The 113,841-nt window shown below is 59.0% G+C and carries 104 protein-coding genes and 1 tRNA gene (2 of these 105 cut by a window edge); 46 read left to right on the top strand and 59 right to left on the bottom strand.

Translation table 11 applies throughout. The annotated features are described in order from the left end of the window. Positions 1-566, bottom strand: the 5' portion of a protein-coding gene (gltB, locus tag MRBLMR1_RS02245; RefSeq protein ID WP_500064029.1) for a glutamate synthase large subunit. Its footprint begins 4,117 nt before the window's first position; the window shows 566 of its 4,683 coding nt (coding positions 1-566); its start codon is at positions 564-566; its stop codon lies off the left edge, out of view. Positions 567-1,075: 509 nt separating this feature from the next. Here gltB and MRBLMR1_RS02240 point away from each other — a divergent pair. Beyond that, positions 1,076-2,128 carry a threonine aldolase family protein gene (locus MRBLMR1_RS02240; RefSeq protein WP_148143456.1) on the top strand — a complete coding sequence of 351 codons (1,053 nt, stop codon included), beginning with the start codon at positions 1,076-1,078 and terminating at the stop codon, positions 2,126-2,128. Positions 2,129-2,143: 15 nt separating this feature from the next. On the opposite strand, the gene MRBLMR1_RS02235 is transcribed toward MRBLMR1_RS02240, so the two are convergent. Continuing rightward, entirely contained in the window at positions 2,144-2,998 is an 855-nt protein-coding gene (locus tag MRBLMR1_RS02235; RefSeq protein ID WP_148143454.1) for a LysR family transcriptional regulator, read from the bottom strand. 103 nt (positions 2,999-3,101) lie between these two features. On the opposite strand from MRBLMR1_RS02235, the gene MRBLMR1_RS02230 reads away from it, so the two are divergent. Further along, on the top strand, positions 3,102-4,100 hold the full coding sequence (locus MRBLMR1_RS02230; RefSeq protein ID WP_148143452.1) for a bile acid:sodium symporter family protein: 999 nt from the start codon (positions 3,102-3,104) through the stop codon (positions 4,098-4,100). 88 nt (positions 4,101-4,188) lie between these two features. Here the strand turns inward: MRBLMR1_RS02230 and MRBLMR1_RS02225 are convergent, their stop codons facing one another. Both MRBLMR1_RS02225 and aztD read right to left on the bottom strand, forming a co-directional pair. Next, entirely contained in the window at positions 4,189-4,671 is a 483-nt protein-coding gene (locus MRBLMR1_RS02225) for an Hsp20 family protein (protein WP_148143449.1), read from the bottom strand. A 399-nt stretch (positions 4,672-5,070) separates the two neighbouring features. Then, a complete protein-coding gene (gene aztD, locus MRBLMR1_RS02220; protein ID WP_148143447.1) occupies positions 5,071-6,306 on the bottom strand; it encodes a zinc metallochaperone AztD in 1,236 nt (411 codons plus the stop codon). A 137-nt stretch (positions 6,307-6,443) separates the two neighbouring features. Between aztD and MRBLMR1_RS02215 the strand changes: the two genes are divergently transcribed. After that, the gene (locus tag MRBLMR1_RS02215; protein WP_148143445.1) at positions 6,444-7,430 is read left to right on the top strand and encodes an alpha/beta fold hydrolase; all 987 of its coding nucleotides are present in this window, start codon (positions 6,444-6,446) and stop codon (positions 7,428-7,430) included. A 9-nt stretch (positions 7,431-7,439) separates the two neighbouring features. Here MRBLMR1_RS02215 and hisN read toward each other — a convergent pair whose 3' ends face one another. Beyond that, positions 7,440-8,216: a histidinol-phosphatase gene (hisN, locus tag MRBLMR1_RS02210; RefSeq protein WP_148143443.1), complete on the bottom strand. Its 777-nt coding sequence runs from the start codon at positions 8,214-8,216 to the stop codon at positions 7,440-7,442. Positions 8,217-8,555: 339 nt separating this feature from the next. Beyond that, positions 8,556-9,443: an N-formylglutamate amidohydrolase gene (locus tag MRBLMR1_RS02205; protein WP_148143441.1), complete on the bottom strand. Its 888-nt coding sequence runs from the start codon at positions 9,441-9,443 to the stop codon at positions 8,556-8,558. Positions 9,444-9,623: 180 nt separating this feature from the next. On the opposite strand from MRBLMR1_RS02205, the gene cpdR1 reads away from it, so the two are divergent. After that, positions 9,624-9,989: a response regulator CpdR1 gene (gene cpdR1 / locus MRBLMR1_RS02200; protein ID WP_112457710.1), complete on the top strand. Its 366-nt coding sequence runs from the start codon at positions 9,624-9,626 to the stop codon at positions 9,987-9,989. 214 nt (positions 9,990-10,203) lie between these two features. Further along, positions 10,204-10,278 (top strand) — tRNA-Val (locus tag MRBLMR1_RS02195). 129 nt (positions 10,279-10,407) lie between these two features. Here the strand turns inward: MRBLMR1_RS02195 and MRBLMR1_RS02190 are convergent. After that, entirely contained in the window at positions 10,408-10,608 is a 201-nt protein-coding gene (locus MRBLMR1_RS02190; protein WP_148143439.1) for a hypothetical protein, read from the bottom strand. 386 nt (positions 10,609-10,994) lie between these two features. Here MRBLMR1_RS02190 and MRBLMR1_RS02185 point away from each other — a divergent pair, with 386 nt between their 5' ends. Next, a complete protein-coding gene (locus MRBLMR1_RS02185) occupies positions 10,995-11,231 on the top strand; it encodes a hypothetical protein (RefSeq protein WP_183685251.1) in 237 nt (78 codons plus the stop codon). 75 nt (positions 11,232-11,306) lie between these two features. On the opposite strand, the gene MRBLMR1_RS02180 is transcribed toward MRBLMR1_RS02185, so the two are convergent. From MRBLMR1_RS02180 to MRBLMR1_RS02165, 4 genes are all read right to left on the bottom strand, one after another. Continuing rightward, positions 11,307-11,480 (bottom strand): DUF1328 domain-containing protein, encoded by a 174-nt coding sequence (locus tag MRBLMR1_RS02180; RefSeq protein ID WP_148143435.1) that lies wholly within the window; start codon positions 11,478-11,480, stop codon positions 11,307-11,309. 73 nt (positions 11,481-11,553) lie between these two features. Continuing rightward, positions 11,554-12,603 carry an ABC transporter ATP-binding protein gene (locus tag MRBLMR1_RS02175; RefSeq protein WP_500063560.1) on the bottom strand — a complete coding sequence of 350 codons (1,050 nt, stop codon included), beginning with the start codon at positions 12,601-12,603 and terminating at the stop codon, positions 11,554-11,556. Beyond that, the gene (locus tag MRBLMR1_RS02170; protein ID WP_148143431.1) at positions 12,600-14,168 is read right to left on the bottom strand and encodes an ABC transporter permease; all 1,569 of its coding nucleotides are present in this window, start codon (positions 14,166-14,168) and stop codon (positions 12,600-12,602) included. The genes MRBLMR1_RS02175 and MRBLMR1_RS02170 overlap by 4 nt, the downstream gene beginning before the upstream one ends. 88 nt (positions 14,169-14,256) lie before the next feature. After that, positions 14,257-15,228, bottom strand: a complete 972-nt coding sequence (locus MRBLMR1_RS02165; RefSeq protein ID WP_500064028.1) for an iron ABC transporter substrate-binding protein — start codon at positions 15,226-15,228, stop codon at positions 14,257-14,259. A 448-nt stretch (positions 15,229-15,676) separates the two neighbouring features. Here MRBLMR1_RS02165 and MRBLMR1_RS02160 point away from each other — a divergent pair, with 448 nt between their 5' ends. After that, entirely contained in the window at positions 15,677-17,746 is a 2,070-nt protein-coding gene (locus MRBLMR1_RS02160; RefSeq protein WP_183685252.1) for an ATP-dependent helicase, read from the top strand. Here MRBLMR1_RS02160 and MRBLMR1_RS02155 read toward each other — a convergent pair. After that, a complete protein-coding gene (locus MRBLMR1_RS02155; RefSeq protein ID WP_148143425.1) occupies positions 17,743-18,300 on the bottom strand; it encodes a DUF308 domain-containing protein in 558 nt (185 codons plus the stop codon). The two genes, MRBLMR1_RS02160 and MRBLMR1_RS02155, sit on opposite strands and share 4 nt — an antisense overlap. A gap of 138 nt (positions 18,301-18,438) precedes the next feature. On the opposite strand from MRBLMR1_RS02155, the gene MRBLMR1_RS02150 reads away from it, so the two are divergent. Together MRBLMR1_RS02150 and MRBLMR1_RS02145 are read left to right on the top strand one after the other, a co-directional pair. Beyond that, the gene (locus tag MRBLMR1_RS02150; RefSeq protein ID WP_148143423.1) at positions 18,439-19,011 is read left to right on the top strand and encodes a TetR/AcrR family transcriptional regulator; all 573 of its coding nucleotides are present in this window, start codon (positions 18,439-18,441) and stop codon (positions 19,009-19,011) included. A 114-nt stretch (positions 19,012-19,125) separates the two neighbouring features. Further along, positions 19,126-20,007 (top strand): DMT family transporter, encoded by an 882-nt coding sequence (locus tag MRBLMR1_RS02145; RefSeq protein ID WP_500063557.1) that lies wholly within the window; start codon positions 19,126-19,128, stop codon positions 20,005-20,007. Between the two features lie 4 nt (positions 20,008-20,011). Here the strand turns inward: MRBLMR1_RS02145 and MRBLMR1_RS02140 are convergent, their stop codons facing one another. Both MRBLMR1_RS02140 and MRBLMR1_RS02135 read right to left on the bottom strand, forming a co-directional pair. Further along, positions 20,012-20,746, bottom strand: coding sequence for a DUF1003 domain-containing protein (locus MRBLMR1_RS02140; protein WP_148143422.1), 735 nt, complete (start codon positions 20,744-20,746; stop codon positions 20,012-20,014). After that, positions 20,743-22,548, bottom strand: coding sequence for an ABC transporter ATP-binding protein/permease (locus MRBLMR1_RS02135; protein WP_183685253.1), 1,806 nt, complete (start codon positions 22,546-22,548; stop codon positions 20,743-20,745). Before MRBLMR1_RS02135 ends, MRBLMR1_RS02140 begins: the two co-directional genes overlap by 4 nt. A 350-nt stretch (positions 22,549-22,898) precedes the next feature. On the opposite strand from MRBLMR1_RS02135, the gene MRBLMR1_RS02130 reads away from it, so the two are divergent. The 11 genes from MRBLMR1_RS02130 to MRBLMR1_RS02080 all read left to right on the top strand — a co-directional run bounded on the left by MRBLMR1_RS02130 (position 22,899) and on the right by MRBLMR1_RS02080 (position 42,874). Then, positions 22,899-26,252 carry a transglutaminase family protein gene (locus MRBLMR1_RS02130; protein WP_148143418.1) on the top strand — a complete coding sequence of 1,118 codons (3,354 nt, stop codon included), beginning with the start codon at positions 22,899-22,901 and terminating at the stop codon, positions 26,250-26,252. Between the two features lie 36 nt (positions 26,253-26,288). Further along, positions 26,289-28,679, top strand: coding sequence for a circularly permuted type 2 ATP-grasp protein (locus MRBLMR1_RS02125; RefSeq protein WP_148143661.1), 2,391 nt, complete (start codon positions 26,289-26,291; stop codon positions 28,677-28,679). Positions 28,680-28,700: 21 nt separating this feature from the next. Next, on the top strand, positions 28,701-29,579 hold the full coding sequence (locus MRBLMR1_RS02120) for a transglutaminase-like domain-containing protein (RefSeq protein WP_148143416.1): 879 nt from the start codon (positions 28,701-28,703) through the stop codon (positions 29,577-29,579). A 133-nt stretch (positions 29,580-29,712) separates the two neighbouring features. Further along, the gene (locus MRBLMR1_RS02115) at positions 29,713-30,882 is read left to right on the top strand and encodes a pilus assembly protein (protein ID WP_148143414.1); all 1,170 of its coding nucleotides are present in this window, start codon (positions 29,713-29,715) and stop codon (positions 30,880-30,882) included. A gap of 241 nt (positions 30,883-31,123) precedes the next feature. Further along, entirely contained in the window at positions 31,124-33,586 is a 2,463-nt protein-coding gene (locus MRBLMR1_RS02110; protein ID WP_148143413.1) for a glycogen/starch/alpha-glucan phosphorylase, read from the top strand. After that, positions 33,586-35,802: a 1,4-alpha-glucan branching protein GlgB gene (gene glgB, locus MRBLMR1_RS02105; protein ID WP_148143411.1), complete on the top strand. Its 2,217-nt coding sequence runs from the start codon at positions 33,586-33,588 to the stop codon at positions 35,800-35,802. The genes MRBLMR1_RS02110 and glgB overlap by 1 nt, the downstream gene beginning before the upstream one ends. Positions 35,803-35,814: 12 nt before the next feature. After that, the gene (glgC, locus tag MRBLMR1_RS02100; protein ID WP_148143409.1) at positions 35,815-37,080 is read left to right on the top strand and encodes a glucose-1-phosphate adenylyltransferase; all 1,266 of its coding nucleotides are present in this window, start codon (positions 35,815-35,817) and stop codon (positions 37,078-37,080) included. After that, complete coding sequence (glgA, locus tag MRBLMR1_RS02095; RefSeq protein WP_500063553.1) at positions 37,080-38,537, top strand: glycogen synthase GlgA; 1,458 nt, start codon at positions 37,080-37,082, stop codon at positions 38,535-38,537. The genes glgC and glgA overlap by 1 nt, the downstream gene beginning before the upstream one ends. 2 nt (positions 38,538-38,539) lie before the next feature. Continuing rightward, the gene (locus MRBLMR1_RS02090) at positions 38,540-40,168 is read left to right on the top strand and encodes an alpha-D-glucose phosphate-specific phosphoglucomutase (RefSeq protein WP_148143405.1); all 1,629 of its coding nucleotides are present in this window, start codon (positions 38,540-38,542) and stop codon (positions 40,166-40,168) included. A 219-nt stretch (positions 40,169-40,387) separates the two neighbouring features. Beyond that, on the top strand, positions 40,388-42,337 hold the full coding sequence (gene glgX, locus MRBLMR1_RS02085; protein ID WP_183685254.1) for a glycogen debranching protein GlgX: 1,950 nt from the start codon (positions 40,388-40,390) through the stop codon (positions 42,335-42,337). A 51-nt stretch (positions 42,338-42,388) separates the two neighbouring features. After that, a complete protein-coding gene (locus MRBLMR1_RS02080) occupies positions 42,389-42,874 on the top strand; it encodes a MaoC family dehydratase (RefSeq protein ID WP_148143403.1) in 486 nt (161 codons plus the stop codon). Between the two features lie 98 nt (positions 42,875-42,972). On the opposite strand, the gene MRBLMR1_RS02075 is transcribed toward MRBLMR1_RS02080, so the two are convergent. The 7 genes from MRBLMR1_RS02075 to MRBLMR1_RS02045 form a co-directional block, all read right to left on the bottom strand. After that, positions 42,973-44,100, bottom strand: a complete 1,128-nt coding sequence (locus MRBLMR1_RS02075) for a zinc-dependent alcohol dehydrogenase family protein (protein WP_148143401.1) — start codon at positions 44,098-44,100, stop codon at positions 42,973-42,975. A gap of 71 nt (positions 44,101-44,171) precedes the next feature. Then, positions 44,172-44,477: a hypothetical protein gene (locus tag MRBLMR1_RS02070; RefSeq protein WP_183685255.1), complete on the bottom strand. Its 306-nt coding sequence runs from the start codon at positions 44,475-44,477 to the stop codon at positions 44,172-44,174. 83 nt (positions 44,478-44,560) lie between these two features. Next, a complete protein-coding gene (locus MRBLMR1_RS02065) occupies positions 44,561-45,133 on the bottom strand; it encodes a sarcosine oxidase subunit gamma (protein ID WP_148143397.1) in 573 nt (190 codons plus the stop codon). Next, the gene (locus MRBLMR1_RS02060) at positions 45,126-48,101 is read right to left on the bottom strand and encodes a sarcosine oxidase subunit alpha (protein ID WP_148143395.1); all 2,976 of its coding nucleotides are present in this window, start codon (positions 48,099-48,101) and stop codon (positions 45,126-45,128) included. The genes MRBLMR1_RS02065 and MRBLMR1_RS02060 overlap by 8 nt, the downstream gene beginning before the upstream one ends. After that, positions 48,098-48,454: a sarcosine oxidase subunit delta gene (locus MRBLMR1_RS02055; RefSeq protein WP_148143393.1), complete on the bottom strand. Its 357-nt coding sequence runs from the start codon at positions 48,452-48,454 to the stop codon at positions 48,098-48,100. Before MRBLMR1_RS02055 ends, MRBLMR1_RS02060 begins: the two co-directional genes overlap by 4 nt. 16 nt (positions 48,455-48,470) lie before the next feature. Further along, positions 48,471-49,724 carry a sarcosine oxidase subunit beta family protein gene (locus tag MRBLMR1_RS02050; RefSeq protein ID WP_148143392.1) on the bottom strand — a complete coding sequence of 418 codons (1,254 nt, stop codon included), beginning with the start codon at positions 49,722-49,724 and terminating at the stop codon, positions 48,471-48,473. A 169-nt stretch (positions 49,725-49,893) separates the two neighbouring features. Beyond that, entirely contained in the window at positions 49,894-50,610 is a 717-nt protein-coding gene (locus MRBLMR1_RS02045; RefSeq protein WP_148143390.1) for a hypothetical protein, read from the bottom strand. 378 nt (positions 50,611-50,988) lie between these two features. On the opposite strand from MRBLMR1_RS02045, the gene rpsU reads away from it, so the two are divergent. After that, positions 50,989-51,219: a 30S ribosomal protein S21 gene (gene rpsU / locus MRBLMR1_RS02040; protein ID WP_112457677.1), complete on the top strand. Its 231-nt coding sequence runs from the start codon at positions 50,989-50,991 to the stop codon at positions 51,217-51,219. 178 nt (positions 51,220-51,397) lie between these two features. After that, complete coding sequence (locus tag MRBLMR1_RS02035) at positions 51,398-52,234, top strand: tetratricopeptide repeat protein (RefSeq protein WP_404945119.1); 837 nt, start codon at positions 51,398-51,400, stop codon at positions 52,232-52,234. 93 nt (positions 52,235-52,327) lie between these two features. Here the strand turns inward: MRBLMR1_RS02035 and MRBLMR1_RS02030 are convergent, their stop codons facing one another. The 4 genes from MRBLMR1_RS02030 to MRBLMR1_RS02015 all read right to left on the bottom strand — a co-directional run bounded on the left by MRBLMR1_RS02030 (position 52,328) and on the right by MRBLMR1_RS02015 (position 57,188). Next, the gene (locus tag MRBLMR1_RS02030; RefSeq protein ID WP_148143386.1) at positions 52,328-53,350 is read right to left on the bottom strand and encodes an LLM class flavin-dependent oxidoreductase; all 1,023 of its coding nucleotides are present in this window, start codon (positions 53,348-53,350) and stop codon (positions 52,328-52,330) included. 201 nt (positions 53,351-53,551) lie between these two features. Then, positions 53,552-53,776 carry an aa3-type cytochrome c oxidase subunit IV gene (locus MRBLMR1_RS02025; protein WP_148143385.1) on the bottom strand — a complete coding sequence of 75 codons (225 nt, stop codon included), beginning with the start codon at positions 53,774-53,776 and terminating at the stop codon, positions 53,552-53,554. A gap of 159 nt (positions 53,777-53,935) precedes the next feature. Next, complete coding sequence (locus MRBLMR1_RS02020; RefSeq protein ID WP_148143383.1) at positions 53,936-54,694, bottom strand: N-acyl amino acid synthase FeeM domain-containing protein; 759 nt, start codon at positions 54,692-54,694, stop codon at positions 53,936-53,938. A gap of 172 nt (positions 54,695-54,866) precedes the next feature. Further along, positions 54,867-57,188 (bottom strand): putative bifunctional diguanylate cyclase/phosphodiesterase, encoded by a 2,322-nt coding sequence (locus MRBLMR1_RS02015; protein ID WP_148143381.1) that lies wholly within the window; start codon positions 57,186-57,188, stop codon positions 54,867-54,869. Between the two features lie 331 nt (positions 57,189-57,519). Here MRBLMR1_RS02015 and MRBLMR1_RS02010 point away from each other — a divergent pair, with 331 nt between their 5' ends. Next, complete coding sequence (locus tag MRBLMR1_RS02010; RefSeq protein WP_148143379.1) at positions 57,520-58,059, top strand: TRAP transporter small permease subunit; 540 nt, start codon at positions 57,520-57,522, stop codon at positions 58,057-58,059. A gap of 19 nt (positions 58,060-58,078) precedes the next feature. Beyond that, positions 58,079-59,563 (top strand): TRAP transporter large permease, encoded by a 1,485-nt coding sequence (locus MRBLMR1_RS02005; RefSeq protein WP_148143377.1) that lies wholly within the window; start codon positions 58,079-58,081, stop codon positions 59,561-59,563. A gap of 103 nt (positions 59,564-59,666) precedes the next feature. Here MRBLMR1_RS02005 and MRBLMR1_RS02000 read toward each other — a convergent pair whose 3' ends face one another. Next, positions 59,667-60,773, bottom strand: coding sequence for a TRAP transporter substrate-binding protein (locus MRBLMR1_RS02000; RefSeq protein WP_148143376.1), 1,107 nt, complete (start codon positions 60,771-60,773; stop codon positions 59,667-59,669). Positions 60,774-61,021: 248 nt separating this feature from the next. Further along, on the bottom strand, positions 61,022-61,162 hold the full coding sequence (locus tag MRBLMR1_RS01995) for a hypothetical protein (protein ID WP_183685256.1): 141 nt from the start codon (positions 61,160-61,162) through the stop codon (positions 61,022-61,024). Positions 61,163-61,393: 231 nt separating this feature from the next. On the opposite strand from MRBLMR1_RS01995, the gene MRBLMR1_RS01990 reads away from it, so the two are divergent. Next, entirely contained in the window at positions 61,394-62,170 is a 777-nt protein-coding gene (locus MRBLMR1_RS01990) for a gamma-glutamyl-gamma-aminobutyrate hydrolase family protein (protein ID WP_148143659.1), read from the top strand. Between the two features lie 5 nt (positions 62,171-62,175). On the opposite strand, the gene MRBLMR1_RS01985 is transcribed toward MRBLMR1_RS01990, so the two are convergent. Then, entirely contained in the window at positions 62,176-63,213 is a 1,038-nt protein-coding gene (locus MRBLMR1_RS01985) for a LacI family DNA-binding transcriptional regulator (protein ID WP_148143374.1), read from the bottom strand. Between the two features lie 119 nt (positions 63,214-63,332). Further along, on the bottom strand, positions 63,333-63,827 hold the full coding sequence (locus tag MRBLMR1_RS01980; RefSeq protein WP_148143372.1) for a MarR family winged helix-turn-helix transcriptional regulator: 495 nt from the start codon (positions 63,825-63,827) through the stop codon (positions 63,333-63,335). An 82-nt stretch (positions 63,828-63,909) separates the two neighbouring features. Between MRBLMR1_RS01980 and MRBLMR1_RS01975 the strand changes: the two genes are divergently transcribed. From MRBLMR1_RS01975 to MRBLMR1_RS01955, 5 genes are all read left to right on the top strand, one after another. Beyond that, the gene (locus MRBLMR1_RS01975) at positions 63,910-64,701 is read left to right on the top strand and encodes a creatininase family protein (protein ID WP_148143370.1); all 792 of its coding nucleotides are present in this window, start codon (positions 63,910-63,912) and stop codon (positions 64,699-64,701) included. 49 nt (positions 64,702-64,750) lie between these two features. After that, the gene (locus MRBLMR1_RS01970) at positions 64,751-64,996 is read left to right on the top strand and encodes a type II toxin-antitoxin system VapB family antitoxin (protein WP_183685257.1); all 246 of its coding nucleotides are present in this window, start codon (positions 64,751-64,753) and stop codon (positions 64,994-64,996) included. A gap of 6 nt (positions 64,997-65,002) precedes the next feature. Further along, positions 65,003-65,407, top strand: a complete 405-nt coding sequence (locus MRBLMR1_RS01965; protein ID WP_148143369.1) for a type II toxin-antitoxin system VapC family toxin — start codon at positions 65,003-65,005, stop codon at positions 65,405-65,407. Positions 65,408-65,530: 123 nt separating this feature from the next. Next, the gene (locus MRBLMR1_RS01960) at positions 65,531-66,667 is read left to right on the top strand and encodes a CobW family GTP-binding protein (protein WP_500063544.1); all 1,137 of its coding nucleotides are present in this window, start codon (positions 65,531-65,533) and stop codon (positions 66,665-66,667) included. A gap of 97 nt (positions 66,668-66,764) precedes the next feature. Continuing rightward, entirely contained in the window at positions 66,765-67,751 is a 987-nt protein-coding gene (locus MRBLMR1_RS01955) for a WD40 repeat domain-containing protein (protein WP_148143366.1), read from the top strand. 274 nt (positions 67,752-68,025) lie between these two features. Here the strand turns inward: MRBLMR1_RS01955 and MRBLMR1_RS01950 are convergent, their stop codons facing one another. Next, positions 68,026-69,042, bottom strand: a complete 1,017-nt coding sequence (locus MRBLMR1_RS01950; RefSeq protein WP_148143364.1) for a serine hydrolase domain-containing protein — start codon at positions 69,040-69,042, stop codon at positions 68,026-68,028. 99 nt (positions 69,043-69,141) lie between these two features. Next, positions 69,142-70,035 (bottom strand): LysR substrate-binding domain-containing protein, encoded by an 894-nt coding sequence (locus MRBLMR1_RS01945; protein ID WP_148143362.1) that lies wholly within the window; start codon positions 70,033-70,035, stop codon positions 69,142-69,144. Between the two features lie 97 nt (positions 70,036-70,132). Here MRBLMR1_RS01945 and MRBLMR1_RS01940 point away from each other — a divergent pair, with 97 nt between their 5' ends. Then, complete coding sequence (locus tag MRBLMR1_RS01940; protein WP_148143361.1) at positions 70,133-70,873, top strand: SDR family oxidoreductase; 741 nt, start codon at positions 70,133-70,135, stop codon at positions 70,871-70,873. Positions 70,874-70,898: 25 nt separating this feature from the next. Then, on the top strand, positions 70,899-71,117 hold the full coding sequence (locus MRBLMR1_RS01935; protein ID WP_148143359.1) for a tautomerase family protein: 219 nt from the start codon (positions 70,899-70,901) through the stop codon (positions 71,115-71,117). A 74-nt stretch (positions 71,118-71,191) separates the two neighbouring features. Here MRBLMR1_RS01935 and MRBLMR1_RS01930 read toward each other — a convergent pair whose 3' ends face one another. The 3 genes from MRBLMR1_RS01930 to odc2 form a co-directional block, all read right to left on the bottom strand. Further along, complete coding sequence (locus MRBLMR1_RS01930; protein ID WP_148143657.1) at positions 71,192-71,851, bottom strand: OmpW/AlkL family protein; 660 nt, start codon at positions 71,849-71,851, stop codon at positions 71,192-71,194. Positions 71,852-72,147: 296 nt separating this feature from the next. Then, entirely contained in the window at positions 72,148-72,717 is a 570-nt protein-coding gene (locus MRBLMR1_RS01925) for a GNAT family N-acetyltransferase (protein ID WP_148143357.1), read from the bottom strand. Between the two features lie 113 nt (positions 72,718-72,830). After that, the gene (gene odc2, locus MRBLMR1_RS01920; protein ID WP_148143355.1) at positions 72,831-73,964 is read right to left on the bottom strand and encodes an ornithine/lysine decarboxylase; all 1,134 of its coding nucleotides are present in this window, start codon (positions 73,962-73,964) and stop codon (positions 72,831-72,833) included. 546 nt (positions 73,965-74,510) lie between these two features. On the opposite strand from odc2, the gene MRBLMR1_RS01915 reads away from it, so the two are divergent. The 3 genes from MRBLMR1_RS01915 (at position 74,511) to MRBLMR1_RS01905 (ending at position 77,221) form a co-directional block, all read left to right on the top strand. After that, complete coding sequence (locus tag MRBLMR1_RS01915) at positions 74,511-75,404, top strand: LysR family transcriptional regulator (RefSeq protein WP_148143353.1); 894 nt, start codon at positions 74,511-74,513, stop codon at positions 75,402-75,404. 111 nt (positions 75,405-75,515) lie between these two features. Next, complete coding sequence (locus tag MRBLMR1_RS01910) at positions 75,516-76,160, top strand: DUF1007 family protein (protein ID WP_148143351.1); 645 nt, start codon at positions 75,516-75,518, stop codon at positions 76,158-76,160. Continuing rightward, entirely contained in the window at positions 76,154-77,221 is a 1,068-nt protein-coding gene (locus MRBLMR1_RS01905) for a nickel/cobalt transporter (protein ID WP_148143349.1), read from the top strand. Before MRBLMR1_RS01910 ends, MRBLMR1_RS01905 begins: the two co-directional genes overlap by 7 nt. Positions 77,222-77,223: 2 nt before the next feature. Here MRBLMR1_RS01905 and MRBLMR1_RS01900 read toward each other — a convergent pair whose 3' ends face one another. Next, a complete protein-coding gene (locus MRBLMR1_RS01900) occupies positions 77,224-77,424 on the bottom strand; it encodes a hypothetical protein (RefSeq protein WP_148143347.1) in 201 nt (66 codons plus the stop codon). A gap of 10 nt (positions 77,425-77,434) precedes the next feature. Further along, positions 77,435-78,118, bottom strand: a complete 684-nt coding sequence (locus MRBLMR1_RS01895; RefSeq protein ID WP_148143345.1) for a GNAT family N-acetyltransferase — start codon at positions 78,116-78,118, stop codon at positions 77,435-77,437. A gap of 195 nt (positions 78,119-78,313) precedes the next feature. On the opposite strand from MRBLMR1_RS01895, the gene MRBLMR1_RS01890 reads away from it, so the two are divergent. Next, the gene (locus tag MRBLMR1_RS01890) at positions 78,314-78,625 is read left to right on the top strand and encodes a hypothetical protein (protein WP_148143343.1); all 312 of its coding nucleotides are present in this window, start codon (positions 78,314-78,316) and stop codon (positions 78,623-78,625) included. Between the two features lie 48 nt (positions 78,626-78,673). Here MRBLMR1_RS01890 and MRBLMR1_RS01885 read toward each other — a convergent pair whose 3' ends face one another. The 3 genes from MRBLMR1_RS01885 to MRBLMR1_RS01875 all read right to left on the bottom strand — a co-directional run bounded on the left by MRBLMR1_RS01885 (position 78,674) and on the right by MRBLMR1_RS01875 (position 80,520). Further along, on the bottom strand, positions 78,674-78,937 hold the full coding sequence (locus MRBLMR1_RS01885; RefSeq protein WP_500063538.1) for a hypothetical protein: 264 nt from the start codon (positions 78,935-78,937) through the stop codon (positions 78,674-78,676). 88 nt (positions 78,938-79,025) lie between these two features. After that, positions 79,026-79,763 carry a tellurite resistance TerB family protein gene (locus MRBLMR1_RS01880; RefSeq protein ID WP_148143340.1) on the bottom strand — a complete coding sequence of 246 codons (738 nt, stop codon included), beginning with the start codon at positions 79,761-79,763 and terminating at the stop codon, positions 79,026-79,028. Between the two features lie 118 nt (positions 79,764-79,881). Then, the gene (locus MRBLMR1_RS01875) at positions 79,882-80,520 is read right to left on the bottom strand and encodes a 2-dehydro-3-deoxy-phosphogluconate aldolase (protein ID WP_148143337.1); all 639 of its coding nucleotides are present in this window, start codon (positions 80,518-80,520) and stop codon (positions 79,882-79,884) included. A 155-nt stretch (positions 80,521-80,675) separates the two neighbouring features. Between MRBLMR1_RS01875 and MRBLMR1_RS01870 the strand changes: the two genes are divergently transcribed. Genes MRBLMR1_RS01870 through MRBLMR1_RS01855 form a run of 4 tightly spaced genes read left to right on the top strand, consistent with a single transcriptional unit; the run spans position 80,676 to position 83,440 of the window. Next, positions 80,676-81,173, top strand: a complete 498-nt coding sequence (locus MRBLMR1_RS01870; RefSeq protein WP_148143335.1) for a CYTH domain-containing protein — start codon at positions 80,676-80,678, stop codon at positions 81,171-81,173. After that, on the top strand, positions 81,148-82,134 hold the full coding sequence (locus MRBLMR1_RS01865) for a CHAD domain-containing protein (RefSeq protein WP_148143331.1): 987 nt from the start codon (positions 81,148-81,150) through the stop codon (positions 82,132-82,134). The genes MRBLMR1_RS01870 and MRBLMR1_RS01865 overlap by 26 nt, the downstream gene beginning before the upstream one ends. Positions 82,135-82,151: 17 nt before the next feature. Continuing rightward, positions 82,152-83,108, top strand: a complete 957-nt coding sequence (gene trhO / locus MRBLMR1_RS01860) for an oxygen-dependent tRNA uridine(34) hydroxylase TrhO (protein ID WP_148143329.1) — start codon at positions 82,152-82,154, stop codon at positions 83,106-83,108. Positions 83,109-83,119: 11 nt separating this feature from the next. Further along, the gene (locus tag MRBLMR1_RS01855; RefSeq protein ID WP_148143326.1) at positions 83,120-83,440 is read left to right on the top strand and encodes a low molecular weight protein tyrosine phosphatase family protein; all 321 of its coding nucleotides are present in this window, start codon (positions 83,120-83,122) and stop codon (positions 83,438-83,440) included. Between the two features lie 16 nt (positions 83,441-83,456). Here MRBLMR1_RS01855 and MRBLMR1_RS01850 read toward each other — a convergent pair whose 3' ends face one another. The 6 genes from MRBLMR1_RS01850 to MRBLMR1_RS01825 form a co-directional block, all read right to left on the bottom strand. Then, positions 83,457-85,655 (bottom strand): bifunctional diguanylate cyclase/phosphodiesterase, encoded by a 2,199-nt coding sequence (locus MRBLMR1_RS01850; protein ID WP_148143323.1) that lies wholly within the window; start codon positions 85,653-85,655, stop codon positions 83,457-83,459. Between the two features lie 149 nt (positions 85,656-85,804). Beyond that, positions 85,805-86,581, bottom strand: coding sequence for a MetQ/NlpA family ABC transporter substrate-binding protein (locus MRBLMR1_RS01845; protein WP_148143321.1), 777 nt, complete (start codon positions 86,579-86,581; stop codon positions 85,805-85,807). A gap of 86 nt (positions 86,582-86,667) precedes the next feature. Beyond that, positions 86,668-87,447 (bottom strand): MetQ/NlpA family ABC transporter substrate-binding protein, encoded by a 780-nt coding sequence (locus MRBLMR1_RS01840; protein WP_148143318.1) that lies wholly within the window; start codon positions 87,445-87,447, stop codon positions 86,668-86,670. Between the two features lie 20 nt (positions 87,448-87,467). Further along, a complete protein-coding gene (locus tag MRBLMR1_RS01835) occupies positions 87,468-88,136 on the bottom strand; it encodes a methionine ABC transporter permease (RefSeq protein WP_148143316.1) in 669 nt (222 codons plus the stop codon). Further along, the gene (locus tag MRBLMR1_RS01830; protein ID WP_148143653.1) at positions 88,126-89,160 is read right to left on the bottom strand and encodes a methionine ABC transporter ATP-binding protein; all 1,035 of its coding nucleotides are present in this window, start codon (positions 89,158-89,160) and stop codon (positions 88,126-88,128) included. Before MRBLMR1_RS01830 ends, MRBLMR1_RS01835 begins: the two co-directional genes overlap by 11 nt. 334 nt (positions 89,161-89,494) lie before the next feature. Further along, complete coding sequence (locus tag MRBLMR1_RS01825) at positions 89,495-90,868, bottom strand: GH1 family beta-glucosidase (RefSeq protein ID WP_148143313.1); 1,374 nt, start codon at positions 90,866-90,868, stop codon at positions 89,495-89,497. Between the two features lie 452 nt (positions 90,869-91,320). Between MRBLMR1_RS01825 and MRBLMR1_RS01820 the strand changes: the two genes are divergently transcribed. From MRBLMR1_RS01820 to MRBLMR1_RS01800, 5 genes are all read left to right on the top strand, one after another. Further along, positions 91,321-92,022 carry a gluconate 2-dehydrogenase subunit 3 family protein gene (locus MRBLMR1_RS01820; RefSeq protein WP_148143311.1) on the top strand — a complete coding sequence of 234 codons (702 nt, stop codon included), beginning with the start codon at positions 91,321-91,323 and terminating at the stop codon, positions 92,020-92,022. A gap of 5 nt (positions 92,023-92,027) precedes the next feature. Further along, positions 92,028-93,797, top strand: coding sequence for a GMC family oxidoreductase (locus tag MRBLMR1_RS01815; protein ID WP_148143308.1), 1,770 nt, complete (start codon positions 92,028-92,030; stop codon positions 93,795-93,797). An 11-nt stretch (positions 93,798-93,808) separates the two neighbouring features. Then, positions 93,809-95,128: a cytochrome c gene (locus MRBLMR1_RS01810; protein WP_148143306.1), complete on the top strand. Its 1,320-nt coding sequence runs from the start codon at positions 93,809-93,811 to the stop codon at positions 95,126-95,128. Between the two features lie 246 nt (positions 95,129-95,374). Beyond that, the gene (locus MRBLMR1_RS01805; RefSeq protein ID WP_183685261.1) at positions 95,375-96,298 is read left to right on the top strand and encodes an HD domain-containing phosphohydrolase; all 924 of its coding nucleotides are present in this window, start codon (positions 95,375-95,377) and stop codon (positions 96,296-96,298) included. A gap of 97 nt (positions 96,299-96,395) precedes the next feature. Next, a complete protein-coding gene (locus MRBLMR1_RS01800; protein WP_148143302.1) occupies positions 96,396-96,785 on the top strand; it encodes a DoxX family protein in 390 nt (129 codons plus the stop codon). A 27-nt stretch (positions 96,786-96,812) separates the two neighbouring features. Here MRBLMR1_RS01800 and MRBLMR1_RS01795 read toward each other — a convergent pair whose 3' ends face one another. From MRBLMR1_RS01795 to MRBLMR1_RS01760, 8 genes are all read right to left on the bottom strand, one after another. Beyond that, the gene (locus tag MRBLMR1_RS01795) at positions 96,813-98,408 is read right to left on the bottom strand and encodes an ABC-F family ATP-binding cassette domain-containing protein (protein WP_148143301.1); all 1,596 of its coding nucleotides are present in this window, start codon (positions 98,406-98,408) and stop codon (positions 96,813-96,815) included. A 169-nt stretch (positions 98,409-98,577) separates the two neighbouring features. After that, the gene (locus MRBLMR1_RS01790) at positions 98,578-99,750 is read right to left on the bottom strand and encodes a Gfo/Idh/MocA family protein (RefSeq protein WP_148143299.1); all 1,173 of its coding nucleotides are present in this window, start codon (positions 99,748-99,750) and stop codon (positions 98,578-98,580) included. Between the two features lie 201 nt (positions 99,751-99,951). After that, entirely contained in the window at positions 99,952-101,004 is a 1,053-nt protein-coding gene (locus MRBLMR1_RS01785; protein ID WP_183685262.1) for a sugar phosphate isomerase/epimerase family protein, read from the bottom strand. 213 nt (positions 101,005-101,217) lie between these two features. Beyond that, positions 101,218-102,183 carry a substrate-binding domain-containing protein gene (locus MRBLMR1_RS01780; RefSeq protein ID WP_148143295.1) on the bottom strand — a complete coding sequence of 322 codons (966 nt, stop codon included), beginning with the start codon at positions 102,181-102,183 and terminating at the stop codon, positions 101,218-101,220. A gap of 82 nt (positions 102,184-102,265) precedes the next feature. Beyond that, positions 102,266-103,267, bottom strand: coding sequence for an ABC transporter permease (locus MRBLMR1_RS01775; protein WP_148143270.1), 1,002 nt, complete (start codon positions 103,265-103,267; stop codon positions 102,266-102,268). Further along, positions 103,264-104,799 (bottom strand): sugar ABC transporter ATP-binding protein, encoded by a 1,536-nt coding sequence (locus MRBLMR1_RS01770; protein ID WP_148143268.1) that lies wholly within the window; start codon positions 104,797-104,799, stop codon positions 103,264-103,266. The genes MRBLMR1_RS01775 and MRBLMR1_RS01770 overlap by 4 nt, the downstream gene beginning before the upstream one ends. 163 nt (positions 104,800-104,962) lie before the next feature. Continuing rightward, positions 104,963-105,304 (bottom strand): DUF6665 family protein, encoded by a 342-nt coding sequence (locus MRBLMR1_RS01765; protein ID WP_148143265.1) that lies wholly within the window; start codon positions 105,302-105,304, stop codon positions 104,963-104,965. Positions 105,305-105,444: 140 nt separating this feature from the next. After that, positions 105,445-106,341, bottom strand: a complete 897-nt coding sequence (locus MRBLMR1_RS01760; RefSeq protein WP_148143264.1) for a LysR family transcriptional regulator — start codon at positions 106,339-106,341, stop codon at positions 105,445-105,447. A gap of 135 nt (positions 106,342-106,476) precedes the next feature. Between MRBLMR1_RS01760 and MRBLMR1_RS01755 the strand changes: the two genes are divergently transcribed. Then, positions 106,477-107,370 (top strand): aldo/keto reductase family oxidoreductase, encoded by an 894-nt coding sequence (locus MRBLMR1_RS01755; protein ID WP_148143262.1) that lies wholly within the window; start codon positions 106,477-106,479, stop codon positions 107,368-107,370. 79 nt (positions 107,371-107,449) lie between these two features. On the opposite strand, the gene MRBLMR1_RS01750 is transcribed toward MRBLMR1_RS01755, so the two are convergent. From MRBLMR1_RS01750 to MRBLMR1_RS01725, 6 genes are all read right to left on the bottom strand, one after another. Further along, a complete protein-coding gene (locus tag MRBLMR1_RS01750; RefSeq protein ID WP_500063528.1) occupies positions 107,450-107,707 on the bottom strand; it encodes a hypothetical protein in 258 nt (85 codons plus the stop codon). A 205-nt stretch (positions 107,708-107,912) separates the two neighbouring features. Continuing rightward, positions 107,913-109,223 carry a xylose isomerase gene (xylA, locus tag MRBLMR1_RS01745; RefSeq protein ID WP_148143258.1) on the bottom strand — a complete coding sequence of 437 codons (1,311 nt, stop codon included), beginning with the start codon at positions 109,221-109,223 and terminating at the stop codon, positions 107,913-107,915. A gap of 121 nt (positions 109,224-109,344) precedes the next feature. After that, positions 109,345-110,799, bottom strand: coding sequence for a xylulokinase (gene xylB, locus MRBLMR1_RS01740; protein WP_500064027.1), 1,455 nt, complete (start codon positions 110,797-110,799; stop codon positions 109,345-109,347). Positions 110,800-110,821: 22 nt separating this feature from the next. Then, the gene (locus MRBLMR1_RS01735; protein ID WP_148143256.1) at positions 110,822-111,847 is read right to left on the bottom strand and encodes a LacI family DNA-binding transcriptional regulator; all 1,026 of its coding nucleotides are present in this window, start codon (positions 111,845-111,847) and stop codon (positions 110,822-110,824) included. Positions 111,848-111,995: 148 nt separating this feature from the next. Further along, a complete protein-coding gene (locus MRBLMR1_RS01730; RefSeq protein WP_148143254.1) occupies positions 111,996-113,597 on the bottom strand; it encodes a DHA2 family efflux MFS transporter permease subunit in 1,602 nt (533 codons plus the stop codon). 58 nt (positions 113,598-113,655) lie between these two features. Beyond that, a protein-coding gene (locus MRBLMR1_RS01725) for an HlyD family secretion protein (RefSeq protein ID WP_148143253.1) crosses the window boundary here: on the bottom strand, positions 113,656-113,841 show its 3' portion. Its footprint extends 1,020 nt past the window's final position; 186 of the gene's 1,206 nt are visible here — the last part of the coding sequence; its start codon lies beyond the right edge, outside the window; the stop codon is at positions 113,656-113,658.

Here is a 113,841-nt window from a genome sequence, read left to right as displayed (position 1 = left end):
ACCTTGCGGACGAGGAAAAGCTGGCGCTCGAATTCGGCATTGGTCGCGGTATCGCGCCCCGCACCGATAAAGACCTGCAGATGATAGGGCTCGGTGGCGGCAATATCCGGCGCCTTGGAGAGCGAGGAATTATCGACCGGCACATCGCGGAAGCCGAGGAACTGCTGCCCCTCTTCGGCGATCACATCGATGATGACCTTCTTGAAATGCTCGATCTGCTCGGCGTCGCGCGGCAGGAAGAAATGACCAACGGCATATTCACCGGCCTTCGGCAGCGTTATGCCCTGCTTTGCCATTTCTTCACGGAAGAAACGATCAGGGATCTGCACAAGAATACCCGCGCCGTCACCCATCAGAGGGTCGGCACCGACAGCACCGCGATGCGTCAGGTTTTCCAGGATGAACAGGCCGTCCTTGACGATCTGGTGAGACTTCTGGCCCTTCATATTGGCAATGAAGCCGACGCCGCAGGCATCATGCTCGTTGCGCGGATCATAAAGGCCTTGGGCGGCAGGAATGCCTGACGCGACGAAAGGCACGCCCTGCCCGGCTTTCGCCGAGGCCATGTCGGTGGGACAGTGCTGATCTAGAACCTTCTTCGTCATCGTCATTCCTCCTGTTGGCCGCTATCTTCAGCGAGCAAGGTGGCACCCCATCAAATCCTGGAGATGACAGAGCCATCACCAGTCACGCAACGGCGCCGCTCCAGCATCGGGCCAAGAACCTATAAAGGCTCGAAGCTCAAACCAGATCGGCGTCAAATTCGGCGGCTCGACACGAGTTCAAAGCTGATTGCCGGATAAATTAGGACAGAAAAGCTGACCTAATTCTCAATCTGATATCGCATGATTTTAACTTTCTCACAAGGGCGTGTCTGCAAAAATCTGCACGCGACGCGACAGTCCATTACGCAAAACAAAGGGGTTTGAGTAATTTAATTGCGCAAAGCCGATCCGATAAACCCTTTCATTGCCATGCGAATAGGTCCACCCGTCGGAGACAGGCTTTACCGTTGCACGAATGCGAAAAAGTCTTAATCTCCCGGCACCTCCCAACCACCCCAAGGTGTCATTTTATGTTCTTCGCCTCCGACAATTGGGCAGGAGCCCATCCTGCCATCAACGAACGCTTGTCGAAGGAATCGACTCGTTTCGCCGCAGCCTATGGAACGAGCGATCTGGATCGCTCCATTGAGCAGCGCTTCAACGAGATCTTTGAAAAAGAGGTCGCGGTCTTTTTTGTCGCCACCGGCACGGCCGCCAATTCGCTCTCGCTTGCCAGCATCGCCCGCCCCGGCGGCCTGACCTTCTGCCACACCGAAGCGCATGTGATCGAAGACGAATGCGGCGCCCCGGACTTCTTCTCCGGCATGCGCATGGTTGGTGTCGAGGGCCCGGCCGGCAAGATGCTTCCGGAAAACCTTCTGGAGCGGATTGCGCGTTACCCTCAGGACGCCGTCCACCATGGCCGCGCTGCCGCCGTCACCATGACCCAGGCAACGGAAGTCGGCACCATCTATACGCTCGACGAAATCGACACGATCTCGAAGATCGCCAAGCAAAATGGCCTGCCGCTTCACATGGACGGCGCGCGCTTTGCCAATGCTCTGGTTTCACTCGGCTGCACGCCGGCGGAAATGACCTGGAAGCGCGGCGTAGACGTTCTCTCCTTCGGCGGCACGAAGAATGGCTGCTGGTGCGCCGAAGCCATCGTTTTCTTCGACCCGCAGCTTGCAAAGGACTTCGCCTTCCTGCGCAAGCGCACCGCCCAGCTTTTCTCTAAGTCACGCTTCATCGCCGCACAGTTCGAAGCGTATCTCCAGGATGATCTGTGGCTAGGCCTTGCCAAGCATGCCAATACGATGGCTGATCGCCTGCGCACAGGCTTTGGCTCGCTCAACAGCGCACGCCTAGCATGGCCGACCGAAGCAAATGAAGTCTTCGCCGTCCTGCCCAAAGCCTCAGCCAAGGCTGCAGCCGAACAGGGCGCGAAATTCTACGACTGGCTGGAACCGCGCGACATGCCGGAAAAAGTCGGCAAGGATGAAGCTCTCATCCGCATGGTCACCTCTTTTGCTACGACCGAAGAGGATGTCGACCAGTTCTTGTCTATCTGCGCTTCTGCGTAAGATCGGATTCGACGCTTAAATCGATTGCGGCACGATGCGTGCCGCAATCAGGCTCGACAGGGCCTCAACCATCACCGCATCGGCGCCACGCCGCGGGATCAGCACGAACTCCACGTCTTCAAGCCGCGGCAGGCGGTCACCGGCAATCTCACGCAGGCCCTCAGGCACCATGCTGCGCGGCTGCACCATCACGCCCATGCCGGCGCGCGCCGCAGCGGTCAGCCCGCTCAGGCTGCCGCAGGTACAGACGACGCGCCACGCAAGCTTCTCCCGATCCAGCGCCTCCTGCACCACCCGCCGGGTAATCGACGGCGGCGGAAATGCGATCAGCGGCAGAACCGCATCCCTGGCCGGAGCGAAGTGCGGATCACGCGCAAGCCAGACCAACGGCTCGCGGTACAGAAGCTTGCCATGCGTTTCGCCGACATGCCGCTTGGCGAGCACCAGATCCAGATCGCCGGCATCCTGCATCTGGTTGAGCACCGCCGACAGCGCAACAGTCAGCTCCAGATCGACCAGCGGATGGAGGCGAATGAAATCCTCCAATATCCCCGTCAACCGGTTGGCGACCACATCCTCGGACACACCGAGCCTCAGCCGCCCGCGCAGCCGGCTTTCACCGAAAAGCGACAGGACCTGACCATTGAGATCCAGCATCCCCCGCGCATAACCGACAAGCGCCTCGCCATCCGCCGTCAGCCTCACCTGATGTGTGTCGCGAAACACCAACTGGCGTCCCAGCGATTTTTCCAGCCGCTGAATATGCTGCGTTACGGTCGACTGCCCGACACCGAGCCTAGCCGCAGCCTCGGTAAAACTGCCCGTCTGCTGCAGCATGAGAAAACTGTCGAGATGATGAAGGTTCAGCATTGCTATCGCGCTTCATGATAACTGTTAGTGTTTGCATTCTACTTTACGATAATAGAAACCGCAATCTACCCACCCTTGAGGGCCAAGGCCCGCGGAGCATGTGATGAAGCGCTTTCTGCCCGATCTATATACGATGATGCTGCTGGGAACCGTGATCCTTGCGTCATTCTTTCCCATTTACGGCACTTGGGCAGACTGGTTCGCCATTGCGACGGATATCGCCATCGGCCTTCTCTTCTTCCTGCATGGCGCACGCCTTGCCCGCGACACGGTTGTCGCCGGCGTACTGCACTGGCGCCTGCACCTGACGATCGTGCTCACCACATTCGCGATCTTCCCGCTTCTCGGGCTTGCCCTAGGTTTCATTCCCGAAAGCATACTGCCGGCACCGCTTTATCTCGGCATGCTGTTCCTTTGCGTTTTGCCGTCTACCGTGCAGTCATCGATCGCCTTCACCTCAATGGCCGGAGGCAACGTTCCGGCCGCCATCGTCGCAGCATCTGGCTCCAACATTCTCGGCATGTTCCTGACCCCTGCCCTCATCGCATTGCTTCTGTCGACGACGGGCGGCGGCGGGGTTTCGCTTGATGCTCTGGAAAAGATCGCGCTGCAGCTACTCGCCCCCTTCGTCCTCGGCCAGCTCCTGCAGCCCTGGATCGGCAACTGGATCCGCTCGAAGAAGAAGTTGCTGATGCCGTTTGATCGCGGCTCGATCCTGATGGTGGTCTATCTCGCCTTCTCGACGGCCGTTATGGAAGGCATCTGGAAAACCTTCTCGCTCACCGATATCGCCGTCGTCATTGGCCTCGATATCGTCCTGCTGGCCGCCGTACTCTGCATCACCATGTTCGGCAGCAGACTGCTCGGCTTCAGCAAGGAAGACGAGATCACCATCACCTTCTGCGGTTCGAAGAAGTCGCTGGCATCAGGCGTGCCGATGGCAAATGCAATCTTTTCCGGCAATTCCGCATCGATCGGCGCGATCGTTCTGCCGATCATGCTCTTCCACCAGATCCAGCTGATGACCTGTGCAGTGCTGGCGCAGAAATATGCGGACCGCCTGAAAGCAAAGGAACTGAAGGCGGAACCGGCAGCGGCTTAACCAGGCCCGGATACAAAAACGCCCCCTCCTCGCGAAAGGAAGGGGCGGCGGCTTGCGGTCCTTGATGGGAGGATCAGAGACGAAAGCGTTAGTTCACCTGCTGCGGAGCGACCTGGGCTTCGATCGTTTTGGTCGTGTCGCCGGCTTCAGCTGCAATCGAGATACGGCGGGGCTTCATCGCTTCCGGAATATTCCGGACGAGGTCGATATGAAGCAATCCGTTCTTCAGTGAAGCGGTTTCGACTTCGACGTGATCGGCAAGCTGGAAGCGTCGCTCGAAGGCGCGCTTGGCGATACCGCGATAGAGAAACTCGTTCTGATCGGCGCCATCTTCTTCAGCCTTTTCACCCTTCACGGTGAGTGCATGAGCCTGGAATTCGATCGAAAGTTCCTTTTCGTCGAAACCGGCGACAGCCATGGTGATGCGATAGGTATTTTCACCGGTCCGCTCGATATTATAGGGCGGATAGCTCTGCCCCTGATCGCCAAAGTTGCGATTGTCGAGAAGATTGAAAAGCCGGTCGAAACCGACGGTGGAACGGTAAAGCGGGGAAAAATCGACGTGACGCATAATGTCCTCCATTGAAGCGACGTTGCGGTTTTCACTTGGGCGTCAACATCCCGTAATGGCGATGAGGACCCCGTTGAGCAGACCCTTTCGGCGCCTGCAGAGTGAAGATGGGAATTGCAGCCACGCCCTTCAAGACCCCGATACGTCACAGCCGTTTTGCCAATGAACACCGCATGAACAGCAGGTTTTGCTGAGGTTCAGCCCCATATTGCTAGAAGCAAGGTTCTGGAAGGCGGCATGCCTCCTTGGACCGAAGCATATTCGTCCCGTCGCTTCGGTCAGCCTTGCCGGAACCGCGCTGTCATCCCCGTGTCGCCGGTTCCGGCCCTCTTTTTCTCACGTCATGGACAGATGAGCGCCAGCCGAACCAGCGCCCACCCTGACTGGACATGGCGTGGCTCAGTGCACCGCGCCAGATCCGCCTGCCGCCACGATGGCGAAGGGCTGACCTTCCACGGCGATGGTCCGCACCTCCTTCAGGTTGTCTCCATCGACAACGCGAACGAGGCTCTTGCGCGGATCGGTGACGGCGATTTGGCCATCAGCAACAGCCAGCCGCGGACGCGGATCACGCCAATGCCCGTCCTTGCTATAAGGCTCGGTTACCGTCTCGCTCTTGACGATCTCCCCCTTCACCACATCGATGAGATGCAGCTTGCCGTCTTCGGTCAGCACATAGGCGCTATGCGGATCGGCAGGATCGAGCGCGAAGTCGACACGTCGCGTCGGCAGCTCGATCAGGCGATAAGCCTCCTCAGCGCTGTCCGGATCGACAAGCACGATCTTGTCCTCACCGTAATTGCCGAGAAAGAACTGCATCGATTTTCCGCCCAGTAGCGTCGACACCTTTCCCTTCGGCAGGTCCTTGCCATAGCCGAGCATCTCAAGCTTCGGCCCATCCATGCCGCCCGGCCGCGCAACGAGAACGCCTTCTTCGCAACCGAAGGCGACAAGCCGCGCAGAGCTTGCCTCGCCATGCAGGCCGGTGCAGGTCGCGACCTCGCCCACCTGCTTGCCATCGGCATCGACGACACGCAGGCCGAGACGCGGCGGCAATTCGCCCTCTTTCACCGCCACCTCGGTATTCGGCACCGAAACGAGGAAATGATTGCCGACAGGAACGGCGACACCATGATGGGCTGCGATCGTGTCGAACGGTTTCAACACCGCGCCACCATCCGCAAGCGCCTCCTCGCTGACGAGATCGAACTTCGCTTCCCGATCGTAGAAGACGGCGACCTGATCACCATGGGTGACGACATGGCCGGGCTTCTGCCCCTTGATCGCCGTCGGGATCAGGTTCGGTTCGTTGATTTCGATATCGCGATGCTCGCCATGATCCGACAGCGCAATTCCGGTTGAGATGGCATGAACGATATTCTCGGCACCCTGAACGGCGAAAACCGTCCGCCCGCTGTCACTCACTGAAAGCGCTGCATATCCTTCCAGATCGAACTTGCCGATCTCCTTGCCGGACGAAAGATCGATGGCGCGCACCACTGGCAGAGTGTGATCGGCAACGAACAACCGCCACGTCTCCGCATCCTTTTCCTCTGCAAATGCAACGGATCCAAACACCGCGCTTGAGGCGAGAAGAGTCGCCGTAAATCCGGCAACACGCAACAAATGGGACATAACCTCTCCTATATGTAATAACATTACATACGATGCGTTATACAGTTACGCCACCCATGTCCACCCACGCTCCACGCATAATTCTGGAAGACGCGATTTTGCTTGACCTGCAGCCGCACTCGCCTAACGCTGAATTCATGAGCGAGAACCAGATCAGCCACGACATCCTTCGCCCCACGCCGGAAAACCCTGCGCCGGACAATTACTCCGCGGGCTATTTTGCCGGCCATCGCGGCGTGAAAATCCGCTACGGCCTGTTCCGATCGGATATCGTGCCGGCACGCGGCACCATCGTTTTGCTGCAGGGTCGCAACGAGTTCATCGAGAAATATTTCGAGACCATCCGCCATCTGAACGCGATGGGCCTGTGGGTCGCAACATATGACCTGCGCGGGCAAGGCGGATCCGACCGGCTGAAGAAAGATGCCAGGAAAGGGCATGTCCGGCGCTTTTCCGATTACGAGAAGGATCTCGAGATCTTTCTGGAACAGGTCGTTCTGCCGGATGCCCGCCTGCCCTTCTTCCTTGTAGCCCATTCCACCGGCGCGCTGATTGCCCTCTCAGTCGCACCGCGCCTGTCGAACCGTATCAGCAGGATGGCGCTCGCATCCCCCTATGTCGGCTTCCATGGTCAGCCCGCATCGGAAAAATTCGCCCGCCCTCTGGCGCGACTGATGTCCTGGACCGGTTTCGGTGGCGTACAGCTCGGCGGCGACCGACGACTGATCCCCTTCGAGGGCAATGGCCTGACGGGAGACCGGAAGCGTTTCGAACGTAATCTCGAACTTTATCGCAGTTTCGAAGACCTGACTGTCGGCGCTCCCACGGCGCGCTGGGTGCACGAAACGCTGAAAGCAGCCTCCCGCGTATCACTGCAGTCGCACCTGATGGAAATCACCATCCCGACATTGATCCTCGCACCCGTGCTCGACGGCGTCGTGCCCTACCGCCTGCAGGAAAATCTGTCGCGGAATTTTCGTGCCGGACAGCTCATCCCCGTCACCGGTGGCCGGCACGAACTGTTTCAGGAGAAGGATATCTATCGCGCCCAGGCCATGGATGCGATCGAGACCTTCATGCCCGGCCTCGATGGCGGGCTGGAAATGGCAGAAACCGCCGCCTGACGATCTTGATCACCGCCCGTCGAGCAACGCCATAGCCTGCTCGTAAACGGCCTTCGAGCCGGCTGCGATGATATTGCCGCCATTCTCCGGTCGGCCACCGTCCCAGGTCGTGATGATACCGCCGGCCTGTTCGATGATCGGGATCAGCGCCCCGACATCATACGGCTGCAGGCTATTTTCGACGACGAGATCGACATGCCCCGCCGCAAGCAGCGCATAGGCATAACAATCGCAGCCATACCGAAACAGCCGCACCTTCTCCTCGACGGCCCGATAGCGCTTCAGATCATCCCCCTGAAAGATATGCGGCGAGGTCGTGAACAGGATGGCATCGGAAAGCGATCCGCAGTCACGCACCGAAATCTGCCGCTCGCCGTCCGGCCCCGAATACCACGAACGATTGCCATCGGCGAAATAACGCTCGCCGATGAACGGCTGGTCCATCATCCCCATCGTCGCGCGTCCATTGGAGCGGAAACCGATCAGCGTGCCCCAGACAGGCAGGCCGGAAATGAACGCCCGCGTTCCGTCGATCGGATCGATCACCCAGACATGCTCGCGATCGAGCCCGATGCTTTCATGCTCCTCGCCAAGTATGCCATGTTCGGGAAAACGCTCTTCAATCAGCGCACGGATAGCCGTTTCAGCTGCGCGGTCACCTTCTGTTACCGGATCGAAACCGCCGGCCAGTTTGTTGACGACGGAAATTCCGGTGCGAAACCGCGGCAGCGTCTCACCCTTGGCGGCATCGGCAAGCGCATCGAAGAAATCGCGGTCAGGCAACATCGGCAAATCCTTGGGTTTGTGGCGTGAAAACGTTGAGCGTAGGCAGGTCAAATCCTTCTTAAGGCGTCCTTCTGCCAAAGAAAACCGCTTTCGATGCCGACCCCTTAATCAGAAAGCCCAAAAATGACGCAAATTTAGTCATTCGAAAAACATGCTTGACAATTGTGCATAACTGGCCGTATTTTCCTAATCACAGTCTTTGACTGTAAATACCCTCCTTGGGTGTTTCCTCCCTAGACTTAGCCGCGCGATGAGCGCGGTTTTTTTTGCCCGCACGTCAGCCGACGCGCGCAAGGCCCGGCAAATTCAGGAATACAAGCTGGAATCTTGAGAACGCGGCTATTCCGCCGCGAGAGCGCCTGCATCATCGGCGAAATCACCGACGAGCTCCGCCATCTGCCGCATGAAGGTGGAAAGCGCTGCAGCAACAAGCGGGAACTCCGCCTTCTTCTCCAGCGTCACCTCATCGACATAAAGGCCACGATTGATCTCGATCTGCAGCGCATGCAGCCCGCGAACCGGCCGACCGTAATGCTCGGTAATGAACCCGCCCGCATATGGCTTGTTGCGCACGGCGGAAAAACCCATGTCATCGAAGAACTGCAGCGCTGCGCGCGAAAGCTCGGCCGACGCACTCGTTCCGTAACGATCACCAATAATGAAATCCGGCCGCACATCCGAACCGGAGAGACGGACATTGCCCGGCATCGAATGGCAGTCGATCAGGATGCCGATGCCGAACCGAGCATGGGTGCGCGCGATCAGTTTTCGCAGGCAGGCGTGGTAAGGTTTATAAATCGTCTCGATACGGGACAATCCCTCATCGACGGAAAGCCGCTTGCGGTAGATTTCCATGTTCTCCGCCACAATCCGCGGAATCGTCCCGAGACCACCTGCAACCCTCATCGACCCTATATTCACATAGGGCGGCAGCGGCCCGTCGAACATGCGCGGGTCCAATTCGTACGGTTCGCGGTTGACATCGAGATATGCACGCGGAAAGTGTGCAACGAGAAGCGGGGCTCCCAGTTCAGGGGCATCGGCAAAAAGCTCATCGACGTAATGATCGGCAGAACGCCGGATCGAAAGCGAGTCCAGATGGCTGCTCGCGAGGAAATCCACAGGAAAATGGTTGCCGCTATGCGGTGAATTGAAGACGAATGGAATGGTCTGCGACGCGGGTTCTCTGACTTCGAATTCCTGAAAATCTCCCGTCGACTGATCCATCCTGCCTTTACCATGTCACGAACAAGTCTGATGTGGCATGTTGCCAGTTGCCCGACGCCAAGTCCATACTATGTATAGCCCACCAAACGCCGTTCCGCGTCGGTTAAACGGAAATTTACCGTAAGCCGGCATTATGGAAGGCTCATACAACCTCAGGCATGCACGGATACGGTCCCGACGATGATACAGAAAATCCTTCTCGCCGAAGACGACAACGATATGCGCCGTTTTCTGGTGAAGGCACTGGAAAAGGCGGGATATAAGGTCGCCTCTTTCGACAATGGCGCAAGCGCCTATGACCGGCTTCGCGAAGAGCCCTTCTCTCTTCTCCTGACCGACATCGTTATGCCGGAGATGGATGGCATCGAGCTTGCCCGCCGCGCCACCGAACTCGATCCGGACCTCAAGGTGATGTTCATCACCGGCTTTGCCGCCGTTGCCCTGAATTCCGATTCGAAGGCCCCAAAGGACGCCAAGGTCCTGTCGAAGCCTTTCCACCTTCGTGACCTCGTCGACGAAGTGAACAAGATGCTCGCTGCAGCCTGAATCATTTTTTTCGGAATCAGACGAACGATCGAGGCGCCCAATCGGGCGCCTTTTGTGTTTTGGGATCGGCACATACCGCCCCCCCAATCCCGCCTTCAATCATCCACAGGCACAAAAATCCCGGAAATCCGGGCCTGTCAAAAAAGCTTCGCATTTCTTCCAAAAAACCAGTTGACGCCCCGATCACGGTATGGTCTATGCGCCGACATCGGATGGGCGTGTAGCTCAGCGGGAGAGCACTACGTTGACATCGTAGGGGTCACAGGTTCAATCCCTGTCACGCCCACCATCCGAACTTTCGGCAAGGCCTTGTAATGACAAGGCCTTTTGCATTTCTGGAAGACGCACGAATAGCGCCGCTGGGTTCGGCTGAACCAACTCGGAAAGTCCGCTCCGGCCAGTTTTTCCTATCTTCCGATTAGCCCTCCAGCTTTGCAAGAACCCATCGTAGCAACTGGATAAAATCTCTCGCCATCTGCGCCAGGTCATCGATGATCAAAGATATTCGATGATGGGTGTAAATTATCGCGAGCGTGAGAACCAGCATAGCCAGCCATGGCCATATCGGCTTTCGCTTCGGCGGCGGCTTATCGCCTTCGACGGGATTGCTGACGTTCATCGACTATCTCCTGCAGACGTCAGTACACGTTCCGCGCCTGTCGACAAATCGCCTTCTTAATGGGTCTGGACAGATGAAAGCCTCGGCGCAGAGCGCAATCATGTTGCTTCAGGACAGATCAGGTCGTCATAGCCTGCGCCTCGTTCCTGCTCTCCCTGGCAGAACCAGAAGGCCCGCCCCATTCCGCTGAAGGATAACAAATCAGGTCGCGTATATTCACCCTGGATTACAATGTCGAATGCTCATGCAATCCTGCGGCGAAGAAATCTTTGTCGAAACCTGCCAAAAGGCAAAAAATCTGCAATGCCTCAGACCTAAATTACTGTTTGGTCACTTGTTTTGGGCAGTCTTGCGCCGACCAAAGGCATCGATCCGAGAGAAGCAGGATGGCACAGTACAAATATTCTGACCGCCTCGTTCAGGCCAATTCGTGGGCCTTCGACCAGGACTATAAGCCTGGACAGCCCGTCACCAATGCCGGCATCTACCGCTGTCGGGCCTGTGGTGACGAGATTGTCGTCGACAAGGGGGCAACGATCCCGAAAAGCCATCACGAGCATTCGCTTCTGGGGCCGGTCGTCTGGCAATTGCTCGTCTTCGCCCAGAAACACCCGGGACGATGACGTCCATATAGCTTCGCCGGAACACGTCAAAGCCGCCCGCAAGGGCGGCTTCATCGTTTTAAGGCTTTCAAGCGATCACATGATCGCACTGCCCGCCATAAGCGCAAGCACGAGGAAGACCAGGAAGATAACCAGGAACAGGAAGAACAGGATCTTGGCGATGCCTGCCGTCGCGGCGGAAACTCCCGAGAAGCCGAGGAAACCCGAAATCAGGGAAATGACGAGGAAAATGAGCGCCCATTTCAGCATGGATTTGTGTCCTTGATTGCGATGGCCGGATAACGTTTGGTCAATGTTCCCGGTTCCCGTCTCTGGAACAAAATCAGCTGAATACGTGCGCGGCTCCCGAGACACGCAGAGCAATTTCCTGACCTGCGATCACGTCGACTGAACTCGGCACTTCGATGTTGAGGACGATATTCTCGTTTTCGCGTAGAACGATGCGCAGATCGCTGGTCGAGCCGCGGAAACCGGCCTCGACCACGCGTCCGCGAATTTCCCGTTCACAGGCCCTTTCACCCGGCTCGGTGACGCTGATCTGCTCTGGCCGCAGCATGATCGTCACCTGCCGCGCGGGAGCCACGGAGGCAGCAAGCGGCAGCCGCCCCAGCACGCAATGAGCATATCCATCCGCGATCTCGGCCGGCAGGACGATCGCTTCGCCGAGAAACGCGGCCGTCGCCGCGTCGATCGGGCGCGAATAGACATCACGCGGCCGGCCGGATTGCACGAGAATGCCTCCCCGCATCACCGCTAGCTGATCGGCAAAGAGCAGCGCTTCGGCTTGATCGTGAGTGACGAGCAGCGTCGCGATCCCCTCCTCTTTCAACACGTTGCCGATCGCCTTGCGCGTCTGAGCCCGAAGGCCCGTATCGAGCGCGGAGAAGGGCTCATCGAGCAGCATCAGTCGCGGCTTGCGGGCAAGCGCGCGCGCTAGCGCCACGCGCTGCTGCTGCCCGCCGGAAAGCTCGTCCGGGCGCCTCACCAGCATTGAACGCTCCAGCCCGACCATTTCCATCAATTCCGCGGCCGTTCGCTGCCTCGCCGACGGCTCTTCCGTCATGCCGAAGACGATGTTACCGGCAACGGTCAGATGCGGAAACAGGCACCCGTCCTGCGCGACGATGCCGATATTGCGCTTATGTGCCGGCATTGCACTCACACCATCGGCCAGAGTATCGCCACCGATAACGATACGGCCCGCATCCGCCACCTCGAAACCGGCAATCAGGCGCAACAGCGTGGTCTTGCCGCAACCGGAAGGCCCGACGACGACAGTGTGGCTGCCGCGCTCGACGGTAAGATCGATCCCGTCGAGAGCCACTACAGGCCCAAAATTCTTGCGTAGTCCCTGGATCTCTACAAAACTCATCGGCCGGCGATCTTTTTCGATTGATGGTGGAGAAGTGCCGTCATCGGCAGCGAGAACAGAATCATCAGCAGCGCATAGGGTGCAGCCCCCGCATAATCGATCTCGCTGGTCAGCGCCCAGAAGGCCATGGCAAGCGTGCGGGTACCGTTCGGCGCCAGCATCTGCGTTGCGGTCAGTTCGTTCATGATGCCGAGTGATGAGAGCGCCACTGCTGCTGCGGCCCCTGGCGCCGCCAGCCTGACGGTGGTCGACCACAGCGCGTTGGCCGGCGAACGCCCGAGGCTCGCAGCCGCCTGTTCAAGCTCCGCCGGCACCTGCGCGATGCTGGCGCGAAGACTGACAAGTGCGCGTGGCAGGAACATGATGACATAGGCAAGCACGATCGTTGCAACCGTCTGGTAAAGCGGCAGCGCCACCCTGACCGTGATCGTCACCAGCGCCAGCGCCACGACCACGCCTGGCATCGAACTGGCGAGATAATAACACCCCTCGATGATCCGGCTTCCGCGACTGGGGCGGCGAACCGAAAGCCAAGCGATGGGAAGCGCTGCAAGCGTCGTTGCAAGCCCGCCGACCACACAGATCACGAGCGTCTGGGCAAGCGCCAGGCCGATTTCGTTCATCCGCCAGATTTCCACGCCGCCGGCGATCAGCCAATGCGAGAGGGTAACGGCCGGGATCCCCAGCGCAAAAGCGACCGCTGCAATTGGCAACAGCACGCAGACATAATGCCAGCGGCCGAGAGAGACTTTCCTCGCCTTCCTCGCCACGCCGGAGCCGATGCGAGCATAACGCCGACGGCCTCTCAAGCCCGCATCGAAACCGAGCAGGACGAGGCAGCATAAAACCAGCACCAGAGCCAGCATGTTCGCCGCCACGCCGTTATAGGTCGACTGGAACTGGTCGACGATCGCGGTTGTAAACGTGTCGAAGCGGATCATCGCATAGAGGCCGTATTCGGCCAGAAGATGTAAGCCGACCAGCAATCCGCCACCGAGAATGGACAGCCTCAGTTGCGGCAGCACCACACGGCGAAAAACGGCCGCATCGGAAAGGCCGAGCGAAGCGGCCTGGTCTTCGAGCGCCGGATCGAGAAGCCGAAGCGCTGCCGAGATCGGCAGATAGAGAAACGGAAAATAGGCCGTGACGGAAATCGCGATACCGGCAGGCAATCCGTGGAAACCCGGCCACATGCCGATCCAGGCATAGGAATGCACGAAGGCGGGAATGGCGAGCGGCGCGACGCAGAGCGCCGACCACGTCCTTGCAAACGGCAGGTCGCTGCGCTCCGTCAGCCACGCAAGCGCAGTGGCGAGCAGGGTTGCAAGCGGCACCGTAAACAGCACCAGCAGCAGCGTATTGGTCATCAACTCGCCGACACGCGGCCTAAAGATCATCTGCGATGCGGTTTCCCAGCCCGTTACGGCGGTTGCCCAGAAAACGAAACCGAGCGGCAGCAGCGCCAGAAACGCCATGATGACGGCCAAAACAAACGTTCCGCGCGTTCCCGACCGGAGACGGGGAAGTGGCATGGAAAGCGGCTTGCTGTCGGCGAAAGACGTCATGGATTACCTGAATATGACGAGAGGTCGCAGATGCATCTGCGACCTCTCCCTTTAACTGGAATTATAGGCTCAGGAAAGGCATCAGCTCTTAGAGAATGCCGGCGGCCGTCAGCATGTCGGTGACCTTGGCATTGTTGAGCTCGGTCGGCTCGACCTTGGGCGCCTGCAGGTCGGCGAGCGGCACAAGCGCCTTGTTGGAGGCTTCGTCCTTGCCGACGGCATATTCGAACGAGGTGCCGTCACGCAGGATCTTCTGGCCGCCCTTGCCGGCAACCCATTTGAGGAAAGCCTGCGCCTGCTGCTTGTGCTTGGAGGATGCGAGAATGCCACCGCCCGAAATCGAGACGAAAGCGCCCGGATCCTGGTTCTTGAAATAGTGCAGCGAGACGTTCTTGCTGTTCTCGCCGGTCTTCGCCTGATCACCGAAATAATAGTAGTGATAAATCACTGCGCCTTCGATCTGGCCGGCATTGACCGCCTTCATCGCCGTCGAGTTGCCGCGGATGGAGGTGAAGTTTTCCTTCATGCCCTTCAGCCATGCCGCAGTCTGCTCTTCGCCCTTCAACTGGAGCAGGGCGCCGACGATCGCCTGGAAATCGGCACCTGACGGCGATGCGGCCCAACGCCCCTTCCATTCGGGCTTGGCCAGATCCAGCAGGGATTTCGGCAGCTTGTCTTCCGTCAGCTTCGTCTTGTCATAGGCAAAGACAGTGGAGCGAGCGGCAATGCCCGTCCAATGGCCGTTCGCCGGCCGGAACTGTTCCGGCACCTGATCGAGCGTGGCCTTGTCGATCGGCTCGAACAGACCCTTGCCATCCACCAACGCCATCGCCGGCGAGTTCTCGGTGAGGAATACGTCTGCCGGAGAGTTTGCCCCCTCCTGTACGATCTGGTTGGCGATTTCCATGTCGCCACCATTGCGAACGGTTACGACGATACCAGTCTCCTCGGTAAAGGCGTCCACCCATTCCTTGGTCAGCCCTTCGTGCTGGGCGTTGTAAATGGTGAGGCTGTCAGCCACCTGGGCTGATGCCGGCGACGAAAGAGACAGGACGGAAATAGCAAAAACGGAAAAGGCGGGCGCTACGCCTGCCAGGAAAGAAGAAGTTTTCAAGATCGCCTCCGTGGAAAACTCACGGTGTCCTCATATCCAAACAGGACAAGGCTGGTCAAGTTTAATCCAGAGAAATCGACACAAGAAATTATAATTAAATCAATAAAAACAAAAAGATATCTATCCGATCGAAATATCTCGATCAGCTAAAAAGATCTATCGCAGTGAAGGTTGATTGGTGAGAAAAAACTAACTGGCTTGTGGCAATTCGTCCCTGGTCTGATCGATACCGGACCCGATTGCGCCGTGACCCTGACAGACACCTGAACGCCGCCTCTCCCCAATCTCGCCTTCACCCCTCCCTCCTCCCTCCTCCCTCCACAGCGCCATATGCCTGTTCCGGAGCGAATCAGTTACAGCTAACGAACACATCGGGAACAACGTGCGGAATTTGATGTCGGTCGCCTATCTGGAAAAACTCAATGACGCCCAGCGCCGTGCTGTCGAGCATGGTTCGGACGTCCCAAATGGCGGCCCCGCCGGTCCGCTTCTGGTGATCGCCGGCGCTGGCTCGGGCAAGACCAACACGCTCGCACATCGCGTTGCCCACCTGATCGTCTCTGGCGCCGATCCGCGCCGCATTCTGCTGATGACCTTTTCCCGCCGCGCGGCCACCGAAATGGGCCGCCGTGTCGAACGCATCTGCAAGCAGGTCATGGGCGCGAATGGCGGCATCATGTCCGATGCGCTCGCCTGGGCCGGCACGTTTCACGGCATCGGCTCGCGCTTGTTGCGCATCTACGCCTACCAGATTGGCCTCGACCCGGATTTCACCATTCACGACCGGGAAGATTCCGCCGACCTGATGAACCTCGTGCGCCATGAGCTGGGTTTCTCCAAGATGGAAAGCCGGTTCCCGACCAAGGGCACCTGCCTCGCCATCTACTCCCGTGCGGTCAATTCCGAAACGCCGCTCGACGAAGTGCTGAAAACCTCGTTCCCATGGTGCCAGGCCTGGGAAAAACAGCTGCGCGAACTCTTCGCATCCTATGTGGAAGCCAAGCAAACCCAGAACGTCCTCGATTACGACGACCTGCTGCTCTACTGGGCGCAGATGATGAGCGAACCGTCTATCGCCGAAGATGTCGGCGCCCGTTTCGACCACGTCATGGTCGACGAATATCAGGACACGAACCGGCTGCAATCCTCGATCCTGATGGGGCTGAAACCCGGCGGGCATGGCCTGACTGTCGTCGGCGACGACGCGCAATCGATCTATTCGTTCCGCGCCGCGACGATCCGAAACATTCTCGATTTCCCCAATACGTTCGATCCACCGGCCAATATCGTCACGCTGGACCGCAATTATCGTTCGACTAACACGATCCTTGCCGCTGCAAACGGCGTGATCGAGCTTGCACGCGAACGCTTTACCAAGAACCTCTGGACCGACCGCCAGTCGGAAGAGCGCCCGCGCCTCGTTGCCGTGAAAGACGAGACGGAACAGGCCAATTACATCGTCGAGAAGGTGCTGGAAAATCGCGAGACCGGCATGAGCTTGAAACAGCAGGCCGTGCTGTTTCGCGCCTCGCACCATTCCGGCCCGCTGGAAGTGGAACTCACCCGCCGCAACATTCCCTTCGTCAAATTCGGCGGCCTGAAGTTTTTGGACAGCGCCCATGTGAAGGACATGCTGGCGGCGCTGCGTTTCGCCCAGAACCCGCGCGACCGCGTTGCCGGCTTCCGGCTGATGCAACTGATCCCCGGCATCGGTCCGCAGACTGCCGGCAAGATCCTCGATGCAATCGCGACCGATCCGGAGCCGCTCGCGGCCCTGCAGGAAATCCCCGCCCCGCCCCGTTCCGGAGCAGACTGGCCTGCCTTCATCGAAATGCTGACTGCCATCCGCAAAAACGAAGGCTGGCCGGCGGAAATCGGCACGGCGCGCGAATGGTACCAGCCGCATCTCGAACGCGTCCACGAGGACGCAGAAACCCGCAAGGCTGACCTTCTGCAACTCGAACAGATCGCCTCGGGTTACGCCTCGCGCGAACGGTTCCTCACCGAACTGACGCTTGATCCGCCGGATGCGACCAGCGATCAGGCTGGTGTGCCGCTGCTCGATGAGGATTACATGATCCTCTCGACCATTCACTCGGCCAAGGGCCAGGAATGGCGCTCGGTCTTCCTGCTGAACTGCGTCGATGGCTGCATCCCATCCGATCTCGGCGTCGGATCGACAGCCGAGATCGAGGAGGAACGCCGCCTGCTTTACGTGGCGATGACCCGCGCCAAGGATCATCTCCACGTCATCACACCGCAGCGCTTCTTCGTTCATGGACAGCATTCGCAGGGCGACCGGCATATCTATGCCGCCCGCACCCGCTTCATTCCGGCAACACTGCTGCAGTTCTTCGAAACCTCGGCCTGGCCGGTGGTTGCCCCCATGTCGGATGCCGAACGGCAACATCGTCAACAGGTGCGGATAGACGTCACTGCCCGCATGCGCGGCATGTGGCGTTAGGCCTTTGCCTGCCTGTAGGCTGCTACGGTCAGCCACAGTCCGGACAGCAGGAAATAGAAGGCGCCGAAGCCGACATAAGGGACGATATCGAGAATGGTCGGCACGGCATCGGCAACTGAACGGCTGATCATGAACCCGCCTGCGAGCGTGGATTGTGCGCCGCTGAGGATCATCACCCATTGGGCCCCGGCAATCCGCCAGCGCCGCACACCTGTATAAAGCTGCAGCAGCCCGGACAGGATTGCCCAGAGGCCGAAGACTGCAAGTACGGCATAACTGCTCTTCATCACTGCGAAGATGACCACAACTGTCATGACACTGCTGGCAACGACATTCAGCATTTGCGAGCGGTTGGCCGCAAGCCCGCCATTGGCGCGGGCATCGGCAAGATTGGCCATCGCATCCCAGGCCGGGTAAATCACCAGTAGCAGCGATGCCGCCGCGATCTGGCCTTGAGCCAGAACTGCAGCGCCAATCCAGGCGATCGAAAAGAGCGCGCGTACGAAATAATAGGATCGCAGCCAGCTCGACTGCGTGGGGGATTGAACAGACATGATAAGATCCTCATTTATTGCCTACCTACTAATAGGTAGATAGACTGAAAAGAGTCAATCCGAACCGGCCCTCACAACTTTGCGAGCATGGCAGCCCGCAATTCTTGACGGCCTTCCGACTGGGAGGTAGGCAGCTTTATGGAACAGACGACTTCGGAAAAAATTCTCGACACAGCGCAGGCGCTGATCGTGGCCGGCGGCTATAACGGCTTCAGCTATGCCGATATTTCAACCGCGGTCGGTATTCGCAAGGCGAGCATTCATCACCATTTTCCTACCAAGGCGCATCTCGCGTCCGTCCTGCTGCAACGATATGCAAAACAGGCAGAAGATGGCCTGAATGCTGTCTCCGCCAATCTCCCAAACCCGGCCGACCAGTTACAGGCTTATTTCCAACACTGGCGATCCTGCATCGTCGAAGCTTCGGAGCCTTTCTGCGTTTGCGCGATGCTGGCAAGCGAAATGGAGCTTCTGCCGGAAGAGGTCGCCTTGCATGTCAGACGGCATTTCGAAAATCTGGGCCATTGGCTGACCTCCGTCCTGAAGGCCGGCACTGAGCAGGGACAGTTCAGATTGAGAGGAACGCCAGAGGAAGAAGCGCAGATACTCATGGCATGCGTCCATGGCGCGATGCTTTCAGCACGGGCACTCGGCAAACCTGAGATATTTGCTGCCATCATCGGTTCGCAGCTGCGACGGCTTTCGGCGTAGGAGTTTCCTCCGCCCTCGAACGATGCCTTCCTCTGTGGCGAAAAGGCCATTTCCATTAGCCACTGAAACCCTATAGGGCATTGCCGAACGAGCATGCCGCAGGAGGAAATACGGGTGGAGAATACACAATCGATCGCAAAGGCAGCCGGATGGATGATGGCATCAATTGCCCTCTTCCTGCTCATGGCGGTTTCCGGGCGAGAGGTCACGCGTGAGATCGACGTTTTCCAGGCGATGGAAATGCGTTCGGTCATCGCCTTCGTCATGCTTCTCCCGTTCGTGTATCGTGAGGGCGGCTTCAAGGCCATGCGCACACGCATCCTGCCGGCTCATATCGCCCGTAACATCGCCCACTATGTCGGCCAGTTCACCTGGTTGATGGGGATCACCATGATCCCGCTGGCTCAGGTGATCGCCATCGAATTCACCGCACCGATCTGGGCAGCCCTGATGGCAGCGGCGTTCCTTGGCGAACGCCTGACCTGGCGCAAATGCGTGGCCATCGGCTTCGGCCTGGTCGGCGTGCTGCTGATCATCAAGCCAGGTGCAGTACCGCTTGATCCCGGCCATCTGGTCGTGCTTGGTGCGGCCTTCTTCTTTGCCGTCTCGTTCATCGCAACGAAGTTCCTGACGCGAACGGACAGTGCCACGAAGATCATCTTCTGGATGCTGATCATCCAGTCGATCATCGGCCTCATTCCCGCACTGCGCGTCTGGACCTGGCCGTCAGCCGGTGTCTGGCCGTGGATCTTCATCATCGCATTTACCGGAACTTTCGCACATTTCTGCCTGGCCAAGGCGCTTTCCCACGCTGATGCGACGGTGGCGATGCCGATGGACTATCTGCGCGTGCCGCTCTCGGCCGTAATTGGCTATTTCATGTATTCCGAAGGGGTAGACGCCCTGATGGCGGTCGGCGCGGCGCTTATCCTGACCGGCAACCTCTTCAACCTGCGCCGGCCGAACGCCGGTCGCATCCCACAGACACCGAATTAGAGGTTCATCCATGTCTCGGGTCGTCGCGCTTTTCCAGAAGTTCGATCTGGATCTGCTGCAACTCCGCTAGCCGTTCCCATTGCTTGGCCATCTGGTGGTCGATCTTCTCGTGCAATTGCCGGATTTCAAGTTCGGCGCGCAGATTGATCATGTAGTCGTTTTCGGCACGAAGCCTGTCTTTCTCCTCCTGCCGCTTCTGGCTCATCATGATGACCGGCGCTTGCAGAGCTGCAAGGCAGGAGAGAACGAGATTGAGAAGAATGAACGGATAGGGGTCGAAAGGCTTGGCAAAAACGCCGACGACATTCATCGCCATCCAGATCACCAGAACGGCGATAAAGGACAGGATGAAAGTCCACGAACCGCCGAAGGACGCCACCTTGTCGGCAACACGCTCCCCGAAGCTGGACTTCCTGTCCGCTGCCGCGGCAGAGTCCGTTTGCACCGTCAGCGTGCCCTTCTCGAAACTGTCCAGAACATGTCGGTCGAGATCGGAAAGCTCGCCACGCTCCTCTTCCAGAAGCTGCTCGACATAGCGGCGCCGAAAGCGCGCAAGATCCTCGTCGCAGATCAGACTGGTGGGAGCGCAGTCTTTAACCTCCTCGGCAATCATCTCGTAGAGATGCGGCCTGAGACTGCCGGGCTTGTGCAGCTTGGACAGCGGAAAGGTCCGGCCGCAGACGATACATTGTCCAGTCCTGGCCGGTCCGTTTTTGGCGAGCGAGGAGTGATTATTCATGCAGTTTCACCGTCGTTTGGGGCGCTGTCTAGCACATTTCCATTCCCCCCGTTCGGATGAAGCGGCGCAACATGGTAGATCTTCGGCTTGAACCGATTGGCGAAGTCTTCCGAGCGACCGACATAGATGAGGGTCGTGCCTTCAAGGCCTTCGAGAACACCGATCAGTTGCACGCGCACCTCCGGCTCCAACCCTTCCAGGACGTCGTCCATGACGAGCCAGTCCGGTTTGCGCAGAACGGCATTCGCCACCTGCAACGCCGCCTCCTCCTCCTTGTCGAGGACCCGATCCCAGCGCTCTACCTTGTCCAGTTGTCCAACATAACGGTCGAGACCCACTTGCAGCAGAGCAGCCTTCAACGCCTCGTCGGTGACATCGGGAATACCTGATGGGTAGGTAATGACCTCACGCAGCTTCGCAGTCGGCAGATAGCCTTCCTGGGGCATCAGGATCATCCTTTCTGCCTGAGGCAGCCGGATTTCGCCTTTACCCCAGGGCCATATCCCGGCCAGCGCCTGGAAGAATAGATGGCGATCCGTACCCGGATCTCCATTGACCATCACCCGCTCTCCGGGTTCGACCGTGAACCCATTTTCTTTCAGTTTGATGCCGTGCCCGTCGGCTGCCTTGTCCGGCTCGCCATAAACCTCGACACCCGTCACAGAAACCCCATCGCCTTCTACGCCATGCTGGTAGTTGATGACTTGGCCCTCCTTTGCAGGTGTATCGGCCATCAGCAACGCATTGCGGAAGAAGGAAACGCGGGCGAGTGTGGCTCGCCAGTCGGCGATGACGCTGAAATTCTGCACATACCAGCGCAACGCCGTATTCACCTGGTTAAATGCCCCAACCGCCATCATCAAACCGCCGAATGTCAGTTCGCCGGAAAAATACATCGGCGAGGCAATGATGATCGGCGCCACAAGCGCCAGCCAGCCGAAACCGGACGAGACCCATGTGAGATTGGTCAGCGCCCAGGCAAGCTTGCGCAGCATGCCGAGCACGCCGCCGATCGCATCCTGCACCCGGGCAAGCTCGCTCGGCTCGCCGCGGGCAAGCGTGATCGGCTTCAGGTTCTCATTGGCACGGACCAGCGCGGAACGAAGATCCGCCTCGCGGGCATAACGATCGGCATTGAGCCTTGCCAGCATGCTGCCGACGACATTGCTGAGTACTGAACCGGTCAGCGCATAAAGGATGGTTGCCCAGAGCATGTAACCGGGAATGACGACGTGATGACCAGCGATATTGAAGCCGAAATCCGTCGAGATTGCCCAGAGCACGCCGATGAAGCTACCGAGCAGGATGGTTGAATTGACCAGACCGATAGCCAACGCAGTAGTGTTCTCCGCCAGGATGCGGGTATCCTCGTGCAATCGCTGGTCAGGATTGTTGGCGATCGATCCCGCACCCGCAAGCTTCAGCGCCCGCCCAGGCGTCAGCCAGACATTGGCAAGATCACGCGCCAACCCCTCGCGCATTTTCAGCGCAGTGGTTTGGTTGAGCCATGTCTGGATGACATTGAGCAATGTGAGTGAAATCGCAATAATGGCGAATACGCCGAGCTGCTGAAGGAACCCGGCCATATCACGCCGTTCCAACGAGTCGTAGAAAGGCCCGTTCCACTCGTTCAGACGATAGGTCGCATAGGTTGTGGCAATAATGATGATCAGCAACGCGGCCGCCAGCAGAAGAAGATGACGACGCACCGGTGATGCCCAGAATGCCCCGATCATCATGCGAAGTTGGCCGGAAAGCGGAAGTTCGTAAGGTTCGGATGCTGCTGCGGCCGCTTTAGACATCTGCGACTGTCTCCTCTCGCAATGTCATGACTCTATGCTTCCTGCAGACTTACCACGCGGTAAAGGGTTGTACAGGCGAAGAGGCTTCACCTTCGGTTTCCGATTGTCATCACCTTATATCGGGAATTGTCGTAACGATTCGGAAGAACGCCCTGCAATAAATCGAGCTCGCCGTATTCCGTCCGAGAGATAACCGCGCAATCGTCCTTGCTTTCTTCTTCTGCATTGCACAAACTTAGTTGCAATAGTGATGCACCGGCCCGCTGAACGAGGCCGAAAAACAGCATCCGCGGGAACGCCCCGAAAGGGGAAAACGGGAGCGCCCGGATAAGGGCATTCGAAGGGACAGCATGTCGATCAAGGCAAGCATCTATCATCTCACCCATTACAAATACGACAAGCCCGTCCGCCTCGGACCCCAGATCATCCGCCTGAAACCCGCCGCCCATTCGCGCACGAAAGTGCTGTCGCATTCGCTGAAGGTCACGCCGGAAAACCATTTTGTAAACCTGCAGCAGGATCCCTACGGTAACTATCTCGCGCGGTTCGTCTTCCCGGACCCGGTAACGGAATTCAAGATCGAGGTCGATCTTGTCGCCGACATGACGGTCTACAACCCCTTCGATTTTTTCGTCGAGGAAGAGGCCACCAGATGGCCGTTCAAATATCCTGAAGACCTGATCGAGGACCTCTCGATCTACATGATCCCCGAGCCGCCCGGCCCTGCCCTGGTCGAATATCTGAAGCATTTCGACATGTCGCCGGACCAGCCAACGGTCGACATGATCGTCGGCATCAATGCGCGCCTGCAGCAGGCCATCAGTTACGTCATCCGCATGGAACCCGGCGTCCAGACGCCGGAGGAAACGCTGACGGCAGCACTCGGCTCCTGCCGCGACACGAGCTGGCTGCTCGTCCAGATCCTGCGCAATCTCGGCTTCGCCACACGTTTCGTCTCCGGCTATCTCATTCAGCTCACCCCGGACCTGAAAGCCCTCGACGGCCCGTCCGGCACCGAGGTGGATTTCACCGATCTTCACGCCTGGTGCGAAGTCTATCTGCCCGGCGCGGGCTGGGTCGGCCTCGATCCGACCTCCGGCCTTCTGACCGGCGAAAGCCATATTCCGCTGGCCGCAACGCCGCATTACCGTAACGCCGCGCCGATTTCCGGCGGCTACTTCGGTGAAGCGAACACCTCGTTCGACTTCGCCATGAACGTCACCCGCGTCGCCGAGCACCCGCGCATCACCAAGCCGTTTTCCGATGAAAGCTGGGAAGCACTGAACGATCTCGGAGAACAGGTGGACCGCGTCCTGTCATCACAGGACGTCCGCCTCACCATGGGCGGCGAGCCGACCTTCGTTTCCATCGACGATTTCGAGTCGGAGGAATGGAACACGGATGCCGTTGGCCCGACCAAGCGCGAAAAGGCCGATATCCTGATCCGCCGCCTGCGTGAAAAATTCGCCCCGGGCGGCTTTCTCCATTATGGCCAGGGCAAGTGGTATCCCGGCGAAAGCCTTCCCCGCTGGACCTTCTCGCTCTACTGGCGCAAGGACGGCAAGCCGATCTGGAATGACCCGAACCTCGTGGCACAGGAAGGCGGCGACCATGGCGCCAGCGAGGATGATTCAGAAAAATTTCTGACGGCATTGGCCGGCGAACTCGGCATCGCAGCCGAAATGGTGGTGCCGGCCTATGAAGACCCGGCGGAGTGGATCATCAAGGAAGGCTCGCTTCCGGATAATGTCGACCCGTCCAATTCGAAGCTCAAGGATCCGGAAGAGCGCAATCGCATTGCCCGTGTCTTCGAACGCGGCCTGACAAGACCCACCGGCCACGTTCTGCCCGTTCAGGCATGGAATGCACAGGCTAGTGGCGCGCCTGTCAGCCGCCGCTGGATCAGCGAAAAATGGCGCACCCGCCGAGGCCGCATCTTCCTTGTTCCCGGCGACAGCCCGGTCGGCTATCGCCTGCCGCTCGGCACCCTGCCCTATATTCCGCCATCCCAGTTTCCCTATATTCATGAGGCCGACCCGTCGATCCCACGCGGCGCACTGCCGGATACGTTCGTACCCGCCGGGCATCCATCGCAAGGTCGGGCCATGCCGGAATCCTCCTTCAAGGCGGGCGACCCGACCAATCTTGGCCGTATCGAGCAGACACTGGGTGAGATTGGCGGCGCGGTCCGCACGGCAATTTCCGTCGAGCCGCGCGATGGACGGCTTTGTGTCTTCATGCCGCCTGTCGAGAAGATCGAGGACTATCTCGAACTGATTGCAGCCGCCGAAAATGCCGCCGCCAGGCTGACCCTGCCGGTCCATATCGAGGGGTACGCACCGCCGCATGACGAGCGCATCAACGTCATCCGCGTCGCCCCCGATCCCGGCGTCATCGAGGTGAACATCCATCCGGCCTCAAGCTGGAAGGAAACCGTAGACATCACCACCGCGATCTATGAGGAGGCTCGCCAGAGCCGCCTCGGCGCAGACAAGTTCATGATCGACGGCCGCCACACCGGCACCGGCGGGGGCAACCATGTCGTGGTCGGCGGCGCCAATCCGAATGACAGCCCGTTCCTGCGCCGCCCCGACCTTTTGAAGAGCCTGGTCCTGCACTGGCAGCGCCACCCGTCGCTGTCCTATCTCTTCTCCGGCCTCTTCATCGGCCCGACTTCGCAGGCACCGCGGATCGACGAAGCCCGACACGATAGTCTTTACGAGCTGGAGATTGCGCTGGCGCAGGTTCCCGCTCCCGGTCAAGGCGTACCGCCGCTGCCATGGCTGGTCGACCGTCTGTTCCGCAACCTGCTGACCGACGTCACCGGCAACACCCATCGTTCGGAAATCTGCATCGACAAGCTGTTTTCACCCGATGGCCCGACCGGCCGTCTCGGCCTTGTCGAGTTCCGCGGTTTCGAGATGCCACCGAACGCCCGCATGTCGCTTGCCCAGCAGCTTCTCGTCCGAGCGCTGATCGCTCGTTTCTGGAAGAACCCTTTGCAGGGCAAGTTCACCCGCTGGGGCACGGCGCTCGCGGACCGCTTCATGCTCGGCCACTACATCTGGGCCGATTTCATGGATGTGCTGCAGGACCTGCGCGAAAACGGTTTTGACCTCAGGCCCGAATGGTTCGAGGCGCAGCTTGAATTCCGCTTCCCCTTCTTCGGCGAGGTGGAATACGAAGGTGCCAAGCTGGAACTTAGGCAGGCGCTTGAACCCTGGCATGTCATGGGCGAACAGGGCGCTATCGGCGGCACAGTCCGTTACGTCGACTCATCGGTCGAGCGCCTGCAGGTCAGGCTCGAAACCTCCAATCCATCTCGCTACACCGTCAGCTGCAACGGCCGCGCGGTACCTTTGAGAGAAACCGGCCAGTCCGGCGTCTCGGTCGCCGGCGTGCGTTTCAAGGCATGGCAGCCGAGGTCCGGCCTGCACCCCGTATTGCCGGTTAATACACCGCTCACATTCGACATTTATGATACATGGTCTGGCCGCGCGATTGGCGGCTGCAGATATCATGTTGCGCATCCGGGCGGCCGCAATTATGAGACCTTCCCGGTGAACGGCAACGAGGCGGAAGCGCGGCGTCTGGCGCGGTTCGAGCCCTGGGGTCACACGGCAGGATTTTATCCCCTTTTGCCGGAGACGCCTTCGCCCGAATTCCCCCTGACGCTCGATCTCCGCCGGCCGCAAGGAGCATGACGCGATTTGACGACTGGCACGGCGAGCGAACGACGCATGGATGAGGAGATCGAACACGATCCGATCCTCGGTTATGCCGCGCTCCCCGGCGTGGCCGACGAGATGCTCGATGCCAAGGGCGAGATCAAACCCGTCTGGCAGAATCTCATCGCCCATCTGAGCCGCCTTTCGGAAGGCGATCTTTACGAGCGTTTTGCCCGCGCCGACCGTTATCTGCGCGATGCCGGCGTCTTCTACCGCACCTATGGCGGCACCGGACCCGCCGGCACCGGCGAGCGCAACTGGCCACTCTCGCATATCCCGGTCCTGATTCAGGAAGACGAGTGGCAGAACATCTCTCGCGGCCTGCAGCAGCGTGCCGACCTGCTCGAGGCGATGATTGCCGATATCTATGGTGAAAACCGGCTGGTGCAGGAAGGTTTTCTGCCACCGCAACTGATTGCCGCCAATCCCGAATTCCTGCGTCCGCTGGTCGGCGTAAAGCCGGTCGGCGGCCACTACCTGCATTTCTGCTCCTTCGAGATTGGCCGTGGCCCGGATGGCAACTGGTGGGTTTTGGCAGACCGCACCCAGGCACCTTCAGGCGCAGGTTTCGCGCTGGAAAACCGCGTCGCCACCACCCGCGCATTCTCCGACATCTATGGTGAAACTCACGTCCATCGCCTCGCCTCCTTCTTCGGCGCCTTCCGCGATGCGCTTCAATCGCGCAAGCAATATCCGGATGACCGGATCGCCGTGCTCTCGCCCGGCCCCGCCAACGAAACCTATTTCGAACACGCCTATATCGCTCGTTATCTCGGCTTCATGTTGCTCGAAGGCGAGGATCTGACCGTCGTCAACAACCGCGTCATGGTTCGCACCGTCGCCGGCCTCAAACCGGTCGGCGTGCTCTGGCGCCGCCTCGATGCCTCCTATGCCGATCCGCTAGAGCTCGACCAGAATTCGCATATCGGTACGCCGGGCATGGTGCAGGCACTGCGCTCCGGCTCGCTGACACTGGTCAACGCCCTCGGCTCCGGCATTCTGGAAACCCGTGCGCTTCTCGCCTTTGCGCCGACCATCTGCCGTCGCCTGCTCGGCGAAGACCCGATCCTGCCGTCGATCGCCACATGGTGGTGCGGCCAGCAATCCGAGCGTGAGCATGTGGCGAAGAATATCGAGCGCATGGTGATCGGCCCTGCCTATTCCCGCTTGCCCTTCTTCGACGACAACAGTCAGTCCGTACTCGGCTCGTCGCTGCGCGAAACCGCGAAGGACGCGGTTGGCGACTGGCTGGCCAGCGAAGGCGGGAAACTCGTCGGCCAGGAAGTCGTGACCCTGTCGACGACGCCGACCTGGGTCGACGGCAAGCTGACGCCGCGGCCGATGTCGCTGCGCGTCTTCGCAGCTCGCACCGAAAACGGCTGGGAAATCATGCCCGGCGGCTTTGCCCGTATCGGCACCGGCGATGATGTCGCCGCGATCGCCATGCAGTCGGGCGGTGCAGCCGCCGACGTCTGGATCGTCTCCGACAAGCCGGTATCGAAATCGACGCTGCTGCCACCGGAAGAGAGTTTTACCCGCAACATGCCGGGCTCGCTGCCGAGCCGCGCCGCCGACAACCTCTATTGGCTCGGCCGCTATATCGAACGGGCCGAAGGCGCATTGCGCATATTGCGCTCCTGGCATCTGCGTTACGCGGAATCGGCGGATCCGAACGCGCCTCTGCTCGCCGATGTAACCCGCTATCTGAAGTCGGTCGATATGGACATGGTCAAGGCCGTGCCCGAACCGCTGCTTGCCAACATCAACAGCGCCATCTATTCCGCCAGCAATATCCGCGACCGTTTCTCGCCGGATGGCTGGCTGGCGCTGACCGATCTGGCCAAGACCGCCAAGCGCTTCCATGAAGCGGCTCAACCGGGTGATGACGCAGCTCACGCCGCAACCATTCTTCTGCGCAAGCTCGCCGGTTTTGCCGGTCTCGTGCATGAAAACATGTATCGCTTCACCGGATGGCGCTTCCTGTCCATCGGCCGCCACCTGGAGCGCGGCCTGCACATGACGCGCATGTTGGCCCACCTTTCCGGCCCGGATGCGCCCGACGGTTCGCTTGACATGCTGCTGGAGATTGGCGACAGCGTCATGACCCACCGCCGCCGCTACAACGTCAACACGGCGCGTCTCACGGTCAACGATCTGCTCGCGCTCGATCCGCTCAACCCGCGCTCGATCCTGTTCCAGCTGAACGAGATCCGCACTGAAGTGGAAAAACTGCCCAACGCCTTCGAAAACGGCCAGATGTCGCCCTTCTATCGCGAGGCCATGCGCCTTCATTCCGGGCTGGCGGTGATGACACCGGAGACGATGAACGAGGATGTCTATCGCAGGCTGGAAAAGGATCTGGAGAACCTCTCCGATCTTCTCGGCCGGACCTATTGCAGTTGAGTTGAAGGGGAGGAACGACGAATGCTCTACGACCTCTCTCTCCACATGGGTTATGCCTATGATGTGCCGGCCTCCGGTGCTCGCCATGTCATCCGGCTTCTGCCGCTGTCGCTGCCAGATCGCCAGCGCCTGATCGCAGGCTCGGTCACCGTCTCGCCGGCAACCGACGAAAGGGTCACCTTCATCGATTTCTTCGGCCAGCAGGCGACATCGGTTCTAGTCCGTGCCCCACATGACCGACTGGACATCCGCATGCAGGCCCGTGTCATGGTCGAGGCGCCGACCATGCAGGCGGATCTTTCCCCTACGCTCGACGTATTGCGCACGGAACTGGCCGAAGTCTGGTCCGTCGACCCGTCCTCGCCGCATCATTTCACGGGCTCCAGCCCCAGACTGCCGGAGGAACCGGCGATTGCGGCTTACGCGCGCGAAGCGGTGAAGCCGGGCCAGACAGTGCGCGAGATCGCCGCCGCACTCTGCACCCGCATCCATAAGGATTTCAAATACGATGCCGAGGCAACGACGGTCGACACCACGCCGAAGCAAGCCTTCAAGCTGAAACGCGGCGTCTGCCAGGATTTCTCCCATGTGATGATCGTTGCGTTGCGCAGCCTCGGCATACCGGCCGGGTACGTCTCCGGCTTCCTGCGTACCATCCCGCCGCCAGGCAAGGAACGGCTTGAAGGGGCCGACGCCATGCATGCCTGGGTACGCGTCTGGTGCGGCGATGCACTGGGCTATGTCGAACTCGACCCGACCAACAATATTCCAGCCGGCAGCGATCACATCGTCGTCGGTTACGGACGTGATTATTCCGATGTCGCACCGGTCATCGGAGTGCTTAAAGGTTACGGAAATCAGAAGGCCGATCAGGCCGTTGACGTAATTCCGGTCAAATAGACCCGTTTTGGTGCTGATTCTGGCTGATCACTAAAATGCGAGAGTTTTCCTTACGCAATTCTATGCGACTTCCTCAGTAATTAAGGGCCGCTAGTGTTTGTATGGCGCAAACATAGATCGGGGCGACCAAACCATGTCCATGCTTAAGCGACTGTCAGCTGATCGGAGCGGCAACTTCGGCATCATAACCGCAATCGTGCTGCCGGTACTGGTGGGCGCAGCAGGGCTAGCGGTAGACGTTTCAAACATGCTGCTTTCAAAGCGTGATCTGCAGGAAGCAAGCGATGCGGCATCACTCGCAGTAGCCACCTATCTTGCTCAGAATGAATCGGCCACGGAAGAAGGAGCCAAAAAACTGGCTTTGGATTTCATCAAAGGTCAGATGGCCAACTCTGTAACATCCGAAGTCGCAAACGACATCGCAAAGTCGGTGACAACGACGATCACGACGACAGCAACGTCCGATGGGAAACGCTACGATATCAATATCGCAGCAGGTTATACGCTTAAATTGACGCCTTTCATGTCGGTCTTCGGCCGGTATTCGACGCCGATCGGTGCCACCAGTTCGACGACAAGCGGTATCAGCGAGACAAAAAGCGCATTGTCCATGACGCTTGTGCTGGACGAATCCGGCTCGATGCTGGCAAACACGAATGAAAAGGTGCAGCCAGCGAAGAACTGCAGCGAGTACAACACGAACGGCAAACTCGTTTCAAACAATGCTACCTGCTACGTGAAAAAGATCGAAGCCCTCAAAACCGCTTCGAACTTGCTCTTGGATCAGCTCGACAAGGCGGACCCCAAGTCAAAATACGTCCGCACGAATGCAATTGCCTGGAGTGGCTCCATTCAGGACTCGAGTGTCTTCGCTTGGGGAACGACCAAGACCAGAAACGACGTCATCAATACGATGTCTGCCGGCGGCAACACCGAGTCATATGCTCCCATGAAAAAGGCGTATGAGGACCTCACAACAACCGGCAGTGGATCTGAAACCAAAATTCAGACCACAGCTGGGAACTCGAAGCTGACAAAATACATAGTCTTCATGACCGACGGCTCAAACAACAACTCTTCTTCCGACACCTACACCCTGCAGATTTGCACAGCAGCCAAGGCTGCTGGAATCAAGATCTATTCGATCGCGTTCATGGCGCCGACGGGAGGCCAAAACCTTCTCAATAAATGCTCAAGCGGTGCGGGCTACTATTATGCTGCAGAAAGCATGTCCGACCTGCTGAACGCCTTCAAGGCGATTGGTGAAGAAGCGAGCGCCAGCAAGACACTGCTCACGCAATGATTAGTCGCGCTCCGCGAGCCGATTGAAAATTTGGACACAATCAGAATTCAGTCAAAGCCCCGCCCCTTGCGGGGCTTTTTGCGTTCTACCGCAAGGGGCTCCAGTCACCCTCCGGCAACCATCTTCAATTCCGCCGTTGCATGCCGTTCACAACGATGCATAACTGTGCCGGTAACATTCTGCCATATCGACTGAATCGGACATTCCTCCACCCGCTCAACCGAGAACAATTGGCGACTATATGAACAACACAACTCCCCCCATCGAAATTCCCTATCCCGCCCCGCGCTCGTCCCGCCCTGAAATCATGGCGGAAGAAATCATTGAGCGCCTGACCTACCGCATCGGCAAGGACGCCAAGGTGGCCAGGCCGCATGACTGGCTGACGGCAACCATATTGGTTGTCCGGGACAGAATTATCGACAGATGGATGGAGAGTACGCGCCAGGCCTACCGGACAGGCCAGAAGCGCGTCTACTACCTATCGCTGGAATTCCTGATCGGCCGCCTGATGCGCGATGCCGTCAGCAATCTCGGCCTGATGCAGGAAATTCGCGACGCGCTGTCCTCTCTCGGTGTCGACGTGTCGGTGATTGCCGGTCTGGAACCGGACGCCGCACTCGGCAATGGTGGCCTTGGCCGCCTTGCTGCCTGTTTCATGGAGAGTATGGCAACGGTCGATATCCCGGCCTATGGCTACGGCATCCGTTATATCCATGGCCTGTTTCGTCAGCAGATGGCCGACGGCTGGCAGGTCGAGTTGCCCGAAACCTGGCTTGCCCACGGCAACCCCTGGGAGTTTGAACGCCGCGAGAGCTCCTACGAAATCGGCTTCGGTGGATCGGTGGAAACCATCGGCGGCTACGAGGATTTGCCTCGTTACGTGTGGAAGCCGGCCGAACGGGTCATCGCCATGGCCTATGATACGCCAATCGTCGGCTGGCGCGGTAATCGCGTCAATACCTTGCGCCTCTGGTCGGCCCAGCCAATCGACCCGATCCTGCTCGATGCCTTTAATGCCGGCGACCATATCGGCGCGCTGCGCGAGAGCAACAAGGCGGAATCGCTCACCCGCGTCCTCTATCCCGCCGACGCAAACCCGGCCGGGCAGGAACTGCGCCTACGCCAGGAATTCTTCTTCTCGTCGGCATCGCTGCAGGACATTCTGCGCCGCCACCTGCAGCAATATCCGGATTTCACTAACCTGCACGAGAAGGTTTCGATCCAGCTGAACGACACGCATCCGGCCGTCTCGATCGGTGAGCTGATGCGACTTCTCGTCGACATCCACGGCATGGATTTCGATGTCTCCTGGGAAATCGTCAGGCAGACCTTCTCCTACACCAACCACACCCTTCTGCCCGAAGCTCTGGAAACCTGGCCGGTGCCGCTCTTCGAGCGCCTTCTGCCGCGCCACATGCAGATCGTCTACGCGATCAACGCCAAGATCCTGCTCGAAGCCCGCAAGGAAAAGCGGTTCTCCGACACGCAGGTCCGCGCCATTTCGCTGATCGACGAAGGCGGCGAACGGCGGGTGCGCATGGGCAACCTCGCCTTTGTCGGCTCCCATTCGATCAACGGCGTCTCGGCGCTGCATACCGACCTGATGAAGGTCACCGTCTTTGCCGACCTGCACACACTTTACCCGACCCGCATCAACAACAAGACCAACGGCATCACCCCTCGCCGCTGGCTGATGCAGTGCAATCCCGGCCTCACCTCGCTGATCCGCGATGCGATCGGCGACAAGTTCCTCGACGATACCGAAGCGCTGGTCGAACTCGACAAGTTCGCCGACGATGCCAGCTTCCAGGAGAAGTTTGCTGCGGTCAAACGGGCCAACAAGGCGACGCTCACCAACCTCGTCGGCAGCCGCATGGGCATCAGGCTCGATCCGTCGGCACTGTTCGACATCCAGATCAAGCGCATCCACGAATACAAGCGCCAGCTTCTGAACATCATCGAAGCCGTCGCGCTTTATGACCAGATCCGCTCCCATCCGGAACTGGACTGGGTGCCGCGGGTCAAACTCTTCGCCGGCAAAGCGGCGCCGAGCTATCACAACGCCAAGCTTATCATCAAGCTGGCCAACGACGTTGCCCGTGTGATCAATAACGACCCTTCGGTGCGCGGCCTGCTCAAGGTCGTCTTCGTGCCGAATTACAATGTCTCGCTGGCGGAAACGATCGTGCCCGCCGCCGACCTTTCAGAGCAGATTTCGACCGCCGGGATGGAAGCGTCCGGCACCGGCAACATGAAATTTGCCCTGAACGGCGCGCTGACGATCGGCACACTCGACGGCGCGAATGTCGAAATGCGCGAACATGTCGGCGACGACAATATCGTCATCTTCGGCCTGACCGCCGACGAAGTGGCGAAGGTGCGCTCGGAAGGGCACAATCCTCGTGCCGTGATCGAGCAATCGCCCGAACTGGTGCAGGCCTTGAACGCCATCGCTTCCGGCGTCTTCTCCCCGGACGACCGTTCGCGCTTCCAGGAACTCATCGACGGCATCTATAACCATGACTGGTTCATGGTCGCCGCCGACTTCGATGCCTATGCTGCGGCACAGCGCACGGTTGACCAAATCTGGTCAGACCCTAAATCCTGGTATTCAAAGACAATTCGCAATACCGCCCGGATGGGATGGTTCTCCTCGGACCGCACAATCCGCCAGTACGCGTCGGAAATCTGGAGAGCCTGATGACAAAATCGCCGAGTGCGCTCGATGACGGGAGAGCTCCTGGAGAAATCCCGTTGTCCGAGATCGAGGCGATATTGGCAGGTAGGCATGCAAATCCTTTCGCCGTGCTTGGGCTTCACAAGCTCGGCGAAAAATATCGTGCCCGTTGCTTTATTCCCGGTGCCGAAGAGGTGACCGTGCTTTCGCTCAGCGGCGCGGAACTCGGCGAACTGACCTGCCGTCATGAGGCGGGTTATTTCGAAGGTCTCGTCGACGCGGGCCAACTCCAGCCTATCCGTTACCGCGCCCAGCGCGGTGACGTGGAATGGGCCGTGACCGATCCCTACTCCTTCGGGCCGGTTCTCGGTCCGATGGATGACTATCTGTTACGCGAAGGCTCACATTTGAGGCTCTTCGACAAGATGGGCGCCCATCCGCTCAAGCATGAGGGTGTCGAGGGCTTTCATTTCGCTGTCTGGGCACCAAATGCCCGGCGTGTCTCTGTCGTTGGCGAATTCAACAACTGGGATGGCCGCCGGCATGTGATGCGCCTGCGCCAGGATACCGGCATCTGGGAAATCTTCGCACCCGATGTTCGCGCCGGTGCCGCCTACAAATTCGAGATCATCGGCAAGGATGGCAAGCTGCAGCCCTTGAAGGCAGACCCGTTTGCACGGCGAGCCGAGATGCGACCGAAGACTGCCTCGGTAACATCACCGGAACTGGCCCAGGTATGGGAAGATCAGGCTCACCGGGAATTCTGGGAAAAGGCCGATCATCGCCGACAGCCGATCACCATCTACGAAGTGCATGCGGGATCATGGCAGCGCCGCGACGACGGATCGTTCCTCTCCTGGGATGAACTCGCCTCGCGCCTCATCCCTTACTGTGTCGACATGGGCTTCACCCATATCGAGTTTCTGCCGATCACCGAACATCCGTATGACCCGTCCTGGGGCTATCAGACAACGGGACTTTATGCACCCTCCGCCCGTTTCGGCGAGCCGGAAGGCTTTGCCCGTTTCGTCAACGGCTGCCACAAGGTCGGCATCGGCGTTATCCTCGACTGGGTGCCTGCGCATTTTCCGACCGACGCCCACGGTCTGCGCGATTTCGACGGCACGGCACTTTATGAACATGCCGATCCGCGTCAGGGCTATCACCCCGACTGGAACACTGCGATCTACAATTTTGGTCGCGTCGAGGTTCTGTCCTACCTGATCAACAACGCACTCTACTGGGCGGAAAAATACCATCTCGACGGCCTGCGCGTCGATGCCGTCGCCTCGATGCTCTATCTCGATTATTCGCGCCGCGAAGGCGAATGGATTCCGAATGAATATGGTGGGCGAGAGAACCTCGAATCCGTCCGTTTCCTGCAGAAGATGAATTCACTCTCCTACGGCACGCATCCGGGTGTGATGACAATCGCCGAGGAAAGCACCTCCTGGCCGAAGGTCTCGGCGCCGGTGCATGAAGGCGGGCTTGGTTTCGGCTTCAAGTGGAACATGGGCTTCATGCACGACACGCTGAGCTATCTCGCGCGCGAGCCGATCCACCGCAAGCACCATCACAACGCCATCACCTTCGGCCTCGTTTACGCCTTCGCCGAAAACTTCGTGCTGCCGCTCAGCCATGATGAGGTGGTCCACGGCAAAGGCTCGCTGATTGCCAAGATGGCCGGTGACGACTGGCAGAAATTCGCCAACCTCAGAGCCTATTACGGCTTCATGTGGGGTTATCCGGGCAAGAAGCTGCTCTTCATGGGACAGGAATTCGCCCAATGGGCGGAGTGGAGCGAAAGCAAGTCTCTCGACTGGAACCTTCTCGCCTATCACCCGCACCAAGGCATGCGCCGCCTCGTGCGTGATCTCAATTTCTGTTACCGCTCCAAACCCGCGCTGCACGCCCGCGATTGCGAGGGTGAAGGTTTCCGCTGGCTGGTCGTCGACGATGCGGACAACTCCGTCTTCGCATGGCTGCGCATGGCGCCGGGTGAAAAGCCGGTCGCGGTCATCACCAATTTCACGCCCGTCTATCGCGCAAACTACAGGCTTCCCCTGCCGCATGCCGGTAAATGGCGGGAAGTCTTGAATACCGACGCCGAGATCTACGGCGGCAGCGGCAAGGGCAATGGTGGCAAGGTTCAGGCTGTGGATGCGGGAGGAAGCATCTGGGCGGACGTGACTTTGCCACCGTTGGCGACAATCATGCTGGAACTCGAAAACAACGCATAGGGGAGGAGAACAATGAACGACAAGCAACGTGTCCAGCCTCTGTCTCGCGACGCCATGGCCTATGTTCTGGCCGGCGGACGTGGCAGCCGCCTCAAGGAACTGACAGATCGGCGCGCCAAGCCCGCCGTCTATTTCGGCGGCAAGGCCCGCATCATCGATTTCGCTCTCTCCAACGCGCTGAATTCAGGCATCCGCCGCATCGGTGTCGCCACCCAGTACAAGGCCCACTCGCTGATCCGCCACATGCAGCGCGGCTGGAACTTCTTCCGCCCCGAGCGCAACGAGAGCTTCGACATCCTGCCTGCCTCCCAGCGCGTCTCGGAAACGCAATGGTATGAAGGCACGGCCGACGCCGTATACCAGAACATCGATATCATCGAGGGTTATGCGACCGAATACATGGTCATCCTCGCCGGCGACCATGTCTACAAGATGGACTACGAACTGATGCTGCAGCAGCACGTCAATTCCGGTGCCGACGTCACGGTCGGCTGCCTGGAAGTGCCGCGCATGGAAGCAACCGGCTTCGGTGTCATGCATGTCAACGAGAAGGACGAGATCATCGATTTCGTCGAGAAGCCGGCCGATCCGCCAGGCATTCCCGGCAAGCCGGATTTTGCGCTCGCCTCGATGGGCATCTACGTCTTCCACACCAAGTTCCTGATCGACGCCCTGAAGCGTGATGCGGAGGTTGCCGGCTCCAGCCGTGACTTCGGCAAGGACATCATTCCCTATATCGTCGAACACGGTAAGGCCGTCGCCCATCGTTTCGCCGACAGCTGCGTCCGCTCCGACTACGAGCGCGAACCCTATTGGCGTGATGCCGGCACGATCGATGCCTATTGGCAGGCCAATATCGACCTGACCGAAATCGTTCCCGGCCTTGACCTTTACGACAAATCCTGGCCGATCTGGACCTATGCGGAACTCACCGCACCGGCGAAATTCGTCCATGACGACGAAAATCGCCGCGGTTCGGCAACGTCCTCGGTCATTTCCGGCGACTGCATCATCTCCGGCTCATCGCTCAACAAGAGCCTGCTCTTCACCGGCGTTCGCGCCAATTCCTATTCGAAGCTAGAAGGCGCGGTCGTGCTGCCGAATGTCAGGATCGGTCGCCGCGCCCAGCTTCGTGATGTTGTCATCGACCATGGTGTAACCATCCCCGAGGGACTGGTTGTCGGCGAGGATCCGGAACTCGATGCGAAGCGCTTCCGTCGCACCGAAAGCGGTATCTGCCTGATAACCCAGAAGATGATCGACAAGTTGGATTTGTGATGCAGGTACTCTCGGTCGCTTCTGAAGTCTTTCCTCTGGTGAAGACGGGTGGGCTGGCCGATGTGGCTGGCGCGCTTCCGATCGCGCTCGGCAAGCGGGGTATTTCCGTCAAGACGCTGATACCCGGCTACCCCGCCGTGATGCGGATTGTCGATAATGCCGTCCTGCGCCGCACCTTTCCCGATCTGCTCGGCGCAGAAGCCCGCATCCTCGAAATCGAACACAAGGGTCTCGACCTCCTGATACTGGACTGCCCCGAGCTGTTCGACCGGCAGGGCGGACCCTATCTTGATGTGACCGGCAGGGATTATACGGACAACTGGCGCCGTTTTGCAGCCTTATCCAAGGCGGGCGCCACCATCGCCCAGCACGGGCTGACGGGTGATCTCGGCGACTGGCGACCGGACCTCGTACATGTTCATGACTGGCAGGCGGCTCTTTTGCCGGCGTACATGCGTTATGCGGAAGAGCCGGAAGTGCCGAGCGTCATCACCGTCCACAACATCGCTTTCCAGGGCGTGTTCGATGCCGAAATTTTCCCTGCACTCGAATTACCGCCGCACGCCTTTTCGATCGACGGCGTGGAATACTACGGCAAGGTCGGCTTCCTGAAGGCCGGTCTGCAGACTGCCTGGGAAATCTCCACCGTAAGCCCGTCTTATGCCGAGGAGATCCTCACGCCTGAATACGGCATGGGTCTGGAAGGCCTGCTGCATCACCGATCAGAAGACCTGACAGGCATCGTCAACGGCATAGATACCGATGTCTGGAACCCTGAGACAGATACCCTTCTTGCCAGCACCTATTCCGCATCGACCCTCAAGGAACGGGCGGAAAACAAGCGGCGGGTGGCGGAACGCTTTGCGCTCGACATCGACGATACTCCGCTGTTCTGCGTCGTCTCACGGCTGACCGAACAGAAGGGCATGGACCTTCTTGCCGAAACGTTGGACGATCTCGTCTCCCATGGCGCGACGCTCGCCGTTCTCGGTTCCGGCGACAAGGTGCTGGAGGATGCATTTCACGCGGCGGCGCTGCGTCATCCCGGCCGGATCGGCGTGATTGCCGCCTATGACGAACCGCTCTCGCATCTAATGCAGGCGGGCTGCGACGCGATCATCATCCCATCCCGCTTCGAACCCTGCGGCCTCACCCAGCTTTACGGCCTGCGTTACGGCTGCGTGCCGATCGTCGCGCGCGTCGGCGGCCTCAACGACACAGTGATCGATGCAAGCCATGCAGGGCTTGCGGCAGAGGCAGCAACCGGCATTTCCTTCAGCCCGTTGACCACCGATAACCTTGCCCGCGCACTCCGTCGCGCCATCCGCCTTTATAAGGACGAGAAGCTATGGACTGTGATCCAGAAGCAGGGCATGAAATCCGATGTTTCGTGGAACCGCAGCGCAGCCCTTTACGCCGCGCTCTTTTCCGAGATCCTTGAAAGAAAAGGCATTTGAGTATGATCAAGACCGTCGCAACGACCCCCTACCAGGACCAGAAGCCTGGCACGTCCGGCCTGCGCAAGAAGGTTCCGGTCTTCGCCCAGCCGAACTATGCGGAAAATTTCATCCAATCCATCTTCGACAGCCTGGAAGGCTTTGAAGGCAAGACGCTGGTGATCGGCGGCGATGGACGTTATTACAACCGCGAAGTCATCCAGAAAGCGATCAAGATGGCCGCCGCTGCTGGTTTCGGCAAGGTCATGGTCGGCCAGGGCGGCATCCTTTCGACACCCGCCGCATCCAACGTCATTCGCAAATATCACGCCTTCGGCGGTATCGTTCTTTCCGCCAGCCACAATCCCGGCGGCCCGACCGAAGATTTCGGCATCAAATACAATATCGGTAATGGCGGTCCGGCCCCGGAAAAGATCACCGACGCCATCTATGCCCGTTCCAAAGTGATCGACACTTACAAGATCGCCGACACGGCGGATCTCGACCTCGACAAGACCGGCACCTTCAAAGTGGCCGGCATGGCGGTCGAGGTCATCGATCCGGTCACTGATTATGCCGAACTGATGGAACAGCTCTTCGACTTCGGCGCCATCCGCGCGCTAATTGCCAGCGGCGTACGTGTGGTCATCGACAGCATGGGCGCCGTCACCGGCCCCTACGCCACGGAGATCCTCGAAAACCGCCTCGGCGCACCGGAAGGCTCGGTCCGCAACGCAACCCCTCTGCCGGATTTCGGCGGTCATCACCCGGACCCGAACCTCGTCCATGCCAAGGAATTGTATGACGATGTGATGAGCAAAGACGGCCCGCATTTCGGCGCCGCCTCCGATGGCGATGGCGACCGCAACATGATCGTCGGCAAGGGCATGTTCGTCACACCGTCGGACAGCCTTGCAATCATCGCCGCGAACGCAACGCTCGCGCCGGGCTATGCGAAAGGTATCGCCGGCATCGCCCGCTCCATGCCAACCAGTGCTGCCGCCGACCGCGTGGCCGAAAAGCTCGGCATCGGTATGTACGAGACCCCGACAGGCTGGAAATTCTTCGGCAACCTGCTCGATGCCGGCAAGGCGACGGTCTGCGGCGAGGAGAGCTTCGGCACCGGCTCCGACCATGTGCGTGAAAAGGACGGCCTCTGGGCGGTGCTCTTCTGGCTCAACATCATGGCCGGCCGCAACGAAAGCGTCGCCGAGATCGTCAAGAGCCACTGGGCCGAATACGGCCGTAATTACTACTCCCGCCACGACTACGAGGAAGTGGATTCGGATGCGGCGAACGGCATGATGACCGCGCTGCGCGAAAAGCTGGCCTCATTGCCGGGCCAGAGTTTAGGCTCGCTGAAGGTCGCCGCCGCCGATGACTTTGCCTATCACGATCCGATCGACGGTTCCGTTTCGAAGAACCAGGGCATCCGCGTATTGTTCGAAGGCGGCAGCCGCGTCGTCTTCCGCCTGTCGGGCACAGGCACCTCAGGCGCGACGATCCGCGTCTATGTCGAACGTTACGAGCCGGACCCGGCAAAGCACGGCATCGACCCCCAGGAAGCGCTCGCCGACCTGATCGCCGTCGCGGACGAAATCTCCGACCTGAAAAAGCGCTCCGGCCGCGATGCGCCGACGGTGATTACGTAAGAGCCTGACCATAAAAGCCCGGAGATCGCAGATGAATTTACCCCCCTCTGCCCTGCCGGGCATCTCCCCCACGAGGGGGGATATTACTCGTGGCAACGCCTCGACCATCTCCAACGCATCGATTGCAGCACTCTTTGTTAAAGCAACACAGGGATCACGCCTCCAGCTGATCTCCCCCCTTGTGGGGGAGATGCCCGGCAGGGCAGAGGGGGGTATCACATGCCCTCGACACTAAATCCAAAACTCGGCGCCACCCTCACCCCGACCGGCGTGGACTTCAGCGTCTGGTCCTCGTCTGCCGAAAAGATCGTGCTATGCCTGTTCGACACTGAGAGCGGCAGCGAAACCGTTCGTCACGACATGCTCCGCGGCACCGACGATGTCCACCGCGTCTCGATCGAAGGCCTTGGACAAGGCCAGCGTTACGGCTACCGCGCCTACGGCCCCTATGATCCGGATAAAGGACTATGGTTCGATCCGGCAAAACTGCTCGTCGATCCTTATGCCAAAGAACTCGATCGCCCTTTCCAGGCAGATCACGACCTTGCGACCTATGAGATCGACACCACGAACCTTGTGCCTCAAGCTATCGTCACGCAAAACCTCGAAGCCGAAATCTCGGCTCCGCTCCTGCCCCCCGGCGGCTTCGTTTACGAGATCGCGGTAAAACCCTTCACCATCCTGCATCCCGATATTCCGGAAGAGATCCGCGGCACGGTCGCAGCCCTCGCCCATCCCAGTATTATCGCACACTTGAAACAGATCGGTGTCGATGCGATCGAACTCATGCCGATCACCGCATGGATCGACGAGCGCCATCTTCCGCCTCTCGGCCTCACCAATGGCTGGGGCTATAATCCGGTCGCCTTCATGGCGCTCGATCCACGCCTCTGCCCCGGTGGCATGGTGGAGCTGCGTGAAACCGTCACGAAGCTGCATGCAGCCGGCATTGGCGTGATCCTCGATCTCGTATTCAACCACACAGGCGAAAGCGACCGATACGGCGCAACGCTTTCTATGCGCGGTCTCGACAATTTGGCCTATTACCGCCATCTGCCGAATGATCCGGGCGAGCTGGTCAACGACGCCGGCACCGGCAACACGGTCGCCGCGGATCATCCGGTCGTCCGACAGTTGATCGTCGACACATTGCGTCATTTCGTTCGGCATGCCGGCGTCGATGGCTTTCGCTTCGACCTCGCGCCGGTTATGGGTCGCACGGCAGAGGGTTTCGATCCGAATGGCGAAACGCTGACGGCACTGTTGTCCGATGATCTGCTGAAGGATCGTATAGTGATCGCCGAACCCTGGGATATAGGCCCCGGCGGCTACCAGCTCGGCAATTTCCCCGCGCCCTTCATCGAATGGAACGACTGCGCCCGCGACGACATGCGCCGCTACTGGCGCGGCGACCAGTGGATGACCGGAGCGCTCGCCACCCGCCTTGCCGGATCATCGAACATTTTTGAAAAATCTGGCCGCACACGCAGTGTCAATTTCCTCGCCGCCCATGACGGGTTCACCCTGTTCGACCTTGTCTCCCACGAGCACAAGCATAACGATGCCAATGGCGAGGACAGCCGCGACGGCCATAACGAAAACTACTCCTGGAACAACGGAGCGGAAGGCCTGACCGCTGATCCTGCAGTACAGGAACGCCGTCGTCGTGATGTCCGCGCACTTCTGTCCACGCTGTTTGCCAGTCGCGGCACCATCATGCTCACCATGGGGGACGAAACCGGTCGTTCGCAGCGCGGCAACAATAATGCCTATTGCCAGGATAACGAGATTACATGGATGGACTGGCAGGAGCCGGATACAGAACTGGTGCGGCATACGACATGGCTTGCCGGTATCCGCAGGCGATTCTCGGTGTTTTCCGAAACGGATTTCTTCGCCGGAAACGGCGACATTGAATGGTTAGCCCCCTCTGGCCTTCCCATGCAGGTATCCGATTGGGAAAATGCCGAGAACCGGCTGATAGGCATGATCGTTGCGACAGACGATCGCTCATCGGACAGCTCGACTCGTCTTGCAATCCTCTTCAACCGGGGCCATGAAGATGTTGAGTTTATTCTGCCCGGCAGCGGCTGGCAGGATCTGCTTTCGGATAAGCCTTGGACGAACCTCCTTCCTTCCCGCTCCGTCAGCTTCTGCCTGAAAGGGTAATGTTGCGGCCCACGGGCAATAGCTTAAAACGACGACAAAGCGGTGTGTTGCATGCGTGAGATTTCGCTGGCCGACGTGCCAGGACTTGTGGGCCAGGAACTCGGCGTTTCGGACTGGATCACCGTCGATCAGACGATGATCAACCAGTTCGCCGATGCGACGCTCGATCACCAGTTTATTCATGTGGACCCAGAGCGGGCGGCGGCCGAAAGTCCTTTTGGCGGCACGATCGCACACGGCTTTCTCACGCTGTCCCTTCTTTCCGCGATGAACTTCGGCACCGTGCCAAAGATCCGCGAGCAGACCATGGGCATAAATTACGGCTTCGATCGTGTCCGCTTCATGTCGCCGGTCAAATGCGGCGCACGTGTGCGTGGCCACTTTACCCTGTCCGACTGCCGTTTCCGGGGCGGCGGCATGCTGATGACCACCTATGAAGTTTCGATCGAGATCGAAAACGAGAAGAAACCAGCACTGACCGCCACCTGGATCACCATCGTGCAGTTTGACCCTAAGGATCGGCCGGAAGGCGTCTAGAGCCTTTCCGCCTTTCTCCGAAACGCGAAACGGCTCTATCTCTTTGTTTTGACGCAATTCCGGACGCAAAACCGGTTCCCACTTTTGCTGGAATTGCTCTAGTCAAAGGTAATGACGTGGCGGATGACCTTGCCTTCATGCAGTAGGTCAAAAGCCTCATTGATCTCCTCCAGCGGCCCGGTTGATGACAGCAACCTGTCCACCGGCAGCTTTCCACGTCGGTAAAGGGCAATAAAGCGGGGTATATCCCGGGAGGGCACGCATCCACCAAGATAGCTACCAAGCACTCGCCGTTCTTCGGCCACCAGACTGACCGCCGGAATGGCGAACTGACTGACAGGATTGGCAAGACCGGCCGTGGCTGTCGTCCCTCCCCGGCGCGTAATGCGATATGCGAGATCGAAGGCCCGGGTCGAGCCGGCCATCTCAAGCGCATGATCGACGCCGCCGCCGGTTGCCTCGCGAATCTTTTCGATTACATCCACATCGCCCGCCAGAAAAACATCCGTAGCACCGAGTTTAAGGGCGACCTCCAGTTTTTCCGCATCAAGATCAACGGCAATCACCCGCTCCGCGCCACTCGCAAGCGCGCCGAGCACGGCAGCGAGTCCGACGCCGCCGAGACCGACCACGGCAACGCTCTGACCTGCCTGTATCTTGCAGGTATTGACGACCGCCCCCACTCCCGTCAGCACCGCACAACCGAACAATGCGGCTTCCGCCAGGGGCAAATCACGATCGATCTTTATTGCCGAGTGACGGGAGATAACCGCATGCGTGGCAAAACCGGATACGCCGAGGTGGTGATTGACAGGAACCTCATCGCAAATCAGCCGCCGCTCTCCCGATAGCAGCACACCCCTGCCATTCGCCTCAGCCCCCGGCACACAAAGTGCCGGACGGCCCTCGGCGCAGGCAAGGCAATGGCCGCAACTCGGTACGAAACTCATCACCACATGATCGCCCGGCACCAGATCATGTACGCCCGGACCGACGGCTTCGACGACACCGGATGCCTCATGGCCAAGCGCCATCGGCATAGGCCGCGGGCGGTCGCCATTGATGACTGAAAGGTCGGAATGGCAAAGCCCCGCCGCACCGATGCGCACCAGCACCTCTTCACGCCTAGGCGGATCGAGATCAAGTTCTTCTATGGAAAGCGGCCTGCTTATTGCAAAAGGCGGTATGACAGGCGATTGCCGCAGGACGGCTGCACGTATCTTCACGAACTCCTCCCAGAGTTTTGCCTGAAGAGACTAGCCGCCGGATGGCAGCGGCTGCAATAGCAATACACCTGTCAACTCAGATCCAGCATCATCATGCCGAGAAGTGGCGGAACGGCAGCACCGATCAGGATTGGAGCGGTTCGCGAAGCACTGAGCCCGACGATCGTACCGGCAATGCCGGACGCAATCAACGCCGCAATCGGCATGGAGAGATCACGATCGATGCCGGGCGCGAAAGAGGCCAGAAGCGCGGCCAATGCTGCGGCCCCACCGACAAGCAGCCCCTTCCAGAGTTCGACACCCGCCAGTTTGGCAGCAATGGCACCGCCGGCAATCGCCGCCGCCAGCCCAAGCACGATCCATTGAGTCTCCGGCATAGAAAAACCCTCCCGTTTTGACCCGGGAGGGTGCGATATCGATAAGCCAAGATCAAGTTAGGCTATGGTCGAAGACCGGATGGTCACAGCGCCGCATCCCGCGCGCCTTCGCTCAGAAGGCCGAAGGCATAGTCGGAGAAAGACCGCCAGACTTCTACCCGGAACGTATTCTCCGCGGTCCTGAGCAGCACGATTTCCACCTTGCCGAACAGCGTGCGCGAGCAGGCCCCGATCGGGAAAGCGTCGAGCGAGAGATCCAGCGCGCAACCGGCGTTGAGCGTAGCGGCAGCCCCCGGACCAGACACAAGGATAGCTGTGTTTCGATGCGAGATATCGGTCGCTGAATGCACCACGTTCGAACTCGCGGCAGCCTGTGTGAGGCTGCTTCCGATGCTACCGCCGCCGTCTGCAAACACCAGCCACTCATCCGGCCCGATCCATAGCGCGGTGCGCCCGTTAGCAGAGGAGGACGTCTTCGGCTTCACCGGCAGGTCGAGGCCAAGTGCTGCAGACAATGCAGACACATCCTCGGCGCCTACACGCAGATTGATCCGCTCGGCAGGTTGCGCCGGCTCCAGCCGCACAGCGGCAGAACCGCCGTGAACACCGGAAAGTGGAAGGCTACGGGTTGCGATATTGGAATCAAGCTCAGCCATTGATGCGGCCTCCTTCCTTGTCGAAGAACACCATGTCAGTCACTTCGACGGCAATCGTCTTGTCGGCCATTGGCACATAAAGCGTCTCGCCCATCCTAGACCGTCCCCCGGCAACCAGCGCGATCGCGATCGAGCGGCCGAGATTTTCCGACCAGTAGGACGAGGTGACGTGACCGAGCATGGTCATCGGTTTCGGCTGGTTCGGATCGGCAACAATCTGCCCACCCTCCTCCAGCACTTCCTTGGGGTCCTTGGTCATAAGCCCGACGAGTTGCTTGCGACCTTCGCGCACAAGGTCGGGACGCTTCAGGCCACGGATACCGACAAAGTCCGTTTTCTTCTTGGAGACGGCCCAGCCATAACCCGCGTCATCCGGCGTCACCGTTCCGTCCGTATCCTGCCCGACGATGAGATAGCCCTTCTCGGCGCGCAGAATATGCATGGTCTCGGTACCGTAGAGGCAGGCACCCATGCTTTGCGCCCGTTCCCAGATCGCCTTCCACACTGCTGCGCCGTAATCGGCAGGCACGTTGATTTCGAAGCCCACTTCCCCGGTGAACGAGACACGGAACAGTCGCGCCGGAACGCCCATGACCGTGCACTCGGCAACGCTCATATGCGGGAAGGCCTCGTTGGAAAGATCCTGCCCCTCGACGAAAGGCTCGATGATCTCTCGCGCCTTCGGCCCCTGCACCGCGATCACCGCCCATTGTTCGGTCGTCGAAGTGAGCCACACCTTCAGATGCGGGAATTCCGTCTGCAGATAGTCTTCCATATGGTTGAGCACGCGCGGCGCACCGCCGGTCGTGGTCGTCACATGAAAACGGTCTTCCGCCAGACGCCCGACGACGCCGTCGTCATAGATGAAGCCGTCCTCGCGGGTCATGATGCCGTAACGGCATTTTCCCGGCTTCAGCGTATCCCATGCGTTGGTGTAGAGGAGGTTGAGAAATTGAGCCGCATCCGGCCCGACCACCTCGATCTTACCGAGTGTGGAGGCATCGAAAATGCCAGCGACATCGCGCACCGTCTTGCACTCACGGCTGACGGCCGTGTGCATATCCTCGCCGCGTTTGGGGAAATACCAGGCGCGTTTCCAGTTGCCGACGTCCTCGAACTCGGCACCTTCCGCCTCTTCGAGCGCATGCATCGGCGTCTTGCGCGCCGGATCGAACAACTCGCCGCGCGAATGGTTGATCAGCGTGCCATAGGTCACCGGCGTATAGGGCGCGCGGAATGTGGTGAGACCCACCTGCGGGATCGGTCTGCCGAGCATCTCCGAAGCGATTGCCAGACCATGCATGTTGGACAGCTTGCCCTGGTCGGAGGCCATGCCATTGGTGGTGAAGCGCTTGATATGCTCGATCGAATGCATGCCTTCGCGGACGGCAAGACGAATGTCCTTGGCTGTCACGTCATGCTGGAAGTCAACGAACGCCTTTACGGCATGGTCCGGGCCGGCTCCTTCAGCCGCACCGATCATGCCACCAGTCCACTCGAACCGGTTCTCGCCGGAAAGCGCTATCCTGCCACCGCCTGCCGTGATTGCTTCGTCGATCAGCTCGGCGAGATTATCCGTACCGTTGCAGCCACCTGCCGACACTGAATTCTGCGCGTAAACATCCGGCACGAAACGCTGATTAGCCTCGTCGAATTTCAGCTTGCCGCGCGACTGCGAGAACAGGTGCACGGACGGCGTCCAGCCTGCGGAGACAATCAGCGCATCCACCTTGATCTTGCGGCGATCGAAATTGCCGTTGCGGGCAACCGTCATCGAATTGATCCGCAGACGACCCGACGTGTCGACCACGGCGTGCCCCGTCAGAACATCAATGCCGAGCTTGCGGGCTTCCGCCAGCACCGCCTCGCCTGGCTTGTCGCGGCTATCGACGATCGCGGCGATAGAAACCCCGGCACGCTTCAGGTCGAATGCCGCTTCATAGGCGGAATCATGAGCGGTGTAGACCCCGACATTATGGCCAACCGTCACGCCGTGATGGTTGAGAAAACTGCGCGCCGCAGATGCCAGCATGATGCCCGGCCGGTCATTGTTGGCGAACACCATGTGCCGCTCGATCGAGCCCGTCGCGAGGATCACCTTTTTCGTCCGCACCTGCCACAAGCGTTCGCGCGGCGCATCCTTGGTTGGCTTGGCGACATGGTCTGTGATCCGTTCGACGAGACCAAGAAAACCGTGATTGTAATAACCGAACACGGTCGTGCGGGTCAGCACCGTGACATTCGGCATGGCCTTCAGCTTGGCAGCCGTCGCCTGCGCCCAATCATAACCGTTCTGGCCGTCGATCGTCGTCGAAGCGTCGTAATGCAGTGCCCCGCCGACTTCCGGCTGCTCATCGACGAGAATGATCTTTTTACCCGTCGCAGCAGCAGACAGTGCCGCCGTCAAGCCCGCCACACCGGCACCGGCGATCAGGACATCACAATGCACATAACGGCTGGCATAATGATCCGGATCTTCTTCCGTCGGCGAAACACCGAGCCCCGCCGAGCGACGGATGATCGGTTCATAGATCTTAGCCCAAGCCTCTTTCGGCCACATGAAGGTCTTGTAGTAGAAGCCGACGGCAAAGAAGGGCGAAAGCACATCATTGGCGGCGCCGATATCGTATTTCAGCGATGGCCAGCGGTTCTGCGAAGAGATCTTCGCACCGTCGAACACCTCCTGCACCGTTGCGCGCACGTTCGGCTGGCGGCGAGCCGCATCACGCGACACATCTAGAAGCGCATTCGGTTCTTCCGGGCCAGCAGTCAGGATGCCGCGCGGGCGGTGATATTTGAACGAACGACCGAGCAGATGCACGCCATGCGCCAGAAGTGCCGCGGCAACCGTGTCGCCCTCGAGCGCCGTATAACTCTTGCCATCGAAGGTAAAGCGGGCCGTACGGGCAGGCGTCAGGCGGCCCGCACCCTTGATGCGGAATGCGCCGGAATTGGAGGAAGCGCTCATCTCGCGTCTCCTTCCGTCTGTTCCCAGGTTTCCACGGACTTTTCCTCGGCGATTGCGGCGAATTTCTCAGCCACCGGCAGCGGCTGCTTCGGCAAGCCAGCCTTGTATGTCATCAAAAACCTGTCGCTCACCGTATCGCGCGCCGCGTTAAAGAAACGGCCGCAGCCGTGGATATGCCGCCACCGTTCATAAGTAAGGCCTTTTTCGTTGTTGCGCAGGAAGAAGAATTCGGCGAACTCCTCGTCCGAAATCGCCGCGATATTTTCCGGCCGCACGACATGCGCCTCGCCGGCCCAGCGAAACTCCAACTCCGAGCGATCTTCCTCGCAATAGGGGCAGTGGATCAAAAGCATCGTCTATCCCTATCAATCAATGAGCCACGGCGGCAGCTGCCGCTTCGTCGATCAGGCGGCCGGTGCGGAACCGGTCAAGCGTCAGGCCAGCGGCCAGCTTGTGCGGCTCGCCCTTGGCAATCAGATGAGCGAAGAGATTGGCCGAGCCCGGCGTTGCCTTGAAACCGCCGGTACCCCAACCGCAATTGACGAACAGGCCCGGAACCGGCGTCACACCCTGGATCGGCGAGCGATCCGGCGTGTTGTCGGTGATCCCGCCCCACTGACGCATCATCTTCACCCGGCGAAACATCGGGAAGAGCTCGCAGATGGCATCCAGCGTATGCGTGATGATCTGCAGCCCGCCGGTCTGGCTATAGGAATTGTACTGGTCTGTACCGGCACCGATGACCAGTTCGCCCTTGTCGGACTGCGAGATGTACGCATGCACGGTATTGGACATGACCACGCACGGAAAGATCGGCTTCATCGGCTCGGACACCAAAGCCTGCAGCGGATTGGAAGCAAGCGGTACGCGCACGCCCGCCATCTCCATCACGACAGACGAGTGGCCGGCGGCCGATACGCCGATTTTCTTCGCTCCGATAAAGCCCTTGGATGTCTCGACACCCTGAACCTCACCGCCTGTTCCGCGACGAATGCCCGTGACCTCGCAATTCTGGATGATGTGAACACCGCGATCCGCTGCAGCGCGCGCAAACCCCCAGGCAACCGCATCATGTCGGGCCGTGCCGCCGCGGCGCTGCAGCGCCGCACCGTTGATCGGATAACGCGCGGTCTTGGAAATATCGAGAACCGGCACGAAAGCCTTTGCCTGTTCCGGTGTCATCCACTCGTTGTCGATACCGTAAAGACGATTGGCATTGATATGCCGCTTGAACGACTGCTGGTCATGGATGTTGTGTGACAGCATCATCACGCCGCGCGGCGAATACATGACGTTGTAATTGAGATCCTGGCTCAGGCCTTCCCAAAGTTTCAGGGAATGCTCGTAGATGTCCATGCTCTCTTCATAGAGATAATTGGAGCGGATGATTGTCGTGTTGCGGCCGGTATTGCCGCCGCCGAGCCAGCCCTTTTCGATCACCGCGATATTGGTGATGCCGTGTTCCTTGGCAAGATAATAAGCGGCTCCCAGACCATGACCACCAGCACCGACGATGATCACATCATAGCTCGAACGTGGTTCCGGGGACGTCCACTGCGCTTCCCAGCCCTTGTGGGCGCGCATTGCCTCGCGGGCTATGGCGAAAACCGAATATTTGCGCATCGCGCCCCTCTTCCTTGCTCGGTTCCGTTGGTCATCCGACCATCAGAGACTTGGGTAGGATGATACCCATCGCAAATCAATATGCGCCGCAATGGCCATATTGCGACGCATCGGAGGATTGTTTCGACACAACGGAAAATGCCGGCAAAGATCAGGTCACCCCTGCAGCTCAACTCTTCTTCTCGCCATCAGCCCCCTTATCGGGACTTTTCCCGCCGGGCTTGGCTTTGACCGGATCATCTTTTTTCGCCGGGTTGACGGTGACGCCGGCAGAGGGACCCGACCGCGCGAGCGCGGCCCGCAATACCTTGGAGCAGAATTGATGCGTAAGCAGCGAATTGGAGGTTGAGCCCGGCCGCGATCCATCGTGACCGCTGATGCACGCAACAGTCATGGCAGACATCGCCGCATTGGGGCCGGAGGCAGGCACCGCGCCGGCCCCAGCCTTGCCCACAAGACCAAGGAGCAGATTACCATACTGACTGAGGATGATGGCATAGGCATCCTTCCCGATAATGCCGTTGGCATAGCTCTGGCATGCAGTGTAGAGGCCGTCCCTCAGCGCAAGTACCGCCTCAGCGCGCCCCTCCCCTTCAAGGACAAATTCGGAAGTCTCGGATCCGGTCTCTACGGTAGAACGTGACGACCCCGCCGGCGGCGTGATTTTAAGCGTCCGGTTGGATCCGAACGCTACGGCATAATCCGGGCTGGGCTCGCTGCATACCACGCTCGGATAGGCTGATCGCCGTCTCTCAGTGACCAACCTCAAGTTCGCCCCGCTGACCACACCCTTGGTTTCCCCGAATTGAACCGGCTTGACCGCCATATTCGGCGAACAACCGGCAAGACCGACAAACAACCCCGCACATATGATTAATCTGAACATGCTTCGCCCCTGGGCTGGCCGAGCCAGCCTCCCCTTCATGGTGAAATGACATGCGAATTGCTGCGCGCCCTGACGCAAGCGAAGTCTGCATCAGCAAAAACGGAAACGCAATCTATGGTTTTATATTTTTATAAGCACATCAAAATAGATATATTGAGACGGTGGGCGCGCCTCGTGACCGAAGAGGCGCTTTGAACCATCCGGAGAAGCTTGCATCCATTTTTCACATTAACGGCGTCGGCATATATGGACTTCCGCAGACTCATCTGTTATCTGCCTTCACCAATCGCACGGCCTTTCGCCGGGCATCACTATTTTTTCGCCTTGAAATCAGACAGTGACTGAGGCGAACAACAAACCAAAGGAACGGGATTTCACGTGCAGGTACTTGTCCGCGACAACAACGTTGATCAGGCTCTCCGCGCTCTCAAGAAGAAGCTGCAGCGCGAAGGTGTTTTCCGCGAAATGAAAATGCGCGATTACTACGAAAAGCCTTCTGAAAAGCGCGCTCGCGAAAAGGCTGAAGCTGTTCGTCGCGTTCGCAAGCTGGCTCGCAAGCGCATGCAGCGCGAAGGCCTGCTGCCGTCCACGCCGCGTCCGGCTCGTTAATCGGCCGTCTTTTCGACGCTTTTATGTGATTATGGAGCGGGGGCGACTTAGGCGCCGCCGCTTTTTTCATTGCACCGGGTCGATTGAGACTCAAACCTGCCGATACAAGGACCTGCGCCTGATGGCCGCCAAGACTTCCGTTGCTACCGATGGAATCGAATCTTCCACCCTGCCGCTCATGACCACCCTACGCTCTCGCACCCTGATTACAGGCGTGCTCGTCGGTATGGCGAGCTTGGCGGGATGCGCTACGGGGCCAACGACAACTGACGTTATTCGCGTCGATCGCGCGCAAGGCTCGCAGGAAAACATCGCCTCGCTTTCATCGGTCATCCAGTCGAACCCATCCGACCCGGAAGGTTACAACAGCCGCGGCTCCGCTTATGGTCGGGCCGGCGAATTCAAGCGTGCAGTGGACGATTTCAACCGCGCCATCCAACTCAATCCGCAGTTCTATCAGGCCTATGCCAACCGGGGGCTCGTCTATCGCAACATGGGCAAGCCGGTCGATGCGGCCAACGATTATAACCGCGCGCTGCAGATCAACCCGAATTATGACGTCGCCTATATCGGCCGTGGCAATATCTATCGCCAGGCCGGCCGCAACGACGAAGCGTTCAACGACTTCAACAAAGCGATTCAGCTGGATACGACCGATGGTCGTGCCTATCACAATCGCGGCCTGATCTATCAGGTCCGCGGTCAGCATGCCCAGGCGATCGAGGATTTTTCCAAGGCCATTTCGCTGTCGTCAAGCGCGCCGGAACCCTATAACGGCCGCGGCATTTCCTATGTCGCTCTGAACGACGACGACAATGCCTTCGCCGACTTCAACCGTGCGATCGAACTCAACGACAAAATCGCCGAATCCTGGGCCAACCAGGCACTGGTTTACGAGCGCCGCGGTGACCGCGCTCGCGCTTACAAGTCCTATTCGCACGCCGTCCGGCTCGACCCGAACTACAAGCCAGCCGTCGATGGCGCAGCGCGCACCCGTAGCGGAGGCGGCGCCTGACAGGCAGGACGTCTAATCTTTGAGACCCGAAAACAATAATGCCGCCCGAAGCTTTCGGGCGGCATTGTTAATTCTGGATTGATCGAATGAGCTTCAGCGCCAGCCGAGAGCCGGGGCGACATGCTTCAAGATGGCCTCGATCACATGGGCGTTGTATTCGACACCCAATTGGTTTGGCACGGTCAACAGCAGCGTATCAGCCTCGGCAATTGCCTCGTCCTTGCGCAGTTCCTCGATCAAGACATCCGGCTCTGCAGCATAGGACTTACCGAAGATCGCCCGCGTCTTCTCGTCGATGAAGCCGATGGAATCCTCTTCCTTGCCACCGCGACCGAAATAGGCCCGGTCGCGATCATCAACCAGAGCAAAGATACTGCGGCTGACCGAAACACGGGGCTCACGGCCATGGCCGGCCTCCTTCCATGCCTCACGATAGGCGCGGATCTGCTTGGCCTGTTGGATGTGGAACGCCTCGCCGGTCTCGTCATCCTTCAGGGTCGAGCTCTGCAGGTTCATCCCTTTCTGTGCGGCCCATATGGCGGTTGCATTCGAACCGGCACCCCACCAGATACGCTCACGCAGACCTTCCGAATGCGGCTCAAGCCGAAGCATGCCCGGAGGGTTGGGGAACATCGGACGCGGATTGGGCTTGGCAAAACCTTGCCCTCTCAATACGTCGAGGAAGACTTCGGCATGGCGGCGCCCCATATCAGCGTCCGTCTTTCCCTCTTCCGGTTCATAACCGAAATAGCGCCATCCATCGATGACCTGCTCAGGCGAACCGCGGCTGATACCCAGCTGCAAACGTCCTTTCGAAATGAGATCGGCGGCGCCGGCATCTTCCGCCATGTAAAGCGGGTTCTCGTAGCGCATGTCGATAACACCAGTACCGATCTCGATTTTGCTGGTTCTGGCACCAACGGCCGCAAGCAGCGGAAAAGGCGAAGCGAGCTGCCGGGCGAAATGGTGAACGCGGAAATAGGCGCCGTCGGCACCCAGCTCTTCAGCAGCAACAGCAAGGTCGATGGACTGCAGAAGCGTATCGCCAGCCGAGCGGGTCTGCGACTGGGGTGACGGCGTCCAATGGCCGAAAGAGAGAAATCCGATCTTCTTCATGAGGCACTCCGGCATAAGCGTGTGAAATGATATTGACGCTTACATGGCATGCCGGAGTAACTTCTGTTAGTCCGCGAGTGCCGGCTTGGCCGAAACGGATTGTTCATTGATATTGAACGACGAGACGAAGCCATCGCCCGACGCCTCTTCCAATATCAGGACGACCCGCATGCCGGCTGGATCAACGGGGCCAGCAAGCCTCTATCGCAGCAGAAAAACGCCGATAATGTTGAGAATGACAAACAGGACCAAACCGCCGATCAGCCCAAGGCCACCAAAGAAGCCGCCAGCCATGGCAATCAGCAAGGCGGCAATGGTCATCGCCCCCCACTTGGCAGCCGCCAGAAATGACTCGTAAGTCTGCTCATGCGCCATGTGATCCATCGGCGCGCCAATCTCTACCGGTCCATTGTGATGATCGTCCATGAGCCTCTCCCTGGTGTCCGCATATCCGGCTACCGTTGATCTGATAGCCCAACTCTCCCTGCGACCCGTATAAGTATCGGGCTATATCAGGAATACACGAACAACCGTCGAGTGCAATGGCTTGCGAGATCAGTTGGCGGAGGCGCTGCCCAACCGAAATCAGCGAAGAAATGCCATTTCCGGCGAAGTCGGCCTGCTTGCAAACCGCGCTGTTGGCAGCACCGTTAGCGGCGGCGACAGAACCATCGGCCGCTCGGCAAACATCAGGCGCCGTTCATAGGCCTCCGATTGGAAAAGCGGGAAGCGGCGCATCAGCTGCGGACGCACTTCGCGAACCCTGGATGCCAGCAGCGTCAGCTCGAACCCATATATGGGAGCAATCGTCGGCGGCACGATCGTGTCTGCGAGGAAGACCCGCCGGTAGAAGGCTGCATGCGGCGGCCGGATGTGCTGCAGAACCCGGTCGGCATCAAAGTGAATGGCCGCCATGATAGACGGGCGAAGCGTGATGTAGGGAATGGCCGGCAATTCACCGACAATATCCGGATCGACGGCAAAACGGGCCGGATCGATGAATGTCAGCCCTGCATCAAGCAGATTGTTCACCGCATCGGGAAAGACGCCGACCGACTGGCAGGTCCGATGCTCCGACGTGACGTGATGTACCCGTACCGTCGAGATCAGCTCTTCGTAGTAATAGATACCGAAGACATAGGCATGCGGGACGAAATCGATTTCATCCAGGAGATGGCTCGCCCCGACAGGCAACACGTTCTGGGCCTTGTAGGCCTTGTAGCGCAAGCGCGCCACATCCTCGAAATCCTCGTGTCCCTCAATGCGTCGATACTCGATATGGTCGAGTGCCGAGAGCAGTTTTTCGGAAAATGCTTTGTCTGAAAAACTCTGAACCACTGACATTTGGGCTACCCATCGCTATTAACGATTGATTAACCCTGAAACGGGGCGTGATCGCAATGACGAAGATCATGATTAACAGTCTTTTAAAACTTATGGTTAACAACAGGTTAACCGTAGCATTTCAGAACAGCCTACATTAGTCGGTTCATTTGCGATGAGATGAGAGGATTGATCAGCCCGCGGTACCGAAAGCGCGCGGTTCTGCGCCCTTGTCGCGGCGATTTTGTCGGCTGGCAAGCTTGCGGGCAGAAGCGGTCTTCTGGCTGAGTTCCGCAATCGCATTTGCAGGGATGGGCGGGGAGAAAATGTAACCCTGAATGAGATCTGCAAACCGGTGCTTCTTGACCAGTTCAAGCTGCTCGAACGTCTCCACGCCTTCGACAACGATCCTGAGATCGAGTTCGCGCGACAGATGCACGATACCGCTGAGGAGCTTCAGGCGACGCGACTCGGTGCCGATATCTCGCACGAAGGCACGATCGATCTTGACGATATCGATGGGCAGGGAATCGAGATAGCTGAGGCTTGAGAACCCCGTGCCGAAATCATCGATAGCGATCGTCACGCCGCTTGCGCGCAACCTGCCGAGGGTCGTGCTGACAACCACGGGTTCGTCCATAAAGCAGCTTTCGGTGACTTCCAGGTGCAGGCGCGTCGGATCGAGCTTGGAACGTGCCAGTATGTCTGCCACCAGCGGCACGATCTGACCACCACGGAGATCGTGGATGGAGAGGTTGACCGAAACAGAGATCCCGTTCTGCCAAGAAACACAATCCGCACAGGCACGTTCGAGGACGAACCTGGTGATCTCGGAAATCAGCCCCATGCTCTCGGCCATCGGAATGAAAATGTTGGGACCGATAAAGCCGCGCTCCGGATGCGACCAGCGAACCAATGCCTCGCAGCATTCCATCTCAGAGCCGTCCGGACGATACATCGGCTGGTAAACGACGGTCAGGTCTCCCTGCTCTATCGCCAGACGCAAATCGGCCTTCAGCCGCTGTTCCGCCACATAACGGGCGTCCATTTCCGGCCGGAACATCGTCAACGTTCCGTTGCCAACCGACTTTGCGTCGTTGAGAGCCAGATCCGCCTTGATCTGCCAGGCTTCCATGTCGAAGTCCTGACCTTCGAGAATCACTCCGCCGGCATTTACGAATACCGGCAGGTCGAGCCTGTCGACACGATAGCTTCCCTGAATTTCGGTCTGGATGCCGTTGATACGAACTTCCAGAGCAGCGCGATCCCTTCCGGTGGCAAAAATTACGAATTCGTCGCCGACCAACCGGCCGACGATGATCTCCTCGCCCGCTTCATGCACAAGCCGGTCGGATATCGCGGCAAGAAGTCGATCGCCGACAACATGGCCTTGCATATCGTTGACATGCTTGAACCCGTCGACGTCAAAGATGACAAAGGCAGCAAAGAGGTCGGTATTGGCCTCTCTGAGATGCCGCGCCGCAAGCTCGGCGAAGTAGCCGCGCGTCGGCAATCCCGTCAGCGTATCGTAGCGCACCAGATGCAGGATCTTTTCTTCGGCTGCCACGCGCGCGCTGACATCTTCGAACAACATGACGACGCCACCGTCGGTGCGGTGGCTGAGCGAGAATTCGAGATAGACGGTTTCCTTTAAACACAGGAGCGTCTTGCCCGCCTGCCCCGCAGACAGCTGTCCTATCTTTTTCAGGATATCATCCGAAAGCGACTGGCCGCTTCGTCTCAAGACGGTGATGAATGCTGCCCCCTTCAGCTCGTCCGCGTCCGGCAGATCAAGAAGCTCGCAGGCACGACGATTGATTACCTGCACACGACCATCTGCATCGAGCATGATCAAGGCGTGGGTCATTGTCGTGAGTGCGATATCGAGCTGGTCGGCGATCCGCGTCATTTCCCGCGAGGCCAGCACATTCTCGTAGAGGAATTCCCGCACGCCCTTCGCCATGGACTGCGTCGTCAGGCCGAACGGGATCAGGAAAAGCGAGATGAGAGCGAGATAGATGTCGCCCGTCAGCAGGCAGGCGAGGACCAGCGGCAGGCAGCAGCCGATTGTCTGGAGCGCAACCGCACGGGCGGAACCGTAATTTCGGCCAACGATGGAGACCATCGAGGCCATCGTGACGGCGATGCACATGAATGCCGCCAGCATATCCTTGAGCACAAGGACCGCATAGGCACTACCAATGCCGAGCACGAACGCGGTGGCAGCCGCGCCATGAACATAGCGCGATTCCCACGCTTCGATTTCGCTCTTGGAAAGCTGGCTGTGGTCGATCAGGCTGAACCGGCGGAACCAGTAGATGCGATAGCCGAATACGGTGATGAACACCGCGATCATGAGGAGATAGAATCGGGAACCGGTCGTAGCAAAAATGATCGCGCAGGACAGGATATGGACAACCATTCCAGTCCATAATGTTCCACGGTTCTTGAATAGCGATTCGACGAACGGCAGATACAGCTCTGTCGGTAGCGTCTTCGCTTCCAAATCCTTCATCGGGTCTCCACCGGGTCTCATTCCCTTGGCTTTCGCGCGACACTGAAGAAAATCTTTTAAGATTTGATTGTTGCTCAGTTTAACCCCTTCGACTTTGGGGGGTGAACATCCAAACGTGTTCAACGAAACGTAAAGCAAGAGCGCCATATTCGAGATACCGAAAACAACGTTTCTCAGCGCAAGGATCGACGCAGGAAGCATTTCGGAGTCGCCGCCTTGAGGGCCGCCGCCAATTCGCGTTAGTCGTTTCCGCTTTTCTTTCCTTAGACCTTCGTTTACATCGCCACCAAAGAACAGGCGGGATAAAAGGACCTGTTGGGAGTGGGAACGAATGAGACTGTTATTACGGTTTAGCGGCCTGATAGACCGCTTGAGCGAAGTGCTGGGAAAATTTTCCGGTTACCTCGTGCTGGCCTGCTGTTTGATCAGCGCGGGCAACGCCTTCATCCGTTACATGTTCAACTACAGCTCGAATGGCTGGCTTGAGATCCAGTGGTATCTCTTCGCCTTCATCGTACTGATCGGCGCCTCGCATACGTTGCGCCTGAATGAACATGTACGCGTAGACCTTATCTATGGCGCCGTTTCGGATCGCACGCGGCTGTGGATCGACACGCTCGGCCTGATCATCTTCCTCATTCCGGCCTGCCTCTATCTCGCATGGCTTTCCTGGCCGTTTTTCTCTCTCTCTTTCCAGCAGGGCGAGATGTCCTCCAACGCCGGCGGCCTTCTTCGCTGGCCTGTCAAGCTTGTGATTGTCGCAGGTTTCGTGCTGCTCGCGCTGCAGGGGTTCTCCGAATTGATCAAGCGGATCGCGGGGCTTACGGGCACCCTTGAGGTCGACACGACCTACGAAAAACCGCTTCAATAAGGCACCGGGGGATTAAGCCATGTTCGCATTCGGCATAATGCCGCCAGCCATGTTCCTGGGCATGATCATCTTCATGCTCTACGGTTTTCCGGTCGCCTTCTCTCTGTCGGCAGTCGGCCTGTTTTTCGGTCTGCTCGGCATTGCCACCGGCCACTTCGAGTTCGCTTTCCTGCAGGCGCTGCCGTTGCGCATTTTCGGCATCGTCTCCAACGACCTGTTGCTTGCCATCCCGTTCTTCACCTTCATGGGGGCAATCCTCGAGCGCTGCGGCCTGGCGGAGGATCTGCTGGAGGGCACGGGCAAGCTGTTCGGCGCCATTCCGGGCGGCCTTGCCTATGCGGTGATCATCGTCGGCGCCATTCTCGGTGCAATTACCGGCACCGTCGCAGCATCAGTCATCACCATGGGCGTGATCTCGCTGCCGATCATGCTGAAATACGGCTATAATCCACGGCTCGCGACCGGCGTTATTGCTGCGTCAGGCACGATTACCCAGGTCATCCCGCCGTCTCTCGTTCTCATCGTGCTTGCAGACCAGCTCGGCCGTTCGGTCGGCGACATGTATCTCGGCGCGATCGGGCCCTCGATCCTCCAGGTCCTGATCTTCCTCGGCTTCATCTTCGTCCTGTCGATCGTCCGCCCGAAGGATGTCCCGCCTTTGCCACCGGAGGCGCGCGGCGAGTTGAATGCAGCCCTCGTCATGCGTGTCCTCTGGGGCATGGTGCCGTCGGTCGTGCTGATCTTCCTCGTGCTCGGCACGCTTTTCCTCGGTCTTGCAACTCCGACGGAAGCCGGTGCTCTCGGCGTTGTCGGCGCCATGGTGCTGGCCGCGCTGCATCGCCGCCTCACATGGGATCTCATCAAGCAGGCAATGCATTCCACCATGACGATCACCTCCATGGTGGTCTTCATCCTGGTCGGCGCCACCTGCTTCAGCCTTGTGTTCCAGGGCATGGACGGCGGCCTGTGGATCGAGCATCTGCTCTCTCACATTCCAGGCGGCGCGCTCGGCTTCCTGATCTTCGTCAACATCTTCATCTTCTTCCTCGCGTTCTTCCTCGATTTCTTCGAAATCGCCTTCATCGTCCTGCCGCTTCTGGCGCCCGTCGCCCAGTCCCTCGGCATCGACCTGATCTGGTTCGGCGTCCTGCTCTGCGTCAACATGCAGACGAGCTTCATGCACCCGCCCTTCGGCTTTGCACTCTTCTACCTGCGCTCGATCGCGCCGAAGACCGTCAAGACCAAGGATATCTATCTCGGTGCGATCCCATGGCTCGGCATGCAGCTCATCCTCGTCGCCATCATCATCTTCTGGCCCGAATCCGTCACCTACTGGCTGGACAAGGCACCGGATGTGGATTTGAACACGATCAAGATCGAGGTTCCGGGCTTTGGCAATGACAGCGGCGGAAATGGCATGCCGAACTTCGGCCTGCCGCCCATGGACGGCGCGCCGGCCCAGCCTGCTGCTCCCAATCTGTCCGAACCACCGAAATTCAACTAATATCAAAGGCCCGGCATCGAACCGGGCCTTTTCTTATCCAGAACGCAGAAACCCCGAAGCCTAGCTCCGGGGTTTCTTTATTCTCACGATCAGAGGTCGATGATCAGAGCTTGCCGTTACGCTGCTGGATCATCATGAACGTGTCGAACGTGTATTCCGACAACTGCATCCACAAGTACCCCTCCTTCTTGAAGGCGACCTGATCCTCATAGACCTTCTTGAAGTCCGCATTCGTTGCCGAGATCTCTTTGTAGACTTCGAGCGCGGCGTTGTAGCACGCTTCAAGGATATCCTGGCTGAAGGGCCGCAGCGTCGTGCCTTGCGAGACGATCTGCTTGATCGCGGTCGGGTTTTTCTGGTCGTATTTCGCCATCATGTTGGTATTGGCAAACGCGCAGGCATCGGTCAGCGCCGCCTGATACTGCTTCGGCAGATTGTTCCATTTGTCGAGGTTGATGAAGGAGTGGATCGTCGGCCCGCCTTCCCAGAACGCCGGGTAATAATAGTATTTTGCAACCTTGAAGAAACCGAGCTTGTGGTCGTCATAAGGCCCCACCCACTCAGCAGCATCGATCGTGCCTTTTTCGAGGGCCGGATAGATATCGCCGCCGGCGATCTGCTGCGGCACGGCTCCGAGTTTCTCGAGCACCTTGCCGGCAATCCCGGCGATACGCATCTTTACGCCCTTGAAGTCGTCGACGGTGTTGATTTCCTTGCGGAACCAGCCCCCCATCTGCGCCCCGGTATTGCCGGCCGGCAGACCGTAAATGTTGTGCTTGGCATAGAACTCGTTCATCAGCGTGTTGCCGTTACCCTGGTAGAACCAGGAATTGGTCAAGCGCGCATTCATGCCGAACGGAATTGCCGTCCCGATCGCAAATGTCGGATCCTTGCCGACGAAATAGTAAGAGCAGGTGTGGCACATCTCGACCGTTCCGGACGTGACTGCGTCAGCCGCCTGCAAGCCGGGCACGATTTCGCCGGCGGCGAAAGGCTGGATGGTAAAGTTGCCATCCGTAGCCGCCGCGACATGCTTGGAAATGTCGTCCGCGCCGCCATAGATCGTATCGAGCGATTTCGGAAACGACGACGTGAGACGCCATGTAATCTTGGGATTGGCCTGAGCGATTGCAGGTGCAGCCAGAGATCCGGCGGCAAGCGCGCCAGCTCCGGTGACTGCAGCTTTCTTGAAGAACTGACGACGATCCATGAATATCCTCCCGATCACGATCGACTTCCGGCGCATCCTCCAATCCGCCGGACATCATCGATGAGGTAAACATGTTGCCTAAAGGCTTGCAAGCGAGGGGAAACGCAAACGAGGGGTTGAAGTGCCAATAACGAATTAGACTTTCGTCTGTAGTGTTCGAAACTCTAATTATAAATTGTTTTCAGCAGGATATGCCCATTATTTCGGCAGCCACAGATTTATTCGGGAAAGCTCCGTACTGGATACACTTACCCGTGCAGGAACTTCTCACTCTCTGCAGCACGCTTGCTCCGCTGCACACGAATGAAATCGCGTGGAATGACGTAGGCACCGGCCAGCCACCAGAGAATGACAAGGCCAGCGACATAGGGCGAAAGAGCGGCAAACATGAGAGGTCTCCTTTTGATTGGACCACCTGTAACCTCCTCCCGAAGAGCAGATCGCTTCATGACATAGCTCAAGAAATGAGAAGATAATTTGGGCGGTGACACCATAGATCCTTGCATCTATTTCTCGTCACACTGCGACTGGTTTTGCCACCTCAATTCCTCTAGCAATTGGCGGCGTTCTCTGTTTCTCTGGCTTCGTCCCATCAATTCGGAACCACCATGGCCTCTCATCTGCCAAAATCCATCGTCGCCGTCCCTGCCGATCTTCGTGACATTGAAGGTGCCGCCTGGCACGCCGCCCCGAACCAGTATGTGTCGGCTGCGCTGAAAGTCGCCGACGTCATGTCCTTCATCGTGCCGGCTTTCGAAAAAGGCAATGATGCCGATGCCATTCTCGACAGGGTCGATGGCGTGTTGATTTCCGGAGCCGTCAGCAACGTCCACCCTTCGCTTTACGGGAAAGAGGCAACCGAAGCCGACGGGCCGTTCGATCACGGCCGCGACGCGACCTCGCTGCCACTCATTCGCCGCGCCATTGAACGCGGCATTCCGCTTCTCGCTATCTGCCGGGGCATCCAGGAACTGAATGTTGCTCTCGGCGGAACGCTGGCAAGTGAAATCCAGGATCAGCCGGGCATCTGGGATCATCGCAAGCCCGATGTTTCGGAACGCGACGGCATGTATGCCATCCGCCAGCCGGTTATTATCGCGGAAGGATCCTGCATCGCCCGTTATCTCGGAACAGCAGGCGAAGTGCAGGTAAACTCGCTGCACCGCCAGGCCATTTCCGAAACGGCGCCGAGACTGCAGGTCGAAGCCCGCGCCGAGGACGGCACGGTCGAAGCCGTATCGGTTATCGATGCGAAGAATTTTGCCGTCGGCGTGCAATGGCACCCGGAATACTGGGCCGAGACGGACGCGCCGTCCCGCGCCCTCTTCGAAGCGTTCGGCGATGCCGTTCGCGCCTATGCCGCCCGCAAGGCAACGCCAGCAGGCGCAGCCGCATAATTCGCTTAGGCCTTGGCGAGATCGCGAAGCGGCTTGTAGGGCGACGTCGACTGGCGGATGCGCATTTCCGGCTTGATAAGGTGCAGGCCATCCGGCTCGTGGCTTCCGGCCAGACGGTCAAGCAGCGCACGTGCAGCAAGCCGGCCGACATCCGCCTGCTGGTTGGAAACGGTCGTCAGAGACGGCGTCGAAATCGACGCCTGCTCCAGATCGTCATAACCGGTGACGGAAATATCCTGTCCGGGAATGAGCCCTGCACGGGCAATACCGTTCATCAGTCCGATCGCCACGAGATCATTCCAGCAGACGGCCGCCGTCGGCTTTTGCGGCAGAGAGAGGAAATTCACAGCGGCCTCGAACCCGCCCTGCATGGTACGCGGACCCGGAATGCGCAGGCTTGGATCGACATCGATGTTGGCCTTGCGCAGCGCGTCGACATAACCCTGGTAACGGTCGCGACCGGTGGAGGTCTGGTCCGTACCGCCGATCATCGCGATCACCCGGTGACCAAGTCCGATCAGGTGATTTGTTGCAAGCGAGATGCCGTAGCTGTCGTCGCCACGATAGGTCGGCAGGTCGACGCCATCCATCGTACGGGCAACCAGAATGGCCGGCATGCCGTTCTGTTCCGCAAGCCTGATATCCTCGACCGGCGTGCCGATCGCCGGCGACATGATCACGCCGTCACCACCCAGCTGCAGCAGCGTCTCGATGAAGGTGCGCTGCTTTTCCACCGAGTCGTAATGATTGGAGAGAATGAATGTGTGGCTGCTGCGATCAAGCTCAGTCTCGATCGCCTTGAGGATTTCACCGTAAAACGGGTTCATCACGTCATGCACGACAACGCCGATAATGCCGGAACGCGACGTTCTGAGGCTGGCAGCGCGACGGTTGTAGATATAACCGAGTGCGCGTGCCTGCTCTTTGATCTTTTCGCGCGTATCAGCTGCGACGAGCGGGCTGTCCCTGAGTGCCAATGAGATTGTTGCAGTCGAAAGCCCAAGGCTGTCTGCAATCGTAGAAAGCTTCACCTTCTGCGCCATAACCCCTCCGGATTGCTTTTCTTGAAAGCCGGTTTCTGGCGCCGGCCTTGCAAACTAAAATTTTTAAATAAACAATTTAATTTGCAAGCACAATAGGCGGGGAATGGGCCGGAGGCCCGTCAGTCTTCGTCGGCTTCCGGCTGCAGGTTGTGTTCCACAGCCCTCAGCAGCTTCAAAAGCGTGCGCACCTCCTTTTCGGAAAAACCTCGCACGGCCATCGCGCCGCAATCGGCAACGGATTGCCCGATCGACTCAACGCTCTTCAGGCCATTTTCCGTGAGATGAACCTTGGTGAGCCGTCCGTCATGGCCATCAGCCCTGCGCTCGACGAAACCTTGCGCCTCCATGCGCCCGATCGTGCGGGTCATGGTCGGCGCTTTCACACCGAGTCGCGCGGCTAGCTGACCGGGCGTCTGCCCGTCGTCTTCCGAGAGTGCGAGGATAACCCCGTCCTGGCCGGCATAAAGGCCGCTATCGGAAATGCTGCGGCTGAGCGCAGTACGAACCGAGCGGGCGGCCTGGGTGATCGCCGGTGCGAGATCAGCCGCCGAAAGAGCTGCAAGCTCCTTCTTCTTGCCGGACTTCGCTTTCTTCTCGCCCTTTTTCTTGCTCATCGGTCCTGCCCGCTTTGCTTGGTGAAGGTCGCCACTATAGTAATGCGCGCTATCCATAACGAAACCGGGAAACCACCGCCAGATGTCGCATCCCAAACCGCGCTTTTGTGACAATGATCAGACACTTGAGTCCACAGAAAGACGCGACTGGATCGCGGTATTGCCCCTGGGCGCCCACGAACAGCATGGTCCGCACCTATCTTTCGACACCGATACGCTGATTGCGGAAGGTCTCGTGCAGCGACTCATCCCGTTGCTCCCACCAACTCTGCCTGTCACATTTCTTCCTGTCGAACCCGTTGGCTATTCGGTCGAACATATGCATGTCGCCGGCACCCGGACCCTTGCCTTCGACGAAGCCGTCAACCGCTGGCTCGGCATTGCCGAAGAGATGAATAATCAAGGCATCAAAAAGTTCGTCATGCTGAACGCCCATGGCGGAAATTCGCCGCTGATGACGATCGTCGCCACCGAAGCCCGCATCAGGTTCGGCATGCTGGCTGTCGCCACCAGCTGGACCCGTTTCGGCCAGCCGCAGGGCTGGATCAGCCCACAAGACAAGTCAATCGACATACACGGCGGCGACATCGAGACCTCCGTCATGCTGGCGTTATGGCCGAATAGGGTAGATATGCCAAAAGCCCAACCCTTCACCTCCAGACAGTCCGAGTTCGCCCGCGATTTCACCCATCTACGCGCTTACGGACCACATGCTTTCGGCTGGAAAATGTCGGATCTCAACCCCATCGGCGTCGCCGGCAATGCGTCGGCAGCAACTGCGGAGCGCGGCGAACAGCTTGTCGCCCATGCGGTTAAGGGGATTATCGAATTGCTGGAGGATGTGGCAAAGTTTGACGTCGACGCATTGCGATAGCGGAAAGCTACACAATATGAGAGAATGAGCTACACAAAGGTGCTCGAAGATGACGCTCAACATTCGCAATGAAGAGGCTGACGCTCTCGCTCGCGAGTTGGCGCGCATAGATGGCACAACGCTGACGGAAGCCGTCATCACGGCATTGAGGGAAACGGTAGGCCAGCGTATCCAGCAGGAAAGGCCGAGTGAAACGGCGAGCCGCATCCTCGCGAAACGCGGCCTTGGGTTCAAAAAAGACCGCCGGCCCGTTCCGGCCGCCGCTTACCACGACCTCGACCATAATCTGGACTGACCTCAGATGTTTGTCGACGCCTGCGCGATCGTGTCCTTGATGGCGGGAGAAGAAACGGCTGAAGCCTACGAGGAGGCATTGGCAACTGCTAGATCGCCATTCACCTCTCCGCTCGCGTCATGGGAGGCGATCATCGTCCTATCCAGACCGGATCAGCTTGATTGCTCTTACAGCGATGCAATGGGAGCAGTTGTCGAATGGCTCGACGCCCGCGGCATAGAAATTCGCGAAGCCGGATCACCAAGAGAGCTATTAGCTCACGCGATATCAGTAGCGGAAACGCACGGTATCGGCAAACGACGCCTCAGCAATTTTGACTGCTTCCATTACGCATATGCCAGGGTGACGGGCAATCCGCTGCTGACACTGGATCAACTGCTGCGCGAGACTGACGCCATCACCTTGCCGTAACGTGATTTTATAACATCGAAACCCTTTGAACTCGTTCCGCCTTACCCTTATATGGAGCGGACGATTTCTGGCGCCCCGTGCCAATGCCATTCGGCGCAAGCCTTTAACCTTCGAGGTTTCCCTATGACCGACCACACCACCGAAGCTCCAGCAGCAAAGCCCATTCCCGTTACCGTGCTGACCGGATATCTCGGCGCCGGCAAGACGACGCTTCTCAACCGCATTCTCTCCGAAAGCCACGGCAAGAAATACGCCGTCATCGTCAACGAATTCGGCGAGATCGGCATCGACAACGACCTGATCGTCGAGTCGGACGAAGAGATTTACGAGATGAACAATGGCTGCGTCTGCTGCACGGTGCGCGGCGACCTGATCCGCGTGGTCGAAGGCCTGATGCGCCGTCCGGGCCGTTTCGACGGCATCATCGTCGAGACGACCGGTCTTGCCGATCCCGTCCCGGTCGCCCAGACCTTCTTCATGGATGACGACGTTCGCGCCAAGACCGAACTCGACGCCGTGGTCGCGCTGGTCGATGCCAAGCATCTGCCGCTGCGCCTGAAGGACAGCCGTGAGGCCGAAGACCAGATCGCTTTTGCCGACGTCGTTCTCATCAACAAGACCGATCTCGTCACGCCGGAAGAACTGGCGATCGTCGAGGATGTCGTACGCGCCATCAATCCGACGGCTCGCATCTACAAGACCAGCCGCTCCGGCGTCGATCTCTCCCGCGTGCTTGATCAAGGCGCATTCAATCTGGAGCGCGCACTCGAAAACGACCCGCACTTCCTCGATCATGACCACGAGGATCACGTCTGCGGTCCGGACTGCGATCATGACCACCATCACCACGGCCATGATCACCACCATCATGATCATGACCACGATCATCATCACCATGATCACGGCCACCACCATGGCCATCATGATTCCATGTCGCCGATCCACGACATCACGGTGAAGTCGATCTCGCTGCGCGGCGGCGAAATGAACCCGGATCGTTTCTTCCCCTGGGTCCAGAAGATCACCCAGACGGAAGGCCCGAACATCCTGCGCCTGAAGGGCATCATCGCCTTTTCCGGTGATGATGAGCGTTACGTCATCCAGGGCGTTCACATGATCGTCGAGGGCGATCACCAGCGTCCGTGGAAGGATGGTGAGAAGCGCGAAAGCCGCCTCGTCTTCATCGGCCGCAATCTGGATTTCGCCAAGATCGAGCAGAGCTTCCTCGCCTGCCAGGCGACCGCCAAGACACCGGCCTGACATCGGCTGCAGATTTCAATATAGAAAAACGGGCGTCGGAAACGGCGCCCGAAAACCATATGGATAGTGAACCAATGTCTCGAATGATGGCCGCCTGATGCCGACAGTTGCACCGCTCGATATTGAAGGCCACGTCGTCTCCACGCATTTCCTGGGCGACATTCCCTTTTTTGCCACCGCTGCCGGCAGCATTCATCGTCTCGATGGCGGCGAAAAGGTGACCGAGGCGCATCAGGGGCTTCTGACCTGCATTCGCGATCCCTTCAGCGCCACCCTGCTTTCGGGCGGCGAAGACGGCAAGGTCGTTCGCATCGGCCACGACGGCACGACAACGGTGCTGGCAGAAGTGCCGCGCAAATGGATCAGCGTCATCGCTGGCGGTCCGCAGAATGCCGTTGCCTATGCCGTCGGCAAGACGAGCGCCGTGCGACAGGGCGATGGTTCGGTCAAGGAATTCACCGAGGAGCGAAGTGTCGAGGGCATCGCCTTCGCCAACAAGGGCCTCCGGATCGCCGCCGCCCGCTATAATGGCGTCTCGCTGCACTGGGTCGGCACCAACGCACCGGCAGCCGATCTGGACTGGAAAGGTGCCCATACCGGCGTCACCTTCTCGCCGGACGGCCGCTTCCTCGTCACCACGATGCAGGAAAACGCGCTGCATGGCTGGAAGCTCGACGGCAAGGCCGGTGAAAACCGCCACATGCGCATGACCGGTTATCCCGCCAAGGTGAAATCACTGTCCTGGTCGGTAAAGGGCAAGTGGCTCGCCTCCTCGGGTGCACCCGCCGCCATCGTCTGGCCCTTTTCGTCGAAGGACGGCCCGATGGGCAAGGCCCCGATGGAACTCGGCACCCGCGCCAATATCATGGTCACCCAGGTCGCTTTCCACCCTGCGGAAGAAGTTCTCGCCATCGGCTTCATCGACGGCATGATCCTTGGTGTCAGGATCACCGACGAGAAGGAAGCGCTGCTGCGACGCCCGGGCAAGGGCGCGATCACCGGCCTGAGCTGGAGCGCCAGCGGCAAGCTGCTCTCCTTCGCATCTGAAGCTGGCGACTGCGGTGTGATCGACATCAGCGCATAGCTCCTCGCAGGGCCAGAGTAACAGCAAAGAATGGGTGGGGGCTCCATACTTCCCCCACCCACCCCACGGGAAAGCGTCGGCCCACGCTAATGACGTGAGGCCGGTGTTGCTCCCGGAGAGGAATTCGAAAACCAACTGCAGCCAGCTTGCTCGCTCTGGTTGTGAATTCACTCTTAATATTAGGCGCCGATAATGCAATGGAATGCCCGCTGCATAATGAACAGGTAACCCTAATATTCCGGCTTTTATTCGATATTGATCTGTCGAATGGCGATCAGACAGGCGTGACGCGGATAATATCCGCCAGAAGATCATGCAACTGGTCACGATAACCATTACGCGCAGACGGGCCGCTTTCATTCGACGTCATCACTACCGTCATGGCGAGTGACGGGATGACATAGACCATCTGCCCGCCATAACCCCATCCGAACTTGACCTCTTCCCCGCCGATCTCTCGCATGAACCACCCATAGCCATAGGCATCGCCCGAGAAACGGGAATTGGTACGTGGCATCCATGACTGGTCGATCCAGCCTTGCGAAACGACCTGCCGCCCCTCCCCGGTCTTGCCGCCATTGCGGTAAAGCTCACCAAAAGCCATCAGCGAGCGGGCGGACATCGCCATCTGGTTTCCACCCAGATAGATGCCCTGCGGATCACGCTCCCAGGCACCGATCCTGAAACCATCGACAGGCTCCAGCCAGTCGCGCGCCAGCGCCAAGGTCGACTTGGACCCGACACGGGTAAGAATGGCCGAAAGGAGATGCGTTGATGCGGTGGAATACAGCATTTCGCCGCCTGGCTCGCCATCGAACGGTTCCGACAGAGCAAAACGCACCCAGTTCGGGCTTGCCACCCAACGCCCGTAATTCGGCCCCGACATCCGCGACAGCCCCGCCTGCATCGAAAGCAGATTGTCGATCGTGACTTCGTTAAGGCGTGGGTCGGGATTGCGCGGCAGATCAGCTTCCAGGATCGGCGCGATCTTCTGCTCGGTCCCTTCCAGAAGCTTGCGGTCGATGGCGATACCGACAAGGCAGGAAATGATCGATTTCGACGCCGACTTGATGTTGGTCGAAGCGGTAAGCGAACGTCCATTGAAAGCTCGCTCGGCCAGCGGCTCTCCGTTGCGATAGACCAGAACCACCTTCAGCGGTTCAAGCCCGGCGGCTTGATCGAGAACAGTTTTCAGTGTCTCGGGCGGTTGCGGCACCGGCTGCTGCGCAAATGAGCGACCGGCGGCAAACAGGAATGGAGCGGACAGGAGTGCGGAACGGCGTGTGATCATGGTTTGAGAGATAGGGCAATGCGATTGCCGCAATAAGGCAGAACCTGCAGCCTCACGCCGAAATGAAACCCTGTGAGACGTTCCGGGCTTTGCGCTTCCTCAGATGTCCGCTTCGGCAAATATCTTCGCCACCCAATCGATAAATACCCGCACACGCGGCGAGAGCTGGCGGTTTTGCGGATAAAGAGCGGAGAGCGGTGTCGGCGGCGGCGGGAAATCCGGCAGTACCTCCACCAGTGTGCCCTCCTCGACATGCCGCTGTAGATGATAGCGCGGCGCCTGCATCAGGCCAAAACCCCGGCGGGCAAGGTCCATGACCGTATCGGAATTATTGGCCATGACACGCGCCGGCAAAGTCACATAACGCACGGCTTCCCCCACCATGAATTCGAGCGGCATGATCTGCCCGGTGCGTGAAGAAATGAAGCCGACTGCCTGATGCCCATCCAGCTCGTCCGGCGTTTTCGGCATGCCACGAACCTTGACGTAATCGGGGCTGGCGCAGGTCATCTCGCGGATCGAGCCGAGCCTGCGCATGATCAGCGAACTGTCGCTCACTTCGCCCGCCCGGATCACGCAATCGATGCCCTCGCGCACGAGATCGACGAACCGATCGCTCTGCCCGAACTGGATCTCCAGCAACGGATAGCGATCGAGAAACGACCTCAGATGCGGCAGAAGAAAGGTCTGGGTCAGCATCGGATGCCCATCCACCCGCAGAATGCCCTGCGGCTTCGCATCCCGAAAGATCGCCTCCGCCTCATCCACATCGGCGAGGATCGACAAGCAACGCTGATAGAATGCGCTACCATCCAGCGTCACGGCCACATGTCGTGTTGTCCGTTCGAGCAGTCGCGCGCCGACATCGGCTTCCAAAGTCTTGATCGCCTGTGTGGCGGTGGAGCGGGCCAGCCCCAGATCGGCGGCAGCCGCAAGAAAACTGCCCCGTTCCACCACCCGCACGAAAAGCTGCATGCGCAATAATCTGTCCATGGCAATTGTTCATCACATACAAATTGTCATGTCAAATGGGCGCCATTGTTCTCCCTGGAGATCAGCATATTTTCATGGCCAGCAAAGGAGAAACACCATGACCGACAACACGAACCGCGTAGCAATCATCACCGGCGCCTCCAAGGGGATCGGTAAGGCTCTGGCCCTGCGCCTCGCCAGGGATGGACTTGCCGTCGTCGTCAATTACGCATCGAGCCAGTCTGCAGCCGATGACGTCGTCCGCGAAATAGAAACAGCTGGCGGCAAGGCTATCGCCGTCAAGGCGGATGTCGGCACATCGGCTGGCGTCACGGCGCTCTTCGACGCGGCAGAGAAAAGCTTCGGCGGCGTCGATATCCTCGTCAACAATGCCGGCGTCATGAAGCCTTCTCCGTTGATGGAGACGGATGACGCCGAATTCGACAGGCACATCGCCATCAACCTCACCGGCACGTTCTACGGCATTCGCGAGGCCGGCAAGCGGCTGCGCGAGGGCGGCCGCATCATCAATTTTTCGTCCAGCGTCGTCGGCATGTACGGTCCAGGTTACGGCCCCTATGCCGCCAGCAAGGCAGGTGTCGAAGCCATGACCCATGTCGCATCCAAGGAACTGGGCAAACGCCGGATCACCGTCAACGCCGTCGCCCCCGGCCCGGTGGAAACCGAACTGTTCATGACCGGCAAGTCGGAAGAGCTGGTCCAGAACATCATCCGCAACATCCCGCTCGGTCGCCTTGGACAGCCTGACGATATCGCCTCTGTCGTCTCGTTCCTGGCAAGCACGGAAAGCGGCTGGGTCAACGGTCAGGTCCTGCGCGCCAATGGCGGCATGATCTGAAAAACGAATAGGAAGGAAAACCCCGATGCCGTTCGTCAATATCAAGACGCCGGAAGGCGCGCTGACCAAGGCCCAGAAGAAGGAGATCGTACACCGTACGACCGACATGCTGGTCGAATACATGAGCGAGGCCGCCCGCCCCCACACGATGGTGCTGATCGAGGAAGTCAAAGATGGTGGCTATGGCCGTGCCGACGAGATTTTCGTCATTCCTGAAGCCTATCGCGCACCGGCCGGGACCTGAGCACTCTCGGCTGAAAACAAAAAAGGCGGCGCGATAAAATCGCGCCGCACTAATACCCCCGCCCTTTTCTTCTATCAGAAGCGGTAGGTCACACCTGCACCGATCAGCCACGGATCGATCTTGGCTTTGCCCGAAAGCGGAACACCCAGCGGGCTGTTATCAACTTTCCAATCCGTTTCGAGGAAGATCTTCTTCACGTCGAAATTGATACCCCAATGCTCGTCGAGCATGTAGTCGAAACCAGCCTGTAGAGCCCAGCCGAAGTCATTCTTGACGTCGAGGTTCTTGAAGCCACCCTTGTCGGACTGATTGTAGAACATCGAGTAGTTGATACCCGCACCGACATACGGCTTGAACGCGCCGAAATCGGTAAAGTGATACTGCAGCGTCAGTGTCGGCGGCAGAAGCCAGGCCTTGCCCACATCCAGATCTGCAGCACCGGTCGTGTTGATCTTGGCATAGGTCGTGCCGAGGATCAGTTCTGCGGCAATATTGTCGGTGAAGAAGTAGCTGATATCCAGTTCCGGAATGACCGTATCACTATATTCCAGCCCGTAAGCGCTGCTCTGATCAACCGAACCGCTATCCCTGGTGATGACGCCAAGCGCGCGTACGCGCATCTGCCACGGGCTCGGAGAGGAAATCACTTCTTCTGCAACGGGCGCGACCTGGGCGGGCGCCATGTCCGCGGCTGCGGCCCCGAATGCGAAAAAGCCCGCGCTGATCCCCACCATCCAACGCGCATAGTTCCTGCTGCTGATTGTCATAAAACCTCTCCTTCCAGCCTGCCCAAATCTTCTGGAAAAGGTCTAAAACTCGTGCAGTTGCAGACACTTGATCGAGATCAAGTGTACTCATCCACTAATGAAGGAGGCGGCGATTGTTGCCTAAATGACGCAGTGGCGATGCGCCGCTGATTTCCTCTCGCTCCACGAGATGCCGCAAAGGAAAAGCCCCGTCTCCGGAACTGGAGACGGGGCTTCGGGATGATCGGAGCGGCCACGCGGCCTTTTTGCTGAATAATTCTATTTCAGGCCAGCTTGCGACCGCTCGCAACGATCATGCCCGCTGCACCTTCAAGCCAGCCTGCCTTCAGTTCCAGCGCCAGAAAACGGTCGCGCTGAAAAGGGCCTGGCATGACGAGATGCGCAGTCTTTTCGGCAAAAAAGCCGAATCTCTCATAATAGGGAGCATCGCCGACCAAGAGGATCGCTCCATGCCCGCGGTTATGCGCCTCTGCAATGGCGGCACGCATCAGAGCGCCACCGATGCCCTTGCCTTCCTGATCCTCGGATACCGCGAGCGGGCCGAGAAGCAGCGCTTCGATCGGATTGCCTTCCGGCGAAATGCCTGCCTCGATGTTCCACAGGCGAACAGTGCCGATCAGGTGGCCGTCGCCATCGCGAGCAACCAGCGCCAGACCTTCCGCCGGCAGGCGGTTGCGGCGGATCTTTTCAGACGACTTCTTGCGGCGGTCAGCACCCATGGCGCGATCGAGCAATGTCTCGCGCGCGACGACATCGGCCGGAGTTTCCATGTCGATCGTGTAGGCTTGGCTCGGCGCAAAAAATGCGCGGACAGAATCAAGAACAGTGGCCATCTTTGGGCCTCCCGCACTTAAAACCGTTTCAGACGGTATCGAGGTTTCGTTGTGGATTTGCGGCCCCCGGCTGGAGGTTCGGGAACCGCGAAACTATTGGGCGTAAGACGCCTTTAGATGACGTAAGCCTTGAGCGGCTCGAAGCCGTTGAAGGCGACGGCCGAATAGGTCGTCGTGTAGGCGCCGGTGCCTTCGATCAGAACATCGTCGCCGATCGAAAGGGAGATCGGCAGCGGATACATGTTCTTCTCGTACATCACGTCGGCCGAATCGCAGGTCGGGCCAGCCAGCACGCAGGGCTCCATCTCGTCGCCGTCACGCTCGGTGCGGATCGGGTAACGGATAGCCTCGTCCATGGTTTCGGCGAGACCACCGAACTTGCCGATGTCGAGGAAGACCCAGCGGTGGTTGTCATTGTCCGACTTGCGCGAGACGAGAACGACTTCCGCCTTGATGACACCAGCATTGCCGACCATGCCGCGACCCGGCTCGATGATCGTCTTCGGCAGGTTGTTGCCGAAATGCTTGCGCAGCGAGTTGGAGATCGCCTGGCCGTATTCCTCAGCCTTCGGGATGTCGCGCAGGTACTTGGTCGGAAAGCCGCCGCCCATGTTGACCATCTGCAGGACGATGCCCTGCTTGGCCAGCTGCGCGAAGACACGCTTGGCATCGGCCAGAGCCGAATCCCAGGCATCGACCTTGGTCATCTGCGAACCGACATGGAAGGACACGCCGTAGCTTTCGAGCCCGAGCTGGTGAGCGTAGACGAGAACATCGACGGCCATCTGTGGCACGCAGCCGAACTTGCGCGACAGCGGCCATTCGGCGCCTTCACCATCGGTCAGAACGCGGCAGAATACCTTCGCGCCCGGGGCAGCGCGGGAAATCTTTTCGACTTCCTCATGGCTGTCGACCGCGAAGAGACCGACGCCGAGCGCGAAAGCGCGGGCGATATCGCGTTCCTTCTTGATCGTGTTGCCGAAGGAGATGCGGTCGGCGGTTGCACCTGCATCGAGAGCCATCTGGATTTCGGCGACGGAAGCGCAATCGAAGCTCGAGCCGAGAGAGGCGAGCAGCTTGAGGATTGCCGGTTCCGGGTTTGCCTTGACCGCGTAATAGATCGAGCTATCCGGCAGGGCATGACGGAACGCATGGAAATTGTCGCGTACGACATCGAGGTCGACAACGAGGCACGGGCCTTCTGGACGTCGGGTCTTGATGAAGTCGAGGATGCGAGCAGTGGTCATGGGTCAGTCCCTTCGAAATCTCAAAGCTCCGGCTGCGAACCGGAGGACAAAGGACGGATAAGAATGCGCTCGGGGCCAGTAGTTGGAGACACTGGTACCGTGAGCACGCTTTACCGCGCGATATGTAGACCAACGCCCTGCCACGAGCTTTGATCCGGCTTTGTCTGCCTTGGATTGGAGGGTTGTCCCTACCGCACTTCCGGCAATGATGGTGTGCCTCTTCAGAATTGCAGGCTGATGGAAAGCCTGCAGAGACTAGAAAGGCCCGCACCGTCGTTGCTTCAGATGTCCTCGCATTTTCCGGTTGGCCGGAATAGCGACTGGAGGGGTTAGTTCCAGGTACCTTACCGATGACCTCACCTTAGAGATAAATCTCAATTCGAGGGTCGGCGGACACCCATGGGCACGTGCGACTTTGGGCAAAGCGGGAAATAAGAATATTCGCAGTCATAATCAAGAGATTTTTTACGCTCGACCATATTTTTACATTGGTCCATAAACATCGAACGAAGCAGCCGCTTTCGTTCAATATTAAGGAGACATCCCTTGGACACCCTCACCCGCATGCGCGCCTTCATCGATGTGGTCGAAGCCGAGGGTTTTTCCGCCGCCGCGCGCCGTACCGGCCGCTCCAAGGCGCTTCTTTCCAAATATGTCCGCGAGTTGGAGGATGACCTCGGCGCGCTGCTTTTGAACCGCACGACGCGTCAGTTTTCCCTCACCGAAGCCGGCCACACCTATTACCGCAGTGCCTCGGATATCCTGAAGGAGATCGACAACCTTGCCGACCTGGTGCGCGAAGGCAATGCGGATCTCAAGGGCCGCTTGCGCGTTTCCGTACCGCGCACTTTCATCGACGCCGATGTCGGCCAGTCGCTGATCGATTTTGCCAAGGCTCATCCCGATGTTCAGCTGGAAATCGTCGCGGACGACCGGTTCGTCGATCTGATCGAGGAAAATTTCGATCTGGCGATCCGCATCACCCGTCTGGAAGATTCCGGCATGATCGCAAAAAAGCTGAATGATTTCCGTGTACATGCCGTCGCGACCGCAGACATCGTCGCGCAATACGGTCCGCTGGAACATCCGCAGCAATTGAGCAATGTCCCCTTTATCATCGATACCAACACGCGCGGGCACAACAATATCCGTTTCGTCGAAAAGGACGGCTCGACTTTATCCGTCGGCGTGTCAGGCCCGATCGAGGTCAACAGCCCGCAGGCGACATTGCGGGCCGCTCGCGCGGGACTCGGCGTCGCGATCATCCCGGATTTCATCGCCAACGCCTATATCCAGTCCGGCGAGCTCGTCACGCTTTTCGATGACTACATCATCAAGGATCGCGGCATCTACGCCGTTTATCCGCATCGCCGCTATCTGCCGGCCAAGGTCAGAAGCTTCGTCGATTACCTCGCCAACTGGTTCCGCCAGGCGCGATGACGCAGTAGATGTCACAGTAATTGTGTAACATGTGAGTCGAAATTCCGTCCCATTTCAACGGCACAGCAGGCTGACGAGATGACACGGGACGAATATAGGGCGCCGGACCGAATGAAAAAAAGACTTGCGATCATCACCGCCCTTGCGGCCTGCGCGCTGCCTTATGCCGCCTCGGCCCACCCCCACATTTTTGTCGAATCGCGGCTGGAAGTAATCGGCGGGCCGGATGGCATGGTGCAGGAGCTGCGCAATGTCTGGCGTTTCGACGAGGTCTTCTCGTCCAGCGTGTTGCTGGATTTCGACAAGAACACCGATCTCAAACTGGACGAAAGCGAGCTGGCGGAACTCGGCGAGACGATGCGCACCTCGCTTGGCGACTACCACTACTTCACCACTTTGACGGTGAATGGCGCAACTGTAGGCGTGCAAAAACCGGACGTGATCCACGTCACCTTCAAGGATGGGCAGATCCTCGTCTTCTTCTCGGTCAAACCGGACAAGCCGATGCCGCTCAAGGGCAGGCTGACCTTCGGTATCTACGACCCGACCATGTATACCGCGATCGACTTTCCGACCGACAAGGACCTTGTGGCCGAAGGCCCCGCCTTCGCAAAATGCCAGCACAAAGTCATCCGTCCGGATCCCGACGAGGTCCTCTCCCAAAATAGCGCCTCGCTGACCGACGCATTCTTCAACGATCCGACCGGAACCGACATGTCGAAAATGTTTGCGACCCGTCTGGAGCTGACATGCTGAAATCTCCAAGGCTCGGTGTGGCGGCAGCCTTTGCCGCTGCGGCCTTTGCCAGCTTCTATCTCGCCAGCGCCGTTCACGCCCAGTCGCCCCTGGGCGTCGGATCGGCAGAACCTTCATTCTCTGTCGGCGGGCCGTTCGCACCCTATCTCAGCTGGATCAATTACTACCAGCAATCCTTTTATCGCGCCCTGACCGGCTCGCTGAAAGCGATGCGGGAAGACCCTTCCGCCTTGGCAGGCCTGATCGGCCTGTCCTTCGCCTATGGCGTCTTCCACGCCGCCGGCCCCGGTCACGGCAAGGCGGTCATTTCCTCCTACATGATCGCCAATGAAGTGGAACTGCGCCGCGGCGTTACCATCTCGTTTATCTCGGCGCTTCTCCAGGGGCTGGTCGCGATCCTCGTCGTCGGGGCCGCCTTCGTCGTCCTGCGCGGTTCGGGCATCACCATGACCAAGGCGACATGGGCGATGGAAGTCGCAAGTTTCGCCATGGTCGCCCTCTTCGGCGCCTGGCTGTTGGTGAAAAAGCTTCGCGCGCTGAAACTACGGGTCGTGCGTGTCCCGGACGCCGCTCCCGCAACCGGCACACTGTTCGATGGACCCGCCGCAAGCCGCAGCTCTACCGGCCTGAATTTCAAGGCAGTCGAAGTCGACGACCATGACTATGAAGGCGACGGCGACTATTGCGAGGCCTGCGGTGTCAGCCACATGCCCGATCCGAAAATGCTGGACGGCAAGGATTTCAGTCTCAAGGAAGCCTGGTCGGCGATCATCGCAGTCGGCCTGCGCCCCTGCTCCGGCGCCATTCTCGTCATGAGTTTTTCGCTGCTGAACGGCCTTTATCTCGGCGGCATCCTGTCGGTGCTGGCAATGTCGCTCGGCACGGCGATCACCGTTACGATCCTCGCCTCACTCGCGGTCGGCGCCAAGGATATAGCTCTCAAGGTTGCTGGACCCGGTTCAAAAACAGGCCGCCGCGTCGGCCATGCGATCGAGATCGGCGGCGCGCTTTTCGTTCTGCTGGTGGGTCTCTCGCTGCTAGGCGCGTCGCTACAGGCGTAACGTCAACGCCGACGCTGATACCGCGCCCTCAGCCAGAAAATCCAGAAGAAACCGAGCAGCAGGATCGCGCCGACGATAAAGGCAAGCGCCGGCGAATACTGGCCGATCCAGAGCACCAGAGACGGCAGGAAATAGATGACCACCACGGCGCCGATCATGATCAGCGCCGCGGCAATCATCTGCGATCTCGTCTCCGGCTTCATGCTCATACCCTCAAGCGCTGGCGATTTCGGCGCGGATATCCTCCAGCCGCCGCTTCTGGCTGCCATTGGCATCGAAATTCTCCGGCGCGAGCCAGGCTTCGAATGCCGCCTTGATGAGAGGCCACTCGCTGTCGATCATCGAGAACCATGCCGTATCGCGGTTGGCACCGCGGGAAATTACATGCTGGCGGAACACGCCTTCGAAGGTGAAGCCATAACGTATCGCCGTTCTTTTGCTCGGCTCATTTTCGTTATGGCACTTCCATTCGTAACGGCGGTAGCCGAGATCCTCGAAGACATGTTTTGCCATAAGGTAATGCAGTTCGGTCGCCATCGGCGAACGCTTCATCGCTTCGCCATGCGCCACCGAACCGACTTCAACGACACCATTTTTGGGATCGGGCCGCATGTAACTTGCCATCCCGACGATCTTGCCGGTCGCATTTTCCCGCGCCACAAGCGTGATGAAGTTGAGATTGGCTTGCGCACCCTCAATCCATGCGCCGAACTCGGCCGCCGTGGCATAATCCTCGTTGGGGAAATACCGGATAAGATCGTTGATCCCCTCGCCGCCCAGAGCTTCCCAGAGCGCCTGCAGATGCGTGTCGCGATCATAGGGTTCGAGCGTGACGAACCGGCCAGTCAAGGTAACGGGCTTGGGAGCTGCAACTTTATAGGTTTTCAGATCTTGCATCGGAATAGCCTTGTTTCGCTACCCGACGATTAAGTCAGGGATCTCCCAAAGGCAATGCCACACCTGCCACTGGGCGTGGAGCCGGAGGGCGAGTGCCTCGCCCCAATTTATCATCAATCAATATTTGGCTCGGCAGATATATTGTTGTTGGTCTAGGATGGATTTAAATTCGGCTGAGATTTTGGGGTGCAAAAGATGCCCGTAAACCTGCCGCAAAAGTCTCCGACAGACCCTCGCCTGCTGACATTGCTGGGCCATGTCGCCGAAAGCTCGGGACGCCTCTGTCTTTCCGAAGATGAATATGAATTTCTGGAGGCGGAAACGTTCTTTCAGGATGCGGCGCGCAACAAGCTCATAACCATCGATCATGGCGGAGAATGGTCGACGGGAGCGGTAGTCTCGATCACCCGCGAAGGCCGCCTTATGATCGGCTCACCCGAACCCGAAAGCATCTGGAAAAAGCTTGAAGGCCTTTTCCGCCGCCGCATCGGCGGGGCAGACGGCTGACCGGCAAGGGAGCCGGTCTGAGCCGGCCCCCGTTCCTGTCAATCTCGATTATCCGGAGATCAGATCTCCTTCGCGCCACTGCGCCGCTGTCCAGTTTCTGATCCGCATGCGACGAGCGACAAAGCCGCACAGCAAGGGGGTGATCACGAAGCTCGCTACGATCACCACGGGGATCAGATATTTCGCCTGATCGGCAAAGCTCGGCACCGAAAGAACGGTGATGACGCCGGCGCCGAAGAGCACGGCGTTGATCATCAGCGCGCACATCACTTTCAGCCAGATATCGGTCGGAATTTTCTCGGTTTCCATCATCGTCTTTCTCCTTTCAATGCCGACAAAAGCACCTGGAGCCAGAATTGTTCCGACAAAACACAACCGATACGCGTCTTCCGTGTCTTCTTTAAACTGCCGGAGACGCAACCTTGGCCGACGAAACCGTGGCGTCGATATGGTCGATCAAGGCGTCGGGCAGATTGAGACGGCCGGCAAGCATATCGAGATAACCGCGCTCCGCCCTCGTATCCGGATCGATCGTCAGCCTTGTTGCGGTATAGAGTTCGACCTTCTGCTCCTCGGTGCGTGCAGCAGCCACCAGATCGTCGATATCGACCGGATTGGCGAGTTCCTCGGCAATGAAGGCTTCGGCTTCCGCCCCGAGATCGACAGCATGGATCTTTTCCATGATGTTGGCGCGCTCGGCTTGGTCGATATGACCGTCAGCCTTGGCGGCAGCGATCATCGCCCGGACGAGCGTCAACGCGAAATCATTGGAAAGCTGTGGCGACTGGAGGCTGAAGGGGGAATCCGGCGGCGGCAGCGCAATCGGCTCGGCTGCACTCGGCTGCGGTTGCGGCGCGGTCTGCGGCGACTGCCCCGACTTGTAATTCTTATAGGCGAGATATCCCAGGCCCGCGACAGCCGCGATACCGCCGATCGTCACCGCATTGCCGGCAAGCTTGCGGCCTGTCTTGGTGCCGAGAATGGCGGCCGCGATACCCGCAGTCTTCAGAGGATTATTCTTGGCGATGTCCGTGACCTGCCCGGCCCATCCCGAGGCGGATCCGGATTTGCCGCTTCCCGAGCGCCCGGGAACCTGTGACCCGAGGAACTGGTCAAGAAGCTTTTTCGCGTCGAACATCGATATCTCCTATCGGTTGAATTTCGATTGGGAGATAGGAACGAAAACGCGGGAAAACAATTTTCCGCGTCATCGATAACGAAATTGTCAGAACGCTCCGGGGAAAATCCCGGTGATCTCAACCCTTCAGTGCGAAGGCTTCCGATGCGAGCTTGGTGATGCCGGCCCAGTCGCCTGCAGCAACCAGTTCCTTCGGAGCAACCCAGGAGCCACCGACGCACACGACGTTCGGCAGCGACAGGTAATCCTTGGCATTCTTCAGCGAGATACCACCGGTCGGGCAGAAGAACGTACCTGCAAGCGGCGAGGACCAGGCCTTCAGCATGGCGGCACCACCAGCCTGCTCGGCCGGAAAGAACTTCATCACGTCATAACCGGCTTCGCGCAGCGTCATGACTTCGCTCGGCGTTGCCGTGCCCGGCAGAAGCGGAACGGCAGAATCCTTGGCGGCGGCAAGAACGCTCGGTGCGACGCCCGGCGAGACGATGAAGGTGGAGCCGGCCTTGACAGCGGCTTCGTAATCCTTCGAGTTCAAAATGGTGCCGGCACCGACATTGGCGCCTTCGACTTCGGCAGCAACCGCCTTGATGGCATCGAGTGCCGCCGGCGTGCGCAAGGTGATTTCGATGGCTCGCAGGCCGCCGGCAACAAGTGCCTTGGCTAGATCAACTGCCGACTTGGCGTCATCGACGATCAGCACCGGAACGACCGGCTGCAATTTGAGGATGGAAAGGACTTTCTCGGTTTTGCTAGCCATGCACGTTCTCCCTGAAACGATTGAAAATATGGCCCGGAAATAAACGTCGGCACGGTCATTGTCGAGAAAAAACCGGGCGGTGCGACAGAACGCATTTTCCAATCGTCATGTTTGCACTAGGTTGCTGCCGATGTTCCAAGACAGGTGTAGATGACATGGCGAAGGAAATCGAGCGGAAGTATCTGGTCAGAACCGACGGCTGGCGTTCCGGCGCCTCGTCATCCTCCAGCTTCCTGCAGGCTTACATTTCTTCCGGCAAGGATCGTTCCGTTCGTGTTCGCATCATGGACGGCGAAAGGGCGAAACTGACGATCAAGATCGGCCGCGACCTCTTCGCCCGCGACGAGTTCGAATATGACGTTCCGCTTGCCGATGCCAAGGAAATGGCAGAGCAAGCCCTCGGCGTCGTTCTGGAAAAGACCCGCTACTTCGTTCCTTATGAAGGCTATACTTGGGAGGTGGACGTCTATGCCGGTGCCTATGCCGGTCTGGTCGTGGCAGAGGTCGAGATTGCCAGCGAAAAGGACCGGCCGCCCCTCCCCGACTGGATAGGCAAGGAAATCACCGGTGACCGGCGTTATTCGAACGTCAACATGGCAGTTGAAGACCTGAGCGAGGAACTCGTGCATGGCTTACCGTTTACGGCCGTCTGAACCCTTCACCGCCGAATTCTGTTCCGTCGCCCGGCAGCAGCTTTCGAAAGCGATCAGCTATCTCGAAGATCAGCGCGACGGCCCGCACGAAGCCATTCACGACGTCCGCAAGCGCTTCAAGCGTGTTCGTTCCCTCTACCGGCTCATCCAGCCGGATGCTCCTGATTTCCGCAGGCAGGAGAATGCCAGGATCCGCGATATCGCCCGGCAACTCTCGTCCGTACGCGATGCGACCGCCCTTGTCGAAACCGTAACCTATCTGGCAGACTTCGCGGCCTCTCCCGAAGAAAAAACCGCGCTCGAAACGGCACGAACGACACTCACCGCCCGCAGGGATCGCATCGCCGCGGAAGAACATGACCTTCCCGCCAAGATCGCCTCAGCGATCGAGGGTTGCCGCGAAGCGATCGACGCGCTCGATGCCCTGAACCTTTCAGATACCCCGCGCAAGACGGCAAAGCACCTTGGAAAGGCCTGGAGGAAGCAGCTGGCGAAAGCCCATGCCGCGGTGCGCGAATGCGAGAAGCAGGGCGGCGCCGAAAGCTATCACGAGCTGCGCAAGAGCGGGCAGGCCTATTGGATGCACCTGTCGCTTCTGCGTGAGATCTGGCCCTCTGCGATGCAGGCGAAACAGAACGAATGCAAGACGCTGGTGGATCTTCTGGGCCACGAGCACGATCTCTCGGTCCTGACCGAATTGGCGGATAAGGAACCCAGCCTGTTCGGCAGTGGCGACAGGCTTGCACGCTTGCTCGCGGCAATCATCAATCGCCAGCAGACGCTGCGGCGCGATGCGATGGAAAAGGCTCAAGGCCTGCTGGCAGAGACACCGAAGGAAGAGGCCGCCCTGATCGCACTCCTTTGGGAGAGAGCGGCGGGAACCAGCTCCGGCAAGACCAACAGGAACGCGGCTGAGCCTCGAAAGGTGGAGGAAGAATCCGCGTTGCGTGGCGCGCGATAGCGCTGTATTTGAGCCCCATGACAGACAATCAGATCACATCTCGATCCCAGGCGACCGACGGAACAACCAATGGCTTCCTCGTTGCGGCGCTGTATCACTTCGCCCGATTCGAGCGTTTTGAGGATTTTCGTGAGCCGCTTCAGGCTTTCTGTGACGAGAACGGCATCAAGGGTACTTTGCTGATTGCCCGCGAAGGCATCAACGGCACCGTTGCCGGCACCGACGATGCGATCGCCCGCCTGCTCGCCCATCTGCGCGCCCAGCCGGAATTCGCCAATCTGGAGCACAAGGAAAGCCGCGCATCGAAGATGCCTTTCCTGCGCATGAAGGTTCGGCCGAAGAAAGAGATCGTCACCATGGGCGTCGAGGATATCGACCCCAACAAGATCGTCGGCACCTATGTCGATCCGAAGGACTGGAACGCGCTGATTTCCGATCCCGAGACGATCCTGATCGACACGCGCAACGACTACGAGACGGCTATCGGCATCTTCAAGGGCGCGGTCGACCCGAATACCAAGACCTTCCGCGAGTTTCCGGACTGGGTGCGCAACAATACCGGCCTGCACAACAAGCCGAAGATCGCCATGTATTGCACCGGCGGCATCCGCTGCGAAAAGGCGACGGCCTTCATGAAGGAAGAAGGCTTCGAGGAGGTCTATCACTTGAAGGGCGGCATCCTCAAATATCTCGAGGAAGTGCCGGAAGAGGAAAGCCTGTGGGAAGGCGCCTGCTTCGTCTTCGATGAACGCGTCTCGGTCGAGCATGGCCTGAAAGAGGGCAATCACAAGCTTTGCCACGCCTGCCGCAACCCGATCACCGCAGAAGAGATCACCTCTCCTAAATACGAGGAAGGCGTCTCCTGCTCCAACTGCTACGACACGCGCAGCGAAGCCGACCGCCTGCGCTACCGCCAGCGGCAGCACCAGATCGCCCTCGCCAAGAAGCGTGGCGTCAAGCATATCGGCAGCTGAGAGACCGGTCGGTGAAAAACGTGTTGTTCGTCTGCAGCCAGAACAAGCTGCGCAGCCCGACAGCAGAACACGTCTTCGCCGACTGGCCAGGTGTCGAGACATCTTCGGCGGGAACCAATAACGACGCCGAAAACCCGCTTTCCCGCGAACTCGTCGAATGGGCCGACATCATTTTCGTGATGGAGCGCGCCCACCGCGCCAAGCTTCAATCGCGATACCGGGCCGCGCTGAACGGCACACGCATCGTCTGCCTCGACATTCCCGATGACTATCAGTTCATGGATCCAAGGCTCGTGGAGCTTCTCAAAGCCAAGGTTCCGCGGCATCTATGAATGGCGAGGAATAACCTCACCTCAGCGAAAATATCGCCCTGCGCTCATCGCGCCGGAAAACGCTGTCAATATCGTCAGCCGACATCGGTTGACCGAACAGGTAGCCCTGCAACTGGTCACAGCCGGTCAGCCGCAATTGCAGCACCTGGGCATCCGTCTCAACACCTTCGGCGGTGACTGGGATATCCAGCGAGCGCGCAAGCGCTACCGTCGCATGCAGAAGGTCGACCGCGCTCCGTTCCTGATCGAGCGCATGGATCAGCGATTTGTCGATCTTCATGCGGTCGAAACCAAACTGGCGAAGATAACCGACGCTCGAGAAGCCGGCGCCGAAATCGTCGAGTGCGATATGAACGCCCAGTCGCCGCAGCCCGGCCATCGAGGTTTTCGCCCGGTCGGCATTCTGGATGAAATAGCCTTCGGTCATTTCCAACGTGATGTCTGCGGGACTGGCTTTGGTCTGGCGAAGTACGTAGGCAACGTTCTGCGGAAACGCAGGGTCGCGGAATTGCCCCGGAGAGATGTTGACCGACAGCTTGAAGCCTGGCCAGCGTTTCACCGTCTCGCAGGCACGATGCAACACAAAGAGACCGAGCTGATCGATCAGGCCAGAGGTTTCGGCAATCGGAATGAAGACATCCGGGGAGACCGCGCCATAGCCCCTACGGTTCCAGCGGGCCAGCGCCTCCACCCCTACGATCCTGCCATCCTGAGCCGAGACCACCGGCTGATAGACAACGGTCAGCTCCTGCCGTTCGATGGCGATCCTGAGGTCAATTTCGAGCCTGTGGCGCTCCTCCCGCTCGGCATCCATGTCCGGCGTGTAATACTCAAAGCGGCTGCGCCCGCTGTCCTTGGCCCGATACATCGCCATGTCCGCGCGCCGGACCAGTTCTCCACCATTAACGCTGCCGCGCTCGGATATCGCGATGCCGATGCTCGTCCCGATCACGGCCACCCGCTCACCGATGGTAAAGGGCTCCTCGAAAAAGCCGAGAATGCGCTCGCATAGCATCGCCGTTTCGCGGCCCGGATCGTCCGAGAGAACTGCAATGGCAAACTCGTCTCCGCCGACCCGGGCAAGCACTGCCCCGTCGCCCACGAGGATCCTCAACCCTGCCGCGACGCTGCGGATCAGCGTGTCGCCGGTACCATGCCCATAGGCATCGTTGACTTCCTTGAACCCGTCGAGATCGAGATAAAGCATAGTCACGCTCTGCCTGCTGCGCGCGCCTTCCTCCACCATGTCATCGAGAGCCATGAAGAACCCCGTACGGTTGAGCAGACCGCTCAGCCTGTCGGTCATCGCAAGACGGCGCGCCGAGGCCTCATCGGCTTTCAGTCGATTGAGAGTATTCGTTCCGGCAACCAGCAGAAGCAGGAAGAAAAGCCCGACCATGGCCACTGCGCTGTAAACCAGTGAGCGGACCTGAAGATAGCTGATGTCCCCCGGCTTGCGCGGCGTCCAGCCAAGCTTTGCCAGAAGCCGACCATGCACGTTGCGAATCTCGACTGCATTGGGCAGCGCCTCATCTGCACCGACGAAATGCAACCCACCGATGACATAGGTCTCCCCGAGAGCCGCAACCTTCTCGTCATTCAGATGGCGTGCGAAAACCAGATAGCGCCGGTTTTCCGGAGACACGTCGATAGCACCCGACTTCTCGCGGATAAGAGCTACACCGATCGCCGAAACACCCTTGGTGGTAGCGATAAATCCAATCGCCTCCGGCACGCTCTCCGGGCCGGCCGACTGCGCCTTGTCGAAAAGTGTCCAGAGCGATGAATCGAAATAGTCGCCGGGCGCCCAATCGACCGGATGACCGTCCTGATAGGCCATCAGAACATTGCGATGGGTGTCCAGCAGCATCGCAACGTCGAAAAGATCGCTGTTGACGGTCATATCGCCGAAATTGCTGATGATCCAGTCCTGCCCGTCCGGCGCATAAACGAAATTCGCCGCATCGTCCCAGGCGGCATAGTCGTTCAGCGTCGCATGAAGCTGATCCTGAAAGGTCCGAACGGCACCGCTGGTGGTCGCACGCGACCGCTGCTCATCGAGATTGTTGGTGTGGTCGGTGATCCGGTTGACAGCTGTGAGAATGAAAACGGTGACTAGAAAAACGACAAGGGCGAAGGCGCCGAGCATCGAAGTCACGGCGGACTTGCGCCCAACGTTCACGGGGCGTCGGAAACGGAATGATAACAGCCCCATAGAACCCCTCTCTAAACCAGAAGTTTATCGCGAGTATTCCTTCAGATATAGTTAAGATTGAAGTGGAAGATACCACTTCAAAAAGAAGCCCCTTACGCGTTCTCTCGCGTAAGGGGCTGTAACAGATCAATATTTTGCTTCGCAGCAGATTACCAGGACGGGATCAGCGCACCCTTGTATTCATCGTTGATGAACTTGCGGATGCTTTCGTCGTGATAGGCTTCGACCAGCGTCTTAGCCCAGGGAGCGTCCTTGTCGGCGGAGCGTACTACGATGATGTTGGCGTAGGGCGACTTTTCGCCTTCGATGGCGATCGCGTCCTTTTTCGGGTTCAGGCCGGCTTCCATGGCGTAGTTCGTGTTGATGACGGCAGCATCGACGTCATCAAGCGAACGCGGCAGCTGGGCAGCGTCGAGCTCGGAGAATTCGATCTTCTTCGGGTTCTCGATAATATCCGAAGGCGTAACCTTGATGCCGGCATCCGGCTTGAACTTGATCAGGCCCTTCGAAGCCAGAACCAGCAGCGCACGGCCGCCATTGGTCGGGTCGTTCGGGATGGCGACGGTGTCGCCGTCCTTCAGTTCGTCGAGGCTCTTCACCTTCTTGGAATAGACGCCCATCGGAGTGGTGATCGTCTTGCCGATGGCAACGAGATCGAACTTGCGGTCGGCGATCTGGTTGTCGAGATAGGGCTGGTGCTGGAACGAGTTGGCCTGGATGTCGCCGTCGTTCAGCGCCTGGTTCGGCACGACATAATCGGAGAACTCGATGATATCGATGTTGAGGCCCTTGGTCTTGGCGACGGCGGCAACCTTTTCCATGATATTGGCGTGTTCACCCGGCGTGACGCCGACCTTGATGTCTTCGGCAAGTGCCGAGCTTGCAGCAGCAAGCGCAAATGCGGCGGCGAGTACGAGCTTCTTCATTGGATGTTTCCTCACGATTTTATTGGGTTTATGGCGTTCCCGGCCTCGTATCTTGGGAGGTGGCCGGAAACGCAATTCGTTGGTGCTTACCAGGTCGGCGTGATCGCGCCCTTGAACTTCTCTTCGATGAAGGCCGACACTTCCGCGCTGTGATAGCTCTCGACGAAGGTCTTCACCCAGTCGGCATCCTTGTCCTTGGCGCGAACGACGATGACGCCGACATAAGGAGCCTTGGTGCTTTCCTGGAAAATCCCGTCGGTCTTCGGGTTGAGGCCGGCGGCAAGCGCGTAATTGGTGGTGATGGCGGCGAGATCGACGTCATCGAGCGAGCGCGGCAGCTGGGCGGCATCCAGTTCGACGATGTTGAGCTTCTTCGGGTTCTCGCTAATGTCGGCAACCGAGGCCTTCACGCCGATACCGTCCTTGAGCGTGATCAGCTTCTGGTCGGCCAGCAGCAGAAGCGCGCGCGCACCGTTGCTCGGGTCGTTCGGGATGGCAACCGATGCGCCGTCCTTCAGTTCGGACAGAGCCTTGATCTTCTTCGAGTAACCGGCCATCGGGAAGTTGACCGACTTCGCCACGCTCACGAGATCGAGCTTCCGCTCCTTCACCTGGTTGTCCAGATAAGGCTGGTGCTGGAACGAGTTGATGTCGATATCGCCATCCGACAGCGCCTGGTTCGGCACGACATAATCGGAGAACTCAACGACATCGAGTTCAAGTCCCTTCTTGGCGGCGACTTCCTTCACCTTCTCGACGATCTGCGCATGCGGACCGGGCGTCACGCCGACCTTCTTGGTTTCGGCAAGCGCCGCACCGGTGGAGAAGAGAGCGGCAAGAGTGGCCGCAACAATCAATTTCTTCATTATCTTGTCCTCTGAAACACTCAGTTCTTGCGGTTACGTTTATCGAAACGACGAGCCAGCGCATCGCCGGCGCTCTGGACGAGCTGGACGAGTACGATCAGCACGACGACAACAGCGAGCATCATTTCCGGCATGAAGCGCTGGTAGCCGTAGCGAATGCCAAGGTCACCGAGACCGCCGCCACCAACGGCACCGACCATTGCCGAATAACCGATCAGGCTGACCAGGGTCATGGTGAGTGCCGCCATCAGCGAAGGTCGGGCTTCCGCCAGAAGCACCTTGAAGACGATCTGCGTCGGTGTCGCGCCCATGGCACGCGCAGCCTCGATCAGCCCCTTGTCGATCTCGCGGATTGCAGCTTCGACGAGGCGCGCGAAGAAGGGAATGGTCGCGATCGTCAGCGGCACGATCGCCGCATAGGTACCGATCGACGTACCTGTAATCAGCCGCGTGAACGGAATGATCGCCACGACGAGAATGATGAAGGGAGTGGAGCGCGCCGCGTTGATGATCAGGCCGACAATGCGGTTGATCGCCGGAGCCGGGAACAACTCACCCCGGCCGCTGGTGGCAAGGAAGATGCCGATCGGCAGTCCGATCAGCGAACCGATCACGCCGGCCGCGGCAACCATCTGCAGGGTCTGGCCAAGCGCCTTGAGCAACAGGTTGAGAAGCATATCAGGAGACATAGCCGAGCACCTCCGTGGAAAGGCCGGTTTCGGCATAGAAGCGATTGGCCCGCTCGATAACCGCAGGATCAGCGGAATAGGAGACGACCAGTGAGCCGAACGGCTTGCCGCCGATTTCCTCGATCCCGCCGGCAAGAATATTGACGTCCGAACCAAGCTCGGCAACGAGCCGGCCAGTCAGTGGCTGGAAAGCGGTCTCTCCGAAGAAGACAAGTCGCACCAGCGCCCGGTCTCCGGCCGAAGGGGAATGCTTGATGCCTGTCCGCAGCCATTCAGGCAGCGCCAGGGATGATGCAAGCAGCGTCCGTGTCGTATCATGTTTCGGGCTGGCATAGACATCGAAGACCCGGCCCGATTCGACGATCAGGCCCTTGTCGATCACCGCAACATCAGTCGCGATCGTCTTCACCACTTCCATCTCGTGGGTGATGAGAAGCACGGTCAGGCCAAGCTCGGCATTGATGCGCTTCAGAAGCTCGAGGATCGACTGGGTCGTTTCCGGGTCGAGTGCCGAAGTGGCTTCGTCAGAAAGCAGAAGCTTCGGATCGGTCGCCAGCGCGCGGGCGATGCCTACACGCTGCTTCTGGCCGCCCGAGAGTTCGGAAGGATAGCTGCGGGCCTTGTCGCCCAGACCGACCAGATCGAGCAGCGGCCCGACCTTGGCCTTGATCGTCCTGGCATCGACGCCAGCAATTTCCAGCGGCAGCGCGACATTGTCATAGGCCGTGCGCGACGACAGAAGATTGAAGTGCTGGAAGATCATGCCGATCTGGCGACGCAGATCCCGCAGGCCTGATTCCGGCAGACCGCCGACTTCCGTACCATCAACGATGACCTTGCCGGATGATGGCTTCTCAAGCCCGTTGACCAGACGAATAAGCGTCGACTTGCCGGCGCCCGAGCGGCCGATAATGCCGGTGATCGCGCCGTGTGCAACGGTGAAATCGATCCCGTCAAGGGCCGTGAAAGCGGGCTGGCCGCCCGTACCGCCGAAGCGCTTCGTAACGCCCTCGAAGGAAACCATGGGAGTGCCGGAAGACGCCCCCTGGTCTATTCCCTCCGCTCGGACGGACGGCGCGACAGTTGTCGCGGCATGTTGGATGGTCATTTGAAACTCACGAGTTAAGTCAGGTCATTCTTGGCGGCGAGAATACCGCTCGATCACGCGCCCAGACGGCACATTCGATGACAGGTGACTTTCCGGAGCATTTCGATCGGCTTTCTCTTGGAAAAGGCCTAGCAGCCTTGTTGGTGGCAGATCAATGCCCCGGCCCTACCCTAATTCCTAGGGATGGAATTTCAATTATTGGCGAGCGAGCGAAAAACTCTTCCTAAGCCCCTATTACGTCTGGCTTTTATCAAGCCATCCGATGATTTCCGCCGGGAAATTGCGACGCCAGTTCGCGATACCATTTTCCGCTCTTTTTGATCATCCGTTCCTGGGTCTCGTAATCGACGTAAACGAGGCCGAAGCGCATGCGGTAACCTTCAGCCCATTCGAAATTGTCCATCAGGCTCCAGGCGAAATAACCCTTCACCGGATAACCGTCCGAAACGAGATCCGCCACGACCGAGAGATGTTCGACATAATAATCCAGTCGCGGCTGGTCATCGATCTCGCCATTCTGCGGTCCCATATTGTAGGCGGCACCGTTTTCGGTCACGTAGCAATCGGGCAGCTCGTAACGACGATAAAGATCCTCCACCAGCGACTTCATCGCCGGCGCGTAGATTTCCCAACCGATATCCGTCACCTTTTGGCTGACGAAGGGCGCTCCCTGCGTGGCGGGGTAGATCGCCTCCTCCGCGGAGTCGTTGGTCACGCGCATCGGTGTGTAATAGTTGAGCCCCCACCAGTCGAGTTTCTGGCTGATGATCGAAAGATCGCCATCCTCGATTTTCGGCATCTGGCTGCCGAGCGCCTCGATGAGGGATGCGGGATATTCCCCCTTGAACACCGGGCCGAAAAAGGCCCCGTTATGGAAATCAAAGGCCCGCTCGGCCGCAGCCTTGTCCTCGGGGGTCTCGGAACCGGGAATGACGGAATGGGCGTTCAGCACCAGCCCGACCGGCACATTCGGCGTCACGTGCCGAATGGCTTCGACAGCAAGACCGTGAGCAAGGTTGGTCGTGTGCATGGCGGCCAGTGCCGCCTCCATGTTTCGCTCGCCCGGCGCATGCACGCCATAAAGATGCGATAGCCAGACGGAGCACCACGGCTCGTTGAACGTCGCGACAGCGTCCAGCCGGTCACCAAGCCGGGCCATGACGACCTTTGCGTAACGCTGGAAAGCGTAAGCGGTGGACCGTGCCGTCCAGCCCCCATCTCCCATCAGGGAAAGCGGCAGATCCCAGTGATAGAGCGTTGCATAGGTCTTGATACCCCGCGCCTTGCAGCCATCGACCAGCCGATCATAAAAATCCAGACCCTTTTCGTTGATGCGGCCGGTACCTTCCGGAATGATGCGCGGCCAGGCAATCGAAAACCGATAGGCCTCGACACCCATTTCCTTGATCAGATCGAGATCCTCTTCCAGGCGATTGTAGTGGTTACAGGCGACATCGCCGTTGTCACGGTTGAACACCCGCCCCGGCATGTTGGAGAATGCATCCCAGATCGATGGTTTGCGCCCGTCGACCTTGGTCGCACCTTCGATCTGGAAGGCGGCAGTCGCCACTCCGAAGAGAAAGTCACCGGGGAAGCGCGCCGCAAAAATCTTCGGATCGGTCATGAGCAGGCTGTCCTCTTTATGATGGCGCGTCGGATGACGAAAATCAGAACTCCCGTCCCGATATCGCCGACCTCAATAACAGATATTGCGGCGCTTTGCAGGGGCAACGATGCCGCGCAAGGAGACCCGCACGGACAGCTGCAGGTAGCTCACCTCCGCCTCCAAAGACTCGCAGATGCTTATCAACACACACGCAAAAATAGATATTTAGCCGTCAAAATGGGTGGAAAATTCCAAAATACAATCAATAATACATGCAATTTTAGCGATTAATATTCATACATAGAAAAACATTCTCAATTCAGGCGAAAATCGGGCAAAGTTTAGCCTTTCGATCCTTGAACCTCCAATCCTGCGACGATAGAGCGCGGGTGTCATAGTGACGCTCTCCCGTCTCGGAGGCCTCACATGAATTTCAATGGCTGTCCCCCTCAGCCACGAAGGAGTGAACAATGAGAGATATTCCGGGCCTGCCGTCCCGTCGAGGTTTCCTGAAAGCCTCGGCGGCGACTGCCGCTATTGCCGGTATCGCCGTTCCGGCCAAGGCCGAACAGAAACCAGAACCCGTCGCCCTCACAGAATACCAACCGGACTGTCTCAAGCCCAGTGAGTGGGTTTTCGTCATGGCAGCGGTAGCAAGACTTATCCCGTCGGACGGCGATGGCCCCGGCGCGATCGAAACACGCGTTCCCGTCTTCATCGACAAGCAGCTCGCCGGCGATTACGGCAAGGCTTCCGATTGGTACATGGTCGGCCCTTACGAGCCGGCGGCAAGCCCGCTGCGTGGCTGGCAGACGCCACTTGCCCCGCTGGAAATCTACCAGCAGGCAATCCCGCTCTTCGACGAGTGGTGCAAGACCACCCACGGCAAGATTTTTGCCGAACTGGATGCGGAAACCCAGGACAAGGCTCTCACCTCGCTCCAGAAGGACGAGATGAAGATCAAGCCGGAACTGCGCGAATTTTTCGGCATCCTGCTTGCCAACACCAAGGAAGGTTATTTCTCCGACCCGATGTACGGCGGCAACCATGGCATGGCGGCGTGGAAATATATCGGCTTCCCGGGTGCCCGCGGCTCCTACAAGGAATGGGTCGGCAAGCATAACGTGAAATATCCGCTCGGCCCCGTCTCCATTTCCGGCGAAAGGGGTTAAGCACCATGGCACGGACAGAAAAGAAAAAAGACGTCGTTCTCGTCGGCTTCGGCTGGACAGGCGCGATCATGGGCATCGAGCTTGCCAATGAAGGCCTCGAGGTTCTGGCGCTGGAACGCGGCCACGATCAGGCGACCGTTCCGGACTTCCAGTATCCGAACATGATCGACGAGCTGAAATACGGCATCCGTTACGGCATGATGGAAAAGCCTGCCAACACCACGGTCACCATCCGCCGTTCGCTGGATGAGGAGGCTCTGCCTTACCGCAGCCTCGGCACTTTCCTGCTCGGCACCGGCGTCGGTGGTGCAGGCACCCACTGGAACGGCCTCAACTGGCGTCCGATGCAGTCGGAATATCGCCTCAAGTCCTATGTGACCGAAAAATTCGGCGCAGACGTCATGACGGAAGACATGACGATCCAGGACTATCCAATGACCTATGAGGAACTGGAGCCGCATTTCGACCGCTTCGAGAAGGTCGCCGGCATTTCCGGCACGGCCGGCAATATCAACGGCAAGATCGTCGAGGGCGGCAACCCGTTCGAGGCACCGCGCTCCGACGAATACCCGATGCCGGCCATGCCTTCGACCTGGGATGGCGTCAAATTCCGCGACGCTGCCAAGGCTGCCGGTTACCATCCGTTCCCGTCGCCGGGCGGCATTGCCTCCAAGGACTACAAGAACGAATACAACATGCAGATGGGCCCGTGCAACCACTGTGGTTTCTGCGAGCGCTACGGCTGCTACAACTATTCGAAGTCTTCGCCGCAGACGGCGATCATCGACGCCCTGAAGCGCAAGAAGAATTTCGAATACCGCGTCAATTCGGAAGTACTGCGCGTCGAAAAGGCCGCCGACGGCAAGACCGTCACCGGCGTCACCTATTTCGACCACAAGACCGGTGAGGAAGTCTTCCAGCCGGCCGATCTGGTCATCCTGACGGCGTTCGCGCTCAACAACGTCCACCTGATGCTCGTTTCGGGTATCGGCCAGCCTTACGACCCCAACACCAATGAAGGTGTCGTCGGCCGTAACTACGCCTACCAGATCACCGGCGGTTACACGCTGTTCTTCAAGGACGAAAACTTCAACCCCTTCATCGGCACCGGCGCCAACGGCTTCTGCATCGACGATTTCGGTATCGACAATATCGACTTCGCCAAGGAAGGTTTTGTCGGCGGCGCCTACTGGCGTGCCGGCCAAACCAATGGTCAGCCGGGCCACACGATGCCGCTGCCGGCGGGCACTCCGAGCTGGGGCGCAGGCTGGAAGAAGGGCATCGGCGAGTGGTACGGCCATGCGATGAACATCGGTGCCCACGGCTCCGTCATGTCCTATCGCGGCCACTATCTCGATCTCGACCCGACCTACAAGGACCGCCACGGCCGTCCGATGCTGCGCATGACCTACAACTGGCATCCGAACGAAATCCGCCAGACGCAGTTCATGAAGCAGAAGATGGAACCGGTCGCCAAGTCGATGAACCCGACGACGCTGCAGGAGGGTTTCAAGAAGGAAGGCGCCATGTTCGACGTCCGTCCTTACCAGACCACCCACAACACCGGCGGCACGGTGACCGGCGACGATCCGAAGACCTCGGTTCTGAACCGTTACCTGCAGTCCTGGGATTGTCATAACCTGTTCGTCATGGGTGCCAACACCTTCCCGCAGAACACGCAGTACAACCCGACCGGCATGGTCGGTGGTCTGGCCTATTGGGCCGTCAACGCCATCCGTAAAGATTACCTGCCCAATCCGCGTCCGCTGGTGTGAGGAGAGAACCCATGAAGAAACTCATTCGCGTTCTCGGCACCCTCGTCGTTCTGGGCATCATTGCTCTTCTCGCCTTCATTTTCGTACCGGTGCAGCGTACTGGCCCGGTCACCCAGCTTGCTGCCGACTTCAAGCCGGCGGAAGGTCAGGGGGAATATGTCATGCGTGCAGGCGACTGCATGGCCTGTCACACCAACGAAGGCGGCAAGCCTTTTGCGGGCGGTCGTGCCATCCAGAGCCCGATGGGCACGATCTGGACCACCAACATCACCCCGGACAAGGAAACCGGCATCGGCAACTGGTCGCTCGCGGATTTCCGCGCGGCCCTTTACGATGGCGTGACCCCGAACGGTACGCATCTCTACCCGGCCATGCCGTATGAGAACTACCGCAAGATGTCGGAAGAGGACATTGTCGCCCTCTACGACTACTTCATGCATCAGGTCGAACCGGTCTCCAACAAGGTCGAGGAAACCAGGCTCGCCTTCCCGTTCAACATGCGTTTCGGCCTGCGCGCCTGGAACTGGCTCGCTGCCAGTTATCCGGCCGGTTTCAAGCCGGTTCAGGGCGCGGACGAGCAGTTCAACCGCGGAAAATATCTCGTGGAAGGTGCTGGCCACTGCGCCGCCTGCCACAGCCCGCGCAACCTGTTCATGGCGCAGGATGGTATCGACGACACGTCGAAGGCCTTCCTCTCCGGTGGCGAGATCGACGGTTACACCGCGCCTGACCTTCGTGGTCCCGATAGCGGCCCGCAGAAATGGACCACCGAGCAGACCGCTGCCTATCTGGCGACTGCCCGCAACGCTCATTCCTCGGCAACCGGCGAAATGATGCTGGTCGTGCGTGACTCGCTGCAGTATCTCACGCATGAGGACAACATGGCGATCGCCGCCTACCTCAAGAAGATCGGCACGGCTCCAGCAAATGCGTCGGCCGCGGCCGCAAAGCCCGAGATCACCGAGACGGAAAAGCTACTGACGGACGCCAAGCCCGATATGCCGCTCGGCCCCCGCCTCTATCTCGACAACTGCGCGGCCTGCCACATCGTCAACGGCAAGGGTGCCGGCGAGACCTTCCCGGAACTGGACGGCAACTCGCTCGTCACCGCCAAGTCGCCGAAAGGCCTGATCAGCGTCATCCTCCACGGCGCAGAACTGCCCTCGACGGCTGACCGCCCGATGAAGCTGCGCATGCAGGGTTACGATAACCGCCTGTCGGACGAAGAGGTCGCAACGCTTGCCACCTTCCTGCGTGAAGGCTGGCACAACAAGGCACCGAGCGTCTCGGCTGCTGAGGTAAAGGCCGTCCGCAATCTCGCAGCGCATTAACAAACACTCGGCTCCGCCATCGATCGATGGCGGAGCCTTTTCATTTCTTCCGCACCATCTGGAGTTTAAACTCCACGAGAAGCGAAACCTTGGAATGAAAACTGCACGCGGAGTCGCAGGATCACCGCCGTTTCTGCACAAAAATTCGCGACACGACGAAAAATAAAGCCGCGGCGTCACCCAAATAGGTGATTTATTCATTCTCGATAGCGCCAAATATCCTCACAATTCGAGGAATTGAGTGGCGTGATACTTCGATTACCGAAAAATCTTGTCCAGCCCGGCCTGTTTATAGAATCGGTCGAATGCCCGAGCAGTGAATTCTCCCGGCGAAGGTTCATGCTAGACTCCGAAGAGGATGTGCGGGCTATCCTCCACTCTTCCGCCACCGACATCCTCGTCAGCCGCCAGAAAAGCCGCATCGACGCCACAGCCCTCTTGGAACGTGCGCCGCCGCGTTACGCGAAACTCGCCTCTCTCGACAAGTCACCGGCAACGGAGACCGACAAGGCGCTCGACGATGCCATCACGACCATGCGCCAGGGCGTGACGGGCATGGTGTCCGGCAGGGTCGATATGGAGCAGATCACCCAATCTGCGGCCTCGGCGCGCCGGGCAGTCGAAGCGGCTCCCGATCTGTTCATGCAGGTCACCCGTTTGAAGACTAAGGACAAGGGCACCTATCTCCACTCGGTTTCCGTTGCCGGCCTGATGGCGCAGATGGCGGTATTGCTGGAATTCGACGAAGCCCTGGTCGATGAGATCGGCCGCGCCGGTATTTTGCATGATCTCGGCAAGCTGCTTATCCCCAATGCCATTCTCAACAAGCCGGGCGAACTGAACGCCGCCGAAAAACGGGTGATCCGCAACCATCCCGAGATCGGCTACCGCCACATGAAGAAGCTCGGTGGCGTTTCGGATCTCATCCTCGATGTCTGCCGCCTGCATCACGAAGCACTTGACGGCAGCGGTTATCCGCTTGGCCTGCAGGCCGAACAGATCGGCACCGCCGTCCGTATCAGTACCGTCTGCGATGTCTTCGACGCGCTGACCACCGTGCGTCCCTACAAGAAGGCGTGGTCGACGACCGAGGCGCTGACCTGGATGTACGACAAGCCCAATCTCTTCGACCGCAAGCTCGTCCTTCGGCTGGGATCGATGTTTCGTTGAAAATTCAGACAGATCACGACGATTTTAAGCGAGTTGTGTTGCGCTGCAATATTTGGCGAAGGATGAAGCGTTCCATTCGAATCAAATGGAAACACCCATGTTGCAAAACCTCGACCGCTCCCAGCCGTATTTCCTGAGCCTGCTCCGTGCCATTTCGGCATTGGTCCTGTTCAGCTACGGCACCCAGAAGATCCTGCATTTCCCGGCTGCCCAGAGCGTGCCGCCGATAGGTTCGATGTCCTGGATCGCCGGCATGCTGGAACTGGTGCTCGGCTTATGCGTACTCATCGGCTTCAAGACGCGTTATGCAGCCTTCGTCCTTTCCGGCCTGATGGCCTTCGCCTATTTCATCGGCCATTTTCCGCGCGGCATCTATCCGGCGCAAAACGGCGGCGTAGCGGCCATCCTGTTCTGCTTCATCTTCCTCTATATCTTCGCCGCCGGTCCCGGCCCGGTCAGCGTCGATGCCAAGATGAAGAGCAAGTAAGAACGTCGAAAAGGCTGAGGCACCCCCTCAGCCTTTTGTTCGCGCAGGCAATTCCAGCCTGCGCGTGATGCCAATCGCATCCAGAAACACTTCGTCATGGCTGATGACCAGAAGCGCCCCGTCATAAGCCGAAAGTCCGCGCTCCACCGTGGCGATCGAATCGAGATCCAGGTGGTTGGTCGGCTCATCCAGAATGAGCAATGGCGGCGGATTTCTCCCGCCGAGCACACAAGCCAGCCCCGCCCTCAGCATCTGCCCGCCGGAAAGCGTTGACACCGGCTGCAAGGCGGCATCGGCGCGGAACATGAAGCGCGCCAAGGCTGCCCGACACGTATTCTCATCGGCAGCCGGGTTGAGACGACGGAAATTGTCCCGGATCGTCGTTCCCGCCTCGAGCAGGCTTACGGTCTGATCAAGCAATGCATAATCCGTGAAGATGGACACGGTGCCCTCCGATGGCACGATCGCACCCGTTACTGCCCGGATCAGCGTCGTCTTGCCTGAACCGTTGGAACCTACGATTGCGACCCGCTCCGGCCCCACCAGATCGAAAGAGATGTCCGACAGAACGGGCGTCCCCTCACCATAACCGACGCTCACATGATCGAGCCGCAATACGACCTTGGCCGCGGGAAGCCCGGCCGAAGCGATATGCGCCGAAAACGGCTGTAGGATTTCGATCCTCTGCCGCGCTTCCGTTATCGCTTCCGATGCCTGCTGCTTGCGCCGCGCCGCCAGCCGGGCATTCTCGCCGCTGGTGACCTCGCTTTGCATCTTCAATCCGCCAGCCACAATGCGCGGCATGTCACCCCGATCAGCCTTGCGCTTGCCGACACGATCCCCGCGCGCCTTGCGTTCCGCCTGAACCTGAGCAGTGCGGGCGATCTCGTCGAATGCCTTTTCCGCGCCTGCCAGATCACGTTCGGCAGCCGCCAGTTCCAGCGCCCTGCGCTCCTGAAACCGGCTCCAGTTGCCGCCGTAACGCCTGGCCCCAAGCGTCGTCAGTTCGATGATCGCATCCATGCCGTCGAGAAGCTCACGGTCATGGCTGACCACGATCGCCCCGGCCCTCCAGCGCGACAGAAGATCGATAACGGCATTACGCCCGTCCCTGTCGAGATTGTTGGTCGGCTCGTCCAGCAGCAGAAAATCCGGCTTGTGAAAAATGAGCGCGGCAAGTCCCGCCCGAGTGCGCTGCCCACCGGAAAGGGATGAAAGATGAGTCTCCGGCCTCACATCGAGACCGGCACCGGAAAGTGCGGAGGCAATACGTTCCTCGACGAACCAATCGACGATACCTATCTCCTCGATAGTTGCGTCACCGGCAACCGCCCTTTTCAGCAGCGCGAGATCGGCAGTTGCGTCGAAGAGATCCGCGATCGTCTGGTCATCATCGAGCTGCACGCTCTGGCGCATCATGCCGATGCTGCCATGAACGGAAATAGAGCCGGTCTGCGGCTGAATCTGCCCGGCGATGAGCTTCAGGATAGTCGTTTTGCCGACGCCATTGCGGCCGACAAGCCCGGCGCGCTCAGTTGAGAAACTCAGATCGACATTGGAGAAAAGGTTGCGGCCGTCAGGCGTGGACCACGTAAGATTGGAAAGTGTGATGGAAGCAGGCATGGATGTGATTTTCCTGGATTGCAAGGCAAAGCGGCGTTGCGATCGAGATGAAATCCATTGCGGCACACATCCTGTTGGTATTGCTGACGATCAGTCATCTATCGGCTGAAACCGACCAAAGCAAGGCGAATGGCAGAACCGAAATCCTGCCACCCAAGACAGAGTGAGATCAGAGCTTGACCCAGGCACCGTTCCGTTTCGAAGACGCAACGCAGGCCTCAACGAAAGTGACACCCTTCACCCCGTCATCCACGGTCGGATAGATCACCGCCTTGTCGAGCTTCGTACCCTTCTTCTTCGCATGGATGGCACGCGCGGCCTCCGTGTAGATCGTTGCGAAAGCTTCCAGATAGCCTTCGGGATGACCCGACGGGATGCGCGAGACGCGCCCCGCCGCGGCCCCTGCTCCCGCGCCATTGCGGGTGATCAACCGTTTCTGGTCACCGAATGGCGTGAACCAGAGATAATTCGGGTTCTCCTGCGCCCATTCCAGCCCACCCTTTTCGCCATAGACGCGCAGCTTCAGCCCGTTCTCGTTGCCTGGCGCCACCTGACTGCACCAGAGCATGCCCTTCGCGCCTTCGGCAAAACGCAGCATCACATGCGCATTGTCATCCAATCTCCGGCCCGGCACGAAACTGTCCAGATCAGCCGCAAGGCTCTCCAGTGTCAGCCCGGTGACGAAGGAGGCGAGATTATAGGCATGCGTGCCGATATCGCCTGTCGAACCTCCGGCACCGGATTGCGCCGGGTCCGTACGCCACACCGCCTGTTTTGCACCGGTCTGTTCGGCAGCCTCGGTCAGCCAATCCTGCGCATATTCGACCTGCACCACGCGCAGCTTGCCGAGATCGCCATTGGCGATCATCTCGCGCGCCTGCCGCACCATCGGATAACCGGTATAGTTATGCGTCAGGATGAACAGCGCATCGCTTTCGTCGGCAAGCTTCTTCAGCTTCTTGGCGTCAGCCAGATTGGAGGTCAGCGGCTTGTCGCAGATGACATGAATGCCGCGCTTCAGAAACTCGCGGGCAGCTTCGAAATGCACATGATTGGGCGTGACGATCGACACCGCTTCGATACCATCCTTCAAGCGCGCTTCACGGATCGCCATGTCCTTGTAGGAACCATAGGTGCGCGACGCATCGAGCCCGAGTTCCCGCCCCGAGACCAACGCCTTTTCCGGCGTCGACGACAACGCTCCCGCGACGAGCTCGAACTGATCATCCAGCCGCGCCGCCATGCGATGCACGGCACCGATAAAGGCGCCCGAACCACCGCCCACCATGCCGAGCCGGATCCGCGGCTCGCGCGTATCTTCCTGTTTTCCTTCGATTGCCATGAAATTTCTCCTTGAAATGTTCTGCGGAGCTGCCCCTCATCCGCCTGCCGGCACCTTCTCCCCGCTAGCGGGGAGAAGGACACAAGCCGCAATCTCTCCGTCCCAATCGAGGCACGTTCCCTCTCCCCGTAATGACGGGGAGAGGGTTAGGGTGAGGGGCAAACCACAAGCCACAACTTCTGTGTGAAGGCCAACCGGCCCCTAAAGCCCCAACATCCGCCTGTTGGCCGCCTCGTCCGTACCGCCCGCGGCAAAATCGTCAAACGCGTATTCGGTCACGCGGATGATATGCGCCTTGACGAATTCGGCCCCTTCCCGCGCTCCATCTTCCGGATGTTTCAGCGCGCATTCCCACTCGACCACGGCCCAGCCATCGAAATCGTTGGCCGCCATTTTCGAGAAGATTGCGCCAAAATCCACCTGCCCGTCACCCGGCGAGCGGAAGCGGCCGGCGCGGTTCACCCAGCTCTGGAAACCGCCATAAACGCCCTGCCGTCCGGTCGGATTGAATTCCGCGTCCTTGACGTGGAACATCTTGATCCGGTCCTTGTAGATGTCGATGTTGTCGAGATAATCGAGGCACTGCAGCACATAATGCGATGGATCGTAGAGCATGTTGGCGCGCGGATGGTTCTTCACCCGCTCCAGGAACATCTCGAAGGTGATCCCATCATGCAGGTCCTCGCTCGGATGGATCTCGTAGCAGACGTCGACATCGTTCTCGTCTGCATGGTTCAGGATCGGCGTCCAGCGTTTCGCCAACTCATCGAAAGCGGTCTCGACCAGACTGGCCGGACGCTGCGGGAACGGATAGAGATAAGGCCAGACCAGCGCACCGGAAAAGGTCGCATGCGCCTTGATGCCAAGATGGCGTGATGCGGTGATCGCCATCTTGACCTGTTCGACCGCCCATTCCTGCCGCGCCTTGGGATTGCCACGCACTTCCGGGGCTGCAAAACCGTCGAACACCTCGTCATAGACGGGATGCACGGCCACCAGCTGGCCCTGGAGATGGGTGGAGAGTTCGGTGATCTCGACACCGTTTTCACGCGCCTTGCCGGCCAGTTCGTCGCAATAATCCTTGGAGGTAGATGCCTTTTTCAGGTCGATCAGCTGGCTCGCCCAGGTCGGCACCTGCACGCCGATATATCCCTTGTCCGCCGCCCATTTGGTGATCCTGTCCCAGGTATTGAACGGCGCTGAATCACCCGCGAACTGCCCGAGAAAGATGCCGGGTCCCTTGATCGTCTTCATGAAAAATTCCTCCGTAATGATATGCGAGAATGAAGGACTGCCCCTCATCCGCCTGCCGGCACCTTCTCCCCGCAAACGGGGAGAAGGGCACATGTCGCAATGTCTGCCTCCCTCTCCAACGCCGAGTAAGGCAAGTCACCTCTCCCCGTCCTTACGGGGAGAGGTGGAGTGCAGCATGCTGCACTTTGGGTGAGGGGCAACTCCCCCAAAAGATCAGAACGGCGAGTCAGGGAAGTAGAAGCTCTCCGCATTGTCCTTGGTAATCAGCGTGGCATCGAGGATGTAATTGCCGCTCACCGGCACCTGGTCATAGAAATTGCCGGCCGTCAGTTCCATCGCGGTTGCCACCATCGCCGGCGGATAGAGCACGTTGACTGGAATCATCTTGTCGCCATCCATGACCTTCTTGATCATGTCCTTCGAACCGGCGCCGCCGATGACATATTTGATGTCTGTACGCTTCGCCTGCTCGATGGCTTCCAGCACGCCGACAGCCATGTCGTCATCCTGGCACCACACTACGTCGATCTTCGGGTATTTGGTGAGATAGTCCTGCATCACGCGAAATGCGTCGTCGCGGCTCCAGTTGCCGTACTGGCGGTCGAGGACCTTCACCTTGGAACCCTCGATGCCCTTGTCAAAACCGTCCTGACGCTGCTGGTCGATCGGGATCGGCAGGCCGCGAATGATGACGACTTCGGCTTCCGGCGTTGTCTTGGCGATGTATTGGCCGGCAACTTCACCAAGGGCCGGGTTGTTACCGGCGACATAGAGATCGCGGATCGTGTTGTCGTTGACGGAAGGCGCGCGGTCGACCAGCGCCACGAACTTGCCGTCGTCCTTCACCTGCTGGATGGCCGATACGAGCTGATCCGGATCGGTCGGCAGGATGACCAGTGCATCAATGCCCTGAACCGCCAGATCCTGCACCGCATTGGCCTGGCTTGCCGGGTCGGCAGAGGTCTTGACGATGACATTCAAGCCCTTGTGCTCGGCCATCAGAAGCTTGGCGACACGTTCGGCATGGAACACCACGCCGGCAGTCCAGCCATGGTCAGCCGCTGGAATGGAAACGCCGATCGTCACCTTCTTTGCCTCCTGGGCAAAAGTCGTCGCCGGCACCGCCACGGCAAATGCCGTCAGCGCCGCTGCGGCATAGCCCAATAATCTCTTGTGCATGTTCTCTCTCCCAAGGTTATGCGGGGTGATCTCCTCCTGACCGGACCTACCCCAGATGGCCCGGCCTATTGCGAATGCCTCCTCACTTCCGCATCAGCGACCGCTGCACCAGCATGGCGATGATGATGATCGCCCCCTGGATTGCGCCGATCAGATATTCGCTGACGAAGTTGGAAAGCAGCATGATATTGCCGACAATCTCAAGGATGAAGGCACCGCAGACCGTGCCCCATATACGCCCGACACCACCCCTCAATGCCGTGCCGCCAACAACAACCGCCGTGATTGCCTGCAGTTCCCAAAGAATGCCCGTCGTTGCCGAAGTCGAGCCGAGGCGCGGCACATAGATGATCACCGCAACCGCGACGCAAAGCCCCTGCACGATATAGGCAATGGTGCGCACCTTCTGCACCGATATGCCCGAATACCGGGCCACTTCCTCGTTCGAGCCGACGGCGATCAGGTGCCGGCCGTAACGAGTGCGATAAAGCACGAAGGCGGCCAGTGCTGCGGTGGCGAAGATGACGATGATCGGGATCGGAACACCGAAGACATCACCGAAATAAACCGGACGATAAAGCTGCTGCAGCTCGCGGTCCCGCACCGTGATCGAACCGCCTTGGCTGAGCCAGGTCGTCAATCCGCGATAGATGCCCATGGTTCCGAGCGTGGCAATGAAAGGCTCGATCTTGCCGACGGTCGTGATTAGCCCGTTCGCCAGCCCGCAGGCGGCTCCAAGACCAAGCGCCACCAGCATCGCGGCAACCAGCATCAGCATCGGGTCACCGATCGCACCGGTATTCATGAACAGGATCATCAGGCTCGCCACGAAAGCGACCATGGCCCCGACGGAAAGGTCGAGCCCGCCGGATGAGATCACATAGGTCGCACCGAGCGCGATGATCGCAATGAAGGCGCTGCGGGTGATGACATTGGTGAGGTTGGCGACGGAGACGAAATTCGGATTAGCAAAATATCCGAGCACCAGAAGCAGGGCGAGCGCGACGAACGGCGCAATCGCCGCCATGTCCCAATCCCGTGATGTCTTCGGTATCTTGGCCGTATCGGTCGTTGCCGCGCTCATGCCACCGCCCCCGCATTCACGCCCGTGGCAAGCTCAACGATCTCGTTTTCGGTCATGTTCTCTCCCTGAACCTCGCCGACGATCCTTCCCGTCCGCATCACCAGAATGCGATCGCAGATGCCGATCAGTTCGGGCATCTCGGAGGAAACGACGATGATCGACCGCCCCTCTTCGGCCAAGGCCGCGATGAATTTGTAGATCTGTTCCTTGTTGCCGATGTCGATGCCGCGCGTCGGCTCGTCGATGATGACGACCTGCGGGTCGAGCATCATCATCTTAGCAAGCAGGAGTTTTTGCTGGTTGCCGCCGGAAAGCTGTCCGGCAAGGATGTTTTTCGTCCCCGTCCGGATATCGAAATCCCTGATCGCGTTGTCGAGCGCTTCGGCCTCACGCTTCCTGTCGATCTGCAGGCCGCGAATGAATTTTCCGAGCGAGGCAAGCGTCAGGTTGACCCGAAGATCCTTGGTCAGCAGCAATCCCTTGCCCTTCCGGTCCTCGGAAAGATAGGCGACGCCGGCTTTCAGGCTCGAATGCACGTCAGTGAATGAGACCGTATGCCCATTCAGCACCACCTTGCCCTTGGCCGGGCGCAATCCGACCAACCCTTCCATCAGCTCCGTCCGCCCAGCGCCGATCAACCCGGCGAAACCGAGGATCTCGCCTTTACGAAGTGTGAAACCGGCATCGCGCGCAAAACCCGGAACGTCGAACCCTTCGACCTCGAGCACCGCCTGACGCACCTCTGCCGCATGCCGGTCGGGATAAAGCTTCGCAACATCGCGCCCCACCATCAGCCGTGCCATGTCCGCCGGCTGAAGTTCCGCGGCATCATGTGAACCGACAAGCCTCCCGTCACGCAGAACGGTAACACGGTCGGCAATCTCCTTCACCTCCGGCAGGCGATGCGAAATGTAGAGCACGCCGACACCCTTGGCGCGGATATCACGGATGACCTTCAGCAAGGCCTCGGTCTCATGCGGCGTCAGGGATGCGGTCGGTTCGTCGAAGATGACGATCCGGTGCGGCACAAGAAGCACGCGGGCGATCTGCACCAGCTGGCGTTGAGCGATGGAAAGCCGAGAGACGATCGTATCCGGGTCGATATAGCCACCGAGATCGACGATCGCCTGCCGTGCACCGGAACGCATAGCCTGATCGTCGACGACCAGCCCCTTCCTCAGCTCACGACCGAGATAGATATTTTGCGCCACCGTCAGGTCGGGCGCGAGCAATATCTCCTGATGCACCAGCACGATACCGTGGTTTTCCGCATCCACCGGACCGGAGAAACTCACCGGAGCGCCGTCCATCCTGATCTCGCCACGCGTCGGCTGATGATTGCCGGCAAGGATCTTCATCAAAGTGGATTTGCCGGCCCCGTTCTCGCCGATGATCGCGTGAACCTCGCCGGCGCGAACGGTCAGCGAAATATCCTTCAGGACCTCGATGATCCCGAACGTCTTCGACAGGCCGCTCGCTTCAAGCAGCGGCGGATTGATGGATGAATCAGCGGGTGCGGGGGATATAGTCATCCACCCGACCTCAAATTCACGAGCGTCGTGAAACGGCCGCCATGCGACACGCCCCCAACGCCTGCCTCCTCGCAAGCGATGTGGTGCACCTGAAATCCTCCCTGTATTTCAGGCTATCCAAAGATATGAGGTACGTAAAGCAGAATTGAACGTCAACTCTGCGTCATGATGCCGAACGTCTGAAGGTCCCGACCTTGGCCATCACCTCGCCGGGGATCTGATAATCCTTCGCGACATCGGGACCATTGCTCAGGCCACACAATTCCCGCTGGACAAAAAGCCCCCAGACGGCTTCGGCAGCGTCCTGCACCAGATCAAGGCGCTTTGCCTCAGCCTTGCCAGCAGAATCAGCATCCCATTTACGAAGCTTTTCAAGGCTGGCTTCTACCTGCCGTCCGTTTCGTCCAAGTGCGCTCGCACGCTCCTCGGCAATCTCGTATTCCAGGGCGCTCAATCCGCTCTGAAGCGACGGCGAACCGAAGAATTGCGGTGCACGAACTGACATGAAGATCTCCTTATGTTTGCCGCAAGGTTCTAGCCGACCGGTTGCCACCCCGATAATGCGCCATGTCAAAATGCTGTCCGAGCCAGACTTCAACTCTACGTTATAAAAAGTTGAACGCGAAAGTTGCGCGCCATCCCTGCTCAAGCTGCCTTGATGAAATCGATAAAGGCCCTGAGCGGCGCCGGCACCAACCGGCGACCGGGATAATAGAGAAACGGCCCCGAAAATTCCGGCCACCAGTCCTCAAGCACCGGCTCCAGCGCCCCGCTGTCGATATGCGGGCGCAGCCAATCCTCGAACAGAGTTACGATACCCGCCCCCGCCTTGGCGCAATCGACCGCCAGATCGACCCCGCCACCAGTCTGCACGATCAGCGCGGCAGGCGGGTCGATCAGCACCGTCTCTCCGTTCCGTTCGAATTCCCAATCCGGCATCGAGCCGCTGGCGAAACGATTGCGGATACAGGCATGCTGCATGAGATCGCGCGGATGTTCGGGCCGACCGCGCCGATCGAGATAATCCTTCGAGGCGACCGCGGCAAAACGTTGCGTACGCGGTCCTATCGGCACCGCGATCATGTCCTGCGCCAGTCGCTCGTCATAACGGATACCGGCATCGCAGCCCGCAGCGATCACGTCGACAAAACTGTCCTCGATCATCAGTTCCAGCCGAATGTCCGGATAGGCCGCCAGAAATCGCGGTACGATCGACGGCAAGACCAGCCGCGCCGCACTGACCGGCACGTTCAGCTTCAGCACACCCGCAGGCCGCTCGCGAAACCCGTTGACGACATCGAGCGCCGCTTCCATTTCCGCCAGCGCCGGCGCCAGCCGGTCGATGAGCCCCTGCCCCGCCTCGGTCGTCGCCACGCTGCGCGTCGTCCGATTGAGCAGCCGCACGCCAAGCTGGGTTTCCAGCCTCCGCACGGCATCGCTCAATCCCGATGCGCTGCCGCCGCTGATGCGTGCGCCCTCGCGAAACCCACCGGCCCGTGCCACGGTGAGAAAAGCCTGCAGATCGCTCATTTCCACGCCCATGAAGCATTCTTTCGATTGTCCGTTTCAGCGTACAGACTATCCGAATTGTACAGGCTTATAAAGGGAACGCACCGGCGCTATTTCCATTTCACCGAAGATCGCGAACAATCGGCGATCAGTAAAAGGAGCATCCCCATGTCCGATCAGAGCACATTCGATCTTGCAAAATCCGGCACGTTCAAGATGGGCAGCCATACGGTCAAGCGCATCGGCTACGGTGCAATGCAGCTTGCCGGCCCGGGCGTCTTCGGACCGCCGAAGGATCGCGCTGCCGCTGTCGCCGTTTTGCGTGCCGCCATCGAGGCCGGCGTCGATCATATCGACACCAGCGATTTCTACGGTCCGCATGTCACCAATCAGATCATCCGTGAAGCGCTGCATCCCTATCCGGACAATCTCACCATCGTCACCAAGGTTTCGGCAAGACGCGGCCCGAATGCCGAATGGCTGCCGGCCATGTCGAAGGAGGAGCTTACCGCCGCCGTCCACGACAACCTCCGCAATCTCGGCCTCGACGTCATCGACATCGTCAACTTCCGCTCGATGCACGGCATCCATGGCCCGGCGGAAGGATCGATCGAGGAACAGGTGACGGTTCTGGCCGATCTCCAGCGTCAGGGACTCATCCGCCATATCGGCGTCTCGAACGTCACGCCCACCCAGATCGCTGAGGCGCGCAGAATCACCGAGATCGTCTGTGTCCAGAACCAGTACAATCTCGCCCACCGAGAAGACGATGCGTTTATCGATCAACTGGCCGCGGAAGGCACCGCCTACGTGCCTTTCTTCCCGCTCGGCGGTTTCTCGCCGCTGCAGTCCTCGACACTTTCGGATGTCGCGGCACGCCTGAACGCTACCCCGATGCAGGTCGCCCTCGCTTGGCTGCTGCAGCGCTCGTCGAACATTCTTCTCATCCCCGGCACCTCGTCGGTGGGACATTTGAAGGAAAATCTGGCAGCCGGAGAACTGGAGCTGCCGCAGGACGAACTTGCCGAGCTGGAAGGCATTGCCGGCAAGAAAGCCGCCTGAGAACGAGACGCCGCGCCCGCAGGTGCGGCGTCTCTCCGCAAGCGGTCTGCCGACTTACCGCAGACGGCGTCAGCCTGCCCTAATCTATTCCGCCGTATTTTGTGCGGCTCAGAAGCTGAAATTCCCGATTGGGTCCGATGCGATAGGTTTCGGAGTAACTATAGCCGTCACTCTGGAACTGATGCGTCAACAGGCTACCGATCGGCGCTTTCTTGAGCTTCGTTTTCGGCTGTGTTGGATAGATCAGGCTGCCCGGTATCGGCTCCAGGCTGAATGCCGGGAAAGGCTGCCCAAGGACGAGAGATGCGATCACAGGTATGGCAACAGCTCTTCGCATGGTTGGCTCCTTTGGAACAAGGCTCCGAAACCGGGAAGGCTTCCACCCGATCTCAGCAGCCATTCACTGAAGTTTGGGTCGAAAAGAGCGTAATTATCATACCGGAATGCCGTTGCTGCAACAGAAAGCTTGCCCCGTTTTGAACAGCATATGGCCCGGGGTTTCCCCTAGGCCATATGTCGGCCTGTTCCGGTCAAGCCCGCAATCAGACGTATCTGTTGACGACGTTTTCCAGATATTCCTGGCGGCCGGACTTCGGTTCCGGATTGATGTTTTCGCGCTCCACCTTTGCGGCGATCTCTTCGAGCTTCAATTCGCCGCGCAGCATCTTCTGCGCATCCGCACTGTCCCACTTCGCATAACGGTCGGCGAGCGGCTTCGACAATGCACCGTCCTCCACCATTTTGGCAGCAGCCTTCAGGCCGCGGGCGCAGCAATCCATGCCGCCGATATGGCCAATCAGAAGATCTGCTGGATCGATCGACTGGCGACGCAGCTTGCTATCGAAGTTCGTACCGCCGGTGGTAAAGCCGCCCGCCAGCAGAACCTGGTAATAAGCCAGCGCCATTTCCGGCACATTGTTGGGGAACTGGTCGGTATCCCAGCCCGACTGGTAGTCGTTGCGGTTCATGTCGATCGAACCGAAGATGCCGTGAGCAGAGGCAAGCGCCAGTTCGTGCTCGAATGTATGGCCGGCAAGGATCGCATGGCCCTGCTCGATATTCATCTTCACTTCGTTTTCCAGACCGTACTTCTTCAGGAAACCGTAAACAGTCGCGACGTCGTAGTCGTACTGGTGCTTGGTCGGCTCCTGTGGCTTCGGCTCGACCAGGATCTGACCCTTGAAGCCAATCTTGTACTTGTATTCGACGACGAGATGCAGCATCCGCGCCATCTGGTCGAATTCGCGCTTCAGGTCGGTATTGAGCAGCGTCTCATAACCTTCGCGGCCACCCCACAGAACATAGTTCTCCCCGCCGAGCTTCATCGTCGCGTCCATGCAGGTCTTGATGGTCGCAGCCGAATAGGCAAACACATCGGGATCCGGATTGGTTGAGGCGCCGGACATGAAGCGGCGGTTGGAGAACAGGTTCGCCGTGCCCCAGAGCAGCTTTACGCCGGTCTCTTCCTGCTTGCCTGCGAAGTAATCGACGATCTCGTTGAGGTTCTTCGTGTTCTCGGCAAAAGTCTTGCCTTCCGGACGCACGTCGGCATCGTGGAAGCAGTAATAAGGCGCACCGAGCAGCGAGAACATTTCGAAAGCGACATCGGCCTTCAGCTTGGCCTTAGCCATCTCGTCGCCATACCACGGACGATCGAAGGTGCGCCCACCGAAGGGGTCGCCGCCCTCCCAGGCAAACGAGTGCCAGTAGGCGATCGCGAAGCGCAAATGATCTTCCATCCGCTTGCCCGCAACGATCTCATCGGGATTGTAGAAGCGATAGGCCAGCGGATTGGTGCTGTCCGGCCCCTCGTATTTGATCTTCGAAATATCGCCGAAAAATCCTGTGCTCATATGTGTTTCCTCCTTGGAAAGCCTTCTCTGAACAAAGATGAGGTACGTACCTCATTGCAGGCCGAAAATACGTCCATTCCGGCCCGGTTTTGAGGGAGGGGCTTCCCCCTCCCCGATAAAATCAGCCGGCAATCGCCCGGATTGCCGGATAGGCAGCGCGGTAACGCGAATAGGCAGCCTCATAGGCATTAGACAGCGCAGAAACCGGCTCGATCGTCGCTTCCGTCTTCGGGGCGGAGCAGACCGAAACCGGATCGGCACCGGTTGCCGCAATCAGACCGAGTCGGGCAGCACCGAAGGCCGCACCAAAATCTCCGTCAGCCGGAATATCGACGGGAACGCCAAGCGAGGTTGCGATCGAGGACAGCCAGTAACGCGAGCGCGAACCGCCGCCGATCGCCGTCACGCGGGAAATCGAGGTCCCGGCGGATTTCAGCGCCTCGAGATTGTCGCGGATCGCGAAGGTCACGCCTTCGAGCACTGCCTGGGTCAGAACGGCGCGGCTGGACTCGTGTTCGAGGCCGATAAACGCACCGCGGATAACGGCATCATTGTGCGGCGTGCGCTCACCCGAAAGATAGGGCAGGAAGGTGACACCGGTCGGCGCCTTCAGCGTATCCCCGAGTTCGCCGGACAGTTCTGCAGCCGATTTGCCCATCACCTTCGCATGCCAGTTGATTGCATCGGCCGCCGACAGGATGACGCCCATCTGGTGCCATGTCTTCGGCAATGCGTGGCAGAAAGCGTGAACGGCGCTTTCCGGCTTTGGCAGGTAGGATCCGTTGGCGGCAAACAGCACGCCGGACGTGCCCAGCGACACGAATGCCTGCCCCTCCTTCACCGTTCCCATGCCGCAGGCCGAAGCGGCGTTGTCGCCTGCCCCGCCGGCCACCACGACCTCACCGGAGATACCCCATCTGAATTTCAGTTCGCCGCGTAGCTTGCCGGCCTGATCGGTCCCTTCGACCAGAGACGGCATCTGAGCTTCGGAAAGATCGGTCGCGGCAAGAAGTTCAGACGACCATTTGCGCGCGCCCGTATCGAGCCAGGACGTACCGGCCGAATCCGACATCTCGGAAATGTACTCGCCCGTCAGCCAGAGGCGCAGATAATCCTTCGGCAAAAGCACCTTGGCGACCTTGGCAAAAATCTCCGGCTCGTTTTTCTTCACCCAGGCGAGTTTAGGCGCGGTAAAGCCGGGAAACACGATGTTGCCGGTGATCGCACGGAAACGCGGATCGGCATCGAGTTCCGCCGCCTCATGGAAGGAACGCGTGTCATTCCACAAAATACACGGCCGCAGCACATTATCCTCGGCATCGAGAAATGTCGCGCCATGCATCTGGCCAGAAAGGCCGATGCCCTTCACCGCCGAAAGCTCCGCCGGATGCGCGGCCTTGAGGCCGGCAATCGCCTCTTCGCAGGCACGAACCCAATGCGCCGGATCCTGCTCAGACCAACCGGAATGCGGGCGCGAAACCTCAAGCGCACCGCTCGCCGAGCCGATGATTTTCTGGTCGCCGTCGATCAGCATCGCTTTGACGCCGGAGGTGCCGAGATCGAGACCGAGATACATGTATTGTCCTTTCATCCTGCCTTCAGGGCATGTTGTCCTTCAGGAATATGTCGATACGGATACGCTCCTGCGCGGCAATCACCGACAGGCCCTCAACCTTGCCCTTCAGCACGCGGATCGCGCTGCGAACCTCGTGGCCGGCATCCTGATTGAGCACGGCATCGATGAGGTCTTCGGCAAGCGCCGCACGCGTCGTTCCGGTCAGTTCGTGAGCGACCACCACAGGCCGTGCCTCGCGAGCGACCTCGCGCAGCGCATGCACCATGCCGCGATTACCCGCGCCAAGACTGTAAAGGCCGATGATATCGGGATAACGCCCCAACGCTGCCGAAACGACTTCGGCCGTAAGCGCCGGATTATCCCGCGCTTCCATCACCGGTAGTACATCGAGCCGCGCAAAACTCTCGCCCATGACCGCCAGAAAACCTTCCAGACGTTCACGATGGTCGCGCACCAACATGGACCCGGCAATGACGGCGATCCTGCCGTCGCGCCCACCGGTGAACCGGCCGAGCAAATTGGCAGCCGTGCGTCCCGCCGCATGATTGTCGATACCGGCGAAATGATCCCGTTCCGATCCGGGAAGATCGGATACGAGCGTGACAACCGCAATGCCGGCATCCTTCAGCCCTGCCAATGCGGCATGCACTTCGTGCCCCTCGACGGCGACGAAGGCAACCCCGTCGGGCCTGTCGGGAACGATATGATTGAGCGCGTCCGCCAAGGCCGCGGCATCGAAGGGGGGCACTTCCACGATACGGATTTGCGTGCGCTCCGCGCCAGACCGCGAAATTGCGGCATGAACCTCGTCACGGATCCCGATCATGAAGGAATTGTCGTAATTCGGCAGCACGAAGACGAAGGAATAGGTCCGTCCCTTGGCCAGATTGGCCGCCGCCACATCGCGCACGTAGCCAAGACTGGAGATCGCCTGCTCGACGCGCTCGCGGGTAACATGCCTCACACCGGGCCGACCATTGAGAACGCGATCGACCGTCGCTAGGCTGACGCCTGCGCTACGCGCGATATCATAGACGGTGGGCTTCATGAATTCCTCCGTGAAGCGTCCTATCTCAGTTTTTGAGGTACGTAAATCAGAAAATCACGGCGATCGGGAAACGAAACTGAAAAGGGGTCGTCACCCTGCGGTAACGGCCCCTTTTCGGCGGTGGTTTCCTGAAATTTTCGCTGAACGCTCAGTGACCGCCGCCACTTCGCCCTGTGATCTGCGGCGAAGGTTTCTCGATCATCGCGACCCCCAGCACCATCAATCCGAACAGCACGGTGAGGATCAGGAAGACGTCGCTGAACGACATTACGACGGCCTGCTGCGTAACAAGATTGACCATCTGCCGGATTGCGCCGGTGGCACCATCCAGTCCGGCTGCGTTGAGATTGGAGGTCATGCTGTTCAACTGGTCGACAGCCGTCGGATTGCCCCAGTCCAGATGCTCGCGCAGCCGCTCGTAATGCACGTCCTGACGGTTGGACAGCACAGTGCTGATAATGGCCAGCCCCACCGCGCCACCGAGGTTACGCGTCAGGTTGAACAGGCCGGATGCGCCGCGGATACGGGCGGGCGGCAGCGTGCCGAGCGCAATATTGTTGATCGGCACCATGCACATCATCAGGCCGAAACCTCGCAGGATCTGCGGGACGAACAGCTCGTAGAAATCCCAGTCCACGGTAATCCCGGTCATGATATAGGTGCCAGCGCCGAAGCTAACGAAGCCCAGCACCATCATCGCTCTCAGGTCCATGATCGTCGACAGCTTGCCCGCGATCGGCGCAGTGAAGAACATCGCCAGACCCGAGACGAACATCGTCTCGCCGATCATCAGGCTGTCATAATCACGCACGCGGCTCAGATAGACCGGGTAGATATAGGTCAGCCCGTAAAGCCCGATCCCCATGACGAAGGAGAAGATCGACCCGAGCGCAAAATTTCGGTTCGCAAACGCCGTCAGGTCCACCACTGGAAACTCGACAGTGAATGCCCGATAGAAGAACACCATGGCGCCGACAGCCGAAGCGATCGCGCCGATGACGATCAGGTGGTCGTTAAACCAGTCGTTGGAATTACCTTCTTCCAGCACATATTCCAGCGCACCGAGGAACACGCCCATCGACGCTAGTCCCCACCAGTCGAACTTTTTGAAAAGCGACAGTTCGGGCTTATCGAAGTCGATGAAATTCCACGCAACCACAGTAACGATGATGCCCGGCACGATATTGACCAAGAACAGCCAGTGCCAGGAGAAGGCGTGGGAAAGATAGCCGCCGACAGTCGGGCCGATGGTCGGCGCAAGTGTCGCGATAAGACCGATGATCGGCGAGACGATGGCGCGCTTCGACGGCGGGAAAATGGTGAAGGCAGCCGCAAATACCGAGGGGATCATGCCCCCGCCGATAAAGCCCTGAATGGCGCGATAAACGATCATCTGATCGATATTCGTCGCCGTGGCGCAGAGCGCGCTGGCAACCGTAAAACCGGCAGCGGAAGCGGCGAAGAGATAGCGTGTCGAGATGATCCGCGCGAGCGTACCCGAAAGCGGGATCATGATGACCTCCGCGATCAGATAGGATGTCTGCACCCAGCCGATCTCGTCCGAACCGGCGGACAAGCCCGCCTGGATTTCAGACAACGAAGCCGAGACGATCTGGATATCGAGGATCGACATGAACATGCCGAGCACCATGGCGAAGAAAGCAATCAGCTTTCTCCGATCCATTGGCTCGTCTGCCGGCATGGAAGCGGCCGGCACTGATCCTGCAGTTGTTGTTGCGCTCCCAGCCATGGGACCACCTCCGCCCTTCGCTCAGGGCCTGTTTGACGAGGAGCCGGACAATCGGCTGTTAGTTCTTCGGCGCGGTGCGCGTATCGACATCGACCACGACACTTAAGCCAGCCCGAAGGCGACCCGTATCGAGAGCATCCTGCGGCAGCGCAATACGCACCGGAACGCGCTGGATGATCTTGGTGAAGTTACCCGTCGCATTTTCAGGCGGCAGCAGCGAGAAGACCGAACCGGAAGCCGGCGA

The organism is Neorhizobium sp. LMR1-1-1.1, assembly GCF_040675795.1.
Lineage (GTDB): Bacteria > Pseudomonadota > Alphaproteobacteria > Rhizobiales > Rhizobiaceae > Neorhizobium > Neorhizobium cellulosilyticum.
Note: the sequence above shows the minus strand (reverse complement) of the source record. Positions and strands in the feature narration are given on the sequence as shown.

What these genes read in the sequence shown, in the direction of transcription:
- MRBLMR1_RS02240 (WP_148143456.1), top strand. Translation starts at nt 1,076, where the DNA reads ATGTTCTTCGCCTCCGACAATTGGGCAGGAGCCCATCCTGCCATCAAC.
- MRBLMR1_RS02235 (WP_148143454.1), bottom strand. Translation starts at nt 2,998, where the DNA reads ATGCTGAACCTTCATCATCTCGACAGTTTTCTCATGCTGCAGCAGACG.
- MRBLMR1_RS02230 (WP_148143452.1), top strand. Translation starts at nt 3,102, where the DNA reads ATGAAGCGCTTTCTGCCCGATCTATATACGATGATGCTGCTGGGAACC.
- MRBLMR1_RS02225 (WP_148143449.1), bottom strand. Translation starts at nt 4,671, where the DNA reads ATGCGTCACGTCGATTTTTCCCCGCTTTACCGTTCCACCGTCGGTTTC.
- aztD (WP_148143447.1), bottom strand. Translation starts at nt 6,306, where the DNA reads ATGTCCCATTTGTTGCGTGTTGCCGGATTTACGGCGACTCTTCTCGCC.
- MRBLMR1_RS02215 (WP_148143445.1), top strand. Translation starts at nt 6,444, where the DNA reads ATGAGCGAGAACCAGATCAGCCACGACATCCTTCGCCCCACGCCGGAA.
- hisN (WP_148143443.1), bottom strand. Translation starts at nt 8,216, where the DNA reads ATGTTGCCTGACCGCGATTTCTTCGATGCGCTTGCCGATGCCGCCAAG.
- MRBLMR1_RS02205 (WP_148143441.1), bottom strand. Translation starts at nt 9,443, where the DNA reads ATGGATCAGTCGACGGGAGATTTTCAGGAATTCGAAGTCAGAGAACCC.
- cpdR1 (WP_112457710.1), top strand. Translation starts at nt 9,624, where the DNA reads ATGATACAGAAAATCCTTCTCGCCGAAGACGACAACGATATGCGCCGT.
- MRBLMR1_RS02190 (WP_148143439.1), bottom strand. Translation starts at nt 10,608, where the DNA reads ATGAACGTCAGCAATCCCGTCGAAGGCGATAAGCCGCCGCCGAAGCGA.
- MRBLMR1_RS02185 (WP_183685251.1), top strand. Translation starts at nt 10,995, where the DNA reads ATGGCACAGTACAAATATTCTGACCGCCTCGTTCAGGCCAATTCGTGG.
- MRBLMR1_RS02180 (WP_148143435.1), bottom strand. Translation starts at nt 11,480, where the DNA reads ATGCTGAAATGGGCGCTCATTTTCCTCGTCATTTCCCTGATTTCGGGT.
- MRBLMR1_RS02175 (WP_500063560.1), bottom strand. Translation starts at nt 12,603, where the DNA reads ATGAGTTTTGTAGAGATCCAGGGACTACGCAAGAATTTTGGGCCTGTA.
- MRBLMR1_RS02170 (WP_148143431.1), bottom strand. Translation starts at nt 14,168, where the DNA reads ATGACGTCTTTCGCCGACAGCAAGCCGCTTTCCATGCCACTTCCCCGT.
- MRBLMR1_RS02160 (WP_183685252.1), top strand. Translation starts at nt 15,677, where the DNA reads ATGTCGGTCGCCTATCTGGAAAAACTCAATGACGCCCAGCGCCGTGCT.
- MRBLMR1_RS02155 (WP_148143425.1), bottom strand. Translation starts at nt 18,300, where the DNA reads ATGTCTGTTCAATCCCCCACGCAGTCGAGCTGGCTGCGATCCTATTAT.
- MRBLMR1_RS02150 (WP_148143423.1), top strand. Translation starts at nt 18,439, where the DNA reads ATGGAACAGACGACTTCGGAAAAAATTCTCGACACAGCGCAGGCGCTG.
- MRBLMR1_RS02140 (WP_148143422.1), bottom strand. Translation starts at nt 20,746, where the DNA reads ATGAATAATCACTCCTCGCTCGCCAAAAACGGACCGGCCAGGACTGGA.
- MRBLMR1_RS02135 (WP_183685253.1), bottom strand. Translation starts at nt 22,548, where the DNA reads ATGTCTAAAGCGGCCGCAGCAGCATCCGAACCTTACGAACTTCCGCTT.
- MRBLMR1_RS02130 (WP_148143418.1), top strand. Translation starts at nt 22,899, where the DNA reads ATGTCGATCAAGGCAAGCATCTATCATCTCACCCATTACAAATACGAC.
- MRBLMR1_RS02125 (WP_148143661.1), top strand. Translation starts at nt 26,289, where the DNA reads ATGGATGAGGAGATCGAACACGATCCGATCCTCGGTTATGCCGCGCTC.
- MRBLMR1_RS02120 (WP_148143416.1), top strand. Translation starts at nt 28,701, where the DNA reads ATGCTCTACGACCTCTCTCTCCACATGGGTTATGCCTATGATGTGCCG.
- MRBLMR1_RS02115 (WP_148143414.1), top strand. Translation starts at nt 29,713, where the DNA reads ATGTCCATGCTTAAGCGACTGTCAGCTGATCGGAGCGGCAACTTCGGC.
- MRBLMR1_RS02110 (WP_148143413.1), top strand. Translation starts at nt 31,124, where the DNA reads ATGAACAACACAACTCCCCCCATCGAAATTCCCTATCCCGCCCCGCGC.
- glgB (WP_148143411.1), top strand. Translation starts at nt 33,586, where the DNA reads ATGACAAAATCGCCGAGTGCGCTCGATGACGGGAGAGCTCCTGGAGAA.
- glgC (WP_148143409.1), top strand. Translation starts at nt 35,815, where the DNA reads ATGAACGACAAGCAACGTGTCCAGCCTCTGTCTCGCGACGCCATGGCC.
- glgA (WP_500063553.1), top strand. Translation starts at nt 37,080, where the DNA reads ATGCAGGTACTCTCGGTCGCTTCTGAAGTCTTTCCTCTGGTGAAGACG.
- MRBLMR1_RS02090 (WP_148143405.1), top strand. Translation starts at nt 38,540, where the DNA reads ATGATCAAGACCGTCGCAACGACCCCCTACCAGGACCAGAAGCCTGGC.
- glgX (WP_183685254.1), top strand. Translation starts at nt 40,388, where the DNA reads ATGCCCTCGACACTAAATCCAAAACTCGGCGCCACCCTCACCCCGACC.
- MRBLMR1_RS02080 (WP_148143403.1), top strand. Translation starts at nt 42,389, where the DNA reads ATGCGTGAGATTTCGCTGGCCGACGTGCCAGGACTTGTGGGCCAGGAA.
- MRBLMR1_RS02070 (WP_183685255.1), bottom strand. Translation starts at nt 44,477, where the DNA reads ATGCCGGAGACTCAATGGATCGTGCTTGGGCTGGCGGCGGCGATTGCC.
- MRBLMR1_RS02065 (WP_148143397.1), bottom strand. Translation starts at nt 45,133, where the DNA reads ATGGCTGAGCTTGATTCCAATATCGCAACCCGTAGCCTTCCACTTTCC.
- MRBLMR1_RS02060 (WP_148143395.1), bottom strand. Translation starts at nt 48,101, where the DNA reads ATGAGCGCTTCCTCCAATTCCGGCGCATTCCGCATCAAGGGTGCGGGC.
- MRBLMR1_RS02055 (WP_148143393.1), bottom strand. Translation starts at nt 48,454, where the DNA reads ATGCTTTTGATCCACTGCCCCTATTGCGAGGAAGATCGCTCGGAGTTG.
- MRBLMR1_RS02050 (WP_148143392.1), bottom strand. Translation starts at nt 49,724, where the DNA reads ATGCGCAAATATTCGGTTTTCGCCATAGCCCGCGAGGCAATGCGCGCC.
- MRBLMR1_RS02045 (WP_148143390.1), bottom strand. Translation starts at nt 50,610, where the DNA reads ATGTTCAGATTAATCATATGTGCGGGGTTGTTTGTCGGTCTTGCCGGT.
- MRBLMR1_RS02035 (WP_404945119.1), top strand. Translation starts at nt 51,398, where the DNA reads ATGACCACCCTACGCTCTCGCACCCTGATTACAGGCGTGCTCGTCGGT.
- MRBLMR1_RS02030 (WP_148143386.1), bottom strand. Translation starts at nt 53,350, where the DNA reads ATGAAGAAGATCGGATTTCTCTCTTTCGGCCATTGGACGCCGTCACCC.
- MRBLMR1_RS02025 (WP_148143385.1), bottom strand. Translation starts at nt 53,776, where the DNA reads ATGGACGATCATCACAATGGACCGGTAGAGATTGGCGCGCCGATGGAT.
- MRBLMR1_RS02020 (WP_148143383.1), bottom strand. Translation starts at nt 54,694, where the DNA reads ATGTCAGTGGTTCAGAGTTTTTCAGACAAAGCATTTTCCGAAAAACTG.
- MRBLMR1_RS02015 (WP_148143381.1), bottom strand. Translation starts at nt 57,188, where the DNA reads ATGAAGGATTTGGAAGCGAAGACGCTACCGACAGAGCTGTATCTGCCG.
- MRBLMR1_RS02010 (WP_148143379.1), top strand. Translation starts at nt 57,520, where the DNA reads ATGAGACTGTTATTACGGTTTAGCGGCCTGATAGACCGCTTGAGCGAA.
- MRBLMR1_RS02005 (WP_148143377.1), top strand. Translation starts at nt 58,079, where the DNA reads ATGTTCGCATTCGGCATAATGCCGCCAGCCATGTTCCTGGGCATGATC.
- MRBLMR1_RS02000 (WP_148143376.1), bottom strand. Translation starts at nt 60,773, where the DNA reads ATGGATCGTCGTCAGTTCTTCAAGAAAGCTGCAGTCACCGGAGCTGGC.
- MRBLMR1_RS01995 (WP_183685256.1), bottom strand. Translation starts at nt 61,162, where the DNA reads ATGTTTGCCGCTCTTTCGCCCTATGTCGCTGGCCTTGTCATTCTCTGG.
- MRBLMR1_RS01985 (WP_148143374.1), bottom strand. Translation starts at nt 63,213, where the DNA reads ATGGCGCAGAAGGTGAAGCTTTCTACGATTGCAGACAGCCTTGGGCTT.
- MRBLMR1_RS01980 (WP_148143372.1), bottom strand. Translation starts at nt 63,827, where the DNA reads ATGAGCAAGAAAAAGGGCGAGAAGAAAGCGAAGTCCGGCAAGAAGAAG.
- MRBLMR1_RS01975 (WP_148143370.1), top strand. Translation starts at nt 63,910, where the DNA reads ATGTCGCATCCCAAACCGCGCTTTTGTGACAATGATCAGACACTTGAG.
- MRBLMR1_RS01970 (WP_183685257.1), top strand. Translation starts at nt 64,751, where the DNA reads ATGACGCTCAACATTCGCAATGAAGAGGCTGACGCTCTCGCTCGCGAG.
- MRBLMR1_RS01965 (WP_148143369.1), top strand. Translation starts at nt 65,003, where the DNA reads ATGTTTGTCGACGCCTGCGCGATCGTGTCCTTGATGGCGGGAGAAGAA.
- MRBLMR1_RS01960 (WP_500063544.1), top strand. Translation starts at nt 65,531, where the DNA reads ATGACCGACCACACCACCGAAGCTCCAGCAGCAAAGCCCATTCCCGTT.
- MRBLMR1_RS01955 (WP_148143366.1), top strand. Translation starts at nt 66,765, where the DNA reads ATGCCGACAGTTGCACCGCTCGATATTGAAGGCCACGTCGTCTCCACG.
- MRBLMR1_RS01950 (WP_148143364.1), bottom strand. Translation starts at nt 69,042, where the DNA reads ATGATCACACGCCGTTCCGCACTCCTGTCCGCTCCATTCCTGTTTGCC.
- MRBLMR1_RS01945 (WP_148143362.1), bottom strand. Translation starts at nt 70,035, where the DNA reads ATGGACAGATTATTGCGCATGCAGCTTTTCGTGCGGGTGGTGGAACGG.
- MRBLMR1_RS01940 (WP_148143361.1), top strand. Translation starts at nt 70,133, where the DNA reads ATGACCGACAACACGAACCGCGTAGCAATCATCACCGGCGCCTCCAAG.
- MRBLMR1_RS01935 (WP_148143359.1), top strand. Translation starts at nt 70,899, where the DNA reads ATGCCGTTCGTCAATATCAAGACGCCGGAAGGCGCGCTGACCAAGGCC.
- MRBLMR1_RS01930 (WP_148143657.1), bottom strand. Translation starts at nt 71,851, where the DNA reads ATGGTGGGGATCAGCGCGGGCTTTTTCGCATTCGGGGCCGCAGCCGCG.
- MRBLMR1_RS01925 (WP_148143357.1), bottom strand. Translation starts at nt 72,717, where the DNA reads ATGGCCACTGTTCTTGATTCTGTCCGCGCATTTTTTGCGCCGAGCCAA.
- odc2 (WP_148143355.1), bottom strand. Translation starts at nt 73,964, where the DNA reads ATGACCACTGCTCGCATCCTCGACTTCATCAAGACCCGACGTCCAGAA.
- MRBLMR1_RS01910 (WP_148143351.1), top strand. Translation starts at nt 75,516, where the DNA reads ATGAAAAAAAGACTTGCGATCATCACCGCCCTTGCGGCCTGCGCGCTG.
- MRBLMR1_RS01905 (WP_148143349.1), top strand. Translation starts at nt 76,154, where the DNA reads ATGCTGAAATCTCCAAGGCTCGGTGTGGCGGCAGCCTTTGCCGCTGCG.
- MRBLMR1_RS01900 (WP_148143347.1), bottom strand. Translation starts at nt 77,424, where the DNA reads ATGAAGCCGGAGACGAGATCGCAGATGATTGCCGCGGCGCTGATCATG.
- MRBLMR1_RS01895 (WP_148143345.1), bottom strand. Translation starts at nt 78,118, where the DNA reads ATGCAAGATCTGAAAACCTATAAAGTTGCAGCTCCCAAGCCCGTTACC.
- MRBLMR1_RS01890 (WP_148143343.1), top strand. Translation starts at nt 78,314, where the DNA reads ATGCCCGTAAACCTGCCGCAAAAGTCTCCGACAGACCCTCGCCTGCTG.
- MRBLMR1_RS01885 (WP_500063538.1), bottom strand. Translation starts at nt 78,937, where the DNA reads ATGATGGAAACCGAGAAAATTCCGACCGATATCTGGCTGAAAGTGATG.
- MRBLMR1_RS01880 (WP_148143340.1), bottom strand. Translation starts at nt 79,763, where the DNA reads ATGTTCGACGCGAAAAAGCTTCTTGACCAGTTCCTCGGGTCACAGGTT.
- MRBLMR1_RS01875 (WP_148143337.1), bottom strand. Translation starts at nt 80,520, where the DNA reads ATGGCTAGCAAAACCGAGAAAGTCCTTTCCATCCTCAAATTGCAGCCG.
- MRBLMR1_RS01870 (WP_148143335.1), top strand. Translation starts at nt 80,676, where the DNA reads ATGGCGAAGGAAATCGAGCGGAAGTATCTGGTCAGAACCGACGGCTGG.
- MRBLMR1_RS01865 (WP_148143331.1), top strand. Translation starts at nt 81,148, where the DNA reads ATGGCTTACCGTTTACGGCCGTCTGAACCCTTCACCGCCGAATTCTGT.
- trhO (WP_148143329.1), top strand. Translation starts at nt 82,152, where the DNA reads ATGACAGACAATCAGATCACATCTCGATCCCAGGCGACCGACGGAACA.
- MRBLMR1_RS01850 (WP_148143323.1), bottom strand. Translation starts at nt 85,655, where the DNA reads ATGGGGCTGTTATCATTCCGTTTCCGACGCCCCGTGAACGTTGGGCGC.
- MRBLMR1_RS01845 (WP_148143321.1), bottom strand. Translation starts at nt 86,581, where the DNA reads ATGAAGAAGCTCGTACTCGCCGCCGCATTTGCGCTTGCTGCTGCAAGC.
- MRBLMR1_RS01840 (WP_148143318.1), bottom strand. Translation starts at nt 87,447, where the DNA reads ATGAAGAAATTGATTGTTGCGGCCACTCTTGCCGCTCTCTTCTCCACC.
- MRBLMR1_RS01835 (WP_148143316.1), bottom strand. Translation starts at nt 88,136, where the DNA reads ATGTCTCCTGATATGCTTCTCAACCTGTTGCTCAAGGCGCTTGGCCAG.
- MRBLMR1_RS01830 (WP_148143653.1), bottom strand. Translation starts at nt 89,160, where the DNA reads ATGGTTTCCTTCGAGGGCGTTACGAAGCGCTTCGGCGGTACGGGCGGC.
- MRBLMR1_RS01825 (WP_148143313.1), bottom strand. Translation starts at nt 90,868, where the DNA reads ATGACCGATCCGAAGATTTTTGCGGCGCGCTTCCCCGGTGACTTTCTC.
- MRBLMR1_RS01820 (WP_148143311.1), top strand. Translation starts at nt 91,321, where the DNA reads ATGAGAGATATTCCGGGCCTGCCGTCCCGTCGAGGTTTCCTGAAAGCC.
- MRBLMR1_RS01815 (WP_148143308.1), top strand. Translation starts at nt 92,028, where the DNA reads ATGGCACGGACAGAAAAGAAAAAAGACGTCGTTCTCGTCGGCTTCGGC.
- MRBLMR1_RS01810 (WP_148143306.1), top strand. Translation starts at nt 93,809, where the DNA reads ATGAAGAAACTCATTCGCGTTCTCGGCACCCTCGTCGTTCTGGGCATC.
- MRBLMR1_RS01800 (WP_148143302.1), top strand. Translation starts at nt 96,396, where the DNA reads ATGTTGCAAAACCTCGACCGCTCCCAGCCGTATTTCCTGAGCCTGCTC.
- MRBLMR1_RS01795 (WP_148143301.1), bottom strand. Translation starts at nt 98,408, where the DNA reads ATGCCTGCTTCCATCACACTTTCCAATCTTACGTGGTCCACGCCTGAC.
- MRBLMR1_RS01790 (WP_148143299.1), bottom strand. Translation starts at nt 99,750, where the DNA reads ATGGCAATCGAAGGAAAACAGGAAGATACGCGCGAGCCGCGGATCCGG.
- MRBLMR1_RS01785 (WP_183685262.1), bottom strand. Translation starts at nt 101,004, where the DNA reads ATGAAGACGATCAAGGGACCCGGCATCTTTCTCGGGCAGTTCGCGGGT.
- MRBLMR1_RS01780 (WP_148143295.1), bottom strand. Translation starts at nt 102,183, where the DNA reads ATGCACAAGAGATTATTGGGCTATGCCGCAGCGGCGCTGACGGCATTT.
- MRBLMR1_RS01775 (WP_148143270.1), bottom strand. Translation starts at nt 103,267, where the DNA reads ATGAGCGCGGCAACGACCGATACGGCCAAGATACCGAAGACATCACGG.
- MRBLMR1_RS01770 (WP_148143268.1), bottom strand. Translation starts at nt 104,799, where the DNA reads ATGACTATATCCCCCGCACCCGCTGATTCATCCATCAATCCGCCGCTG.
- MRBLMR1_RS01765 (WP_148143265.1), bottom strand. Translation starts at nt 105,304, where the DNA reads ATGTCAGTTCGTGCACCGCAATTCTTCGGTTCGCCGTCGCTTCAGAGC.
- MRBLMR1_RS01760 (WP_148143264.1), bottom strand. Translation starts at nt 106,341, where the DNA reads ATGGGCGTGGAAATGAGCGATCTGCAGGCTTTTCTCACCGTGGCACGG.
- MRBLMR1_RS01755 (WP_148143262.1), top strand. Translation starts at nt 106,477, where the DNA reads ATGTCCGATCAGAGCACATTCGATCTTGCAAAATCCGGCACGTTCAAG.
- MRBLMR1_RS01750 (WP_500063528.1), bottom strand. Translation starts at nt 107,707, where the DNA reads ATGCGAAGAGCTGTTGCCATACCTGTGATCGCATCTCTCGTCCTTGGG.
- xylA (WP_148143258.1), bottom strand. Translation starts at nt 109,223, where the DNA reads ATGAGCACAGGATTTTTCGGCGATATTTCGAAGATCAAATACGAGGGG.
- xylB (WP_500064027.1), bottom strand. Translation starts at nt 110,799, where the DNA reads ATGTATCTCGGTCTCGATCTCGGCACCTCCGGCGTCAAAGCGATGCTG.
- MRBLMR1_RS01735 (WP_148143256.1), bottom strand. Translation starts at nt 111,847, where the DNA reads ATGAAGCCCACCGTCTATGATATCGCGCGTAGCGCAGGCGTCAGCCTA.
- MRBLMR1_RS01730 (WP_148143254.1), bottom strand. Translation starts at nt 113,597, where the DNA reads ATGGCTGGGAGCGCAACAACAACTGCAGGATCAGTGCCGGCCGCTTCC.